Annotated in this window: 109 protein-coding genes and 2 pseudogenes (2 of these 111 cut by a window edge); 36 read left to right on the top strand and 75 right to left on the bottom strand. The window is 37.6% G+C overall.

Annotated features, from left to right (window positions below; all coding sequences use genetic code 11):
* The 3 genes from selD to AB8525_RS00895 form a co-directional block, all read right to left on the bottom strand.
* Positions 1-343, bottom strand: partial view of a selenide, water dikinase SelD gene (gene selD, locus AB8525_RS00905; protein ID WP_369178060.1) — the beginning only. The gene continues 692 nt to the left of window position 1, outside the view; the window shows 343 of its 1,035 coding nt (coding positions 1-343); it begins with the start codon at positions 341-343; its stop codon lies beyond the left edge, outside the window.
* A complete protein-coding gene (locus tag AB8525_RS00900; protein ID WP_369151860.1) occupies positions 327-521 on the bottom strand; it encodes a type II toxin-antitoxin system YoeB family toxin in 195 nt (64 codons plus the stop codon). Before AB8525_RS00900 ends, selD begins: the two co-directional genes overlap by 17 nt.
* Positions 522-807: 286 nt before the next feature.
* Positions 808-1,488: a dUTP diphosphatase gene (locus AB8525_RS00895; RefSeq protein ID WP_369178058.1), complete on the bottom strand. Its 681-nt coding sequence runs from the start codon at positions 1,486-1,488 to the stop codon at positions 808-810.
* 52 nt (positions 1,489-1,540) lie between these two features.
* Here AB8525_RS00895 and AB8525_RS00890 point away from each other — a divergent pair, with 52 nt between their 5' ends.
* Positions 1,541-1,708, top strand: a complete 168-nt coding sequence (locus AB8525_RS00890) for a hypothetical protein (protein WP_369151856.1) — start codon at positions 1,541-1,543, stop codon at positions 1,706-1,708.
* Here AB8525_RS00890 and AB8525_RS00885 read toward each other — a convergent pair.
* From AB8525_RS00885 to AB8525_RS00850, 8 genes are all read right to left on the bottom strand, one after another.
* The gene (locus AB8525_RS00885) at positions 1,692-2,006 is read right to left on the bottom strand and encodes a rhodanese-like domain-containing protein (protein WP_369178057.1); all 315 of its coding nucleotides are present in this window, start codon (positions 2,004-2,006) and stop codon (positions 1,692-1,694) included. The two genes, AB8525_RS00890 and AB8525_RS00885, sit on opposite strands and share 17 nt — an antisense overlap.
* A gap of 3 nt (positions 2,007-2,009) precedes the next feature.
* Positions 2,010-3,353 carry a DUF2201 family putative metallopeptidase gene (locus AB8525_RS00880; RefSeq protein WP_369178055.1) on the bottom strand — a complete coding sequence of 448 codons (1,344 nt, stop codon included), beginning with the start codon at positions 3,351-3,353 and terminating at the stop codon, positions 2,010-2,012.
* Positions 3,350-4,048, bottom strand: coding sequence for a hypothetical protein (locus AB8525_RS00875; protein ID WP_369178053.1), 699 nt, complete (start codon positions 4,046-4,048; stop codon positions 3,350-3,352). Before AB8525_RS00875 ends, AB8525_RS00880 begins: the two co-directional genes overlap by 4 nt.
* Complete coding sequence (locus AB8525_RS00870) at positions 4,048-5,154, bottom strand: ATP/GTP-binding protein (RefSeq protein WP_369151848.1); 1,107 nt, start codon at positions 5,152-5,154, stop codon at positions 4,048-4,050. The genes AB8525_RS00875 and AB8525_RS00870 overlap by 1 nt, the downstream gene beginning before the upstream one ends.
* Positions 5,155-5,379: 225 nt before the next feature.
* Positions 5,380-5,805, bottom strand: a complete 426-nt coding sequence (locus tag AB8525_RS00865) for a hemerythrin domain-containing protein (RefSeq protein WP_369178051.1) — start codon at positions 5,803-5,805, stop codon at positions 5,380-5,382.
* Between the two features lie 103 nt (positions 5,806-5,908).
* Positions 5,909-7,018: an NnrS family protein gene (locus tag AB8525_RS00860; protein ID WP_369178049.1), complete on the bottom strand. Its 1,110-nt coding sequence runs from the start codon at positions 7,016-7,018 to the stop codon at positions 5,909-5,911.
* Between the two features lie 68 nt (positions 7,019-7,086).
* A complete protein-coding gene (locus tag AB8525_RS00855; RefSeq protein ID WP_369151842.1) occupies positions 7,087-7,242 on the bottom strand; it encodes a hypothetical protein in 156 nt (51 codons plus the stop codon).
* Positions 7,243-7,272: 30 nt separating this feature from the next.
* The gene (locus tag AB8525_RS00850) at positions 7,273-8,313 is read right to left on the bottom strand and encodes an AAA family ATPase (RefSeq protein WP_369178047.1); all 1,041 of its coding nucleotides are present in this window, start codon (positions 8,311-8,313) and stop codon (positions 7,273-7,275) included.
* 63 nt (positions 8,314-8,376) lie between these two features.
* Between AB8525_RS00850 and AB8525_RS00845 the strand changes: the two genes are divergently transcribed.
* The 4 genes from AB8525_RS00845 to AB8525_RS00830 are packed head-to-tail and all read left to right on the top strand — an operon-like array spanning position 8,377 to position 10,380.
* Complete coding sequence (locus AB8525_RS00845; protein WP_369151840.1) at positions 8,377-8,661, top strand: YbeD family protein; 285 nt, start codon at positions 8,377-8,379, stop codon at positions 8,659-8,661.
* 3 nt (positions 8,662-8,664) lie between these two features.
* Complete coding sequence (gene lipB / locus AB8525_RS00840) at positions 8,665-9,270, top strand: lipoyl(octanoyl) transferase LipB (RefSeq protein WP_369178045.1); 606 nt, start codon at positions 8,665-8,667, stop codon at positions 9,268-9,270.
* Positions 9,254-10,201 (top strand): lipoyl synthase, encoded by a 948-nt coding sequence (lipA, locus tag AB8525_RS00835; RefSeq protein ID WP_369178043.1) that lies wholly within the window; start codon positions 9,254-9,256, stop codon positions 10,199-10,201. Before lipB ends, lipA begins: the two co-directional genes overlap by 17 nt.
* A gap of 29 nt (positions 10,202-10,230) precedes the next feature.
* The gene (locus AB8525_RS00830) at positions 10,231-10,380 is read left to right on the top strand and encodes a hypothetical protein (RefSeq protein WP_369151228.1); all 150 of its coding nucleotides are present in this window, start codon (positions 10,231-10,233) and stop codon (positions 10,378-10,380) included.
* 122 nt (positions 10,381-10,502) lie between these two features.
* On the opposite strand, the gene AB8525_RS00825 is transcribed toward AB8525_RS00830, so the two are convergent.
* Both AB8525_RS00825 and AB8525_RS00820 read right to left on the bottom strand, forming a co-directional pair.
* The gene (locus AB8525_RS00825; protein WP_369178041.1) at positions 10,503-14,012 is read right to left on the bottom strand and encodes an efflux RND transporter permease subunit; all 3,510 of its coding nucleotides are present in this window, start codon (positions 14,010-14,012) and stop codon (positions 10,503-10,505) included.
* A gap of 3 nt (positions 14,013-14,015) precedes the next feature.
* Positions 14,016-15,164, bottom strand: a complete 1,149-nt coding sequence (locus AB8525_RS00820; protein WP_369151832.1) for an efflux RND transporter periplasmic adaptor subunit — start codon at positions 15,162-15,164, stop codon at positions 14,016-14,018.
* A gap of 132 nt (positions 15,165-15,296) precedes the next feature.
* Here AB8525_RS00820 and pdxA point away from each other — a divergent pair, with 132 nt between their 5' ends.
* Genes pdxA through AB8525_RS00800 form a run of 4 tightly spaced genes read left to right on the top strand, consistent with a single transcriptional unit; the run spans position 15,297 to position 18,186 of the window.
* Positions 15,297-16,274 (top strand): 4-hydroxythreonine-4-phosphate dehydrogenase PdxA, encoded by a 978-nt coding sequence (gene pdxA, locus AB8525_RS00815; protein ID WP_369151830.1) that lies wholly within the window; start codon positions 15,297-15,299, stop codon positions 16,272-16,274.
* The gene (rsmA, locus tag AB8525_RS00810) at positions 16,264-17,031 is read left to right on the top strand and encodes a 16S rRNA (adenine(1518)-N(6)/adenine(1519)-N(6))-dimethyltransferase RsmA (protein ID WP_369178040.1); all 768 of its coding nucleotides are present in this window, start codon (positions 16,264-16,266) and stop codon (positions 17,029-17,031) included. Before pdxA ends, rsmA begins: the two co-directional genes overlap by 11 nt.
* Positions 17,021-17,392, top strand: a complete 372-nt coding sequence (gene apaG, locus AB8525_RS00805) for a Co2+/Mg2+ efflux protein ApaG (RefSeq protein ID WP_369178038.1) — start codon at positions 17,021-17,023, stop codon at positions 17,390-17,392. The genes rsmA and apaG overlap by 11 nt, the downstream gene beginning before the upstream one ends.
* Positions 17,389-18,186: a symmetrical bis(5'-nucleosyl)-tetraphosphatase gene (locus AB8525_RS00800; protein WP_369178036.1), complete on the top strand. Its 798-nt coding sequence runs from the start codon at positions 17,389-17,391 to the stop codon at positions 18,184-18,186. The genes apaG and AB8525_RS00800 overlap by 4 nt, the downstream gene beginning before the upstream one ends.
* On the opposite strand, the gene dapF is transcribed toward AB8525_RS00800, so the two are convergent.
* Entirely contained in the window at positions 18,183-19,013 is an 831-nt protein-coding gene (dapF, locus tag AB8525_RS00795; protein WP_369178034.1) for a diaminopimelate epimerase, read from the bottom strand. The genes AB8525_RS00800 and dapF overlap by 4 nt on opposite strands.
* 63 nt (positions 19,014-19,076) lie before the next feature.
* Here dapF and AB8525_RS00790 point away from each other — a divergent pair, with 63 nt between their 5' ends.
* The 11 genes from AB8525_RS00790 to groL are packed head-to-tail and all read left to right on the top strand — an operon-like array spanning position 19,077 to position 29,248.
* A complete protein-coding gene (locus tag AB8525_RS00790) occupies positions 19,077-19,430 on the top strand; it encodes a gamma-butyrobetaine hydroxylase-like domain-containing protein (RefSeq protein WP_369178032.1) in 354 nt (117 codons plus the stop codon).
* Between the two features lie 53 nt (positions 19,431-19,483).
* Entirely contained in the window at positions 19,484-21,772 is a 2,289-nt protein-coding gene (gene bamA / locus AB8525_RS00785; protein ID WP_369178030.1) for an outer membrane protein assembly factor BamA, read from the top strand.
* A gap of 10 nt (positions 21,773-21,782) precedes the next feature.
* On the top strand, positions 21,783-22,778 hold the full coding sequence (gene lpxD, locus AB8525_RS00780) for a UDP-3-O-(3-hydroxymyristoyl)glucosamine N-acyltransferase (RefSeq protein WP_369151818.1): 996 nt from the start codon (positions 21,783-21,785) through the stop codon (positions 22,776-22,778).
* A 2-nt stretch (positions 22,779-22,780) separates the two neighbouring features.
* Positions 22,781-23,224, top strand: coding sequence for a 3-hydroxyacyl-ACP dehydratase FabZ (fabZ, locus tag AB8525_RS00775; protein WP_369178028.1), 444 nt, complete (start codon positions 22,781-22,783; stop codon positions 23,222-23,224).
* A 13-nt stretch (positions 23,225-23,237) separates the two neighbouring features.
* Positions 23,238-24,029 (top strand): acyl-ACP--UDP-N-acetylglucosamine O-acyltransferase, encoded by a 792-nt coding sequence (gene lpxA / locus AB8525_RS00770; protein ID WP_369151813.1) that lies wholly within the window; start codon positions 23,238-23,240, stop codon positions 24,027-24,029.
* A gap of 47 nt (positions 24,030-24,076) precedes the next feature.
* Positions 24,077-25,564 carry a murein biosynthesis integral membrane protein MurJ gene (gene murJ, locus AB8525_RS00765; protein ID WP_369179067.1) on the top strand — a complete coding sequence of 496 codons (1,488 nt, stop codon included), beginning with the start codon at positions 24,077-24,079 and terminating at the stop codon, positions 25,562-25,564.
* Positions 25,561-25,827 (top strand): oxidative damage protection protein, encoded by a 267-nt coding sequence (locus tag AB8525_RS00760; protein WP_369178026.1) that lies wholly within the window; start codon positions 25,561-25,563, stop codon positions 25,825-25,827. Before murJ ends, AB8525_RS00760 begins: the two co-directional genes overlap by 4 nt.
* Before the next feature lie 2 nt (positions 25,828-25,829).
* Positions 25,830-26,438 carry a guanylate kinase gene (gene gmk, locus AB8525_RS00755; RefSeq protein ID WP_369151808.1) on the top strand — a complete coding sequence of 203 codons (609 nt, stop codon included), beginning with the start codon at positions 25,830-25,832 and terminating at the stop codon, positions 26,436-26,438.
* A gap of 2 nt (positions 26,439-26,440) precedes the next feature.
* On the top strand, positions 26,441-27,280 hold the full coding sequence (gene rpoH, locus AB8525_RS00750; RefSeq protein ID WP_369151806.1) for an RNA polymerase sigma factor RpoH: 840 nt from the start codon (positions 26,441-26,443) through the stop codon (positions 27,278-27,280).
* 28 nt (positions 27,281-27,308) lie between these two features.
* Positions 27,309-27,596 carry a co-chaperone GroES gene (locus AB8525_RS00745; protein ID WP_369178024.1) on the top strand — a complete coding sequence of 96 codons (288 nt, stop codon included), beginning with the start codon at positions 27,309-27,311 and terminating at the stop codon, positions 27,594-27,596.
* An 11-nt stretch (positions 27,597-27,607) separates the two neighbouring features.
* A complete protein-coding gene (groL, locus tag AB8525_RS00740) occupies positions 27,608-29,248 on the top strand; it encodes a chaperonin GroEL (RefSeq protein WP_369178022.1) in 1,641 nt (546 codons plus the stop codon).
* A 94-nt stretch (positions 29,249-29,342) separates the two neighbouring features.
* Here groL and AB8525_RS00735 read toward each other — a convergent pair whose 3' ends face one another.
* Together AB8525_RS00735 and AB8525_RS00730 are read right to left on the bottom strand one after the other, a co-directional pair.
* Positions 29,343-29,477 (bottom strand): hypothetical protein, encoded by a 135-nt coding sequence (locus AB8525_RS00735; RefSeq protein ID WP_369178021.1) that lies wholly within the window; start codon positions 29,475-29,477, stop codon positions 29,343-29,345.
* Between the two features lie 60 nt (positions 29,478-29,537).
* Positions 29,538-29,840: a transposase family protein gene (locus tag AB8525_RS00730; protein ID WP_369178019.1), complete on the bottom strand. Its 303-nt coding sequence runs from the start codon at positions 29,838-29,840 to the stop codon at positions 29,538-29,540.
* 4 nt (positions 29,841-29,844) lie between these two features.
* On the opposite strand from AB8525_RS00730, the gene AB8525_RS00725 reads away from it, so the two are divergent.
* The gene (locus tag AB8525_RS00725) at positions 29,845-29,997 is read left to right on the top strand and encodes a hypothetical protein (RefSeq protein ID WP_369149986.1); all 153 of its coding nucleotides are present in this window, start codon (positions 29,845-29,847) and stop codon (positions 29,995-29,997) included.
* On the opposite strand, the gene AB8525_RS00720 is transcribed toward AB8525_RS00725, so the two are convergent.
* Both AB8525_RS00720 and AB8525_RS00715 read right to left on the bottom strand, forming a co-directional pair.
* Complete coding sequence (locus AB8525_RS00720) at positions 29,974-30,207, bottom strand: transposase (RefSeq protein WP_369179065.1); 234 nt, start codon at positions 30,205-30,207, stop codon at positions 29,974-29,976. The genes AB8525_RS00725 and AB8525_RS00720 overlap by 24 nt on opposite strands.
* A gap of 29 nt (positions 30,208-30,236) precedes the next feature.
* Positions 30,237-30,434, bottom strand: coding sequence for a transposase (locus AB8525_RS00715; RefSeq protein ID WP_369178017.1), 198 nt, complete (start codon positions 30,432-30,434; stop codon positions 30,237-30,239).
* Between AB8525_RS00715 and AB8525_RS00710 the strand changes: the two genes are divergently transcribed.
* The 8 genes from AB8525_RS00710 (at position 30,423) to fabF (ending at position 46,869) form a co-directional block, all read left to right on the top strand.
* Positions 30,423-30,575: a hypothetical protein gene (locus AB8525_RS00710; protein ID WP_369149986.1), complete on the top strand. Its 153-nt coding sequence runs from the start codon at positions 30,423-30,425 to the stop codon at positions 30,573-30,575. The two genes, AB8525_RS00715 and AB8525_RS00710, sit on opposite strands and share 12 nt — an antisense overlap.
* A gap of 152 nt (positions 30,576-30,727) precedes the next feature.
* Complete coding sequence (locus tag AB8525_RS00705; RefSeq protein ID WP_369178015.1) at positions 30,728-41,842, top strand: Ig-like domain-containing protein; 11,115 nt, start codon at positions 30,728-30,730, stop codon at positions 41,840-41,842.
* Positions 41,843-42,048: 206 nt separating this feature from the next.
* Positions 42,049-42,315 (top strand): tetratricopeptide repeat protein, encoded by a 267-nt coding sequence (locus tag AB8525_RS00700; protein WP_369178013.1) that lies wholly within the window; start codon positions 42,049-42,051, stop codon positions 42,313-42,315.
* Positions 42,316-42,317: 2 nt separating this feature from the next.
* A complete protein-coding gene (locus AB8525_RS00695) occupies positions 42,318-42,476 on the top strand; it encodes a hypothetical protein (RefSeq protein ID WP_369151789.1) in 159 nt (52 codons plus the stop codon).
* Between the two features lie 228 nt (positions 42,477-42,704).
* Positions 42,705-44,588, top strand: coding sequence for a DNA topoisomerase IV subunit B (gene parE, locus AB8525_RS00690; protein ID WP_369178011.1), 1,884 nt, complete (start codon positions 42,705-42,707; stop codon positions 44,586-44,588).
* Positions 44,581-45,258 (top strand): 7-cyano-7-deazaguanine synthase QueC, encoded by a 678-nt coding sequence (queC, locus tag AB8525_RS00685; RefSeq protein ID WP_369178009.1) that lies wholly within the window; start codon positions 44,581-44,583, stop codon positions 45,256-45,258. The genes parE and queC overlap by 8 nt, the downstream gene beginning before the upstream one ends.
* Before the next feature lie 74 nt (positions 45,259-45,332).
* Positions 45,333-45,560 carry an acyl carrier protein gene (acpP, locus tag AB8525_RS00680; RefSeq protein WP_066044594.1) on the top strand — a complete coding sequence of 76 codons (228 nt, stop codon included), beginning with the start codon at positions 45,333-45,335 and terminating at the stop codon, positions 45,558-45,560.
* 70 nt (positions 45,561-45,630) lie between these two features.
* Complete coding sequence (fabF, locus tag AB8525_RS00675; RefSeq protein WP_369178007.1) at positions 45,631-46,869, top strand: beta-ketoacyl-ACP synthase II; 1,239 nt, start codon at positions 45,631-45,633, stop codon at positions 46,867-46,869.
* 56 nt (positions 46,870-46,925) lie between these two features.
* On the opposite strand, the gene AB8525_RS00670 is transcribed toward fabF, so the two are convergent.
* The 6 genes and pseudogenes from AB8525_RS00670 to AB8525_RS00645 all read right to left on the bottom strand — a co-directional run bounded on the left by AB8525_RS00670 (position 46,926) and on the right by AB8525_RS00645 (position 66,577).
* A complete protein-coding gene (locus AB8525_RS00670) occupies positions 46,926-47,141 on the bottom strand; it encodes a hypothetical protein (RefSeq protein WP_369178005.1) in 216 nt (71 codons plus the stop codon).
* Entirely contained in the window at positions 47,141-47,302 is a 162-nt protein-coding gene (locus tag AB8525_RS00665) for a hypothetical protein (protein WP_369151779.1), read from the bottom strand. The genes AB8525_RS00670 and AB8525_RS00665 overlap by 1 nt, the downstream gene beginning before the upstream one ends.
* 126 nt (positions 47,303-47,428) lie before the next feature.
* Positions 47,429-56,641: an FG-GAP-like repeat-containing protein gene (locus AB8525_RS00660; protein WP_369178004.1), complete on the bottom strand. Its 9,213-nt coding sequence runs from the start codon at positions 56,639-56,641 to the stop codon at positions 47,429-47,431.
* A 230-nt stretch (positions 56,642-56,871) separates the two neighbouring features.
* Positions 56,872-57,009, bottom strand: a pseudogene (locus tag AB8525_RS00655) (IS30 family transposase); the annotation flags it as partial.
* Between the two features lie 87 nt (positions 57,010-57,096).
* Positions 57,097-66,174 (bottom strand): Ig-like domain-containing protein, encoded by a 9,078-nt coding sequence (locus AB8525_RS00650; RefSeq protein WP_369178002.1) that lies wholly within the window; start codon positions 66,172-66,174, stop codon positions 57,097-57,099.
* Positions 66,175-66,412: 238 nt separating this feature from the next.
* Positions 66,413-66,577, bottom strand: a complete 165-nt coding sequence (locus AB8525_RS00645) for a hypothetical protein (RefSeq protein ID WP_369178000.1) — start codon at positions 66,575-66,577, stop codon at positions 66,413-66,415.
* A gap of 886 nt (positions 66,578-67,463) precedes the next feature.
* Between AB8525_RS00645 and AB8525_RS00640 the strand changes: the two genes are divergently transcribed.
* Both AB8525_RS00640 and AB8525_RS00635 read left to right on the top strand, forming a co-directional pair.
* The gene (locus AB8525_RS00640) at positions 67,464-68,342 is read left to right on the top strand and encodes a tyrosine-type recombinase/integrase (RefSeq protein WP_369177998.1); all 879 of its coding nucleotides are present in this window, start codon (positions 67,464-67,466) and stop codon (positions 68,340-68,342) included.
* Between the two features lie 189 nt (positions 68,343-68,531).
* Entirely contained in the window at positions 68,532-68,795 is a 264-nt protein-coding gene (locus AB8525_RS00635) for a hypothetical protein (protein WP_369177996.1), read from the top strand.
* Between the two features lie 31 nt (positions 68,796-68,826).
* Here AB8525_RS00635 and AB8525_RS00630 read toward each other — a convergent pair whose 3' ends face one another.
* From AB8525_RS00630 to AB8525_RS00380, 51 genes and pseudogenes are all read right to left on the bottom strand, one after another.
* Complete coding sequence (locus tag AB8525_RS00630) at positions 68,827-70,320, bottom strand: conjugal transfer protein TraG N-terminal domain-containing protein (protein ID WP_369177994.1); 1,494 nt, start codon at positions 70,318-70,320, stop codon at positions 68,827-68,829.
* A gap of 28 nt (positions 70,321-70,348) precedes the next feature.
* A complete protein-coding gene (locus AB8525_RS00625) occupies positions 70,349-71,605 on the bottom strand; it encodes a hypothetical protein (RefSeq protein ID WP_369177992.1) in 1,257 nt (418 codons plus the stop codon).
* A 20-nt stretch (positions 71,606-71,625) separates the two neighbouring features.
* Positions 71,626-72,303, bottom strand: coding sequence for a hypothetical protein (locus AB8525_RS00620; RefSeq protein ID WP_369177991.1), 678 nt, complete (start codon positions 72,301-72,303; stop codon positions 71,626-71,628).
* On the bottom strand, positions 72,300-73,091 hold the full coding sequence (locus tag AB8525_RS00615; RefSeq protein ID WP_369177990.1) for a hypothetical protein: 792 nt from the start codon (positions 73,089-73,091) through the stop codon (positions 72,300-72,302). The genes AB8525_RS00620 and AB8525_RS00615 overlap by 4 nt, the downstream gene beginning before the upstream one ends.
* A gap of 108 nt (positions 73,092-73,199) precedes the next feature.
* Positions 73,200-73,865 (bottom strand): DUF4400 domain-containing protein, encoded by a 666-nt coding sequence (locus AB8525_RS00610; protein WP_369177988.1) that lies wholly within the window; start codon positions 73,863-73,865, stop codon positions 73,200-73,202.
* Between the two features lie 14 nt (positions 73,866-73,879).
* Complete coding sequence (traD, locus tag AB8525_RS00605) at positions 73,880-75,967, bottom strand: type IV conjugative transfer system coupling protein TraD (RefSeq protein ID WP_369177987.1); 2,088 nt, start codon at positions 75,965-75,967, stop codon at positions 73,880-73,882.
* A gap of 8 nt (positions 75,968-75,975) precedes the next feature.
* Positions 75,976-76,584: a PFL_4695 family integrating conjugative element protein gene (locus tag AB8525_RS00600; protein ID WP_369177986.1), complete on the bottom strand. Its 609-nt coding sequence runs from the start codon at positions 76,582-76,584 to the stop codon at positions 75,976-75,978.
* Between the two features lie 252 nt (positions 76,585-76,836).
* Positions 76,837-79,569, bottom strand: coding sequence for an SNF2-related protein (locus tag AB8525_RS00595; RefSeq protein ID WP_369177984.1), 2,733 nt, complete (start codon positions 79,567-79,569; stop codon positions 76,837-76,839).
* A gap of 104 nt (positions 79,570-79,673) precedes the next feature.
* The gene (locus AB8525_RS00590) at positions 79,674-79,877 is read right to left on the bottom strand and encodes a hypothetical protein (protein ID WP_369177983.1); all 204 of its coding nucleotides are present in this window, start codon (positions 79,875-79,877) and stop codon (positions 79,674-79,676) included.
* Between the two features lie 9 nt (positions 79,878-79,886).
* On the bottom strand, positions 79,887-80,135 hold the full coding sequence (locus tag AB8525_RS00585; RefSeq protein WP_369177981.1) for a hypothetical protein: 249 nt from the start codon (positions 80,133-80,135) through the stop codon (positions 79,887-79,889).
* Between the two features lie 9 nt (positions 80,136-80,144).
* Complete coding sequence (locus tag AB8525_RS00580; protein WP_369177979.1) at positions 80,145-80,396, bottom strand: hypothetical protein; 252 nt, start codon at positions 80,394-80,396, stop codon at positions 80,145-80,147.
* Positions 80,397-80,647: 251 nt separating this feature from the next.
* Positions 80,648-80,884 carry a hypothetical protein gene (locus AB8525_RS00575; protein WP_369177977.1) on the bottom strand — a complete coding sequence of 79 codons (237 nt, stop codon included), beginning with the start codon at positions 80,882-80,884 and terminating at the stop codon, positions 80,648-80,650.
* Entirely contained in the window at positions 80,871-81,395 is a 525-nt protein-coding gene (locus tag AB8525_RS00570) for a hypothetical protein (protein WP_369177975.1), read from the bottom strand. The genes AB8525_RS00575 and AB8525_RS00570 overlap by 14 nt, the downstream gene beginning before the upstream one ends.
* A gap of 67 nt (positions 81,396-81,462) precedes the next feature.
* A complete protein-coding gene (locus AB8525_RS00565) occupies positions 81,463-81,900 on the bottom strand; it encodes a hypothetical protein (RefSeq protein ID WP_369177973.1) in 438 nt (145 codons plus the stop codon).
* A complete protein-coding gene (locus AB8525_RS00560) occupies positions 81,893-82,396 on the bottom strand; it encodes a hypothetical protein (protein WP_369177971.1) in 504 nt (167 codons plus the stop codon). Before AB8525_RS00560 ends, AB8525_RS00565 begins: the two co-directional genes overlap by 8 nt.
* A 245-nt stretch (positions 82,397-82,641) precedes the next feature.
* The gene (locus AB8525_RS00555) at positions 82,642-83,802 is read right to left on the bottom strand and encodes a DUF6094 domain-containing protein (protein WP_369177970.1); all 1,161 of its coding nucleotides are present in this window, start codon (positions 83,800-83,802) and stop codon (positions 82,642-82,644) included.
* 33 nt (positions 83,803-83,835) lie between these two features.
* Positions 83,836-84,420, bottom strand: coding sequence for a hypothetical protein (locus AB8525_RS00550; RefSeq protein ID WP_369177968.1), 585 nt, complete (start codon positions 84,418-84,420; stop codon positions 83,836-83,838).
* A 652-nt stretch (positions 84,421-85,072) separates the two neighbouring features.
* Positions 85,073-85,576 carry a hypothetical protein gene (locus tag AB8525_RS00545; RefSeq protein ID WP_369177966.1) on the bottom strand — a complete coding sequence of 168 codons (504 nt, stop codon included), beginning with the start codon at positions 85,574-85,576 and terminating at the stop codon, positions 85,073-85,075.
* 221 nt (positions 85,577-85,797) lie between these two features.
* Positions 85,798-86,043 carry a hypothetical protein gene (locus tag AB8525_RS00540; RefSeq protein WP_369177964.1) on the bottom strand — a complete coding sequence of 82 codons (246 nt, stop codon included), beginning with the start codon at positions 86,041-86,043 and terminating at the stop codon, positions 85,798-85,800.
* A gap of 28 nt (positions 86,044-86,071) precedes the next feature.
* Positions 86,072-86,596, bottom strand: coding sequence for a DUF3275 family protein (locus tag AB8525_RS00535; protein ID WP_369177962.1), 525 nt, complete (start codon positions 86,594-86,596; stop codon positions 86,072-86,074).
* A gap of 188 nt (positions 86,597-86,784) precedes the next feature.
* On the bottom strand, positions 86,785-86,970 hold the full coding sequence (locus tag AB8525_RS00530; RefSeq protein ID WP_369177961.1) for a hypothetical protein: 186 nt from the start codon (positions 86,968-86,970) through the stop codon (positions 86,785-86,787).
* A 336-nt stretch (positions 86,971-87,306) separates the two neighbouring features.
* Positions 87,307-88,089 (bottom strand): A24 family peptidase, encoded by a 783-nt coding sequence (locus tag AB8525_RS00525; RefSeq protein ID WP_369151133.1) that lies wholly within the window; start codon positions 88,087-88,089, stop codon positions 87,307-87,309.
* Positions 88,089-88,538 (bottom strand): type II secretion system protein GspM, encoded by a 450-nt coding sequence (gene gspM, locus AB8525_RS00520; RefSeq protein WP_369151134.1) that lies wholly within the window; start codon positions 88,536-88,538, stop codon positions 88,089-88,091. Before gspM ends, AB8525_RS00525 begins: the two co-directional genes overlap by 1 nt.
* Entirely contained in the window at positions 88,535-89,407 is an 873-nt protein-coding gene (gspL, locus tag AB8525_RS00515; RefSeq protein WP_369177959.1) for a type II secretion system protein GspL, read from the bottom strand. The genes gspM and gspL overlap by 4 nt, the downstream gene beginning before the upstream one ends.
* Positions 89,408-89,425: 18 nt before the next feature.
* Positions 89,426-89,575, bottom strand: a complete 150-nt coding sequence (locus tag AB8525_RS00510; RefSeq protein ID WP_369177958.1) for a hypothetical protein — start codon at positions 89,573-89,575, stop codon at positions 89,426-89,428.
* Positions 89,576-89,591: 16 nt separating this feature from the next.
* Complete coding sequence (gspK, locus tag AB8525_RS00505; protein WP_369151138.1) at positions 89,592-90,485, bottom strand: type II secretion system minor pseudopilin GspK; 894 nt, start codon at positions 90,483-90,485, stop codon at positions 89,592-89,594.
* Positions 90,478-90,930 carry a type II secretion system protein GspJ gene (locus tag AB8525_RS00500; RefSeq protein ID WP_369179063.1) on the bottom strand — a complete coding sequence of 151 codons (453 nt, stop codon included), beginning with the start codon at positions 90,928-90,930 and terminating at the stop codon, positions 90,478-90,480. Before AB8525_RS00500 ends, gspK begins: the two co-directional genes overlap by 8 nt.
* 3 nt (positions 90,931-90,933) lie before the next feature.
* Positions 90,934-90,990, bottom strand: a pseudogene (locus AB8525_RS00495) (prepilin-type N-terminal cleavage/methylation domain-containing protein); the annotation flags it as partial.
* Positions 90,977-91,351, bottom strand: coding sequence for a type II secretion system minor pseudopilin GspI (gene gspI, locus AB8525_RS00490; protein WP_369177956.1), 375 nt, complete (start codon positions 91,349-91,351; stop codon positions 90,977-90,979). The pseudogene AB8525_RS00495 and the gene gspI, both read right to left, overlap by 14 nt.
* Positions 91,348-91,800 (bottom strand): prepilin-type N-terminal cleavage/methylation domain-containing protein, encoded by a 453-nt coding sequence (locus tag AB8525_RS00485; RefSeq protein ID WP_369177955.1) that lies wholly within the window; start codon positions 91,798-91,800, stop codon positions 91,348-91,350. The genes gspI and AB8525_RS00485 overlap by 4 nt, the downstream gene beginning before the upstream one ends.
* The gene (gene gspG / locus AB8525_RS00480; protein ID WP_369151144.1) at positions 91,778-92,161 is read right to left on the bottom strand and encodes a type II secretion system major pseudopilin GspG; all 384 of its coding nucleotides are present in this window, start codon (positions 92,159-92,161) and stop codon (positions 91,778-91,780) included. Before gspG ends, AB8525_RS00485 begins: the two co-directional genes overlap by 23 nt.
* 2 nt (positions 92,162-92,163) lie before the next feature.
* Positions 92,164-93,372, bottom strand: coding sequence for a type II secretion system F family protein (locus AB8525_RS00475; protein WP_369151147.1), 1,209 nt, complete (start codon positions 93,370-93,372; stop codon positions 92,164-92,166).
* Positions 93,369-94,829 (bottom strand): type II secretion system ATPase GspE, encoded by a 1,461-nt coding sequence (gene gspE / locus AB8525_RS00470; RefSeq protein ID WP_369177953.1) that lies wholly within the window; start codon positions 94,827-94,829, stop codon positions 93,369-93,371. The genes AB8525_RS00475 and gspE overlap by 4 nt, the downstream gene beginning before the upstream one ends.
* A complete protein-coding gene (gspD, locus tag AB8525_RS00465; RefSeq protein ID WP_369177951.1) occupies positions 94,819-96,735 on the bottom strand; it encodes a type II secretion system secretin GspD in 1,917 nt (638 codons plus the stop codon). The genes gspE and gspD overlap by 11 nt, the downstream gene beginning before the upstream one ends.
* On the bottom strand, positions 96,735-97,592 hold the full coding sequence (locus AB8525_RS00460; protein WP_369177949.1) for a type II secretion system protein N: 858 nt from the start codon (positions 97,590-97,592) through the stop codon (positions 96,735-96,737). The genes gspD and AB8525_RS00460 overlap by 1 nt, the downstream gene beginning before the upstream one ends.
* Before the next feature lie 87 nt (positions 97,593-97,679).
* Entirely contained in the window at positions 97,680-97,814 is a 135-nt protein-coding gene (locus AB8525_RS00455) for a hypothetical protein (RefSeq protein WP_369149926.1), read from the bottom strand.
* Entirely contained in the window at positions 97,814-98,107 is a 294-nt protein-coding gene (locus AB8525_RS00450) for a transposase (RefSeq protein WP_369177947.1), read from the bottom strand. The genes AB8525_RS00455 and AB8525_RS00450 overlap by 1 nt, the downstream gene beginning before the upstream one ends.
* Before the next feature lie 323 nt (positions 98,108-98,430).
* Positions 98,431-100,299 carry a MobH family relaxase gene (mobH, locus tag AB8525_RS00445; protein WP_369177945.1) on the bottom strand — a complete coding sequence of 623 codons (1,869 nt, stop codon included), beginning with the start codon at positions 100,297-100,299 and terminating at the stop codon, positions 98,431-98,433.
* Positions 100,281-100,688, bottom strand: a complete 408-nt coding sequence (locus tag AB8525_RS00440; RefSeq protein ID WP_369177943.1) for a hypothetical protein — start codon at positions 100,686-100,688, stop codon at positions 100,281-100,283. The genes mobH and AB8525_RS00440 overlap by 19 nt, the downstream gene beginning before the upstream one ends.
* Positions 100,681-101,406: a PFL_4669 family integrating conjugative element protein gene (locus AB8525_RS00435; protein WP_369177941.1), complete on the bottom strand. Its 726-nt coding sequence runs from the start codon at positions 101,404-101,406 to the stop codon at positions 100,681-100,683. The genes AB8525_RS00440 and AB8525_RS00435 overlap by 8 nt, the downstream gene beginning before the upstream one ends.
* A 28-nt stretch (positions 101,407-101,434) precedes the next feature.
* The gene (locus AB8525_RS00430; protein WP_369177940.1) at positions 101,435-102,226 is read right to left on the bottom strand and encodes a TIGR03756 family integrating conjugative element protein; all 792 of its coding nucleotides are present in this window, start codon (positions 102,224-102,226) and stop codon (positions 101,435-101,437) included.
* Between the two features lie 110 nt (positions 102,227-102,336).
* Complete coding sequence (locus AB8525_RS00425) at positions 102,337-102,765, bottom strand: DUF1525 domain-containing protein (RefSeq protein ID WP_369177938.1); 429 nt, start codon at positions 102,763-102,765, stop codon at positions 102,337-102,339.
* Between the two features lie 2 nt (positions 102,766-102,767).
* Positions 102,768-105,428 carry a conjugative transfer ATPase gene (locus AB8525_RS00420; protein WP_369177936.1) on the bottom strand — a complete coding sequence of 887 codons (2,661 nt, stop codon included), beginning with the start codon at positions 105,426-105,428 and terminating at the stop codon, positions 102,768-102,770.
* Positions 105,429-105,674, bottom strand: a complete 246-nt coding sequence (locus AB8525_RS00415; RefSeq protein WP_369177934.1) for a hypothetical protein — start codon at positions 105,672-105,674, stop codon at positions 105,429-105,431. It abuts the gene before it with no gap.
* 79 nt (positions 105,675-105,753) lie between these two features.
* Positions 105,754-107,037 (bottom strand): TrbI/VirB10 family protein, encoded by a 1,284-nt coding sequence (locus AB8525_RS00410; protein WP_369177933.1) that lies wholly within the window; start codon positions 107,035-107,037, stop codon positions 105,754-105,756.
* Complete coding sequence (locus AB8525_RS00405) at positions 107,034-107,846, bottom strand: TIGR03749 family integrating conjugative element protein (protein ID WP_369177931.1); 813 nt, start codon at positions 107,844-107,846, stop codon at positions 107,034-107,036. Before AB8525_RS00405 ends, AB8525_RS00410 begins: the two co-directional genes overlap by 4 nt.
* Positions 107,833-108,474: a DUF2895 family protein gene (locus tag AB8525_RS00400; protein ID WP_369177929.1), complete on the bottom strand. Its 642-nt coding sequence runs from the start codon at positions 108,472-108,474 to the stop codon at positions 107,833-107,835. The genes AB8525_RS00405 and AB8525_RS00400 overlap by 14 nt, the downstream gene beginning before the upstream one ends.
* Before the next feature lie 7 nt (positions 108,475-108,481).
* Positions 108,482-108,793: a hypothetical protein gene (locus AB8525_RS00395; RefSeq protein ID WP_369177927.1), complete on the bottom strand. Its 312-nt coding sequence runs from the start codon at positions 108,791-108,793 to the stop codon at positions 108,482-108,484.
* Positions 108,794-108,795: 2 nt separating this feature from the next.
* Positions 108,796-109,131, bottom strand: coding sequence for a hypothetical protein (locus tag AB8525_RS00390; RefSeq protein WP_369177926.1), 336 nt, complete (start codon positions 109,129-109,131; stop codon positions 108,796-108,798).
* Between the two features lie 33 nt (positions 109,132-109,164).
* Positions 109,165-109,374 (bottom strand): hypothetical protein, encoded by a 210-nt coding sequence (locus AB8525_RS00385; RefSeq protein ID WP_369177925.1) that lies wholly within the window; start codon positions 109,372-109,374, stop codon positions 109,165-109,167.
* A gap of 1 nt (position 109,375) precedes the next feature.
* The gene (locus tag AB8525_RS00380) at positions 109,376-109,690 is read right to left on the bottom strand and encodes an RAQPRD family integrative conjugative element protein (protein WP_369177923.1); all 315 of its coding nucleotides are present in this window, start codon (positions 109,688-109,690) and stop codon (positions 109,376-109,378) included.
* A 425-nt stretch (positions 109,691-110,115) separates the two neighbouring features.
* On the opposite strand from AB8525_RS00380, the gene AB8525_RS00375 reads away from it, so the two are divergent.
* From AB8525_RS00375 to AB8525_RS00355, 5 genes are all read left to right on the top strand, one after another.
* Positions 110,116-110,499, top strand: a complete 384-nt coding sequence (locus AB8525_RS00375; RefSeq protein ID WP_369177921.1) for a hypothetical protein — start codon at positions 110,116-110,118, stop codon at positions 110,497-110,499.
* Between the two features lie 82 nt (positions 110,500-110,581).
* Positions 110,582-111,604 (top strand): SIR2 family protein, encoded by a 1,023-nt coding sequence (locus AB8525_RS00370; RefSeq protein ID WP_369177919.1) that lies wholly within the window; start codon positions 110,582-110,584, stop codon positions 111,602-111,604.
* Positions 111,594-113,462: an ATP-binding protein gene (locus AB8525_RS00365; RefSeq protein WP_369177917.1), complete on the top strand. Its 1,869-nt coding sequence runs from the start codon at positions 111,594-111,596 to the stop codon at positions 113,460-113,462. The genes AB8525_RS00370 and AB8525_RS00365 overlap by 11 nt, the downstream gene beginning before the upstream one ends.
* A gap of 206 nt (positions 113,463-113,668) precedes the next feature.
* Positions 113,669-114,592: an IS1595 family transposase gene (locus AB8525_RS00360; protein WP_369177915.1), complete on the top strand. Its 924-nt coding sequence runs from the start codon at positions 113,669-113,671 to the stop codon at positions 114,590-114,592.
* A protein-coding gene (locus AB8525_RS00355) for an SAM-dependent methyltransferase (protein WP_369177913.1) crosses the window boundary here: on the top strand, positions 114,589-115,343 show its 5' portion. The gene runs 46 nt beyond the window's last position; the window shows 755 of its 801 coding nt (coding positions 1-755); the start codon lies at positions 114,589-114,591; the stop codon falls past the right edge of the window. Before AB8525_RS00360 ends, AB8525_RS00355 begins: the two co-directional genes overlap by 4 nt.

Below are 115,343 nucleotides of genomic sequence, written 5' to 3'. Positions count from 1 at the left end.
GCCCTACTTCTGCAGGTAATTTACCCAATGGCCAACCAAAAATTGCAATAGCCATCAACGGCGTACCGCCCATTGCATAAACATCACTAATGGCATTTGTTGCCGCAATACGCCCGAAAGTAAAAGGGTCATCAACAATCGGCATAAAAAAATCAGTAGTGCTAATAATCGCCTCACCATTACCAATATCATACACCGCTGCATCATCACGAGAATGATTGCCCACCAATAAGTTAGGATCCTTCAACTCATCGATTGATGATTTTAAAATAGTATCTAATACTTTCGGAGATATTTTGCATCCACAGCCTTGGCCGTGACTGTATTCAGTGAGCTTTATCATAATAGTATCTACAGGCAATAATAGTTAATTGGTTATTGTTAAATTTATAAATTAAACGATTTTTATCATCAATTCTTCTAGACCAAAGCCTAGATAAGCCACCCCTCAAAGATATTCCGTTAAAAGAATATTGTATTGTGTCTTTTAAGTTGTTTCTTACTTCTCTAAAACTAATCATCTGTATGTAAGATGCTATTTTTTAAAAATTACTACCGATAACTGCAATAACCAATAAAACACCGATACCTACAAATAATGTTACTTCTGCACTCATTTAAATTCTCCGTTATTTATCCAAGGTAATCCAATCAAAATAGGTTTCGCCAATAATAAAGCGTTTGCTTAGTTTCGGCTAACCTGCCACCACAAAGATTGTTATAACATGCGCAATATTTTGTGTAATTATATTTAAAGTTCTACTGTGGGTAACTTTCCTCTAATTTTTGATAGAGTTCTTCAGGTTTTCAAAACAGTTGATACTCATAGGTATCGTAACTTTCCTCTAATTTTTGATAGAGTTCTTCGGGGCTAAACTCAGGATTTTCATCCATAATATTAAATGCAACTACATTGTCTTCAACGCTATTGCCCTTGCTGTCAGACCACATTTTAATATAAGAGCCGTCTTTGTAGCCATGGTCTTGTCTAAAAGTGTTAAGTTGATTTTTAACGATATAGCGGGTATAAAGTTCTGGCACATCCATACCCATTGTTGCTAATGCTTTAAAGAACAAGCCAGTAATTTCATACAATCCATTTTGTGATTTATCCACATTCGCAGTGGCAGCAACGGCAATCAATTTTTCTAAAATCTCAATCATCATTTCTGGATTAATTTCCCTGTCAGCCTGCATACCTTCATAGGCTTCAGCGAATTGAGTATCGCCAAAATGAATAGCTTCAGACATAATAAAATGCCAAATATCCACCAATTCAACCTTGGCATTGTCTAAATCAGGTTGCCCTTCAATATTTTTCCAATGTTTCCAGTTAAAGGAGTCAATCGCCTCAGCTGCTTCCATATAAATACACCGTAGCCAAGAGATTTGTCGCCCCTCTTTGGTTGCACCTTCTGTCCAGATTAGTCCATTGGTGGCATCATTGAGTTTTTGTTGTAACTCAAACATTTGTTTAATTTTATTCATAAAAATATCGTTTAATTTATTGGTCAATCATTATAGAGACCTTTGCATAAATATGAATAATCATCAAAACGCCATCTTTCATCAAATTACAAACTTTTTAAAAACACCCTTAGCCCTGCTAGGAGTGGATTTAAAAAATTTCCAATTTAATAAAATCTGTCATTTTGCTAATCATCCCTATTTATGCAAAGGTCTCATTATAGTTAATAAAGCGTCATAGAATTATCAATCTGCTTTGCCCAAGCATCAATGCCCCCGCGTAAATTAATCACTTTTTCAAAGTCAATAGAGCTAAAGTAGTGTGCAACCTGCATAGAACGAATACCGTGGTGACAAATGACAATAACTTCCTGTGTTTTGTCCAATAAATCAATATTCGCCATAATTTGCCCCATTGGCAATAATTTAGAATTTTCAAAATGGCATTTATCCCATTCCCATTGCTCTCGTACATCTAATAGCAAAGGTTGATTATCTTTTAAATAAATCTCAAGTTCAGTGGCGGTAAAGTCTTTCATAGTTTAATTGAGCTGAATACGAATACCCCACGGAGTGCGTTCTTTGCCTTTGACTAGCCACATAACTGGGTAGTTTGGTTCTGTTTCAGGGAATATGCCTTTGGCATCGGTGAAGTAGATAAGCACATCACAGGTGTTGTCTTGCGCGTTAATGTGGTCAAAAACAGGGTTAAAGTTGGTGCCTTTTCCGCCACCCAATGATGCTGGGAATTGTAGTTCATTCCATGCTTCAAAACGCCAAGGGCAATGGTCTGACAGTTTATCATCACAGGCAAGGAGAGTGATACTGACACGCAAATTGGCTTTGATAGCATCAACTTCCGAGACAAATTCATTGATTTCCTCTTGTGAGATTGAGCCAGAAGTGTCAATGGCAATAGTGATGTCAATTTGATGTGATTTAAGTGAGGGCAAGATAGCATCGCCTGAGCGGCGTGAAGGGCGAGTATAGGAAAAATCATCTCGTGCAAAAGTGGACATATACTGGGCTAATAGCGACTGCCACGATACTTGTGGCTGTAAGAAAAAGTCAATTAATTTTGCAAATTCACCATCTAATTTGCCTGCCTGTTGTGCCAATTGTGCACTAGAGGCTAGATTTTTTTGCCATTGTGTTGCCAGCTTTTCTACTTCGTCAGGTTGTAACTTTGGTGGCTGTTGTGCTAATTGTGAAGCACCCCTGCCCTGCTGATTGTCAGATTTAGATTCTGAATTATTTTGTTGTTGTTCTTTTTGCAAATCTTCTTCACGCATTCCACCATCAGATTGTTTAGAATCCTCATTCGCTTGGTCGTCATATAAATGCTGATCCATCGGCTCCTGATTAAGATTATCATCAATCATCGGATAGATTTCTTCAGCAATCATACCTTCGTATTGTTGAAAAATTGGCACCTCTAATGGCGGATGAAAGCCCTCCTTAATTAACAAGGGATTGATGGCAAAATCACAAGCCAAATCCCATTTATGCTTGGTGCGATTGCCTCGTCGAGCAAAATGAGTCAGCGCACAATGTAGCGCCTCGTGAATAAGAACGAATTTTATTTGATGATTATTGAGTGAATTAATAAATTCAGGGTTATAGTAAAAACTTTTGGCATCCGTGGCACTGGTCTTACACCAAGAATACGCAGCTACCAACGGTAAACGCAATACCAAATTACCCAAAAATGGACTGTCAAGTATCAGTTGCGTGCGTGCTTTGGTAAGTTTAGCTTTAATCAGATCCAGTTCAGTGCCAAAGTCATTTTCTTGCTTTGGTTGAATAACATCTCCACCAATCACTCTAACCTTTTCCTTAGGTTTTACCGATGTGTCTTGCCAAAAATGATAATCTGATTTACTCATAAAGCGATATTGTTTACACCTTTGTAGTCTAAATAGAATAAAGGCAAAGCGCTTAATACAATAACCTCTCCATTTGGGGTAATGTGTTGATTGAGTTGTTGGGTAAAAATATCGAATTGTTCAATTAAATTACTAGGAATTTGGTGCCTTCCATTGACTAGATAATTGGCTTTTTTAAGGTGTTTACATACCAATTCTTTAAATTCACCTATAGGCAGTTCCGCCAACTCTCCAACGCTTCTGCTCGTGCTTTTATACAAGCCTCCAGTTTGAATTTTTGTGATAGTATTTTTAAAATTAGCAGACTTATCGCCTAAGGCTTCCAGCATTGGATAACTCAAAAAAAGCTTTCCCTCTTCTGTTTCATTATCAAATACCTTTAACATTTTTTGTATTTTCTTATCGTCTGCTCCTGACACATGTCCATCATAATCAAAAAATAGATATATTCTAGCAATGTCATCTCTATCGTAATCTGTTGAATTTTTTAATGCAGTGCATTCTTCCTTTAATAACTCAAAAGTGTCTAAATTAATACTCTCTTCTAACTTCTTATGCAATGCATAAATATGCGTGCAAAATGCAATTTCTATTCGATTAACATTAATAGATAAAGCCTCAAGAAAAATATGTAAATATTGACGCTCTTGTTTCTCTCCTTCAAACACAAACAAAGTAATCGAATTGTCTGCCATTATTCAAATGCGTGGGCTTTATAAAGCTTTTGCAAATTATGGGCTGCGCGTAATTCTTGATCAGTTAGTTTATTTATGGGGGTAATTTGGTTGTTGGCTAAAATAAAATAACAATCAGGGCGTAACAAATCATTGCTCATAATGTCGGTATTATGTGTAGTAAAAATAACCTGAACATCAATTTCTTTTAGTTTTTTAACAACAAACTTAGATAAGTTATGATGGTAGAACGCATCAAACTCATCAATAAATACAAAAGAAGTTTTATTGACTTGAATGCGTTGATACCAAAAATAAAATAAAGATAGAGCCAATGTGCCAGATGAGGCTATTGAGGAAAAATCAACCTCTTCATCGCCAATCATAAAAACTAACCGCTCTCCAAAAAGATCGTTAGCAGTCTTTAATTGACAAGCAATACCCGCCTCATTTAAAAATTCTTGAAAATCCTGCACATTGTTTTTTTTGATAATATCTTGAAATATATTATATTCTCCATTTTTTAGCCCTATAAAAGAACGCTCTTCCACGGAACGAAAAAACAACATTTTATTAACAAACCCATGAAATTCTTTAAAGATTTGCGTTTCTTCGCTATCAATTAATACAGTATTTTCTTGTACATAACGAATAATGGACAACTTATCACTATCAATAATATCCTTATTTAAATTTTCTGTACCTTGTAGAGAAAAATTAACATCCTTGACTCCAATACGCCTTACCGATAAAACTTCTTTATCGTCAATGTGTAGAGATTCATCTAATAAAGTATTGTGATCCATTTTTGAATAACGATAAATTACCTTGTTTTGCCCAAATTTAAAACAATATTCAAATTCTGCATAAGGCGTTTTATTGAGTTTGTTTAAATAATGATTATAATGTATATCGCTATTATTCCAGCGAGTAAGATGTTGAACGATATCCAGTATTGCAAAGCCAAGATTAGATTTTCCAGAGGCGTTAGCACCATAGACAATCGCAGTTTTAACAATACCGTCTTTAATAGATTGCGGGTTAAATTGATAATCACTGGCGGCAAAATCAAGTGTTAATTTTTCGTTAAAATTTTTAAAGTTGGTAACGCTAAATTTTTCTAACATAGTTATTTTTTGCAAAAGATAACTATTCTACCCTAAAACAAAGTGCCGTTAAAAAAATACGGGCAATCTTAATCAAATAGAGTATCAGCAATTTTGCTCGCCCAGTCGGTAATCACGGGAAAAATTGAGAATATTGCTCCAAACTTGTTGAGTATTTTTTCTTTTAACGCTAATCGCTCTACCAATTAGTGTTGAAAAAAATCAAAAGATGTGGTTATACCTTGATTATTGGTGCAAACTGGATTTGGCAATAATTTTCTTTTCATCGCCTGATAACAAATCAACCTGAGGGAATAACATTCTATCTTCTAATCGAGTGTGTGATTTTAATAAACTACCAAAGGTTAATAGTTGCTCTGTGTGGCTATCTAAATGTTCTGCTAATTGATATAGTTGTTGATGTTCATCAGTCAATTGTTTACACAAGACTGAAAGCTTGATTGATTTATCCTTTAAAAAAGCAAAAATTGTTAATTCTTCCGTTTCAAAATGTGCAGAAAAATCATTTCTAAATGTTTTTGAAATTTTCTGACATAAATCTTTAATTGCTTTAGTATCACCTGATTTCGCTGTATTAACACACTTATTCCCCAATGATAGAGAAAAATGATGCTCTCTGGCGAGTGTTAAAAGTTCATTGGCTATTTTCATTATGGGACTGTTGAATGTTGAAAGTGCGATTTAGGGAATACAGAAAATAATGCATTTTTTTTATGTGTTTCATAGATTGTGATTTCAATATTCAACAGCCCCATTATCCAAATTTCCCATCAATTCTAGCTTTAAAAAACATAGGTGCATAAATCCACAAAAACCAAGTGAAAGCACTAATCCAAAAAACCTGTGCAACTAAAATCCATTCACTGTAATACGCCATACTCAACATTGGAAAAATAATTCTAAATATAAAGGATAGAAGTAATAATATGAAAATTATATTGAGTTGTTTAGGTGGGTTAAAAACATTATTACCTGTATGTCCCAAGCTGACTCTACTCATCATACTAATCGTAATCAAGCCAATGCCAAAGGCAAAACTGTGAACATCTAAATGAGGTGGCAGGATAATAAAATAAGATAACACTTTAAAGCCAAAGCCCAATATTAGCAACCCATAAGCCAAGTAAAGCCCCCACAATAAAGGCTTTGTCCAAATTTTTGGATGATACCAATATATTAGTCTAATACTGTGAATAACAATTAAAAGTGTCGCAATAACAGTGCTGATAGGGGTATTGAAAAACACTTCAACGGGAATATAAACCACCATCAATATCAAACTTAAAACATCTAAAAATTTAGAATTTTTTAGTTCATAATCAAGCCCCAGTCCTCGCTCAATAAAAAAAGGTATCAAGCGCCTTATCATCATAAGAATCAGACTTAAAATTAAGTAAAACCCTAAATACAGCCCCCAAGTGACGCCCTGCTCAACAAAGCCCAATAAGCCAAGATAAAACAAACTATGTGCTATTACCATAAACAACAATTTAGCAATGACCCCGATGTGTTTCCATTGTTTGGTTTTAATAATCGGGTAAGCAATAGCAATCAAGGAAAATAACAAAAAACTAATATCAATAATTGCTTGAAAAAGCAAATATTTATCGGCAACAAAAGGCAAAAATCTAGCCGAAGCCCAGAGGGCAAAAAGTGCCAATAAAGGCTTTCCAATAAGTGTTTGAATCCCTGTCCAGTTTTGCACAGCAGTTAATAAAAATCCAACAATAACTGCCATTGCATAAGCAAAAATCATTTCATGGGCATGCCAAATAACAGTATCAATCTGGCTGGTCAACAAAGTAGTATGAAAAAACACCCCCCACAACACCATTGAAATAACGGCAACTAAACCTGCTGCCATAAAAAAAACTCTAAAACCTGAGCGTAAAAATGGCGTTGTTGGGTAGGTATTATTTTGGTTGAAGTTAATCATTTTGTATAGAGACCTTTGCATAAATAGGGATGATTAGCAAAATGACAGATTTTATTAAATTGGAAATTTTTTAAATCCACTCCTAGCAGGGCTAAGGGTGTTTTTAAAAAGTTTGTAATTTGATGAAAGATGGCGTTTTGATGATTATTCATATTTATGCAAAGGTCTCGTATAGTATAGTCTCAATCAAATATAATATCAGCAATCTTTGTTGCCCAGTCTGCAAACTCAGGAATGATAAAAATTTCTTCACCAATAGCGCGTTGCATATCAGACACCAACATCACACCGAGCTCTTTTTGTGGAAAATCTTTGGCAAAATTAAGGATATTACCCCAAACTTTCTGTGCATTACCTGCCCCTTTAACACTGATTGCCCTACCTACTAAAGCAGAACAAATCGCATATTGTAAATCAATCGCATCAGGAATAGGCACAGATTCGCCCTTTACAATCGCATCAAGGTTGGGTAAATCTTCTAAGTGTTCAATAAAAGTGGTAACTTCAACCCCTGCCACTTCACCTACACAGGCAGTTGCTGCTGCTCTGAATAGATTTAAATTGTCTTCAAATTTTTGTAAGGCACGGTGAGTAAATTCCCAAGTTCTTGGTGATGGAAAAGCAATTGGATTATGTGCAGAATCAAACTCAAATAAATGCTCAGGACGATAACGCAAGAAACCAATAATACGCTCATCAATGTTGTTTTTATACGCCCAAGCCACCCAATCATCAAGATTAACCTCCAAATCATAATGCGAAAAACGGTTGGCAAGTGGTGCAGGCATTGAATAAGTTACACCCCTGTCGCCTTGGCGGTTTCCCGCAGCAAAAATCACCCAACCGTCAGGTACAGTGTAATCCCCTAAACGCCTGTCCAAAATCAATTGATAAGCTGCTGCAGATACCGTCGGCGGTGCAGAGGTAATCTCATCTAAAAATAAAATCCCTTTCTCGCCATGTCGCTCTGCATTAGGTAATAATGATGGGATTGCCCAATCTACTTGCTCGCCATTTTTAAAAGGAATACCACGCAAATCGCTCGGCTCCATCTGTGATAGGCGAATATCAATCATTCCAACTTTATGCTCAGTCGCAACCTGTGCAATGATTTGTGACTTACCAATCCCTGGCGCACCCCACAGCATTACAGGTGTATGATGACCTTTGGTAACAGATTCAAATTCTTGATTTAAGATAATACTGACTTGTTCTGGACGCATTTGGACTTGAAAATAGTAAAATTGTCCCTATTTTATAGCAATAGATACTAAAATTGCTCAATTATGATTAAGCCAAATGCAAAACCAACTCCTGAAGAAATTTTTAATTTCCCCTGCGACTACCCTATCAAAATAATGGGTAAAGACCGCAAAGACTTACATACTGAAATGTGTTGTATTATTGAACGCCATGCAGGGGAAATTCACCCGAGTCAAATTACCAGCAGAAAAAGCTCAAAAGGCAGTTACATCTCTTACACCGTAAGAATTACTGCTACTAGCGTGGTGCAACTCAATTCCATCAATAAAGAACTGCAAGACCACCCTTTAATCGCCTACATTTTGTAAAAAATGAAAACCATTCACCTTGGATTGCAAGACTATACCCAGACTTGGGAAGCAATGAAAGTCTTTACTGCCGAGCGTCAAAGTGACACCGAAGACGAATTGTGGATTGTTGAACACCCTGCTGTTTTCACCCAAGGTATCTCAGGAAAATCTAAGAACCGATTACAAAATAGCGATATTCCTATGGTACAGAGCGACCGTGGCGGACAAATTACTTATCACGCACCTGGGCAATTAGTGGTTTATTGTCTGATTGACTTGCGTCGTTTAGGTATTGGTGTTAAAAAAATGGTGTCATTGATAGAATCATCCATTATGGACTTATTCACCACTTACGGGGTTGAATCGCATTTAAAAGAAGGTGCGCACGGCGTCTATGTCAAAGACGCCAAAATTGCTGCATTAGGGCTTAAAGTAAAAAATGGCGCTACTTACCATGGATTGAGTTTGAATGTCAATATGGACCTGTCCCCCTTTTCACAGATAAACCCTTGTGGATATCAAGGTTTAGCCGTCACACAACTCGCCGATTTAACGGATAATGTACAACTTAAAACCATCGGTAGCGAACTCACGCAACTATTAACCCGCCATGTCACAAGAAATTAAAATCAAAGCCCTAAAAGGCGAATCAAAAACTGCACGATTAAGGATTAAGCCTGACGCAACGCGCGTGCCAATCAAAAAACCTGATTGGATTCGCATTAAACTCGCCAGTGGCTCAAAAGTCAGCAAACTCAAAAAAACTCTGCGTTCGCAAAAGCTATTCACCGTCTGCGAAGAAGCACAATGCCCCAACCTTGCTGAATGCTTTAACCACGGTACTGCCACCTTTATGATTATGGGGCAAATCTGCACCCGTCGTTGTCCATTCTGCGATGTCGCACATGGAAAACCTAAGCCACTTGATGCAGACGAACCAAAACATCTTGCAGAAACCATCGAAAAAATGGCGCTCAAATATGTGGTAATCACTTCGGTAGATAGAGACGATTTGCGAGATGGTGGTGCAAACCACTTCAAACAATGCATTGACGCAATCAGACAAACCACCCCCGCCGTCAAAATTGAAATCCTAACCCCTGACTTCCGTGGCAGAATAGACAAAGCCCTTGAAGTCCTACAAACTTGCCCACCCGATATCTTTAACCACAATCTTGAAACCGTGCCAAGCCTATATCCAAAAGTGCGTCCAGGCGCAAGTTACGAGTATTCTTTAAAATTGCTACAATCATTCAAGCAACAACACCCCGAAGTCATCACTAAATCAGGTTTAATGCTTGGCGTCGGCGAAAGCAAGCAACAAGTGCTCAATGTCCTATCCGACTTACGAGCCCATAATGTCGATATGCTCACCCTCGGCCAATATCTACAGCCAAGTAAACACCACCTCGCCGTCGAAGCCTACATCACCCCCAAACAATTCCAAGAATACAAAACTCTTGCCACAACAATGGGATTTTCACAAGTCGCCAGCGGTCCAATGGTGCGTTCATCCTATCATGCTGATTTGCAAGCAGCCGGGAAAACTATTGGGTGAATTTTACTTTTAGAGACCTTTGCATAAATATGAATAATCATCAAAACGCCATCTTTCATCAAATTACAAACTTTTTAAAAACACCCTTAGCCCTGCTAGGAGTGGATTTAAAAAATTTCCAATTTAATAAAATCTGTCATTTTGCTAATCATCCCTATTTATGCAAAGGTCTCTTTTAGATGAGTGGTAAAAAACCCGATACCTACTAGTTTAGGTATCGGGTTTTTCTAATACCTAACAAATAGAAAATACTAATCCCTTATCCTCCTGACTTCTGCTCTTATGTTTGTCAGACAGTCACTCAAATATCGTCCTTGTGTTCTTTTTTCAGGAAACCATTAGTGTCAATCTTTTTGGACTTGGACTCAGGTTTTGTATCTGTGTCTTTCTTAGTGGCATTATCTTTATTTATTAGATTTTGCACCCACTCTTTGGCATTGACTTTGCTTTCTTCTTTGTTGCTATTAGTGGCAGCCTTCTTCCTAATGTTGTATTTTGCGTCAGAGTCGGAATCACCTGGTAGTAAGCCCATATTAACAGCAATAGCACGGCAAGAGGCTTCGCCTGCGGATAGTGTGCCGAGTGGGATGACGATTAGAGTTAAGACGGTTGAGACTAAGACGCCAAACAGTAGTGAAATTGCCATACCCTGGAAGATTGGATCGGATAAAATAACGCTTGATCCACCAACTAAAGCGAAAGCGGTAATCATAATTGGACGGGTTCTTGCAGCACAAGAATCAATTACAGCATCAAAGAATGACTTACCTTTGGCATATTCTTGCACGGTAAAATCTACCAATAAAATGGAATTACGCACAATAATACCTGCTAAGGCAATCCAGCCAATCATTGAAGTAGCAGTGAATTCTGAACCCATCAACCAATGCCCTGGCACAATACCGAGCAAGGTTAAGGGAATAGGTGCCATAATCACGGCTGGGATAATGAAATTGCCGAATTGCCAAACGACTAACATATAAATAACCACGAGTGCTATGGCAAATGCGATACCCATATCACGGAAAGTTTCATAAGTAACTGTCCATTCACCACCCCACTCAAAACTTGGCTTAGTTTGGTCTTCTGGCGGGCCTAGATACTCACCTTGTAGCACTTTGCCATCAACTGTCTGATAATCTAACAATAAATCGTCAACACCAAACATTGCGTAAATTGGCGCACTGAGACGGCCAATTGGCTCACCCAAAACATATTCAATATCGGCTAAATCTTTGTGGAATATTAAATCGTCTTGTTTTTTGTAAACAAAAACACCCAATTCAGAAATTGGAATCATACCACCGTATTGTGATGGCACAGGTAATTGCGTTAGGTAAGACAGTTGTGAGCGTCTTGCTAATGGTACTTGCAGGCAAACACGAGAAGGCTCTAATGCATTTTTGAGACGGATAGTGGTAACATTAAAATTACTCATTGCCATTGCCAAAGTTTCTTTAATGGTGCGGACACTAACTCCGAAACGAGAGGCTTTGGCAGTATCCACTTGGAAATTAATCACTGGATACTCATCACGCATTAAGTTATCGATGTCGGTCATCGTGCCTGATTCTTTGAACATCTTAGTTAAATCATTGGCTAACTTACGACGCGTTTCTTTATCGGGTCCATACACTTCCGCAACTACAGGGCGTAATACTGGTGGACCTGGTGGCATTTCAACTACAGCATAATTTGCCCCTGCATCTAACGCTACTTGGCGGATTAACTGTCGTGCTTCAAGTGCCACTTCGTGACTAGAACGATTGCGTTCGTGCTTTTCTGCTAATTGAATTTGCAATTCACCCTCTGACGAGTTTTGACGCAAATAAGAGTGTCGTACTAAGCCATTAAAGTCAAATGGCTTGGCAGTGCCTGAATAAGATTGAATAGAAACCACTTCTGGCATCTTACGCAAGATCTGCGCCATTTTGTGCAAGGTAGAAGCCGTTTCTGACAATGCTGTGCCATCAGGCATATCTAATGACACGCCAAACTCTGATTTATTGTCTAATGGCAACATTTTCACTGGCACTGCCGTGGTGTAAAACATTGACATTGATAGAAAGAATGCGACTACTAAACCAATTAAAAAGCCCATACCGTAATTTCTGATATTGAATAACTTGGCAATGGTTGAGTGGAAAAAAGCGTGTAATATTTTGCCTTCTTTCTCTTCTTTTTCGTGCATTTTGTGCAGTACATTAATCGGTGGCACGAACTGCATAATAAAATAAGGTGTAAATACAAATGCAGCAAACAATGAGAACATCATTGCCACCGAGCCTAAGACGGGAATTGGCGCCATATAAGGCCCCATCATACCACTTACCGCTGCCATCGGAACTAAAGCGGCAACTACGGTAAAGGTCGCAAGAATAGTCGGATTACCGACTTCACGCACCGCATCAATCGCAGTAGCAATAGTAATTTTATCGTCAATCAGCCACCGGCGATAAATATTTTCAGTAACCACAATAGCATCATCTACCAGAATACCGATAGAAAAAATCAACGCAAACAAACTTACCCTATCAATAGTCATACCCAGCATCCAAGCTGAGAAAATAGTCATTAGCAACACCACTGGGATGACTAGTGTTACTACAATTGCAGGACGGATGCCAAGTGTAAACCAAACCAATAAAGTTACAGCACCAGTTGCAATAAAAAGTTTTTTGATTAATGCGTTAACCTTGTCCTTAGCTGATTTTCCGTAATTTCTGCTAACACTAACTTCAACATTATCTGGAATAAGGCGCCCTTTTAATTCTTCAACTTTGGCTAAAATATCGCTGGCAACTTTAACACCGTTAGTGCCGAATTTTTTAGCAATGGCAATCGTTACTGCCTGCTCACCTATTGCTTTTACTGCGTCTTTATTAGCGACACCACTATAATGATTAACCATATGGTGTGCCTCTTCTGGTGCATAATATACATCTGCCACATCACGGACATACACAGGCTTACCGTCTTTTACGGCAATCACCAAGTTCTCAATATCCTCTACTTTTTTAAAGAAATCCCCTGAATAAACTTCCATTTTCAAACCATTCAGTTCAATATTGCCCGTATTGGCACTGACATTGGCACTGCCAATAGTGTTGGAAATCTGCTGAACAGAAATACCATACCCTGCAAGACGGCCCGGATATATATCAACATGGAAAATCTCTTTTCGTCCGCCAACAACAAAGCCTGCATTAGTGTCTTGGACTTTTTCAAGTTGTTGTAACAACTCTAAACCGAGAGCGCGTAATTGTCCATCATCAACGGTTTTTGACCATAAAGTTAGGTTGATAATAGAAACATCGTCAATTTCCTTGGGTTTAACTAGAGGTTGCTTTAGCCCAGGTGGCATAAATTCAAGATTTGCCAACATTTTGTCACGCACCTTAAGCACAGAAGCTGTCATTTCTTGCCCAACATCAAATTCAATGGTGATGACACCCTTGCCTTTGTCACTGACAGAATAAACATGCTTAACGCCTAAGATATTAGACATCATTCGTTCTAACGGTTTAACCACGATATTAGCCACTTCTTCCGAAGAGGCACCTGGGTATTCAACAAATACATCAATTAGTGGCACAGAAATCTGTGGGTCCTCCTGTCGTGGAGTGGAAATCAATCCGATAATACCTGCACCAAACATAGCAAAGAACAAGATGATAGAGAGTGGTGAAGTGATGAAAGCCTTAGTTAGTTTGCCCGCAATACCTAATTCGTAGTCTTTTACATCATCAAGAATTACATCTACATTGATATTTTTATCTTTCGAGAGATCGATATGTTCGTGGTTTGACATAAATTAAATATCCATCCCTGAAATCATTAAGATATTTGGGTTGGTAACAATCCTTTCACCAATCTTTATACCTGATAAAACGCTTTTTTTGCCTTTGCCTGCTTGCTCACCAAGACGCACAAATCTAAGTTCAGTTTTGTTAGTTTGTGGATTGACAATAAACACACTTGGCAGACTTGAACGCCACATAATCGCTGTTTCTGGAATGATCGGTGTTAAAACACCTGAGTCTGTTTCAAAAATCTCTACCTCTGCATAAGCTCCTGCTAAAACAGGTGTGTTTTCAGGCAAATCAAACTTTACCTTGACACTATGCTTGTTGTTGTCTGCCATTGGATAGATTTGCACCAATTTTGCATTAACAACAGCATTGGCAATATCTAACTTGATACGGTATTTTTTATTAAGCTTTAAACTGGTTACTAAGCGAGAAGGTACATTTAATTCAACTTGCAGGTCTTTGATATTAGCAAACTTCATTAACACTTGCCCCGGTTGAACAACATCGCCTTGATTAACATTCTTAACCACAATAACACCATCAAAAGGGGCGGTGATATTTGCATCTTTAAGGCGTTCGTTCATTTGTTTAAGTTTAAGTTGTGCTTGTGTTAACTTGTGTTTTGCTTGTTGATAAGTAGTGTAGCGAGAAGTGCGTCGTGCATACTTGTCAAAATCAGGGTTGCCCTGTCCACTCATTCTCACCATCGGATCTGTGAATACTGAAAACATACTACCTGCACCCCCAAACATACCACTTGAATTTGGTGAAATAATAGACTGTGAATACTGCACACCTGCGTTTTTAAGGGCCTCATTAGCAGATTCTATTTCTGCATAAACTGCGTCTCTTTGTGCCTGAATAGACTCTTGCTCAAGAGTGACAAGGGTCGCACCTTGGTGGAACATATCTCCTTCTTGACCTTTAACACTAAGAACATCGCCCGAAACTTGTGCTGATAAACTCACCTTCGCTGAAGAAATTACCTTGCCGCCCAAAAGTGCTCTTTTATCAAGCGACAAACCTTGGACTTGCTGAAAAGTGTAAGCAGTTTTATAATTTTGTTGACCTTGGTTAAATAGTGCTGCGCTTGAAAACAACGATAGTAGTGGTAAAGCTAATATTGTAGCAATTTTTATTGTTAAATTCATATTAAACCTTGTAAAAAAAATTAATTAGGAACTTCATCCGTAACCTTGAAATTTTACACTAATTAACCCATTTTAAACCTTTATAATAAGCAAAAAATTTTAACACATTATTAATTATTAAAAGACAGAACAATGCTTATATTTACCCCCGGTGAACCCGCTGGAATTGGTCCTGATTTGGCAGTGATGATTGCCCAAGAAAAAACTGCGCAGGATTTGTTGGTTTTTGCCGACCCCGATGTATTGCTTACACGTGCAAAAATACTCGGTTTAACACTGAAAATTAGTGAGACAGAAAGCACTTCACAGGATAAATCATTGTGTGTTTATCCTGTGAAAATAGCGGATGAAGTGGTGGCAGGGAAATTGAATAAAGATAATGCTGCTTATGTGTTAAAAACATTGGATTTAGCCACACAATATTGCCTTGATAAAAAAGCGCAGGCGTTGGTTACTGGACCTTTGCATAAAGGAGTTATCAACCAAGCCAATATTTACCAAGATAAAAATGGCAAGGGGTTTAGTGGGCATACTGAATATTTGGCGCAACGCGCTAATATCGATAAAACTGTGATGATGTTGGCAACTGAAGGATTGCGAGTGGCGTTGGCGACAACGCACATACCGTTAAGCCAAGTGTCAAAAAACATACAAACCGATTCTTTAACGCAAACTTTGCACATTATTCATTATTCTTTACAGGGTTACGGTTTGCAAAATCCAAAAATTGTGGTCTGTGGGCTAAATCCTCACGCAGGTGAAGATGGGTATTTGGGCAGAGAAGAAATTGAAATTATCAATCCGTTGATTAAAAAACTCAACACACAAGGGTTTAATCTTGTTGGTAGCGTACCTGCGGATACAGCTTTTACGCCTGATGCCTTGCGGGGGGTGGATTGTGTGTTGGCAATGTATCACGATCAAGGCCTGCCGGTATTAAAGACTTTAGGCTTTAAAAAATCGGTGAATGTTACTTTAGGTTTGCCGTTTATTCGCACTTCGGTGGATCACGGCACGGCACTTAATCTTGCGGGTACAGGGAATATTAGCATGGGCAGTTTGCACACAGCAATTGCTTACGCCAAGGATTTGATTAATCGTGGCAAATAAACACATAGCACGCAAGCGCTTTGGGCAAAATTTCTTAATTGATGAGACGGTTATTAGTCGTATTGTGTCGGTGATTGCACCAAAATTTGACGATAACTTGCTTGAAATTGGTCCCGGACAAGGGGCGATGACATTATTGTTATTAGAGTGTGTCAAGATATTAAATGTGATTGAAATTGACAGAGATTTGATTGATTTTCTAAAGGGTTTTAACAAAGATAATTTGGTTATTCACGAAGGCGATGCACTCAAATTTGATTTAAACACCTTGCCTACGCCAATTCGTGTGGTAGGCAATTTGCCTTATAATATCTCGTCGCCAATTCTTTTTCACTTGCTTGAAAACCGTGATAAAGTGGTAGATATGACTTTTATGTTGCAAAAAGAAGTAGTGGAAAGAATGGTAGCAGGTAATGGCTCAAAAATTTATGGGCGATTGAGCGTGATGATTCAGGCATTTTTTGAAGTGGAACTTATTTTTATTGTGCCTCCTGAATCATTTGAGCCTGCACCGAAAGTAGATTCTGCTATTGCCTATCTCAAACCTTTGCCAAAAACAGCAGTGAGGAATATGTCTATTTTTCAAAAAATAGTTAAAGTGTCTTTCGCACAACGCAGAAAAACGCTGAGAAATTGTTTAAAATCACACTTGACACAAGCACAAACTGCCATCGACCTGTCACAACGCGCTGAAATGCTTGCAGTACAGGATTTTATTACCTTAGCCAACGACTACGAGAACATTAATGAAAAATAAAATTGAAATTATTGTTAAAGTCGTGCCATTGCCACAGCACACCGCTCCTGCTGAACACAAATTTGCTTTTGCTTATACAATTACTATTATTAACAAAGGTAAAATTGGCGCACGACTGCTGGATAGGCACTGGATTATCCAAGATGAGATGGGACATATAGAAGAAGTTGAGGGTTTGGGCGTGATTGGAGAACAGCCCTATTTATTGCCAGGCGAAGCCTTTCAATACACATCAGGCTCGGTTATTCAAACTGCAACAGGTACAATGAAAGGTGAATACGGGATGATTAATGATGATGGTGAACATTTTGACGCACCCATTCCCGAATTTGTCCTCAGCGAACCTTACACCTTGCAATGAGTGACTACCTAATTGGCGATATTCAGGGATGTTTTGACGCTTTACAATTATTGCTCAAAAAAGCCAAATTCTCTACCGATAAAGACCGATTATTTTTCTTAGGTGATGTGGTTAATCGTGGCGCTCAATCTTTAGCAACTTTACGCTTTATTAAAGACTTGGGTGATAATGCCAAAATGCTATTAGGCAATCACGATTTTCATCTGTTGGCCTGTGCATTTGACAGTAGAACACCGAGCAATAAAGACACTTTTAATGATATTTTGGATGCAAAAGATTCGGCAAAATTGGTTGATTTTTTACGCCAACAACCCTTAGTAATTGAACATCAAAACACCCTATTAGTGCACGCAGGCATTCCACCGATTTGGGACAAATCTACCCTGCTAACGCAAACAGCCACAGTTGAAAAACATTTACAGGGCAATCAAACGGGGATATTTATTGACGATATGTATGATAATCAACCATATACTTGGACAGACGATTTAAGCGAAATGGATGCCTGTCGATATACGATTAATGCCTGTATGCGAATGCGTTTCTGTCAAGCCGATGGCACACTAGAATTTAAAGAAAAAATGGGTATTGAAACTGCACCAAAGGGCTTTAAAGCGTGGTTTTTGCATAAAAACAGATTGCTGGAAAAAACCGACATATTTTTTGGACACTGGTCAACGCTAGCAGACATTACTCAACCCCATATTTATCCAATGGATAAAGGTTGCGCTTGGGGTGGGGCTTTGAGTATGATTCGACTTGAAGATAAGCAAGTATTTTTAGTTGATTGTTAAATCTCTATTTCTCCTTCAAATACAAATTCAGCCTCTCCCGACAAAAACACATGCTCATTTGCAGTGTATTCCACGAGTACATTGCTATTGGTATGCTCAAAATTAACATTGACTTGGGAATCTAATAATCCTAATGTAATACCGTAAATAACGGCCGCACACGCGCCTGAACCACAAGATAATGTTTCACCTACGCCGCGCTCATAAACGCGCAACTGTATTTGACCTCTATCATCTATTTGCATAAAGCCAACATTGATGCCTTGTGGAAAAAATCCACTATCTTGAATTTCCATTGCAATATCTCTAATATTAATGTTCCGAATATCATCTTTAACCATTACATAATGTGGATTGCCTACTGATAACACACAACCTGGGTATTTCTCCCTTAAAATTCTATACCTTTCTCTGAATTCATTTACTGGAATTATCTGATCTTCTTCATATCTCAAATCTGGAACACCCATATCCACTTTAACCGTGTCATCTTCATTAATTAATAAAGACATATCTGTGTTTTGAGTTTCAACTGCAATCGGATTCTTGCTTGTTAATCCTTTTTTACCAACAAAACGCGCAAAACATCGTGCACCATTGCCACATTGCTCCACTTCTGAGCCATCAGCATTAAAAATGCGATATTTAAAATCCATTTCATCTTTAATTGCTTTTTCAACTAACAATAACTGATCAAACCCTACCCCGAAATGCCTATCTGAAAGCTCACCAATAGGTATTTCAGACAATGATATGGTTTGATTAATTGCATCAATAACCATAAAGTCATTGCCTAAGCCATGCATTTTTGTAAAATTAATTTTCATGTGGTTATTTTATCTGTTTGTGCGTTAAAATATTGCTCATTATTAATTCCCACGGAAAATCTTATGAAAGCACCCAGTAATATTACCCTAAATAAAGAAAAAACCCTGTTAACCGTTACCTTTGATGATAAAGAGTATCCATTAACAACGGAATATTTACGCACTCATTCTCCTTCTGCCGAGGTAGTTGGACATGGACCAAGACAAGAAACTTTGCAAATTGGTAAAGAAAATGTCACTATTACTCGTATTGAGCCAACAGGAAATTATGCAATTATTTTATTTTTTAGCGATGGTCACGATAGTGGTATTTATTCTTGGGAACACCTTTATAACCTTGCTACAGAATACGATATTCGCTGGCAAAATTACTTAACACGCCTTAAAGACGCAGGGCATTCTCACTCGCAACACTAATTAGTGTCAAATCTTGTATAATTATCGGCTTTATTCATTATTAATTTTCATCTATGAAAAAAAACATTCTTAAAGCAGCGTTAGCCATTGGCTTATTAAATACTTCACTCACTTTCGCAGCACCAATTAAAAATATTAAAATTCTAGGGCTTGACGCTATTTCAAGAGGCACAGTGCTCAGTTATTTACCAGTTGAAGTAGGTGATGATTATAGTGCACAAACTTCAAGGGAGATTATTCAAACGCTTTATAAGACACAGTTTTTTAAAGATATTGAAGTGGTGCAAATTGATAAAACTTTAAAAATTACTTTAGTAGAGAATCCACACATTAAATATATAGATTTCCTTAATAATTCAGAAAAAGTAATTACCAAAGACTCCATTAAGCAAGTTCTATCTGGTATGAACTTAACCCAAGGAAAGACTTTTAACAAAAGGCAACTAGATAAATTGATTGAGCAACTTAAGGCGACCTATATTAGCAAGGGTTATTACAGTATTGAAATTAGCAAAAAAGTTGAAATTGACAGTAACAATAGAGTGGGTATTGAATTAAATATCTCTGAAGGCGAAGTGGCACTCATTAAATCAATACACATCAATGGCAATAAAACGCAAGAAGAAGAAGATTTGCTAGATTTATTTGAAATTGGTGAGCCAGACTGGTTGCTTTTAAATTATTTTACTAAAAAAGATCACTATTCTAAATTATCTCTTGACGCAGGTCTTGAAACACTGAAATCCTATTATATTAATTTGGGCTATCTAGATTTTAAAGTAACCAAGGTTAAAAATAAATTGTCTGATGATAAAAAGAGTATTGATATCAGTATTCAGATAAATGAAGGCGCTAAATACAAAATTGGTAAGATTGAATTTACTGGTGATTTACTCGACAAAACCACTAAAGATTTATCAAAATTACTTGAAATCAACACTGGTGATTTATTTAAACGGCAGAAAATTATTTTTGGCATGAAAGCAATTACTAATGTTTACACTAACCAAGGTTACGCCTTTGCCAAAGTTGATGCACTTACTTCTGAAAATAGAGTTGCAAATAATGTTGATTTAAAATTTAAGATTACACTAAACAGAAAAGTCTATGTTAATCGTATCACCATTACTGGCAATACTAGGACGCAAGACGAAGTAATTCGAAGAGAAATTAGCATTCAAGAAGGTGAGTTGTATTCAGATGAAAAATTAGAAGCCTCGATTACCAAAATCAAGCAACTGGGTTTTTTCTCTGATGTAAAAATGAATATATCTAAACCAAATGGTTTTAAAGATAAAATTAATTTAAATTTTCTCGTAGATGAGACTAAAACGGGAAATCTTTCTATTGGAATGTCTCATTCTAATAGCTCTGGTACTGCCTTTAATATTGGCGTACGAGAGAAAAACTTTTTAGGTACTGGTAATACACTAAACGCAAAAATATTACAATCTAGCGCAGTAAAAGAAATGAGTTTTTATTTTTCAGATCCTTACTTCACCAAAGATAAGCACAGTATTAGTTATGGTGTATTTAACAAAAAAACTGACGGTGCAAAACTTGATGTTGCCTCATATAAGATTAACGAAACGGGGGGTAGCATAGGCTATGGTATTCCAATTACTAAAGATACGCGCATCGGCGCAGATTTAAAGCTCTCCACTAGAAAAGTTACTTGTGGCGACACCTTTAAAACTGCTGCTTATGAGCAAGTTCAATGCGCCAGTAATGACAAAACTGAAGTTAAATTAAGTCTTGACTGGAGTGGTAATACACTTAATGATTATAACTTCCCAACCAAAGGCAGCAGTAAAAGCCTTACTGCTAGCATAGCACTGCCAGTAGCTGATTTCAAATACTATAAACTCAATGCCTCAACCAGAGATTACACTCCTTTTGCTAAAGGTTTAACCTTTAAAACAAATGCAAAAATAAGTTTGGCACAAGGCTACGGCAATAAAGAATTACCATTCTTTGAGCGTTATTATGGCGGTGGTAGTTCCTCTGTGCGTGGTTTTGACTTCAACTCCCTTGGCGAAACATATGACAATAACAAGGCCAAAGGTGGTGAATTATCTATATTGACAGGCATGTCCATTATTTCACCACTTACCTTTGTAAAAGACAGTAAAAATATGCGTATAAGTGCATTTATTGACGCAGGCGCTATTAGTAAAACAATCTCTGGATTTGATGGAAAAGATTTTCGTGCTTCTACTGGGGTGGCGTTCACTTGGTTGACCCCTATCGGTCCATTAGGCATGTATGCGGCTAAACCCTTTGTAAAGAAAACAGACGACAAAACCAAAACCTTTGAATTTACAATTGGCACAAGCTTCTAACCTCTAGGCAATGCACATACTGGGGGATATTGCTACTTTTATAGATGCTGAAATCATTGGTGATGCATCTTTGGAAATCAACAGCCTTGCTACCAGCTCTAACGCCCAAAAAGACCAACTAACTTATGTTGTAAGTAGCAAATACAAAGCTGATTTAATCGCTTCAAAAGCAGGCGCTGTCATTGTTCCTAAAGATTTACTCAGCGACTGCCCTACTAATGCCCTTGTGGTTGATAATGTCTATTTAGCCTTTGCTAAAGCCACACATTATTTTAAACAACAAAATATCCATCTTAATGGCATTCATCCGAGTTCTGTCATTAACAGCGAGAATGTTGCTGACAACTGCACCATTGGCGAAAATGTGGTAATTGGCAAAAATTGCATTATCGGTGTCAATACAGTAATTGAGCAAGGTGTTACTATTGGCAATAACGCTAATATTCAGCCGAATGTAACCATCCTGCAAGGCACAACCATTGGCGATAATGTTATTATTTCCGCAGGGGTAGTAATTGGTTCAGAAGGTTTTGGCAACGCATTAGATGCAGACAAGCATTGGCATAATATCGCACATTTGGGCAATGTAGTGATTGGTAGTAATGTGAATATTGGTGCCAATACCACGATTGACAGAGGCACTTTGGAAGACACGCAGATTCAAAATGGTGTTCACCTTGATAATTTAGTACATATTGCCCATAATGTCACACTTGGTGAACACACAGCGATTGCCGCAGGGGTTACCATTGGTGGTAGTGCTGTTTTAGGTAAACACTGTCAAGTAGGTGGCGGTGCAGTGATTGCCAGCCATATGCACCTTGAAAATGACACGATAATTACAGGTTCAAGCACGGTGGACAAGAGCCTAAGTACAGGGCATTACACTGGTTTTACTTCTATTTCTCTACACTCAGATTGGAAAAGAGTGCAAATGTGGTTGTCAAAACTTGATAAAATTGCGAGATATTTAAATATTAAATTAAAGAATCTAAAAGGAAAATAATCATGGAAATGAATATTCAAGATGTAAAAAACTACCTACCTCACCGCTACCCTTTCTTATTAATTGATAGAGTATTAGAGCTAGAAATTGGGAAGTCAATTGTTGCCCTTAAAAATGTAACTTATAATGAGCCACAATTCACTGGCCATTTCCCTGCACAACCTATTATGCCAGGTGTTTTGATTATTGAAGCCTTGGCACAAGCAACAGGCATCTTGGCATTTAAATCCGAAGTGGGTAAGCCGATTGATGGGCAAATTTATATGCTGGTCGGAGTTGATAAGGTGCGTTTTAAGCGTATGGTTGAGCCGGGTGATCAATTACGCTTAGAGGTGGAAGTAATGGCAGTTAAACGCGGTATCTGGAAGTTTAAGTGTGTTGCCAAGGTGGATGATAAAGTTGTTACCTCTGCTGAGTTGATGTGCACACAGAAAGCAGCAAACTAAAGGGGTCATAACTATGGCAATACATCCAAGTGCTGTTGTTGATGAGACTGCAAAAATCCATAAAGATGCTGAAATATGTGCTTATGTTATCATTGGTGCTAATGTAGAAATTGGCTCAGGTACAATTGTTGAATCTCACGCTGTTATTCAAGGTCCTACTAAAATTGGCAAAAATAATCATATTTATTCATTCGCCTCAATTGGTGGCGATCCACAGGACATTACTTATGAAGTTGAGCAAGAATCTAATTTAATTATTGGCAATGACAATTTAATTCGTGAATTCTGCACCATCAACCGTGGCACAGAAAAACAAGAATCTATTACCCGTGTTGGCTCTAAAAATATGCTGATGGCATATGTGCATATTGCCCATGACTGCCATATTGGCGACCATATTATTATGTCAAACAATGCTTCATTAGCAGGTCATGTGCGTATTCAAGATTGGGCAATTTTAGGCGGTTTTACACTGGTAAAACAATATTGTATGATTGGTATGCACACTTATGTGGGTATGGGCTGTCAGGTAAATAAAGATATCCCTTCTTATATGTTGGCCTCGGGCGTGCAAACTCGAGTTCGCAGTATCAATGCAGAAGGTATGCGTCGTCGTGGCTTTACTCCAAATGCGATTGCCGCTATTAAACGCGCTTTTAAAGTAGTTTATCGGGGCTCTGGCTTGCTTGACCAATCTTTAAAGGAGTTAAAGGAAACAGAATCTGACCATATTGAAGTAATGCAATTCGTCAAATGTATCCGCAGTTCAAAAGCGGGCATTATGCGTGGCCCTAACGAGGAATAGTGTCAGCAGATAAATCCTTCTTACGCTCAAGTAGTGTAGTTACTACAATGACTTTCTTGTCGCGTATTTTAGGCTTGGTGCGTGATTATTTTGTTGCTCGGTATTTTGGTGCTAATGGCTTAACAGACGCATTTTTAGTGGCTTTTAGAATTCCTAACTTCCTCAGACGCTTATTTGGTGAAGGGGCTTTTTCACAAGCATTTGTGCCTATTCTTGCCGAGGCTAAAGCCAATCATAACGAAGTAGAAGTGCAAAATGTAATCAATCACATTGGCACTAAATTCCTAAAAGTGCTGGTTATTCTTACGCTGATTGCTGTCATTATCGCCCCTGTCATTATTTTTATGTTTGCCTGGGGCTTTTACTTTGATGCCGACCCGACTAAATTTAACTTAGCATCAAACATGCTCAGAGTTACCTTTCCTTACTTACTGTTAATTTCTCTAACTGCTTTTTCAGGTAGTATTCTCAATACCTACGACCGGTTCGCCGTGCCCGCCTTCACCCCTGTTTTATTAAATATCTCGATGATTTTATCCGCAGTTTATTTGTCAAAACACTTGGAAACCCCAATTATGGCACTTGCTTGGGGCGTGTTGATTGGTGGCATAGTACAGCTGTTATTTCAAATCCCTTTCTTGCTTAAACTCAAAAAAATGCCTCGCTTAGTCAAAGGCGAACACGAAGCCGTAAAAACCTTAAAAAATAGAATGCTACCCGCCCTATTCGGCGTCTCAGTTTCTCAAATCAACCTATTAATTGACACAATGATTGCCACGGTATTGGTAAGTGGCAGCGTTACTTGGTTATATTATTCAGACAGATTATTAGAGTTACCTTTGGCATTGATTGGTATCGCCTTGGCAACAGTGGCATTAGCCAAACTCAGCAATCACTATGCCAATCAAGATGAACAAAAATTCACTCAAACCATTGATTACGCTCTTAAAATCGGACTGATACTCGGAGCACCTGCGTGTGCGGGATTGGTATTATTAGCAGAGCCTTTGTTGATTACTTTGTTTCAATACGATGCATTTACCCCTTATGCAGCACAGCAATCTTCTCTCAGTTTGATGGCGTATGCTGCAGGATTGATGGCATTTATCATGGTTAAAATCTTGGCCCCTGCTTTTCTGGCTCGGGGTGATACCAAAACGCCAGTTAAAGTCGGTGTAATTGCCATGGTATCCAATGTCTTTTTAAATATTTTTTTCGCTTATCACTATGCCCATATAGGGTTAGCCATTGCCACTTCACTGTCCGCATTGATTAATGCAGTATTGCTTTATTATTATTTAAGAAAAGACGATATTTTCTGCTTTTCTACCGATTTTATACAAATGGCATTTAAAGTGTTATTGTCAACGATTATAATGATTACCTATATATTGAATTTCGATCAAACGCCTAGCGATTATCTAAACAACGATGTGTGGTATAGAGTATTGTCGATTGGCACTGTTATTGGTGGCTCGGCACTGACTTACTTTGCCAGTCTTTGGATACTTGAGGTTAAAATAGGAAAATTATGAATACAGTAAATTGTGTAAAAATGAACGCAGAATTAGAAGCCCTAGACCGTGCCCCCTACCCAGGGGAATTAGGTCGGCGTATTTTAGCAAATGTGTCTAAACAAGGTTGGCAAGCGTGGTTAGACCACCAAACGATGCTGATTAACGAAAACAACCTGAATATGCTTGATGAAAAAGCACAAGCTTATTTAAAAGAGCAAATGGAAAAGTACTTTTTCTCTGAAGAAGGTGCTGATGACATCGCTGGTTATAAGGCGCAATAATTATGGCTAATTTATTCGTTATTGCCGCCCCATCGGGCTGCGGAAAAACTTCTTTAGTTAAGCAATTAGTAGCGGACACAGTTGATTTATGTGTATCTGTATCACATACCACGCGTGATGCCCGTGCTGGCGAAGTGCATGGGAAAAACTATTTCTTTGTTTCTAAACAAGAATTTGACCAAATCAAGCAAGACAATGGTTTTATTGAATCTGCACAAGTATTTGATAACCATTATGGCAGTGCCAAAAAAACAGTTAAAGACCTGTTGGCAAGCGGGCAAGATGTGATTTTAGAGATTGATTGGCAAGGTGCTAGACAAGTGGAAAAGAGTTTCCCAGATATTATCAGTATTTTTATCATTCCGCCCTCTATCGAAGCACTCAGAGCGCGTTTAACAGATAGAGGGCAGGACGATTCGTCTATCATTGACCGTAGAATGCGTGACGCTGTAAGTGAAACACGGCATTATGATGAGTTTGATTATTTGGTGGTTAATGACGATTTTGATACGGCTTTGCAGGACATTTCTACCATCATTCACTCGCAAAGATTTAGCATTGAGCAACAGTCTAGCAGGCATCAAGCACTGCTTGAAACCTTGATTAAATAACAATGAGTCAAAAGCCAACAACCCCTGTTATTCAAACATCTAAAGACCTTAGTTTTCAGAAGTACCCACCGATTTTATCAGCAGAAGAAGAGCACGAGTTGGCAGTGGATTTATTTGAAAATCATAATCTAGAAGCGGCAAGAAAGTTGGTGCTCTCACATATGCGTTTTGTAGCGTTTATTGCACACGGTTACAAGGGGTATGGATTGGAAAAAGCGGACTTAATTCAGGAAGGCACTATCGGGTTAATGAAGGCGGTTAAAAAGTTTAATCCCAATAAAAATGTGCGTCTTGCATCGTATGCAGTGTATTGGATTCGGGCTGAAATTCACGAGTTTATTTTCAAAAATTGGAAAATTGTAAAAGTAGCAACCACCAAAGAACAACGCAAATTGTTCTTTAAACTGAAAAAAGCCAAGGCTAATATTTACACTTCTTTAAATGCCGAACAAGCAAAAGAAATCGCTGATGACTTGGGTGTACGCCCAAAAGATGTGTTGGATATGGAGTCGCGTTTACAGTTTAATGATGTCGCATTTGAGATTTTAGATGAAGAAGGCAGCACGGCACCCGCACATTATTTAACCGATAAAAATACCAAAACACCTGAGCAATTAGCCCTGAATGATGACACACAAAAGCACCAACAGCAACAACTTTACACGGCATTGTCGTCTTTAGATGAAAGAAGTTTGGATATTTTGCAGTCAAGGTACTTGAAAGAAGAAAAAACGACCCTATATACATTAGCGGAGAAGTATGGTGTCTCTGCTGAACGCATTAGACAGCTTGAAAATAAAGCCATGCAAAAGCTAAAAGGCACCATAGGAACACAAATTTAAAATTATTTATTTAAAATAGGAGAAAAAAATGAATATTCGCCCCCTTCACGACCGCGTGGTCGTCCGTAGATCAGAAGAAGAGCAAACGACAGCTAGCGGCTTAATTATCCCTGGTTCAGCCAGTGAGAAGCCATCAGAAGGCATTGTAGTCGCTGTTGGTAAAGGTAAAAAAACAGATAACGGCGATATAATTGCCTTAGATGTTAAAGTTAAAGATAAGGTTTTATTTGGTCAGTTTGCTGGCACAGAAATCACCGTAGAGGGTGAAACCCTATTGGTAATGAGCGAAAGCGACATTGTTGCCGTTGTTGAATAAAGGAGAATAAGATGAGTGCAAAAGATATAGAATTTGGAATTGACGCAAGAAATTTAATGCTGAATGGCGTTAATATTTTAGCTAACGCAGTAAAAGTAACCCTTGGCCCTAAAGGCCGTAATGTAGTTTTAGACCGTTCATTTGGTGCACCCACCATCACGAAAGACGGTGTTTCTGTGGCTCAAGAAATTGAGCTTGAAAACAAGTTTGAAAATATGGGTGCACAAATGGTGAAAGAAGTCGCTTCTAAAACCAATGACATCGCTGGTGATGGTACGACGACTGCGACTGTGCTTGCACAGGCTTTGGTTAGCGAAGGTGTTAAAGCCGTTTCTGCAGGTATGAACCCGATGGATCTAAAGCGTGGTATTGATAAAGCCACAAAAACAGCAGTTAAAGCGTTACGCGACCTATCACAACCTTGCAATGACACAAAATCAATTGCACAAGTTGGTACAATTTCTGCCAACTCTGACACATCTGTTGGTAATATTATTGCAGAAGCAATGGAAAAAGTTGGTAAAGAAGGCGTGATTACCGTCGAAGAAGGCTCAGGTCTTGACGATGAATTAGATGTAGTTGAAGGCATGCAGTTTGAGCGTGGTTATTTATCGCCTTATTTTGTTAATAATCAAGACAATATGAGTGCAGATTTGGATACGCCATTAATTTTATTGAATGAGTCAAAAATCTCAAACATTCGTGATTTATTACCTGCATTAGAAATCGTGCAAAAATCGGGTCGTCCGTTATTGGTGATTGCCGAAGACATTGAAGGCGAAGCTTTGGCTACTTTGGTAGTGAACAATATGCGTGGTATCGTTAAAGTGGTTGCCGTTAAATCCCCTGGATTTGGAGACCGTCGTAAGGCAATTTTGCAAGACCTTGCGGTATTAACAGGTGGTGTGGTGATTTCAGAAGAAATTGGCTTATCGCTGGAAACTATCACTGAAGACCAATTAGGTTCTGCAAAACGCATTGAAGTTGGCAAAGACAAAACCATTGTTGTTGATGGTGCAGGCACAAAAGATGCTATCAATGGTCGTGTTAAGCAAATTAAAGCACAATTAGAAAAAACAACTTCTGAATATGACCAAGAAAAATTATCAGAGCGATTGGCTAAATTATCAGGCGGTGTTGCGGTGATTAAAGTCGGCGCTGCCACTGAAGTTGCAATGAAAGAAAAGAAAGCCCGTGTTGATGATGCATTGCATGCAACCCGTGCCGCTGTGCAAGAAGGTGTCGTTCCGGGTGGTGGTGTTGCCTTGGTTCGTGCGATTAAATCGTTGGACAAACTCAAAGGCGACAACCACGACCAAGATATCGGTATTGACATCACTAAACGCGCGATGGAAGCACCGCTTAGGCAAATCGTTTCCAATGGTGGTGGAGAGCCGTCCGTTGTGCTTAATGAAGTAGTCAATAGCAAAGGTAATCATGGTTACAATGCTGGTACTGACGAATATGGTGATATGTTAAAAATGGGCATCCTCGACCCAACCAAAGTAACCCGTGCTGCTCTACAGCATGCAGCGAGTATCTCTGGTTTGATGATTACCACTGAAGCAATGATTACCGATACACCGCAAGATGCTCCAGCGATGGCTGGTGGTGATGCAGGTGGTATGGGTGGTATGCCAGGCATGATGTAAAATAAATTTTTTACCTCAAAAAAAACCCCGTTTAAACGGGGTTTTTTTATATTTAATTTATTTGAGACCTTTGCATAATTCATAATTTATTGCTTTAATCCCAACTTTTGTAATTTTTCAAAAAAGATTTTTCAAAATTATTCTCACTTTCTTCAAAAACCCAAAAACAAGGCTGATTGTTTGCATTTCTTGGCGATTTCCCGCCTATTTTTACCTTTATTCCAACCATTAGACGCAACAATCCTGCAGTTCTCGCATCTGTTTAAAAATATTCATCCCTGTTTTAAGATTATGACTCATGGCAATCAGTTGTGCTCGGGTCTTGTTTCTCTAATCCAAGGTATCTTGCCTTGCCTAAGCCGTGATGAAGTTTGAGCAACCCAAAGGTTCGATCAACAATGTAGCGAACAGATGAGCGTTGTCTGTTGTCTTGTTTTTGTTTGTTTGTGAGTGGTGTGTTTCTGTAGGCTCGATGCAAGACTTTATTGTTTTGTTTGCCCAACTTTTTGTCATTTCTTTTGTTGGCGTAAGCGCTATCAGCAAAGACTTGCCCGCAGGTTTTGGTTTTGCTAACACCAAGAGACCTTTGCATAAATATGAATAATCATCAAAACGCCATCTTTCATCAAATTACAAACTTTTTAAAAACACCCTTAGCCCTGCTAGGAGTGGATTTAAAAAATTTCCAATTTAATAAAATCTGTCATTTTGCTAATCATCCCTATTTATGCAAAGGTCTCATCAAGTAGTTTGTCAAATTCTTGTGAGTCATGCACATTGCCAGAGATAAACGTCATTTTTTTAACAAAGCCATCCTCATCAGTATTTGCATGCATCTTAAAGCCATAGGTGGTTTTGCGTTTGCCATCAGCGGCAGTTTTGACATTGTAAGCGGCTTCAGGGTCTTGGGTGTTGTTGCCGTGTTTTCCCTTGCGTTTTCTTGATTGTTTGGCTTCTATGACAGTAGCGTCAATGATGTTGATTGAGCCTAGCGAGACAATGATTGATTTTGCTCTAAGTGATTGTTGATTTGCTCTAGTAATGGCTCTAACAGTTTCTCAGTATTGAGTAATTGCCTAAAACGCCAAATGCTGGAATGGTCTGGCACATTCTCAGATAGAGACAAATCAATAAACCTTCTAAACATTAAATCTCTAGAGACCTTTGCATAAATATGAATAATCATCAAAACGCCATCTTTCATCAAATTACAAACTTTTTAAAAACACCCTTAGCCCTGCTAGGAGTGGATTTAAAAAATTTCCAATTTAATAAAATCTGTCATTTTGCTAATCATCCCTATTTATGCAAAGGTCTCATAAAGTAAGACACCCATAAAAACAAAAACCCGCCTTATTAAAGCGGGTTTTTTTATGGAAAAATATCAACCAAAAATTTAAAAATTTAAAAACTTGAACTTAGAGGAATAAGTAAATTATGTATAATAATAATCAGTTATAACAACCAAAGGACAACCCCATGCCAGGACAAACAAAATACTTCATCAGCAACACCAACGGCTTCTTCGTCAACTGGTATTCCGATATCACCGGAGTTGAATCTCACGGACAAGCATTAAAAGCATCTGGCAATAGTGGAGACGATGCCGTCTATGTAGGACAAGGCACCAAAGTCGATGCAACAGGGCTTACTTCAACAGGTGGCAATGATTCAATTTATTTAACCGGCACTTTTAACAACTACGAACAAACACTAGATGGCAATACCTACACCTTCAAAAGAACGGTTACTATTAACGATACTGAATACCAAGAAGAAGTCTCCTTCACAGCCTCTAATGGCGACAGGGTTTATTTTGCAAATGGTTTTTTTAAGATTGATATAGCAGGCAATGATGGGCTATCAAATGCAGGCGTTTTTCAGAAAATTAAATCCACTGATATTAACTCCAGTTCAAGCACACCCACCGACCCTTTAACCAGTCAACCCGCCATTGACAAAGGTGGTGCTACTAAAGTATTTATTTCTGATAACAACGGTGAGCACATTACCCCTGGTGTCAAAGGCTCAGTATTTAAGATATCTGGCAATAGTGGCAATGACACAGTTTATGTTGCCAAAGGCACAAAAGTTGATGCAACAGGACTCACCTCAACAGGTGGTAACGATGTTGTTTATTTAACCGGCACTTTTAACAACTACGAACAAACACTAGATGGCATTACCTACACCTTCAAAAGAACTGTTAATATTAACAGTACTGATTACCAAGAAGAAGTCTCCTTCACAGCCTCTAATGGCGATAGGGTTTATTTTGCAGATGGTTTTGTTAAGATTGATATAACAGGCGATGATGGGCTATCAGAAGCAGGTGTTTTTAAGAGAATTATATCCACTGATATTGACGGTAGTGAGTCAACTCCAGGTTTGGGGATTGGTTTAAGAATCACAGACGATAAAAGTAACATCGTAAAAAATGGTGAAGACATCACCTACACCTTTACTTTTGATGAAGCAGTTACAGATTTTGATATAAATGATATTACAGTTACAGGCGGTACAAAAGGTACTTTTACCTCTGTTAATGGTAGTGAAAGTGTCTATACTTTAGCACTAACCCCTCCTGCAAACAGCAAAGGCATAATAAGCCTTACAGTAGCCGTTGATGCTGCTACTTCTAAAGTTAACACAGCACTAAAATCAGTTGCTGCCAGCAATAATCAAAGTTTTGATACTCAAGCCCCAACTTTGATTATCAGCGATGACAAGGCTGATGCTTTAACCCTTAAAACTGGCGATACAATCACCTATACCTTTACCTTTAGTGAAGCAGTAACAGGTTTTGATAAAAGTGTTATCAACATCAGCAATGGTGCTATTAAGACAGGTACTGATTTAATTGCCAGCACAACACCTGCTGATGCAGGTAAAGTCTATACCTTGACCGTTGTACCTAGCAGTGACCTAGATGTAGGTTCTAACTTAACCGTGTCAGTGTCTGCTAATACTGCAATTACAGACAGTGCGGGCAATGCTTACAGCACAACAGCAGCAAATAACGAGCAAGCAATTGACACTAAAGCCCCAGTAGCAGAACTCAGTGGCAATATGGCACCTAATGAAAACTTAACGATGACCTTTTTAGAGGCAGTTACAATAAACACAGCAGGCAGTATTGTCATTTATGATAAAGCCAACTCTGACACTCTTATTACGATTGATATAGCTAACCAAGTTAGCCTTGATAGCACCAAAAAAATTATCACTATTAATCCAGGTAGTGATTTAATAGTCAATAAGAATTACTATGTCAAAATTGATGCAGGCACTTTTAAAGATACTGCAGGTAATAATTATGAGGGTATTGACAGCAATAGTGGTTGGGGCTTTCTGGTTTCTTCATTCACCACCACAGCACAATGGGTAGATGCAAGTGGCAACTCTGTTAGCGACAATGGCATCAATGCCAGTGAATCTAGCACACTTGCCATTCAAGGCACATTAACAAATTCTGGCGGTGCAGCAGGCGTTGTTATCAGTGCTATTACATTTAAAGCAGCCAGTGGAACAGCCAATGACAAAGTTGTAGATACCAGTAACCTACCCACTTTTGCATCTGCCAATGGTACCGAATGGACATTAGCCAATAGTAAAATACCGACTTTAGTCAGTGGTGAGACCTATACGATTGAGATAAATTTATCTTCAACAGGTGGTGGCACAAGCACAGGTGGCAACACCACCCCTGTTTTAATTGACACTGCTGCCCCAATCATAACAGGCTGGGCAGTCAACTCACCAACAGATGGGCAATCAGGCTTTAAAGTGGATGATGTTATTGAGTTAACCATGACAACCAATGAAGCACTCTCGTTAAGCAATGCTACCAGTAGCAAAGTGACCATTGGTAATAAGGAATTTACACTAGATACCGGCAAAGGTGCCGCCAAAGCAGGGGCATCAGTAGATGAGTTAAAACAATTATTCTTTACTTACACTGTCAAAGTCGATGATAGTATCAATAAAGCAGATTTTGAGATTACCAATGAAAGTGCAATTACCTTGACAGGGGTAACCGATGTAGCAGGTAATATAGTTGCCACCACAGGTACTTATCCTGTTGAATTAGACCGTAATGTTGATGGTGTTGTGCCAACTATTGGAGACATTACACTAAACTGGGGAGATATTTTAAACGCTGTTGAAGACAACAGCAATGGCACTGTAACAGTTGCTACAACTGGTGTAGAAAACAATCAAGAAGTCTCACTAGTTATTAACCAAAAAACTTATACAGGTACTGTTACCAGCAATAGTGCAACCATTACTGTTGCAGCCACAGATTTACAAGCATTAACCCATGGACAAACTTACAGCTATAAAGTCAATATAAAAGATACTGCTGGTAACCCAGCGATAGAGAAAATAGGTGATTTTAAAGTTGATACGGTTGCACCAACCATTGCAATCAGAAGTAATATGAGTGCTTTAAAAGCAGGCGAGACTGCAATGATTACCTTTACCCTAAGTGAAGTGTCTACTGATTTTGTTGCGGCGGATGTTACGGTAACAGGTGGTGTGTTGTCTGGTTTTGCGCTTAAGTCTAGTGAGACTAAGGTTTATACAGCGACATTTACACCAACAACAAGTAGCACAACAGCGGGTGCAATCTCGGTTGCTAGTGGTAAGTTTACGGATGCAGCGGGTAATAATAATGCTGATGATTCAGTGTCGTTAACGATTGATACGGTTACGCCAACCATTGCAATCAGAAGTAATATGAGTGCTTTAAAAGCAGGCGAGACTGCAATGATTACCTTTACCCTAAGTGAAGTGTCTACTGATTTTGTTGCGGCGGATGTTACGGTAACAGGTGGTGTGTTGTCTGGTTTTGCGCTTAAGTCTAGTGAGACTAAGGTTTATACAGCGACATTTACACCAACAACAAGTAGCACAACAGCGGGTGCAATCTCGGTTGCTAGTGGTAAGTTTACGGATGCAGCGGGTAATAATAATGCTGATGATTCAGTGTCGTTAACGATTGATACGGTTACGCCAACCATTGCAATCAGAAGTAATATGAGTGCTTTAAAAGCAGGCGAGACTGCAATGATTACCTTTACCCTAAGTGAAGTGTCTACTGATTTTGTTGCGGCGGATGTTACGGTAACAGGTGGTGTGTTGTCTGGTTTTGCGCTTAAGTCTAGTGAGACTAAGGTTTATACAGCGACATTTACACCAACAACAAGTAGCACAACAGCGGGTGCAATCTCGGTTGCTAGTGGTAAGTTTACGGATGCAGCGGGTAATAATAATGCTGATGATTCAGTGTCGTTAACGATTGATACGGTTACGCCAACCATTGCAATCAGAAGTAATATGAGTGCTTTAAAAGCAGGCGAGACTGCAATGATTACCTTTACCCTAAGTGAAGTGTCTACTGATTTTGTTGCGGCGGATGTTACGGTAACAGGTGGTGTGTTGTCTGGTTTTGCGCTTAAGTCTAGTGAGACTAAGGTTTATACAGCGACATTTACACCAACAACAAGTAGCACAACAGCGGGTGCAATCTCGGTTGCTAGTGGTAAGTTTACGGATGCAGCGGGTAATAATAATGCTGATGATTCAGTGTCGTTAACGATTGATACGGTTACGCCAACCATTGCAATCAGAAGTAATATGAGTGCTTTAAAAGCAGGCGAGACTGCAATGATTACCTTTACCCTAAGTGAAGTGTCTACTGATTTTGTTGCGGCGGATGTTACGGTAACAGGTGGTGTGTTGTCTGGTTTTGCGCTTAAGTCTAGTGAGACTAAGGTTTATACAGCGACATTTACACCAACAACAAGTAGCACAACAGCGGGTGCAATCTCGGTTGCTAGTGGTAAGTTTACGGATGCAGCGGGTAATAATAATGCTGATGATTCAGTGTCGTTAACGATTGATACGGTTACGCCAACCATTGCAATCAGAAGTAATATGAGTGCTTTAAAAGCAGGCGAGACTGCAATGATTACCTTTACCCTAAGTGAAGTGTCTACTGATTTTGTTGCGGCGGATGTTACGGTAACAGGTGGTGTGTTGTCTGGTTTTGCGCTTAAGTCTAGTGAGACTAAGGTTTATACAGCGACATTTACACCAACAACAAGTAGCACAACAGCGGGTGCAATCTCAGTTGCTAGTGGTAAGTTTACGGATGCAGCGGGTAATAATAATGCTGATGATTCAGTGTCGTTAACGATTGATACGGTTACGCCAACCATTGCAATCAGAAGTAATATGAGTGCTTTAAAAGCAGGCGAGACTGCAATGATTACCTTTACCCTAAGTGAAGTGTCTACTGATTTTGTTGCGGCGGATGTTACGGTAACAGGTGGTGTGTTGTCTGGTTTTGCGCTTAAGTCTAGTGAGACTAAGGTTTATACAGCGACATTTACACCAACAACAAGTAGCACAACAGCGGGTGCAATCTCGGTTGCTAGTGGTAAGTTTACGGATGCAGCGGGTAATAATAATGCTGATGATTCAGTGTCGTTAACGATTGATACGGTTAAGCCAACCATTGCAATCAGAAGTAATATGAGTGCTTTAAAAGCAGGCGAGACTGCAATGATTACCTTTACCCTAAGTGAAGTGTCTACTGATTTTGTTGCGGCGGATGTTACGGTAACAGGTGGTGTGTTGTCTGGTTTTGCGCTTAAGTCTAGTGAGACTAAGGTTTATACAGCGACATTTACACCAACAACAAGTAGCACAACAGCGGGTGCAATCTCGGTTGCTAGTGGTAAGTTTACGGATGCAGCGGGTAATAATAATGCTGATGATTCAGTGTCGTTAACGATTGATACGGTTAAGCCAACCATTGCAATCAGAAGTAATATGAGTGCTTTAAAAGCAGGCGAGACTGCAATGATTACCTTTACCCTAAGTGAAGTGTCTACTGATTTTGTTGCGGCGGATGTTACGGTAACAGGTGGTGTGTTGTCTGGTTTTGCGCTTAAGTCTAGTGAGACTAAGGTTTATACAGCGACATTTACACCAACAACAAGTAGCACAACAGCGGGTGCAATCTCGGTTGCTAGTGGTAAGTTTACGGATGCAGCGGGTAATAATAATGCTGATGATTCAGTGTCGTTAACGATTGATACGGTTAAGCCAACCATTGCAATCAGAAGTAATATGAGTGCTTTAAAAGCAGGCGAGACTGCAATGATTACCTTTACCCTAAGTGAAGTGTCTACTGATTTTGTTGCGGCGGATGTTACGGTAACAGGTGGTGTGTTGTCTGGTTTTGCGCTTAAGTCTAGTGAGACTAAGGTTTATACAGCGACATTTACACCAACAACAAGTAGCACAACAGCGGGTGCAATCTCGGTTGCTAGTGGTAAGTTTACGGATGCAGCGGGTAATAATAATGCTGATGATTCAGTGTCGTTAACGATTGATACGGTTAAGCCAACCATTGCAATCAGAAGTAATATGAGTGCTTTAAAAGCAGGCGAGACTGCAATGATTACCTTTACCCTAAGTGAAGTGTCTACTGATTTTGTTGCGGCGGATGTTACGGTAACAGGTGGTGTGTTGTCTGGTTTTGCGCTTAAGTCTAGTGAGACTAAGGTTTATACAGCGACATTTACACCAACAACAAGTAGCACAACAGCGGGTGCAATCTCGGTTGCTAGTGGTAAGTTTACGGATGCAGCGGGTAATAATAATGCTGATGATTCAGTGTCGTTAACGATTGATACGGTTAAGCCAACCATTGCAATCAGAAGTAATATGAGTGCTTTAAAAGCAGGCGAGACTGCAATGATTACCTTTACCCTAAGTGAAGTGTCTACTGATTTTGTTGCGGCGGATGTTACGGTAACAGGTGGTGTGTTGTCTGGTTTTGCGCTTAAGTCTAGTGAGACTAAGGTTTATACAGCGACATTTACACCAACAACAAGTAGCACAACAGCGGGTGCAATCTCAGTTGCTAGTGGTAAGTTTACGGATGCAGCGGGTAATAATAATGCTGATGATTCAGTGTCGTTAACGATTGATACGGTTACGCCAACCATTGCAATCAGAAGTAATATGAGTGCTTTAAAAGCAGGCGAGACTGCAATGATTACCTTTACCCTAAGTGAAGTGTCTACTGATTTTGTTGCGGCGGATGTTACGGTAACAGGTGGTGTGTTGTCTGGTTTTGCGCTTAAGTCTAGTGAGACTAAGGTTTATACAGCGACATTTACACCAACAACAAGTAGCACAACAGCGGGTGCAATCTCGGTTGCTAGTGGTAAGTTTACGGATGCAGCGGGTAATAATAATGCTGATGATTCAGTGTCGTTAACGATTGATACGGTTAAGCCAACCATTGCAATCAGAAGTAATATGAGTGCTTTAAAAGCAGGCGAGACTGCAATGATTACCTTTACCCTAAGTGAAGTGTCTACTGATTTTGTTGCGGCGGATGTTACGGTAACAGGTGGTGTGTTGTCTGGTTTTGCGCTTAAGTCTAGTGAGACTAAGGTTTATACAGCGACATTTACACCAACAACAAGTAGCACAACAGCGGGTGCAATCTCAGTTGCTAGTGGTAAGTTTACGGATGCAGCGGGTAATAATAATGCTGATGATTCAGTGTCGTTAACGATTGATACGGTTACGCCAACCATTGCAATCAGAAGTAATATGAGTGCTTTAAAAGCAGGCGAGACTGCAATGATTACCTTTACCCTAAGTGAAGTGTCTACTGATTTTGTTGCGGCGGATGTTACGGTAACAGGTGGTGTGTTGTCTGGTTTTGCGCTTAAGTCTAGTGAGACTAAGGTTTATACAGCGACATTTACACCAACAACAAGTAGCACAACAGCGGGTGCAATCTCGGTTGCTAGTGGTAAGTTTACGGATGCAGCGGGTAATAATAATGCTGATGGTTCTGATGCTGATAATTCAGTGTCGTTAACGATTGATACAAATAATGCAGGTGCTATTGCTGCAATCTCGGGTACAACTACTCAGGGTCAAACTTTAGCGGCAGGTGCAATTACTGATGCAGATGGCACAACGGGTGGCTCATCTGTTGCTGCTACTTACCAATGGATGGTATCTGATGCTGAGAATGGCACTTATACTGCTATTAGTGGTGCAATAGCTTCTACATTTACATTAACACAAGCAGAAGTTGGTAAATTTATTAAGGTGGTTGCGAGTTATAAGGATGCACAGGGTACATCAGAAACTGTAACTTCTGCAGCGAGTTCTACAATTGCTAATACAAATGATGTGGGTGCTATTGCTGCAATCTCGGGTACAACTACTCAGGGTCAAACTTTAGCGGCAGGCACAATTACTGATGCAGATGGCACAACGGGTGGCTCATCTGTTGCTGCTACTTACCAATGGACGGTATCTGATACTGAGAATGGTACTTATACTGCTATTAGTGGTGCAATAGCTTCTACATTTACATTAACACAAGCAGAAGTTGGTAAATTTATTAAGGTGGTTGCGAGTTATACGGATGCACAGGGTACATCAGAAACTGTAACTTCTGCAGCGAGTTCTGCAGTTACTATTGATACGGTTGCGCCAACCATTGCAATCACAAGTTATGTGAGTGCTTTAAAAGCAGGCGAGACTGCAATGATTACCTTTACCCTAAGTGAAGTGTCTACTGATTTTGTTGCGGCGGATGTTACGGTAACAGGTGGTGTGTTGTCTGGTTTTGCGCTTAAGTCTGGTGAGACTAAGGTTTATACAGCGACCTTTACGCCAACAGTTGGCGGAAGTTCAGGTGCAATCTCGGTTGCTAATAGTAAGTTTACGGATGCAGCGGGTAATAATAATGCTGATGGTTCTGATGCTGATAATTCAGTGTCGTTAACGATTGATACGGTTACGCCAACCATTGCAATCAGAAGTGATATGAGTGCTTTAAAAGCAGGCGAGACTGCAATGATTACCTTTACCCTAAGTGAAGTGTCTACTGATTTTGTTGCGGCGGATGTTACGGTAACAGGTGGTGTGTTGTCTGGTTTTGCGCTTAAGTCTGGTGAGACTAAGGTTTATACAGCGACATTTACACCAACAGCAGATAGCACAACGGATGGTTCGGTGTCGGTTGCTAGTAGTAAGTTTACGGATGCGGTAGGTAATAATAATGCTGATGGTTCTGATACAAATAACACGATTACCATGTCAATTGATAGTGTGCGTCCAATCTTAAATAGCATTGTGATGAGCGATACTGCGTTATTAGCAGGTGAAACCTCTACAGTAACCTTTACTTTTAGTGAAGCACTTGGAGCCAAACAAGCAATTGACGCCGTGATTAGATCCACTAGTTGGAATACTTGGAGTACCAGTGGTAAAGCAGCTGATGTGGTTATTGCCAGTCTAGATAATTTTGTAAGTAGTTCCAAAGGAACAGCTTATAGCAATGATCATATTGTCAAATCTAATGCATTAGAAAACACTTGGATTATTGGCGGTTCAGGGACTGGTCTAGCGCGTTATCTTGTCGTAACTTTGCAAGATAAATCCGATGGTAGCGGCGTTGAATATCAGTCGTATTTTATCTATGATCGAAACACTGCTTCTGGACACGCAAATCGTGTTGCTACACTTGCAACTACCTCAAACTTTATCAGTGCAGGCTGGAAAGATGGCAATGCATTCTATGCTGCTAGTGGACTGAATGTTAGTACTTTTGATATTGCTGATATTACCGCTTCTAACGGCACAATCTCTAACTTGAGCATTGACAATTCTGACGATAAAATCTACACAGCTACTTTTACGCCAACAACAGATATGAGAGCCGACAATAATGTGATCACTGTTAACACCAATTGGACGGATGTAGCGAACAATGCACCAGAATCGTCTAAAAACTCAGCCAACTATGTTGTTAATACGGTTGCGCCAACCATTGCAATCACAAGTGATGTGAGTGTTTTAAAAGCAGGCGAGACTGCAATGATTACCTTTACCCTAAGTAAAGTTTCCACTGATTTTGTTGCGAGTGATGTGACTGTAACAGGTGGTGTGTTGTCTGGTTTTGCGCTTAAGTCTGGTGAGACTAAGGTTTATACAGCGACATTTACACCAACAGCAGATAGCACAACGGATGGTTCGGTGTCGGTTGCTAGTAGTAAGTTTACGGATGCGGCAGGTAATAATAATGCTGATGGTTCTGATACAAATAACACGATTACCATGTCAATTGATAGTGTGCATCCAATCTTAAATAGTATTGTGATGAGCGATACTGCGTTATTAGCAGGTGAAACCTCTACAGTAACCTTTACTTTTAGTGAAGCACTTGGATCCAAACAAGCAATTGACGCTGTGATTAGATCCACTAGTTGGAATACTTGGAGTACCAGTGGTAAAGCAGCTGATGTGATTATTACCAGTCTAGATAACTTTGTAAATAGTGACAATGGAATAGTTTATAGCAATGATCATATTGTCAAATCTAATGTATTAGAAAACACTTGGATTATTGGCGGTTCAGGGACTGGTCTAGCGCGTTATCTTGTCGTAACTTTGCAAGATAAATCCGATGGTAGCGGCGTTGAATATCAGTCGTATTTTATCTATAGTCTGGAGCGTACTTCTGGACACGCAAATCGTGTTGCTACACTTGCAACTACCTCAAACTTTATCAGTGCAGGCTGGGGAGATGGCAATGCATTCTATGCTGCTAGTGGACTGAATGTTAATACTTTTGATGTTACTGATATTACCGCTTCTAACGGCACAATCTCTAACTTGAGCATTGACAATTCTGACGATAAAATCTACACAGCTACTTTTACGCCAACAACAGATATGAGCGCCGACAATAATGTGATCACTGTTAACACCAATTGGACGGATGTAGCGAACAATGCACCAGAATCGTCTAAAAACTCAGCCAACTATGTTATTGATACTATTACGCCAACCATTGAGAGTGCAGCGGTCAGTGGCAATACCGTGACAATCACCTTTGATGAATATCTTAACACTCTAGCTGTGCCAGATGCTTCAGCCTTTAGTGTTGATGTGGGTGGTAGTAGGAATGTGACTGGTGTTGCAATCAGTGATAAGAATGTTGTGTTGACTATTGATGGTGCTGCTATTGTTGATGGCAATACTGTGAATGTTAACTATACTAAGCCAGCATCGGGTATTGTGTTGGAAGGTACTCAAGGTAATGATGCAGTATCACTAAGTAATCTGATTGTTGGTACTTCAGGTGTTAATACGATAACGGGTACCAGTGGTAATGACATTATTATTGCTAATGCTGGCGCTGATACTTTGACAGGTAATGGTGGTGTTGATACTTTTGATTACAATTCAACGACTGATGGCAATGATACGATTAGTGATTTTGTGATTGGTAGTGGTGGTGATAAGCTTGATTTGAGTGATTTACTTACGGGTGAAACGAGTGGCACTTTGGCTAATTTTATTGAAGTCACAGATAGTAATGGTGCTGCTGATGGTGGCGATATCACACTTAAGATTGATGCTGATGGTGGTTCTAGTTTCACTTCTCCAGATATTGCGATTACTTTGACAGGCGCAGGGATTACGGGTGCTGAGTCAACACTGGCTAGTTTGACAACAGATAATATTGTGATTGGTTAAAGTTATTAAGAAGTAGAGACCTTTGCATAAATAGGGATGATTAGAAAAACACCCTTAGCACTGCCAGGAGTGGATTTAAAAAAAAATTTCAAAATTAATAAAATTTGTCATTAATTTTAGACAAAAGTCTCAAAATTATTCTTCAAGTGCGTATTAATAAAATAGTTTATAATTAGCAGAAAATTCAATATCAATACTAAAACATTATGAAAAAACTATTTATACTTTTATTTTCCTTATCTTTATCTTTCACTATTCAAGCTGATTTTTCTTCAGGTATGCACGACTATAAGAAAGGAGATTTTGACTCAGCCTTTCAAGAATGGTTCACCTTAGCTGAACAAAAAAATCACGCTGTCTCACAATACAATATTGCAAAAATGTATAAAAACGGTAAAGGTGTTAAACAAAGCAAAAAACAAGCATTAAAATGGTTTAAAAAAGCGTATTCTCAAGGTGAGACCTTTGCATAAATATGAATAATCATCAAAACGCCATCTTTCATCAAATTACAAACTTTTTAAAAACACCCTTAGCCCTGCTAGGAGTGGATTTAAAAAATTTCCAATTTAATAAAATCTGTCATTTTGCTAATCATCCCTATTTATGCAAAGGTCTCAAGGTATTAATTTAGCGAAAAATGAAATTATCTTACTTGAAGATGGTGTAAGTAACAAAACTAAATCAACGCAGCAAGTATCGTAAAATTATAAAAGAAAAATATCGCTCAATCAGACTTATTAATTAATTCCATAGCATGAAAATAGGCGGTAAAACTTAATCAGGTAAGAGCGATTCAAAATAAAACTCAGCATAAGACCCTTGCGTAAAACAAAAAAAATTAAAATATTCCAAAATAATTATGAGTAACTACGATTCATCCTCCATTGAGGTATTATCAGGTTTAGACCCAGTGCGTAAACGCCCAGGGATGTATACAGAAACCGAACGACCTAATCATTTAGCACAAGAAGTGATTGACAATAGTGTTGATGAGGCAGTAGCTGGGTATGCGACGAAAATCAATGTGGTGCTTTATAAAGATGGTTCTGTTTCAGTGGAAGATAATGGTCGCGGTATGCCAGTTGACATTCATCCAGAAGAAGGTATTTCAGGTGTTGAGGTGATTCTCACCAAACTACACGCAGGTGGTAAATTTTCAAATGACTCTTATCAATTTTCTGGCGGTTTACACGGTGTAGGAATTTCAGTGGTAAATGCCTTGTCAACACTGGTGGAAATCTGGATTAAACGAGACGCTAAAGAGCATTATATTACTTTTTCTGATGGCAATATAAAAACCCAACTTGAAGTAATTGGCACGGTTGGTAAAAATAATACAGGCACCAAGGTTAAATTTATCCCAGATGCACAATTTTTTGACACAGTTAAATTTTCTACTAGTAAATTAAGACATAACTTACGCTCAAAGGCGGTGTTATGTCCAGGTTTAGATGTTAGTTTTCGTAATGAAATAGATGACACTGAAGATCATTGGAATTATAAAGAAGGCTTAAAGGACTACTTATCAGTTTCACTTGATGGATTGGATTGCTTACCAGAAGTGCCATTCGTGGTAACTTACGAATCTGATAAACAACAAATGCATTGTTCGTTGTCTTGGACGGAATACAATACTAATATTATTGGCGAAAGTTATGTCAATCTTATCCCCACCTCTCAAGGAGGAACGCATGTCAACGGATTACGCTCTGGACTGACAGACGCATTAAAAGAATTTTGTGAATTTAGAAGTTTACTGCCAAAAAATGTCAAACTTACCCCTGACGATGTATGGCAAAAAATTGCTTATGTGTTGTCTATCAAAATATTAGACCCGCAATTTTCAGGACAAACTAAGGAAAGACTATCTTCCAGAGAATGTGCAGGCTTTGTTGCTAATGTGGTGAAAGATGCTTTTAGCCTTTGGTTAAACCAACATACCTCTGTTGCCGAAAAAATTGCCGAATTGACAATTATGAACGCCCAATCGCGTATGAAAACAGGCAAAAAAATCATTCGTAAAAAGATTGTAAGTGGTCCTGCCCTACCAGGTAAATTATCAGATTGCACCAGCCATGACCTCAGTCAAACCGAAGTATTTTTGGTAGAAGGTGATTCTGCGGGTGGCTCTGCCAAACAAGCCCGTGACAAAGAATATCAAGCCATTTTGCCGTTGCGAGGCAAAATTCTGAACACTTGGGAAGTAGATTCAGACCAAGTATTGGCAAGTAATGAAATACACGACATCAGCGTTGCCATTGGCTTAGAACCAAATTGTGAAGACTTATCAGGGCTACGATATGGCAAAATCTGTATCTTGGCAGATGCAGACTCAGACGGTGCCCATATTGCCACGCTAATTTGCACGCTGTTCGTTAAGCATTTTCCAAAATTAGTGAAAGAAGGACATATTTTCGTCGCAATGCCGCCGCTGTATCGTATTGATGCGGGCAAGCAAGTTTATTATGCGTTGGACGATTCTGAACGAGATGCCACTATCCATAAAATAGAAAAAGAAAATAAACGCACCAAGGTGCAAGTGCAACGCTTCAAAGGTTTGGGTGAAATGAACCCCTCACAACTCAGAGAAACCACAATGTTGCCCGATACCCGTCGATTAATCCAATTAACACTTGAGCAACCATTGCAAGTTACAGAAATGATGGATATGTTATTAAGCAAAAAACGCGCCCCAGACCGTAAAAAATGGCTGGAAGAAAAAGGCAACCTTGCCAATGTCTAAAAAAGCCGTTATTTTACTATCGGGTGGTTTAGATTCCACCACCACCCTCGCCATTGCACAATCACAGGGCTTTGAATGCTATGCGATGAGTTTTGACTATGGGCAAAAGCAAAAATCAGAACTTGATGCTGCTACAAAAATTGCCAAACTGTTTGCTGTGGCAAAACACAGAATAATGAACATCTGTTTAAACGATATTGGTGGTTCGGCACTGACAGACAGTGCCATTGAAGTGCCAAAATTTAAAGAAAGTAATGAAATTCCAATCACTTATGTACCTGCACGCAATACCATCTTTTTATCATATGCAATGGCGTGGGCAGAAGTATTAAAGTGTCAAAGTATTTTTATCGGTGTCAATGCGTTGGACTATTCGGGCTACCCAGATTGTCGTTCAGAATACATCAAAGCCTTTGAAATAATGGCAAATTTAGCCACTAAACAAGGGGTAGAAGGACAAAAACTCACCATTCACACACCATTGATAGACCTGCACAAGGCTCAAATAATCCAAAAAGGGGTAGCACTTGGCGTAGATTATGCTATGACGACCACCTGCTACCAAGCAGACGATAAAGGTGATGCTTGTGGGGTTTGTGATGCTTGCGAGTATCGAAAACTCGGTTTTAAAGCGGCGGGAATTGCAGACCCAACCAGGTATCAAAAATAGTTGCAAAACACCATTGCACAAATGGTTTTTTACGATAAAATGTAACTTTTTAATGACAACACAGGAAATAACAAATGAGTATTGAAGACAGAGTAAAGGCAGTTGTAGCTGAGCAGTTAGACGCAAGTGGTGATATTGACAATAACGCTTCTTTTATTGATGATTTAGGTGCAGATTCTTTAGACACGGTTGAATTGGTTATGTCCCTTGAAGAAGAATTTGATTGTGAAATTCCTGATGATGAAGCTGAAAACATTACAACGGTGCAGCAAGCCATCGACTATGTAAATAAAACTCTGTAATTTCCGTTTATTGATTTAAACTAAAAAAGCGCTTATTTGGCGCTTTTTTTACAACCTTAAAGATAAAATTATGAGCAAAAGAAGAGTAGTAATCACAGGTATGGGTATCGTCTCCCCTGTTGGGTCAACGATAACGGATGCATGGGACAATATCCTCAATGGTAAGTCAGGCATTAACACATTAACCAACATAGAAACCGAAGGTCAATCTGTTGCTTTTGGTGGCTCAGTTAAAGGCTTTGATATCAACGGTTATTTACCCCTTAAAGAATCCAAAAAAATGGACACTTTTATCCACTACGGTATGGCAGCAGGTATTCAAGCGATTGAAGATAGTGGTATCGAAATAACCGAAGAAAATGCAGAACGCATTGGTGTTGCAATCGGTGCGGGTATCGGTGGTTTGGGTACAATTGAAAAAACAGCAGACTTATTCAGAGAGAAAGGTGCAAGACGCATCTCTCCTTTCTTTGTCCCCTCCTCTATTATCAATATGATTTCGGGTAATCTTTCCATTAAATACGGACTTAAAGGTCCAAATTTTGCCATTGTTACCGCCTGCACCACAGGTACACATAATATTGGTGATGCCTCACGATTGATTGAATATGGTGATGCTGATGTAATGGTTGCAGGTGGTGCAGAAATGTCAACCACGAATTGTGGCTTAGGCGGTTTTGCCGCCGCGCGTGCCCTTTCCACTCGCAATGATGACCCTGCAACCGCCTCTCGCCCTTGGGACAAAGACCGCGATGGTTTTGTACTCGGTGATGGTGCAGGCGTAGTGGTATTAGAAGAATATGAACACGCTAAAGCCCGTGGTGCAAAAATCTATGCTGAAGTATTGGGTTATGGTATGAGCGGTGATGCTTATCATATGACTTTACCATCAAAGGGCGGCGAAGGCGCGGCCAGATGTATGAAAAATTCTATGCGTAATGCAGGTGTTTCTGCTAATCAAATTGATTATATCAATGCACACGGCACCTCAACACCTGCGGGCGACCAAGCAGAAACTGATGCTACCAAAGTAGCACTTGGCGACCATGCTTACAAGGTAGTTATGAGCTCAACCAAATCAATGACAGGACACTTACTCGGTGCTGCTGGCGGCATTGAAGCAATTTTTACGGCTTTGGCACTAAAAGATCAAGTTGTACCACCGACTATCAATATTATCAATCAAGACCCTAGTTGTGATTTAGATTATTGTGCGAATGAAGCGAGAGAAATGAAAATAAATATTGCGGTTTCTAATTCGTTTGGCTTTGGTGGCACTAATGGATCGATTTTACTTTCTAAAATTTAGAGCAAAAAAAATACCGACTAAAAAGTCGGTATTTTAAATAACTTTGATTTACAAGATTATGACAAAATTAAATTAGACGCTGAAAAGTCAGATAAAGCAGTAATATCAGATGTGTCGTTAAGCACAATGGCAACATCAGCATTCGTGCCATCACTTAGTGCTGCAGCGCTACTAACATCAGCAACATCAATTTTGATAAAGAGTGTTTTATCAATATTATCCCAAAAAGCAACTTTGTTAAAATTGGCAATGGATAAACCTAGTAGCAACATTAGCAAGTAAATCTATTGAGACCTTTGCATAAATAGGGATGATTAGCAAAATGACAGATTTTATTAAATTGGAAATTTTTTAAATCCACTCCTAGCAGGGCCAAGGGTGTTTTTAAAAAGTTTGTAATTTGATGAAAGATGGCGTTTTGATGATTATTCATATTTATGCAAAGGTCTCTCTAAGTTCAAGTTTTTAAATTTTTGGTTGATATTTTTCCATAAAAAAACCCGCTTTAATAAGGCGGGTTTTTATTTTTATGGGTGTCTTACTTTATGCAAAGGTCTCTTTATACAAGAATAAGATTATCAGTTATAAAGTGCCCTAATGCAACTGTGTCAGGAGTAGAGGAGCCACCAATACCAGAAACCCCTTGTAGATTGATAACCAAATCAGCAACATCATCTGTAACCGTGCCATCAGCATCAATCGTTAGTTTGGCACTACCTGCAGTGCCAGTATCTGACACTGTAATATATTTATCAATATTAGCAAAAAGTGTCGCTTGGTTACCACTAGCGGTAATAAAATCTTTTAAATCTAATTTATCACCACCAGCACCAAATATGAAGCCAGTTATGGTGTCTTCGCCATTATCTGTACTTGCATAAACAAAAATATCACTGCCTGCACCGCCATTTATAGTGTCGTTGCCTGCACCACCATTTATAGTATCGTCACCTGCACTACCCGTTATAGTATCGGCGTTATCGGTGCCGATATAAAAATTATATGCAAATGCCCAAGTTTTACCTGAGGTATTATCAATACCTGCAAAGTCATTACCCGAGGTGTCAGTTATAACGCCTGATGCCATTTTGATGTAATAAACACCTGAAGTTAAACTACTTGGGTTAAGAGTGAGTGTTGTGTCGCTAATATTAGCATTAGTAATGCTAATAGTTGCAACTTTTTCTGCGCTATTCCAGATTTCAACAATGCCACCATTTGTTTTGATGTTTTCAGAAAACTCAATTACTAGATTTGAAGGCTCGCCTAAGACATTGGTATCGCTGGTTTTTTCTGTAAAGGTTGGAACTTGTCCATCTACAGAAGAAGGCTGTTGATTGTAGTAGTATTTAAGGGTGCCATTATTCTCACCCACCACCAAATCTAGGTCGCCATCGCCGTCAATATCGGCTAGGGTTGGTTTGGAAAAATCCCCCACATCAATGCTATTAAAAGGATTGCTACCTCCAGTTTTTACTTCATAAGCAGGGTTAGAAGTAGTGCCTGTATTTTGATAGTATTTAAGGGTGCCATAAAACTCACCCACCACCAAATCTAGGTCGCCATCGCCGTCAATATCAGCCAAGTTTGGCGTGGAATAATCTCCCACATCAATGCTATTAAAAGGATTATTGCCTCCAGTTTTTGCTTCATAAGCAGGGCTAGAAGTAGTGCCTGTATTTTGATAGTATTTAAGGGTGCCATTCTTCTCACCCACCACCAAATCTAGGTCACCATCGCCGTCAATATCGGCTAGGGTTGGTTTGGAAAAATCCCCCACATCAATGCTATTAAAAGGATTGTCATCTCCAGTTTTTACTTCATAAGCAGGGTTAGAAGTAGTGCCTGTATTTTGATAGTATTTAAGGGTGCCATCACTCTCACCCACCACCAAATCTAGGTCGCCATCGCCGTCAATATCGGCTAGGGTTGGTCCGGAATAAATCCCCACATCAATGCTATTAAAAGGATTGTCATCTCCAGTTTTTGCTTCATAAGCAGGGTTAGAAGTAGTGCCTGTATTTTGATAGTATTTAAGGGTGCCAGCAACCTCACCCACCACCAAATCTAGATCACCATCACCATCAATATCAACCAGGGTTGGCGCAGAAACATTCCCCACATCAATACCCTCAAAAGGATTATTGCCCGAACCTGTTTTTTCAATATACTCAAGCTTAGTCTTGGTCAACACCACTCTATCAGCGGTAAATACTGGTGCATTACCTGCGACATCTGTTATATTATTTAGCGTAATATCGCTTGTTGGATTGTCAATATAAAAGTCTGTAGCGGCAATGCTATCTCCAGCTTGAACGCTATATTTAAACACCAGTTTCTTATCACCTGCAGTTGTAGAGGCGGTTTTATCCAAAACAAAGTCTTTGCCTGCAATGACCACTTTAGAGCCTGTGGTGTTATTAAGTTTCAAGGTCTCACTCATTGTCAAAGTTAGACTGATAACATCCCCTACCTTAAAAGCAGATTGTCCTGCTGGAATATTGCTTAGAGTCCATGAGTTAGTAGCCGTTGGAGTTGGGGCTTGTCCATCTACAAAAAAAGATTGTTGATTGTAATAATATTTAAGGGTGCCATTCTCCTCACCCACCACCAAATCTAGGTTGCCATCGCCGTCAATATCGACTAGGGTTGGTGCGGAAAAACTCCCCACATTAATGCCATTAAAAGGATTGCTACCTCCAGTTTTTGCTTCATAAGTAGGGTTAGAAGTAGTGCCTGTATTTTGATAGTATTTAAGGGTGCCATTCCTCTCACCCACCACCAAATCTAGGTCGCCATCGCCGTCAATATCGGCTAGGGTTGGTTTGGAGTAAAGCCCCACATCAATGCTATTAAAAGGATTGCTACCTCCAGTTTTTGCTTCATAAGCAGGGTTAGAAGCAGAGCCTGTATTTTGATAGTATTTAAGGGTGCCATCATTCTCACCCATCACCAAATCTAGGTCACCATCGCCGTCAATATCGGCTAGGGTTGGTAAGGATTCACTTTCACTTTCCACATCAATGCCATTAAAAGGATTGCTACCTCCAGTTTTTACTTCATAAGCAGGGTTAGAAGTAGTGCCTGTATTTTGATAGTATTTAAGGGTGCCATAAGCACCCATCACCAAATCCAGGTCGCCATCACCGTCAATATCGGCTAGGGTTGGTGAGGAAGAATATCCCACATCAATGCCATTAAAAGGATTACTATCTCCAGTTTTTGCTTCATAAGCAGGGTTAGAAGTAGAACTTGTATTTTGATAGTATTTAAGAGTGCCATTAATCTCACCCACCACCAAATCCAGGTCGCCATCACCGTCAATATCAGCCAAGGTTGGTGTGGAATAATACCCCACATCAATACCCTCAAAAGGATTATTGCCCGAACCTATTTTTTCAATATACCCAACCTTAGCCAACACTACTCTATCAGCGGTAAATACTGGTGCATTACCTGCAACATCTGTTATATTATTTAGCGTAATATCGCTTGTTGGATTGTCAATATCAAAGTCTGTAGCGGCAATGCTATCTCCAGCTTGAACACTATATTTAAACACCAGTTTCTTATCACCTGTAGTTGTAGAGGCGGTTTTATCCAAAACAAAGTCTTTGCCTGCAATGACCACTTTAGAGCCTGTGGTGTTATTAAGTTTCAAGGTCTCACTCATTGTCAGTGTTAGGCTGATAACATCGCCTGTCTTAAAAGCAGATTGTCCTGCTGGAATATCGCTTAAAGTCCATGGATTGCTCGTGATTGGGGTTGGGTTAATGATGTCATAAGTTACTGCTGTGCTAGTGCTAATTGTTGAATTGGTGCCATCACTAAGCGTTACTACAGCCGTGTAGGTTTTTCCATCGGTTAATTCAGATGGCATAGCAGAATGTGCGAGTGCCCAAGTGCCGCCAGCTGCAACAGCTGGTAATCCTGAAGTTATTGCTGTGCCTACTGTATTACTACCTTCAAAAAACTCAATTTTGGTAATCGTTAAAGTACCTATTCCAGTTACTTTGCCTGCAGTTACTTTGCCTGAGAGTGCGGTTGCGTCTTTTTCACTATCATTAATGTAGTTATCATCGGCACCTATCCAAGCGATTGTGGTAAAAAATGCTTTGGTTGCAAATACCCATTGGTTAGTATCTTTAGTAATGGCGGCAGCATCGTTACCCGCTATGTCAGTTACTGTGCCTGCATCCATGGTGATATAGTAACTGCCTTGGGTTAATTTATTATCAGTTAAACCTAATGCTGACACATCAATGGTGAGTTTATCGCCAGCAATGCTAAATTTATTTGTATCACTAGCGATATTAATAGTTGCTACTGTTACATCGCTACTATTCTTGATGAGAATACTGCCCGTATCTGCTTTAATATTTTCACTAAAGTCAAGCACTAAATCTGAGGTTTCCTCTAAGATAACGCTGGCTTGTGTTGTTAGAGTTGGCGCTTGTCCATCTACAGAAGCAGGTTGTTGATTGTAATAATATTTAAGGGTGCCGCCAAACTCACCCACCACCAAATCCAGGTCGCCATCGCCGTCAATATCGGCTAGGGTTGGTGCGGAATAATCTCCCACATCAATGCCATTAAAAGGATTGCTATCTCCAGTTTTTGCTTCATAAGCAGGGTTAGAAGTAGTGCCTGTATTTTGATAGTATTTAAGGGTGCCATAAAACTCACCCACCACCAAATCCAGGTCGCCATCGCCGTCAATATCGGCTAGGGTTGGTGAGGAAGAATATCCCACATCAATGCTATTAAAAGGATTGTCATCTCCAGTTTTTGCTTCATAAGTAGAGTTAGAAGCAGAGCCTGTATTTTGATAGTATTTAAGGGTGCCATCATCCTTACCCACCACCAAATCTAGGTCGCCATCGCCATCAATATCAGCCAAGGTTGGCGTGGAAGAATCTCCCACATCAATGCCATTAAAAGGATTGCTATCTCCAGTTTTTGCTTCATAAGCAGGGTTAGAAGTAGTGCCTGTGTTTTGATAATATTTAAGGGTGCCATAAACCTCACCCACTACCAAATCTAGGTCGCCATCGCCATCAATATCAGCCAAGGTTGGCGTGGAATAATCTCCCACATCAATGCCATTAAAAGGATTGTTGCCTCCAGTTTTTGCTGTATAAGCAGGGTTAGAAGTAGTACCTATATTTTGATAGTATTTAAGAGTGCCATTAATCTCACCCACCACCAAATCTAGGTCACCATCACCGTCAATATCGACTAGGACTGGTGCGGAATAATACTCCACATCAATGCCATTAAAAGGATTATTGCCCGAACCTGTTTTTTCAATATACTCAATCTTAGACAACACTACTCTATCAGCGGTAAATACTGGTGCATTACCTGCGACATCTGTTATATTATTTAGCGTAATATCGCTTGTTGGGTTGTCAATATCAAAGTCTGTAGCGGCAATGCTATCTCCGGCTTGAACGCTATATTTAAACACCAGTTTCTTATCACCTGCAGTTGTAGAGGCAGTTTTATCCAAAACAAAGTCTTTGCCTGCAATGACCACTTTAGAGCCTGTGGTGTTATTAAGTTTCAAGGTCTCGCTCATTGTCAAAGTTAGGCTGATAACATCCCCTGCCTTAAAAGCAGATTGTCCTGCTGGAATATCGCTTAAAGTCCATGGATTGGTCGTGATTGGAGTTGGGTTAATGATGTCATAAGTTACTGCTGTGCTAGTGCTAATTGCTGAATTGGTGCCATCACTAAGCGTTACTACAGCCGTGTAGGTTTTTCCATCGGCTAATTCAGATGGCATAGCAGAATGTGCGAGTGCCCAAGTGCCGTCAGCTGCAACAGCTGGTAATCCTGAAGTTATTGCTGTGCCTACTGTATTACCACCTTCAAAAAACTCAATTTTGGTAATCGTTAAAGTACCTATTCCAGTTACTTTGCCTGAGAGTGCGGTTGCGTCTTTTTCACTATCATTAATGTAGTTATCATCGGCACCTATCCAAGCGATTGTGGTAAAAAGTGCTTTGGTTGCAAATACCCATTGGTTAGTATCTTTAGTAATGGCAGCAGCATCGTTACCCGCTATGTCAGTTACTGTGCCTGCATCCATGGTGATATAGTAACTGCCTTGGGTTAATTTATTATCAGTTAAACCTAATGCTGACACATCAATGGTGAGTTTATCGCCAGCAATGCTGAATTTAGTTGTCTCAGTAATATTAATGGTTGCTATTACTCCATCATCACTACCTTTAATAACAATACTACCTGTACTACCTGCTTGAATGTCTTCATTAAAATCAAGCATCAGGTCTGAGGTTTCACCCAATTCGGCCGAAGCTTGTGTTGTTAGAGTTGGGGCTTGTCCATCTACAAAAAAAGATTGTTGATGTTGATTGTAATAATATTTAAGGGTGCCATCATCCTTACCCACCACCAAATCTAGGTTGCCATCGCCGTCAATATCGGCTAGGGTTGGTTTGGAAAAATCCCCCACATCAATGCCATTAAAAGGATTACTATCTCCAGTTTTTACTTCATAAGCAGGGTTAGAAGTAGTGCCTGTATTTTGATAGTATTTAAGGGTGCCATCATCCTTACCCACCACCAAATCTAGGTCGCCATCGCCATCAATATCGGCTAGGGTTGGTGCGGAAAGATTCCCCACATCAATGCCATTAAAAGGATTACTATCTCCAGTTTTTGCTTCATAAGTAGGGTTAGAAGTAGTGCCTGTATTTTGATAGTATTTAAGGGTGCCATCACTCTCACCCACCACCAAATCTAGGTCGCCATCGCCGTCAATATCGACTAGGATTGGTGAGGAATAATTTACCACATTAATGCCATTAAAAGGATTGCTATCTCCAGTTTTTACTTCATAAGCAGGGCTAGAAGTAGAGCTTGTATTTTGATAGTATTTAAGGGTGCCACCATCCTTACCCACCACCAAATCTAGATCACCATCGCCATCAATATCAGCCAAGTTTGGCGTGGAATAACCTCCCACATCAATGCCATTAAAAGGATTATTGCCTCCAGTTTTTGCTTCATAAGCGGGGCTAGAAGTAGTGCCTGTATTTTGATAGTATTTAAGGGTGCCATTACTCTCACCCACCACCAAATCTAGGTCGCCATCGCCGTCAATATCAGCCAAGATTGGCACAGAAACATACCCCACATCAATACCCTCAAAAGGATTATTACCCAAACCTGTTTTTTCAATATACTCAAGCTTAGTCTTAGCCAACACTACTCTATCAGCGGTAAATACTGGTGCATTACCTGCGACATCTGTTATATTATTTAGCGTAATATCGCTTGTTGGATTGTCAATATCAAAGTCTGTAGTGGCAATGCTATCTCCAGCTTGAACGCTATATTTAAACACCAGTTTCTTATCACCTGCAGTTGTAGAGGCGGTTTTATCCAAAACAAAGTCTTTGCCTGCAATGACCACTTTAGAGCCTGTGGTGTTATTAAGTTTCAAGGTCTCACTCATTGTCAGTGTTAGGCTGATAACATCCCCTACCTTAAAAGCAGATTGTCCTGCTGGAATATCGCTTAAAGTCCATGGATTGGTCGTGATTGGGGTTGGGTTAATGGTGTCATAAGTTACTGCTGTGCTAGTGATAGTTGTTGAATTGGTGCCATCACTAAGCGTTACTGCAGCCGTGTAGGTTTTTCCATCGGCTAATTCAGATGGCATAGCAGAATGTGCGAGTGTCCAGGTGCCGTCAGCTGCAACAGCTGGTAATCCTGAAGTTATTGCTGTGCCTACTGTATTACTACCTTCAAAAAACTCAATTTTGGTAATCGTTAAAGTACCTATTCCAGTTACTTTGCCTGAGAGTGCGGTTGCGTCTTTTTCACTATCATTAATGTAGTTATCATCGGCACCTATCCAAGCGATTGTGGTAGAAAGTGCTTTGGTTGCAAATGCCCAAGTGGTGTCAGCACCTAAATTAGTGATACCTGCAAAGACATTGCCTGCCATATCGGTGATTACGCCAGATGCCATTTTGATGTAATAAGTGCCTTCAGTTAAATCAGCAGTAGGATTAATAGTAAGTTTATCGTTAGCAATGCTAATTTTACTATTGTCAATAGCAATGGTTTCTACAATGGTATTGTCGCTGGCTTTATGAATGACAATATTGCCTGTGCCGGCTTTGATGTTTTCACTAAAGTCAATTACTAGGTTAGAGTCTTCACCCAAGATAACGCTCATTGCTTGTGCGGTGAGAGTAGCAGTAGTAGTATCCACAGTAATCGCCAAAGCATCAGAAACCAAACTTTCATTACCCGCAGCATCTGTTGCTCTTGCGGTAATGCTGTGTGGAGTTGTGCTTTGGGTTAAACTGATATCAATAGAGAATGTGCCATTAGCCTTTACTATTTCAGAGCCTATGGCTGTTGTGTTGGTACCATTGTATAACCTTATAGTAGCACCGACTTCTGCACTGCCTGTGATGGTGAGGTTTGAGGTTTTATTAGTTAGGTTGTCACTATTACTTGTGCCTGAATCGTCCTCTGTGGCTAAATCTAAACTTATGGGTTTGCTGGGTACAACGGTATCAACTTTATGACTATTACTAGCGTATTCTGTGCCAATACTTCCTCCAATTGCCGCATCTTTTGCCACACGAACAAATAAGTCAGTTGTTGAGTTATCTGTCACTCTGACTACTAACGAATAAACACTACCACTGCCACTGAAAGCACCTTTTGTTCCACCTGTCACTTCAATATCAGTTTTATCAAAACCAGTAACATCATCTTTAAAAGTAAAAGTATAGGTAATATCTGTGCCTACCTTTGCCTTGTTAATGATGCTTGTTTCTGCTAAATCATCAGTAATACTTAAACCAATCCCCAAACCTGGAGTTGACTCACTGCCGTCAATATCAGTGGATATAATTCTCTTAAAAGCACCTGCTTCTGATAGCCCATCATCGCCTGTTATATCAATCTTAACAAAACCATCTGCAAAATAAACCCTATCGCCATTAGAGGCTGTGAAGGAGACTTCTTCTTGGTAATCAGTACTGTTAATATTAACAGTTCTTTTGAAGGTGTAGGTAATGCCATCTAGTGTTTGTTCGTAGTTGTTAAAAGTGCCGGTTAAATAAACAACATCGTTACCACCTGTTGAGGTGAGTCCTGTTGCATCAACTTTGGTGCCTTGGGCAACATAGACTGTGTCATTGCCACTATTGCCAGATATCTTAAATACTGAGCCTTTGACACCAGGGGTAATGTGCTCACCGTTGTTATCAGAAATAAATACTTTAGTAGCACCACCTTTGTCAATGGCGGGTTGACTGGTTAAAGGGTCGGTGGGTGTGCTTGAACTGGAGTCAATATCAGTGGATTTAATTTTCTGAAAAACGCCTGCATTTGATAGCCCATCATTGCCTGCTATATCAATCTTAAAAAAACCATTTGCAAAATAAACCTTGTCGCCATTAGAGGCTGTGAAGGAGACTTCTTCTTGGTATTCAGTATCGTTAATAGTAACCGTTCTTTTGAAGGTGTAGGTATTGCCATCTAGTGTTTGTTCGTAGTTGTTAAAAGTGCCGGTTAAATAAATTGAATCATTGCCACCTGTTGAAGTAAGCCCTGTTGCATCGACTTTGGTGCCTTGTCCTACATAGACGGCATCGTCTCCACTATTGCCAGATACTTTTAATGCTTGTCCGTGAGATTCAAGTCCGGTGATATCGGAATACCAGTTGACGAAGAAGCCGTTGGTGTTGCTGATGAAGTATTTTGTTTGTCCTGGCATGGGGTTGTCCTGTTTTATAAAAATTAAATTGTATTATACATAACTTATTCCTTCAAGTTCAAGTTTTTGGACTTAGTAAACCCTGAAAATATTACCAATTTGGTATCTAATCAAGGGGCTTTATTCTAACCCTAATTGTTTCTATTTTGGTTGATATTTTTCCATAAAAAACCCGCTTTAATAAGGCGGGTTTTTTATTATCTTGCTTTATGTAAGAATAAGATTATCAGTGCTGATTTACTGTTCATTTTGCTTAATACTAAATAGCCACTTGTTCTCTCAACCAAGGTACCTACGCAAGACTTATTTTGAGAACCTGTAATTAAATCACCTTCCCAGTAACCGGCAATCATTCTATTGTCAATGTCTTTAAGTCTATAGCAAATAAGTTGATTAATTTCTGGTTTTATTGTTAAGTTCAACTGACAAGGTCCGGCCTTGTCAAGAAAATAATGTTAGATAAGGATGGTGCCGGTGTCAACTAGATGACTGAGGTTAGTGGTGTTGATATCTACCGCTGTTAAGGTAATATCAAAATCAAAACTGCCGACGCTTAGGATGCTGTCTTGTCCGCTTTTGCTGAGGGTGATGGCGCCGAGTTTGGCGTTTTCATCTAGGTTTTTGAGGGCGTAGGAAATATTAAGGGTGTCGTTGGAAAGGTCAAAATTGGTGATGGTGGCGTCTTTGAGGGAGCTGTATTTGTTGTCGGGGGTGAGGCCGTTCCAGTTGAAGTGTTCGGCGAGTTTGTCGCTGGCGGTGTAGGTGATGATGGCGTCCATGTCTTGGTGGTGGATGGTTTTGACTTTGATGATGGGGGTGGTGCCTTGGGCGTAGTAGAGTAGGTTTGTTCCTTCGTTGACATTTCTGCCTGTTGCACTGAAAAAATCGAGTATTCCATCGTTGTTAATGTCGCCGAATTCGGGAGTTCCTATTTGAATGCGGTTGTGTTCGATGTTGTCAAAAAAATCGTTTGCACCGGCTTGTTTGCTGAAAAGAGGGGTGGTGGCGGTGCCAGTGTTTTTATAGTAGTTGATGGCTTGCTCATTGTTTGCATCGTAGTCGCTGCCTGATATTAGGTCTAAATCGCCGTCGCCGTCTAAATCTTTGAAGGTTAGTTTGACGATGCTGCCTAGATCTAGTCCGGTGAGTGGATGAGTGAGTTTTATTGTGTAAGTGTTGTTGTTGTTTTCATAATAGGAGAGGACGCCGCCGTCAGAATTGGAGGTTATTAGGTCGATATCGCCATCATTGTCTAAATCTACTAAGGTGTGCATTGTGTTGCTGCCAAAATTAACAGTTGCGAAAGGGCTGTTATTAACTTCTATTTTTACGAATGTGCCATTATTATTTTTGTAATAGCCGCTATTTGTTAAGAGATCTAAATCGCCATCTTTGTCCATATCGGCAAAAGTCATTACTTTTTGGCGTTCAAGGTTTTTAAAGGGGCTATTGCTGCTGGGGATTTCTGTGAAAGCGCTTTGGCCGTCTGTTCTTTTGTAATAAAAAACTTGGCTATAGTCATTTTCACCTACACTCTTCCATGCACTGTAGGCTATTTCTTGGATGCCATCATCGTCTAAATCTATGAAGTGGACTGAGGTGTAGTTGCTGGCGAGGTAGCCGTTTATGAATTTTAGAGGGTTTTCTGCGCCGGATTTGCGTTCGAAGGCGTCGCTGTTCTTTAATAGAGCTAATTCTGTGGTTAGGTTGTTGACTGCTACGCCTGAGGCGTTAGTTATCTCTGTTAAATGGGTATTATTGACAATGAAATCACCAATAATTAGGTGGTCGCCTTTAACGACGGTGTAGTCGAAACTGAGTTTGGTTTTATCGGTACTAGTGTCAAAAGCGGATTTGTTGATGTTGAAGCGTTTGTTGGCAACAGTGATGTAGGCACTGGTATCAGCTACTTGGACGGCTTCGCTGACGGTTAGGGTGAGGGTCATTGTGTCGCCGATGGAGAAGTATTTTTGTCCTGCGGGTGGGGTGTTGAAGACCCAGTCGGTGGTGGTGGTGCTGATTTTGGGTGGCTCTTGGTTGATGACTTTGTAGTTGGCTGAGGTGCTGGGTTGGCTGGGCTTATTGCCGGCGACATCGTGCCAATCGGTGCCAATAGTAAGGGTGTTTATGCTGTCTGTAATGCCTGTATCGGGGGTGAGGATTGCTGTCCAGACGAAGGGACCTAAACCTGTGTTTTGCCTAAATTCACTGAGACTGGCATTTTCAGCGGTGATGTCATCTGTTGTAAAGTCTAGGACTTTTTCTTTAAAATGGAATTCGACTAGGGTGGTGTCGCCTGTGGCGAGGGAGGTGTCGTGGATTTTAATGCTGGGGGCTTCGGGGGGTGTGGTATCGATGATGGGGCGTTGGATGTTGTGATAATAATAGGTTTTATGCTTTGTGGTAACGACTAAATCCATCTTGCCGTCAAAATCAACATCTACAAAATTGGGGGTGCCTTCTTTAAAGTTATTGAATGGGTTGTTTTCGTTTGTTTGCAATCTCCATATGTTGTTGATGTTTTTATAATAATGCCAGCCAGAATTGCTGCCTATTAGCAGGTCTAAATCACCGTCTGCATCGACATCAGCGAAGGCGGGTTTACTGTTTTCGCCGACATCCATGGTGAAGGGGTTGTTTGTGCCTGTTTGTTGGGTGAATACACCTTGGTGATTGGTGAAGTAGCGCAGGCCGCCGCGGGAGTCACCGACGACGACATCTGCATCGCCGTCTGCATCGATGTCGGCGAAGGTGGGGGTGGTGATGCCGAAATGACTGATGTGGGATAATGAATGTCCATCGTTCAAACTGTAAACACCGTTTGCATTTTCAAAATATCTTAGATTGCCAGATGTCTGTCCGACCAGCATATCTAAATCGCCATCGCTATCAACATCAGCAAAAGCAGCTGAATTTAGTTCACCGCCTTTCACCTGATCAGAGTCAAGAGAATCCGATTGATAAAAAAGTGTGCCCGCCCCTTCTTTAAACTGCAAGCCGTCGGCAGAACCTTGGAAGAAATAAAAATAGAGTTTACCTAGAATGGCTGCATAGTTATGCGTTGAAATAACATCCATATAACCATCAGCATTAATATCTGCATAAAATTGTTGTATTGCTTTGCCATCAGTTGTAGGTGTATCATTATTAAGTGTAAGTGACGCAGATAATTTAAACAAGCCCTGCCCTCCTAATCCTAACTGCACCTGATCTGGCATTGTCGCTATATCAATAGCATTATCCGAAGCATCCGTAACACCTGTTAAAAAGACCTGCTCTTTATCAACAACAAAGTCAGACAAACCTAAAGTGTCTCCCGCTTTCACGGTATAAGTAAAGGTCAAAACAGTTTTATCCGTTGCACCGTCAAAAGCTGCTTTATCAACCTCAAAACGCTTACCGCTAATAATCAAATAAGCTTGCTCGTTGTCAACCTTGATATTACCCGTTAGCTTTAAGGTAATGGTAATAGTATCGCCTTGGGCAAACGCTTCTTGTCCGCTAGGAAGTTGATTACTCTTCCAGCCTTGTGGTTTGATGCGGTTGGTGTCGGTGAAGACTTGATAATTGCCTAAGGTTAGACTGGCGGCGGGTGTGTTGCCGTTTAGGTCGTGCCAGTTGGTATTTACAGTAATGCGGTTTTTGTCTTTGTTGATGTCGTCAGTTGGGGTCAAGGTGGCAATATAAGAAAATGGCTGGGTGCTGTGGCGATTAGGATTGAGTTTTAACTGTCCTAATGTAGCGTTGTCAGCACTGAATGTAGCGTTGTCAGCACTGAGATTACTCAGGCTAAAACCTTTCACAGCTTCACTAAAATTAAATATCACTTGGGTGCTTTCACCCTTGAGTAGTGTGGTGTTTTTAATCAGAAGGGTTACCCTAGGCGCTAGGGTATCAATTACTTCTGAGTGCTGGCGTTGGTAGTATTGTAAGCCGTTTTGATCGCCTATGATTAAATCTAAGGTGCCGTTGCTGTCTATGTCGGCAAAGGTTGGTTTGGCGTTATTACTAACGGCAATATTGGCAATTGGGTTATTGCTACCAGTTTGCACAGTGAACACACCGATGGTGTTTTGGTAATAGTGCAGTTTGCCATTTGAATCGCCTATTACAAGGTCTAAGTCGCCGTCTTGGTCGATGTCAACAAAAGTTGGGCTGGCGTTAGCGTGAGTAATGTTTTGGAAAGGGTTGTTGATGGCACTGACTTTGGTAAAGGTATTTTTGGTGTTTTGGTAATAGGTTAGTTTGCCTGTAGTGTTGCCGATGATGAGGTCTAGGTAGCCGTCTTGGTTGATGTCGGCGAAGGTTGGGGTGGCGTTTGCGCCGATGCTGATGTGGCTGAATGGGTTGAAGTTTGAGGCAACGAGGTTGAAACTTTGTTGGGTGTTTTTGTAGAAATAGAGTTTGCCATCGCCGGCACCAACAATAAGGTCTAGGTCGCCGTCTTGGTCAATATCAGCAAAGGTTGGGGTGGCGTTGGTATGTTGAATGTTTTGGAAGGGGTTATTTAGGGTTATTTTGGTAAAACTGTTGGTGCCGCTGTTGTTTTTATTTTGGTAATACGACAATGTGCCTGTGGCATTGCCGATAATGAGGTCTAGGTCGCCGTCTTGGTCAATATCAGCGAAGGTTGGGGTGGCGTTGTTAGTGGTGTTGATGCTGTCAAAAGGATGGGTGCTAGGTTGATAAAAAATGGCAGATGAGTAGAGGCTTGTTTCTGCTAAAGTGGATAGATCAAGTGTGTTTCCTGCTAGGTCGGTAACTCCGTTGAGGGTGATTTTATCGGCACTAATAACGGCTTGTTGCCGTGCCATGGTTTCATTGGCTTGGACTTGATGGGTAAAGACAAGTTGTTTGTTGCTAGTGGCACTGGATTTGAATGTGTCAAGGGTAAATACTTTGTCGTCCATTATGAGTTGAGAACCAGTGGTATTGCCAAATTTTAAAGATTCGTCTGTGGTAAGACTGAGTTCAATGAGATCACCTAATATAAAGGCATTTTGTCCCGTTGGCGGGGTGTTAATATGCCACCAACTATTGGCAATGGGTAATGGCGGTGTTTCATCTATGGTGATTAATAGCACATTACTGTCTTTACTGACATTGCCTGATTGGTCTTGCATAAATGCGATGATGCCGACTTCTGTGCCATCACCGCCTAAGATTGCTTTATTAACCTCAATCAGGCACTTGCCATTGTCAATATCAGCTTGTGTAATAATATAAGGATTGCCCAGTGTTTTTGAGCTGGTTTTAAGCTGAATTTTGTCATCTTTTTTGGCATCTGGTTGTAAGGCAATTTCTATGTTAATGGTGGATTCTGTTGCATTAAGGTATTGGTCTTCACCTTGTTTGACAGCTAAGATAGGCGAAGATTGATGCTCAGAGGTTACAGATACTTGGATAGGTGCTGCGGGCGTATTGCCGGCGATATCTGTCCAGCCTGTGGTAATGAAAAAACTGATATGGATAGAATCTATGTTTTTTGTTGCTGTGTAGGTGGCGGTATAACGACTAAGATTGGTGCTATCAATGCTTAAATTAGTGAGGTTGCCATTGGCTGTGGTGATGTCATTAAGGTTAAAACTGCTTGTTGCCAGTGCTTCACTAAAATCAAAGGTAACGGTTGCGGTGTCGCCATTTCTCAAAAAATTGGTGTTGTCCATGCTAATGGCAATGGTGGGTCTTTCTAAATCTGTTGTTTGTACGGATTGTGCGCTAATGCTGAGATTCCCTGCACTGTCTTTTGCTGCACCAGTAGCAACGCTAACGGTTATGTCATTTGCTGAGCCTGTTTGAGTAACGATTAGGGTGTAGCGTGTGTCATTCACTTTGGTGAACAAGCCTTTCTTGCCGTTGCTTACGCTAATATCAGTTTCGTCAAAGTTTATAACTGCTTCACCAAAGCTAAAGGTATAGGTGATATTGGCATTAATGCCAGCGTCTCCTGTTATATTATTGCTAATAATGAGTGTTGGTAGCGTAGTGTCAACCATATGCTCAGCATTATCGGCTACAGCAGCGTGTGTTATTACTGCTGTGTTGCCTGCAGTATCTGTAAGCGTACCACCATTTAAATTGAGCGCATTTGCAACAATTGCTAATCCATTAGCATCAGTATCACCAGTTGCAACGGTATATGTAAATATCAATTTATCTGAACCTGAACCCGATGCATAAGTTGCATATTTGCCAGATAATAGTGCAATTCTTGGGCTGTCAGTTACGGTTGTATTCTCACTCATGGTAACCGTTATTTCAACAGTATCACCTGCTTTGTAAGTCTTATCAGCACCTGGGTTACTAGTAAATACTACGCTACTAACTGTTGGGGCAGTGAAGTCGTAAGTTACTGCTTTGCTGGTTTTAGTAACTTCTGTGCTGCCGTCTTTTAAGTCAATTTTAGCGATATAAGTTTTGCCATCTGCTAAATCTGGCATATTGGCATCTGTAATAGACCAAGATTTAGCAACACCGCTTACTGTTGCAGGCTGGGTAATATTTGATTTAGCAATGGTAAAGGCAGCAGTTGATGAAGTTACACCATTTGTTACCTCGTAAAATCTAATTTCTTCAATCGTTGGGGTTGTGGTTGTGCTGATAACAACACCTGAGAGTAAGTCTGTTCCTTTCTCTGTGTTATTAATGTAGTTATCATCGGCACCTATCCAAGCGATTGTGGTAAAAAGTGCTTTGGTTTCAAATGCCCATTGGTTAGTATCTTTAGTAATGGCAGCAGCATCGTTACCCGCTATGTCAGTTACTGTGCCTGCATCCATGGTGATATAGTAACTGCCTTGGGTTAATTTATTATCAGTTAAACCTAATGCTGACACATCAATGGTGAGTTTATCGCCAGCAATGCTGAATTTAGTTGTCTCAGCAATATTAATGGTTGCTATTACTCCATCATCACTACCTTTAATAACAATACTACCTGTACTACCTGCTTGAATGTCTTCATTAAAATCAAGTATCAGGTCTGAGGTTTCACCCAATTCGGCCGAAGCTTGTGTTGTTAGGATTGGGGCAGTGTTGTCCATTACCACATCATTAGATTCAGCTGAAATATTTCCTGCTTGGTCAGCTAAATACCAATTATAAGTACCCTCTATTAAATCATGCGGGTTAAAACTACGAGCATCACCCCCTAATCCCGTTACTTTATTGACTTTATTGCCAGCTACTAAAGCCTCAAGTTTAGCAACTGTATTAATCGCATCGCCAGACAATGAGTTGTGAACCAAATAACCCACACTAGAATCTGTGCTTGTTACTGTGATATCAGAATCTGTATTTGAAATAAGTGTTGCCGTTACATTTAATGCCGTTGGTGCTAAGGTGTCAATAATTATCGAACCACTGGTTGGGAAAATTGATGTAACGGATGTGCCACCATCTGCTAAGGTAATCTTAAGCGTGTAAGAGCCATCGTCTAAATTAAGCGCCACTAACTCGTTATTCTCAATTTTCCAAATTTTATTATTATCAACAGAAACATTGTTTATTGTTTTTATGGCATCGCTTGAACCGTCTTTAAAAAATTCAACTTTATTAATGGTAGGATTATCACCTCCACTAGTGATTACACCTGATATTTCAACAGTAGATTTTTCAGAGTAGTTAATATAACCATCATTCAAACCTTCTACCATAACTGTGGTAAAAAGTGCTTTGGTTTTAAATGCCCAAGTGGTGTCAGCACCTAAATTAGTGATACCTGCAAAGACATTGCCTGCCATATCGGTGATTACGCCAGATGCCATTTTGATGTAATAAGTGCCTTCAGTTAAATCAGCAGTAGGATTAATAGTAAGTTTATCGTTAGCAATGCTAATTTTACTATTGTCAATAGCAATGGTTTCTACAATGGTATTGTCGCTGGCTTTATGAATGACAATATTGCCTGTGCCGGCTTTGATGTTTTCACTAAAGTCAATTACTAGGTTAGAGTCTTCACCCAAGATAACGCTCATTGCTTGTGCGGTGAGAGTAGCAGTAGTAGTATCCACAGTAATCGCCAAAGCATCAGAAACCAAACTTTCATTACCCGCAGCATCTGTTGCTCTTGCGGTAATGCTGTGTGGAGTTGTGCTTTGGGTTAAACTGATATCAATAGAGAATGTGCCATTAGCCTTTACTATTTCAGAGCCTATGGCTGTTGTGTTGGTACCATTGTATAATCTTATAGTAGCACCGACTTCTGCACTGCCTGTGATGGTGAGGTTTGAGGTTTTATTAGTTAGGTTGTCACTATTACTTGTGCCTGAATCGTCCTCTGTGGCTAAATCTAAACTTATGGGTTTGCTGGGTACAACGGTATCAACTTTATGACTATTACTAGCGTATTCTGTGCCAATACTTCCTCCAATTGCCGCATCTTTTGCCACACCAACAAATAAGTCAGTTGTTGAGTTATCTGTCACTCTGACTACTAACGAATAAACACTGCCACTGCCACTGAAAGCACCTTTTGTTCCACCTGTCACTTCAATATCAGTTTTATCAAAACCAGTAACATCATCTTTAAAAGTAAAAGTATAGGTAATATCTGTGCCTACCTTTGCCTTGTTAATGATGCTTGTTTCTGCTAAATCATCAGTAATACTTAAACCAATCCCCAAACCTGGAGTTGACTCACTACCGTCAATATCAGTGGATATAATTCTCTTAAAAGCACCTGCTTCTGATAGCCCATCATCGCCTGTTATATCAATCTTAACAAAACCATCTGCAAAATAAACCCTATCGCCATTAGAGGCTGTGAAGGAGACTTCTTCTTGGTAATCGGTATCGCCAATAGTAACCGTTCTTTTGAAGGTGTAGGTAATGCCATCTAGTGTTTGTTCGTAGTTGTTAAAAGTGCCGGTTAAATAAACAACATCGTTACCACCTGTTGAGGTGAGTCCTGTTGCATCAACTTTTGTGCCTTTGGCAACATAAACTGTGTCATTGCCACTATTGCCAGATATCTTAAATACTGAGCCTTTGACACCAGGGGTAATGTGCTCACCGTTGTTATCAGAAATAAATACTTTAGTAGCACCACCTTTGTCAATGGCGGGTTGACTGGTTAAAGGGTCGGTGGGTGTGCTTGAACTGGAGTCAATATCAGTGGATTTAATTTTCTGAAAAACGCCTGCATTTGATAGCCCATCATTGCCTGCTATATCAATCTTAAAAAAACCATTTGCAAAATAAACCTTGTCGCCATTAGAGGCTGTGAAGGAGACTTCTTCTTGGTATTCAGTATCGTTAATAGTAACCGTTCTTTTGAAGGTGTAGGTATTGCCATCTAGTGTTTGTTCGTAGTTGTTAAAAGTGCCGGTTAAATAAATTGAATCATTGCCACCTGTTGAAGTAAGCCCTGTTGCATCGACTTTGGTGCCTTGTCCTACATAGACGGCATCGTCTCCACTATTGCCAGATGCTTTTAATGCTTGTCCGTGAGATTCAACTCCGGTGATATCGGAATACCAGTTGACAAAGAAGCCGTTGGTGTTGCTGATGAAGTATTTTGTTTGCCCTGACATGGGGTTGTCCTGTTGGTTGTGATGTGATGTAATGTTTAATGATACCTAAAAAAATGGGGAGGTAACCAAAAAAAAGATGTAATAATTGCTAAAAATTAACTGACAAGGTTCGACCTTGTCAAGGTAATTTTTCCACTCAATGGCTTTGCAGTGATTTTTTATAAAATTAGTGGATTTTAGAATGGGAAAAAAAATACCGACTAAAAAGTCGGTATTTTTTATGACTTACTAGATTACATTACCCGTGCAACACCGCTCCATGTTCTTGAGTCAAAAGCCCCGAATCCTGATACACTCCTAAAGTAACTTCTTCATAAGCAACCCCTGTTCCGTTATTGTTTGATACAATCTCAGAAGTGCCGTCTACTTTTTTACCATAAAAAGCCAGTAAGATAAATAACAACCGTATCACCCTATCAGGCACAAAAAGTGGCAAAGTGCGTCAATTACCAATCGGCCAATCACTAGCCGATGAGGTTAAAACCACCACCCACTCACCGACGGTCATATGACTTTTAAGCGTGTAATATCAAACTTAGATTGACCTACCAAAAGGACAACTCACCCACATTTTAAAGCATTCATTCGCCAGTCATTTTATGATGAACAGCGGTGATATTCTCACTTCAAAAAAACACTGGGTCATAGCGATTTAAAAATGACAATGCGTTCCAAGCATTTAGAAAAAATAGAGACCTTTGCATAAATAGGGATGATTAGCAAAATGACAGATTTTATTAAATTGGAAATTTTTTAAATCCACTCCTAGCAGGCCAAGGGTGTTTTTAAAAAGTTTGTAATTTGATGAAAGATGGCGTTTTGATGATTATTCATATTTATGCAAAGGTCTCAAATAGTTAATTTAAACCCTATTGCCTAAATTGTCGGCTTTTGCTTCGTGCGTAAAAAAGGGCTTCATCTCTGAAACCCTTATGGTGTATGGTGGGGCGTGAGCGATTTGAACGCTCGACCAGCGGATTAAAAGTCCGTTCCCGCTATTTTTCAATTAGAGATATATGACAATAAATATTATTCACTTCTCTTTGTGTCAATTATATATTAACTTTTTAAAAATACAAGTATTATTATTAAAAATTCAAAGATATAGCAAGCGGCAAGCGTTATTCTGCCCACAACTTTAAATCAATTAATTGAAAAGCTTTAGTGACATCTTGCTTTTTATAATAAAATACTCATCAGTCTTGCTTTAATTCTCTAAAAAATGACTCAATAACTCACTTTATTTTTATTGGCTACTTGTATCACTTTTAATAATACAAGGAAAACATATGAAATTGCAAGAATTAGTTAAGTTACACACAAGAGAAAACATATTATCTGAAGCAACAATAGATAAATACCATTCTGTCGTATCAATATTTATTAAAGACACGGGTGTTAAACACATCTCAGCTATAGAGCATGAAACCATTCTAAAATGGAGGGATGACATCTTAAGTCGTTCAAGTAAAGGTAATTGGAACAATTATCGTAGGCACCTTCGAGCTTTGCTACAAACAGCTATAAAATTTGAGTTGATTCAAGAAAATCCACTTACAAAAATAAAATCTATTGTCCATTATCCCAGTAGGCGATATTTGTTAAGTGAACAAGAAATTCAAGACTTGTTTACATTTTGTAATAGTATTGAATATGGCTGGTTCTGGTCTTGTGTCATCACCACTCTACATTACACAGGTATTCGCCGCAAACAATTAGTTGGCTTGACTTGGTCTGATTTTGATTTGGACAACAGGCACCTTGTATTAAGGGCAGACAGTTCAAAAACCAAACGAGAATATACAGTGCCAATCAATCAGCAAGTTATTGATAGTATTTTGTTAGTGAAACAAAAAACCGTGTGTATTGTTCCCGCTCAAGATGAAAATAGTCAAATATTTAACATCACTTTAATAAAGCCCCGTTACAAGACAAATAAAATGAACGAGGAGCATGTGGCTCGGTTTTTTGTAAAAACATCTAAAATGCTAAATTTAAGAGTTTCTGCGCATCGTTTTCGTCATACATTTGCTACAAAACTAGCCAACAACGCCCAAACCAACATTAAAACAGTGCAAAACCTTCTAGGGCATAGCAATGTACACACAACACTTGGCTATGTGCATCCAAGTATGGATGATATGAGGCAGGCTGTGGATTTGCTGTAACTCAGAAAGATTGTTGCAAAAAAAAGACCTGCTTACACAGGTCTTTTAAAATACTAAATTGCTGACTATTCTATTTTGATTGGTGATCAAAAATCAGTGTAGCACTGCGGCTTGCGGTTAGAGTCTTGATTATTTTTTGCTCTGGCGTATAATGGATGCCATACAAAGATTATTATTTAGAGAATTATTATGAAAAACCTATTACTATTTATCGAAAAAGCACCTTTAATTACTTGGAAGGCACTATTGGTGTTGTGGGCACTTTTCTTAGGATTTATAGGGCTTGTGATAAAGTTACTTGAATTTATGGGTCAATTTTCAGACGGACATTCTATGTCGCATGAGTCTAGTGATGATGGTTTTGAAGAGGATGGAGTTATTGATAAGTCTAAAACTTATCAAAATGGACTTGATGGAGCTCAGAGATTTCCTGGCAGAACTTTCTATCATTAATTTTACTCAAAATCGTGATGAAAAAAAAATACTATTTTTTAATTTTATTTCCAACAGTGTCACCTGCTTCTTTTCCAGTACTCCCCACCTCATTCATTGCACTAGAGGCTTCTTTCGCTCCTTGAGCGCCTGCCATTGCCATTAATGCCAGCCATTTTTTGGTTGCCTGATAATAAAGATAAGTGGTCGCTATTGAAATCAAAGAACCCGTGAGCGTTGTGTGTGCAACTATTTGAGATGCGGTTTCCATAACGCCAGACCCCGAACCTTCTCCAGTTTTTCCAGCTAGAATATTCATAATATTATTGTCAATAAAAGCAACAATTGCCCAAATAACAGTTAAAAAACTAATAGTAAAGTAATACATCAAAAATCTGATAAAAATATCAATTCTGAGTGCTGATACAAGCATAGTAATAGGCAAGATAATTACAAAAAATGCCAATGCAATTGCTTTCCCTAGAGGTAGGAATGCAATAATAGCAGTCGATACAATCTCTAAAACGAATTCTGTCATCCAAGCGCCAATTATAGCGAGTGCTTGCTTGACTATAGTGGTAATACTATTCAGACTAAACCACGACCCCTCTTCAAGGTTTTTTACAGCCTGGTCTTTTTGTATTCCTACGCCTGAATTGTTGTTTAAACGATGTCTAAGTTGATTGTTAATCCAAAAATCTGAGTTACTAGAGTCAAGTTTAAACTCTTTGATTAGGTTTTTTCTTAAACCTCCATTGGTGCTCCAAAGCCATTCACAACTAACATCAATGCCAGTAAACTTTGCTGTAATACCAGCTGGTATCATTGGGTCTTTCTCACATTTTCCGCCAACTGGACAGGGTTTGTAAAACCCCTCAGTCTCGAGATAATACTTACCACCTACCCAGTTATAATCACTTAATTCAGCATCATTCCCCCACCAATCATTGACAGTTATATCACCCCTATCTTTCATAAAATTAAATTTACCTTGAGCAGGCAAGAAGCATTGATTATAAAAATGACTATACTGATTCCTAACAAAAGGTGTTTTAATTGAACTGTTTTTAATCACTGTCGCCATCGCCCCCCGAATGTCACCTGCCGTCTTCGGCAATGAATCCAAAAAGGTTTTTGTGATACTATGCGTAAAAATTGCCATGCCTGCCCATAGCAGAGGTAATTTAATTTCAATATCATGAGCTAAAAATTTATCACCTGCTTTTTTTAAGTTCCTATTAAAATCAGAATCATAGGCGGGTATCGGGTCTGCTGATCTAAAATTATTAACATCTGATAGAGGCACTATTGGAGAGAATGCTAGGTAAAAAAGAAAAAAGAATATGCTGACGCTGACCAACATTCTTTTGACTGACATTGCAACTATTGTTTGGTTGGCATCTGTACCTAAAATATCTTCAGACAGCCAGTTCTGATATAAAAATATTAATAACGGCAAATACACAATACCATAATCAACTAGCACCCGATAGAACCTGTTATAAAATTCCCACGAAAGCGAATCCATTGTTGTTGAGAAATCCATTTTTATCCTATCTCTGGTAGATTACGCACTACAAAAAAGGATTATTATCTGGCACTTTAAAGTTATCTGTATTGCCTTCAGGCGCTCTAATTTTCAAAACTTCTAGTATGGTATTGTTTGCGAGTTCTTGCCTAACTCTTCGCTCGAACATAAGTGATTCAATATCTCGCTCAAGTAGTGCGATTTTTTTATCCCTTTCATCAGATGTCTCTGCTTGATTGCCAGATAAAAGCAATCTTCTGACAATTAAACCTTTCTTGATGGTTCTCGCAATGGCAATATCATCTATTAGATTAGAATAAACACTGCTTTGGTCTTTAATGCTTAAATTTTTGATTTTATCAAGGACTTCTGACCCAAATCCAAGTTTATCAAATTCGCCATTGTTTAATTGACTTGTTGCTAATTCTTTTTCTTGCTTAACTTTAGGGTGTAAACCTGAGCCAATTTTTGTAATTGGTAATTTGTTGTTAATCTCAAATTCGCCTAGCACATCTGTTGCCCAAATGACAGCGCTACTACTATCAGGAAAGGTTTGTCCAAGTTCAGTATCAGCAGGTGCATTAGATGCTTGAGTGGGGTTGTTAGTATTGCCTTGCGTATAGTTATAACCAGAAGTTATTGCATTTTCAACAACCTTCATTGGTGGTTGACCTATGCCCCCTACCTTCTCACCAAATTCAGTAATACCATTATCTCCAGCAGTTTTTTCTATTTTTTCTTTCGTTTTTGTTAGTAGCGCTCCTTTGTCTGCTTCTTCTCTCCATGCCTCAGATTTAGAATTTTGAAAAAAGTCGGCATACGGATTTTCACCCTTTGCAATCTCTACTTCCATCTCTTCACAAGATTTGTTAGCAATGTTAATCTCAGTTTCTGCATCAAGTTTATATTCTTGAAACATATCATACAATCCAGGCATTGCTCTTTGTAGTGTTAAAGCCGGTAAAGAACTGATAGCAGCATTGGCTGAGTTAGTCACTGCATTTACGGCATCATCTACACCATTTTTAAAGTTGTCCATAGTGTTTTTAAATGCTGCACTAATATCAAACTTTCCACATGAATATCCAAGATTAGCAGTACCACCTAGCCCGATTTTTACATTTGCATTAGGTGTCAATGGCGGTCGTATTCGGTTAGCACCGCCAATCGCATAAAACAATTTAGAGTTGGTATCAAAAAAAGGGGTTTGATATTTATCTATAGCATAAACAGAAATGTTGCTCATCATTATTACTGAGAATGTAATGATAATTGTTCTTGGTGTGTTTGGCATATTGCTCATATTTATTTCCTATCTTTAATTTAATATGCGTGATTAAGAGTGATAAAACCTTGGTCAACCTCATCACTTTTAATCGCTAGTTCTGATGCCCATCTCTGGATTTCTAAATTGGTTGTATTTTTAAAATATAGGTCAACTGGAAAAATAAAAGCAACTTCGATTAACTTTTTTACATCAGCTTTACAAAGGTCGTCGCAATCGTTGATGTCTATAATTTTTGATATTCTTTTTGACTGTAATTTTTCTTTTTGGACTCGTGTATAGTCAAACATAGATTGATCGCCTGTCAGTCTTTTATTCTCTTGCATGACTAATTTTTGAAAACTCAAAACTTTATCTGTGTATTGATGGAACAACTTAGCAAATTTACGTGCATATTTGCGTTTTTCTGCCTCTGTTTCAGCATAGACTCCTAAAATTTCTAGAGTCGAAAGCGTGTTGTTCTTGTCCATCTCAAGTGCTAAAGATTGATAGGTTTTAGCACGGGTATATTCTTCCTTTGTTATGCCAAAAAACTTCACTTCTGTTTCCATTAACTGTTGTTTTGTAACGCTAGTGTAGATTATCTTTGTGTTGTCTATTTTTGTTTTGTTGACAGCATTAACATTTATTGAGACTACAAGTAAAAGAAAGAATGTAGTAACACCGATTAGTATTCTTCTGATTACAGCTATTGTTTGAACGCCATAGTTAATCATATTATTTTCTCCAATACGGCCTTTTGTCCATTTTTTATGACCGTTATTTGCTCTTTATCAAAATTTATATCTATAACTTTCCAATTGAGCCTTATGCTACCTATGCTCACAATAGATATGTGTCCTTGGTATCTTATTTCTGCCTTTGGCACTGAGTCCCACAAACTAATGCCGACTAATTCAAATCCTACTTTTGGTTTTAATGTTGCAAAGTTTTCTGCTTCTGATTTTTTATTTTTGGCTTCAAATAACGAACGCAACTTTTCAAATATTGTCTGTTGGTTTTGGTTTGTTTTTTCAATAAGACGATGTTGATCTAATTTATTGCTTCTTTGGTTTTCAGCAATACTATCTTTAATTTCATTTAAGGATTGTTGGTTGGCTTTGGTTAGCTTATTTATTATGTTTTGCTGTTTTTTACGCATTAACTCTAATGCTTCTTTAAAAGATTCCGCTATTCCACCGTTGTCTTTTAAAGAGGTATTGGATTCAGGTTTATCACTTTGTTTATTGGTTGCTGGGTTAATTTTAATGCCTGTATTTTTAACACCGCCATTATTGTTATTATTGTTACTGGGTTTTTTAAGGATTGAGCTTAAAGAGTCCCGATACGCAATCGCCTCATTGCCATTCTGTTTCTGCTGAATGAGAAAAAAATATGCAGCAGCCGTTATAACTACAAGAGAAAACGCCAATATACTTACGATAAAGACTTTTCTACTACCCTTTGGTTTTAACTCTTCGCCAAATTGGTCTGTTTTACTATTACTTTCGTGCTTGTCATCCATCTTACTTAACCTTCTATTGTTTTAAATTAATTTAGCGTATTATTCATGATTTTGTGAGAATTGCATTAATTCTACACACCGCACCTTGGTGTGATAGTTTTGTTCTGACTATAAATGCTTCTTAAAATAAGCCACACTCATCCATATAAAAAACCCAGGCACAATACTTACGAACAATATAAATATTGATGGGTGCACAGGCCATGGTGAGGCAAGTAAAAGCACAATTGGAAAACCAATTAAGGGCTTGATCCATCTCTTAGAGTGATGATATATGTAGGCACTCTCAGTTGCGCCCGATAGTTTTCTTAGTTGTCTGATAAAGAGCCCATCTGCGATAAAGAAAACATTAAGAATAATAAAAGCGGGAATGGCACAAATAATAACAATTAATCTAATAACAACAACTTGAATAATATAAATTGCAGCTAGAATATACTGTACTAAATAATCAGAATTATTACTCAACCACTCCAAACCTGTTCTTTGCACTGTCCAATAATAAGACTTTTCGAAAATGTGCAAAAATGTATTTTTGTAAAAAGTATTGTTTGATAAAAAGTCACCCAATGCCCAATTAAGTTCAGCGTCAAACATACTCTTGGCATGATAGTGCTTGGGTAATTCCCACCAATCAAATATGATGCCCAGCCATTCAATCAAAATACTTAAAAAGATACTAATTAACAATACACTAAACACACTAAAAATAAAATTTAGCAATTTAGCAAACTTACCTGGTCTTTTTTCGGATTTGTTGTTATTTGCATTCATTGCTCACCAATCCATTAAGCGGTTTCTTTAGATGCAATTGGCGTATTAATATCAACCAAATTCATTTGACTGCTGTAACTTTGTTTCATTTGTGCTGACATTTCAGATAACTTGTTGGGAATGCCTGATTTCTTGGTAAATGTTTCCTTGTTTGGCAAAGGCAGCCTTAATTTATATAGTTGCCCCCCTTCAATCATTGCAAACGCCTGACCCTTTGGCAAATTAAGCATATCATTGGTATTAATGGCAGGCACTCTTTGTGTTGTTATTTGCTCACGCACTGCCGATGTAAAAGCAACATCGCTATCAGGATTTGCTGAATCAGTTGCTTGCGCCATGATTGTTAATTGATTGACCTCATATTCTGCTACTTTAGTAACGAGAATATTGGCTGTTTCTTCTGATTTAACCCTGAGCATTATTAGCGTGTTAAAGTTATCTAAAATAACACCTGCTTTAGGCTTGTTGCCGATACCAGATTCAATGTCAGATCCACTTTGAGTATAGGCTGTAACTTGATAGCCTGCACCACCTGCTTTATTGATCATTGGGATAAATTGATCGCCTATTAATTCATTAAATTCATCTGCATGTATCGATAATGTGTTTTTTGGTGCATTATCTGTATTAGGCAGTCCATGCGCTGTACCGAATTTGTAAAATTTTCCTGCAATTGAAGTTAAATCTGCAAACATTGCGGTACCAACTGCGTGTGCAACTGTTGAATCGCTAAGCGCATCTAAACCAACATAAACGACTGCTTTTTGACGCATAATTTGCGTCCAGTCGATAATTGGTCGATTGTCTTTGTTGTCTTCATCATCTTCCTTGGGTGACAACAATTCAGATATGTCACCTGAGGTGAGTTTATCTAACAGCGGTCGTAACGAAGCGACAAGTTTAGAATAATACGCATTATCATAACGAAACACTGCCAAAATACCCTCTAAATCAGGGTCATCAATATTGTATTCTTTTTGCCATAAGCTGACAAGAAAGCATTCTTTATTTTTTCCGCCAGGCGGATTTTTTGGATTGCCTTCTTTATCGGTTAAGAATTTATTTGCCAGCATAGACAAAGTGTCGTCAATATTTGGGTGTTCAACAAGCAGCACCTTCTCTTTGTATTGCTTGATGAGTGGATCAATATCATTAATGTATCTGCGTATTTTTACAAAATCAGGCTTGTCTCCTGACTTTACTAGAGCTTTTGCAACAATATTAACGAAACCCCAAGCGAAATCTTTAAAAGTTGAAGCGTTGCCTTCAGAAGGCAACTGGTCACTAATTCTGCCAGCAACTTCGGTAATTTTTGTAAATGATCCAATGGCGTTATAGCGGCAGGAGATTTCAGGAAATCCCAAATGAAAAATATAAACAGGTCGCCCCATGCGTTTTGCCTCAACATAAGTCTTTAGCATTAAATCAGCATCGCCTTTGGGGTCAAATACAATTGTAGTGTCACCACGGCGAATATCTTGAGTGATAAATATCTCAGCAAGTCTCGTTTTCCCAACACGAGTCGTGCCTAATACCAGCTTATGTCCTACTCGTTCGCCCAAAGACTCATAAATATCTTTTTCACCTTCTAACATACCAACAGCATGTAACACTGGATTGCCGCCAACAGGTGGTAGGGGTTTGTAAGGGTTAGCAAAATTATCGTTATGAAATATTTTATAAATAAATAGCGATGTTTTTTCTGTTTTACGGATAAATCTAAACATTGCCGATGGTGTTAAATATTCTTTGTTTTTAGAGTGCTTAGTATCTTCAACTCGTTGTGTGTGTGACTGGTTCCATTCGAACCCCCTGCCTAAAAATAGATAGTTTTTGTTAACAGGTATTTGTTTTGGCGAAAGACTGTAAAACGGCAATTTAATCAAGCCTTTCTGATAACGATAAATTTTCCAGCCTTGTGAAAATCGATAAAAAGCTGCTAAAAATAAAACCAGCATAATAATAATTGCAGTTTTCAAACTTAACAAAAATATATTGTGCCAAATCACAACTGAAAAACCAATTAAAAAACCAATTCCCGCAACAGGAATTTCTAAGACTGGCCTTAGGAGTGATTCAATTGGATAATTTTTTTTAGACATTGTTATTATTACTGTCGGATATTTTCTTTATTTAAAAGAAAAGGGTAATGTTTAATTCTCAATTGTTTAGCGAAAATATCGCCATTTAGTGCCTGAAATTCAACATTTGGTGCTAGTGCCTTGATGGATTGAAGGTGAGTCTTAGACTTAACATTGACGACAATGCAAAGAGCATTAATAGATTTCAGTTTTGATCGATTTTTTTTAATCCATCTTTTTGAGCGTTTATCATCTCCAACAACACAAACTGCCCGTGGCATTCTGTTTTCAATTTTCCTATTCTTAACTTTACCAACCTTTATTAATGAGGTTGTTACTGGGAAACGCTGTATTGATTTTTTTGTATAGCGTGGAATATTTTTTAAATCATTTGCGTTTGGTTTTTTGAATGGATAAAATTGTTGTGCATCAATAGTTGTTCCGTTGTCATAAATTACAACTGGGCTTGCTGAAGCCTGCCCTATTGAAAACGATAAAACTGCAATGCCTATAGACAGCCTAATAACAAACTTTTTAAGGTGCTTATAAGGCATTTTTAAAGGGTTAAATGTTAGTTCTTTTATTGACTCTTTAAAGGCTTTTCGCTTGCCTATATATTCTTCGTATGTTATCTTCATAGGCAAGGCATTGTTTGATTTTAAAAACTGTATTATCTTTAATTAAAGAAAACTTTCATTGATTTAGCACACCAAGTATTGGTGTGCTGTTGTTTTCAACATTAACGCCAATTAAATAGGCAATAAAAAACCCAGACAAATGCCTGGGTTTTTTATTGGGTTTTAAAAATTAAACTTTCTGAATATCTATATCAAAATCTTGAATAACATAAATGCCATTCTCTTCTTTGTATAAATTCTCTTTAAGTTGCTTTATCGCTTCATCAACGCTCTAGCTAATTCCATCTCAATACTTTGTTCTTCAGTATTAAGTGAATCCAAGCCGTTATCAGGAATATCGCCCGATGTTGATTGACTAACAGCAATCTTTTTACCCATGAGGCGCATACAAGTTGCCTGTGCCGTCTCTTCATAGCCAAAGAATACGACTTTAACATCTAGCGTTTGACCAATTCTCCACGACCTGCGAGATGCTTGTTGAACTGTGTACACATTGTAGCCAGTCTGCATAAAGATAATTGTTGGAAAATCTAACAAGTCCAAACCCGTCTTAACTAGCTCGGGGTTACAAACCATAACATCTATGTCACGATCTACCTGATCGATTATCCAGTCTTCCCGCTTATCAGTGCCAACAGTTGAACGCAAAACGGCTGTTTTTAAATTTTCATTCTCAAACAATCGTTTCAAGCGTGCCGCTGTGTCCCTTTTGCCTGTGTAAGTTGTGTAAACCAACACACGACGACCTTCTGCTTTTTCCTTCTTGACATATTCAATGACTTTTTGCTCTTTTGGGGCTAAAGTTAAATCGTCAAATATTGGCTGCTCAAAACAAAGTGTATCTCTTGTTCTTGGATGAACAACCATCTCAGCATTAAAGCCCGTATCTGGCCATCTTAATAACACATTCATGACAACGCCTAACAAACTATTGTCACCTTTTGATAAGCATTTACGCATTTCATTGCCCAAATTTTCAGACATTTCTTTATAAACCTGACCTTGTTTTTGCGTCATTGGAACATTAATAATTTCCTCTGTGTAAGCAGGTAATACATTTTGCCCAATATCTTTAAGCTTTAAAAAAGCCGTGATTGGCAATACATGATCAACAATACCTTTTGGTCCGAAGCCAGGTGCTTTAGAAGTATGAACTGTTATTTTCTTACCTCGTGCTGTTTTATGAGAATTGCCTTCGCTCTCCTTGAAAACATCTTTTAAAACACCATGTTCACGCATAAATGCCATGGAAGCAGCACCCATTGACGATTCAGCACTAAAGCCACACTCAATCATTTTGCTAGGGTTAATACGCCACAACAAATAGAACAAATCGCTGGCATATCCACCCATTAATGTGCCTGTTAGTAACAAAGTTTTATTAACCTTTGATGCTAACACGCCCATGGCTTGACCTTGTGCAGAATCACCATTTTTATACTCATGACCCTCATCGACAATCAACATATCAAAAAACTTACTAGGTAGATATCGCTTAATAAACTCGGTAGGCTGGTAGCCGCCTTGTCCAAAACCAAACTCAGTCTTAGCTAAAGCCCGTTCCATCCGAACCGATTGACGATCTGAAAACACCAAATCACCATTTTCATCCATCAAATTAACAAACTGATAAATGTTATCTGCAAGCATTCCTTTGATAAGTGTCTCGCCAAATTGATTGAGTAACTTATCAGCGGTTTTTTTACCGATAGTGGGTATTTGACATAAAGCTTTGTTTAATATTTCTCTTTGTGTCATTGCCTTTTTATTGGCTCTTTGCAATGTCCACAATGGACTGCCACAGTGTTTACAATCGGCTCTTTTATCATTGCTAGTCGCAATAATAATTTCACCTTCTTTATCATACTGTGGCTTGTCACATACCGAACAAGTTGCAGCGCGCACAAAGCCCTTCAGTTTTGGCAACGCCTCTTCGTCTTTCTCAGTAAACCTTGGCACTAGAGTTTTTCTTGTCGCAACAGACCAATTAAATCCCATACGCATTCTTACTCTACCGATAATGTAAAAACAAGGTGTAGTAGATGATTTTTTATAATCACCAGCTTCAATCTCTAATCGCAACTTAATCAACTTAGCCAAACTATCAGGGCCATTGAGAGTTACAACCTTAGCATCAGGAATAGTATTCAATATTTCTCTACGCCACTTATAAACCAAGTGAGGCGGGGAAACAATTAAATTTTTATTCATGTTTTCACTAGCAGTTACTGCCGCTAATGAGATTGCCATCATAGTTTTACCAGTACCCATTTCTGCATTAATAACGCCAGCAGGTTGCCCATGTGTAAAAAATAGCGATGCAATGCTTGCAACTATCTCTCTCTGTGCATCAAATGGCTGGCGTTTAAGGCTATTCATTGTCTTGTCCCACTTATCTGGGTAAGAGCCATCAAATAATGGCGGTGCTTGCTCTGCCACTCGACTTAACAAACTATCACCAAAATCATTGACAAACTGTGTTAACGACAATTCATTTGGGTTTAAATCTTCAATGGTATCAACTTCAGGAACTTCACTATTTTCAACTAAATTTATTTTAATTTTTCCTAGTGTTGTAGTGTCAAAATAAAAATCAAGCTCAACATTAAGTTTTGTTAATTCCTTAATACTGATATAGCCCAATTCTGCATTTTGCGTATCACCATTTAACACAGCATAGCCAAAAGCCTGCAATTGTTCACTTATTGTTTCGCCATTATCTTTATCTATATATGAATCTTTTTCAACAATATACCAATCAGAATTACCATGAAAATAATGTAAATAACAAATAGCGTCATCACCTTTTTCATCTTGTTCGTATGTTTTTGCCATTGTTGTAATAGTCTTAAACAGCCTATCCACCACATCCTTAAACTCATATTCTAATCCATCAACATCATTGCTAATGGCAGACCATTGTTGTTTACTTAAAAAAGGTTTAATTTTTTCAAGTTTTTGTTGTATTGTTTCTTCTAATAGCATAATTGCTCCTTTTTTATTATAAAAAGGGCGCAACTTCCCCATAGGGTTGCTGCACCCTATGGGTTAATGCTTAGTTTTTTTTGATTAACTAAACATTGTTATGCTTATGAAAAAACTACCGCCTTTTCATAAACTGTTTTATCGAACTTGCCACATCTAAATATAAAAAAATTACATCCATCAACCTCAATATTATTAACAACACACTTGCCATTAACAGTATCAATAGTATCACCGACTTTTATTGCACATAATTTTAAATATCTTTGGTAACTTGCTTTACACTCTTCCATAGTATTGAAACTCATACCACACTCCTAACTGAAAAATAGTATTTCGGTAATACTACTTGCCTTATTTTCTTTAGATAGTTCTAACTTATCTTTCTTAGATAAGTAGCCAGCTTTTAGTAACCTTTTAACTAACAAGTCACTATGTTCAACCCACACTTCTGGATTCATCTCACTTTCTAATTTTTCAACAAAATCAAAATTTAACTCATTTAAAACACCTTTTAATTTATCTAGTTGTTTTTCTTGAATATAGGCTATTCTTGCTATAAACATAATAATCTCCTATATTCTTGGCAAAATTGATAAGTCTTTATGGTTGGTAAATAATGAACCAGCATCATTCCCCTCATCGTCCATTGAGGCAATAATGAATATTCCATTTGTAAATTCAATGACTGGTGCGCTACCCATCCAACCATATTCGATTACTTCTTTTGGTGTCATCCATCTCACTTTTTCAATAATCAAACCTTTTAAAACTTTATTGGCTTTACTTGACCATCTTTTTTTATAGTATGCATCTGTTTTTCTCATATATTTCTCCTTTCTATTATTTAAAAAAGAGACACTCACCCCTAAAGGGAATAAATGCCCCTTTAGGTTAAAACAAACATCGGCTCATCGCCGCCACTTTCTGCATAATTGCAGTGTTTGTACAAGTGGTTAAGGTGCAGCGTTAGTGCTGCGGTCTTAATCTTTTAATAATTAGTGTTTCTAAGCGCACTTTACAAATGCACTTAGAAACACCCCCTCAAGAGAGGGTGTTACAACTTATTATTGTTCTTTTATGATAAAAACAAGGTTTGCACTTGACCAATTAATTCATCATAGAAGTATTTATTAATAATTTTTAAGTCTAATAATACAATTAAAGCATCTTCTGAAGTAACATCAACTTCAATCATTGAAGTTTGGTCTGTTGTCCAGTTTTGACAATTAATATCCAATACATCTAATTGTTTCTTTAGCTCTTTAAGTTTATCCCAATCCATATCGCCATAGGTTGTCTTATAAATCTCCATGATTACCTCCTTTAAAAAAAGGTATAGCGATACTTTTAAGAATTTCTTCTTTCTCTTTATATCCTTTTAAATCAATTGATTTTCCAGATAACAACTTTCCACTTTGTGTCATTGCTTTCATATCATCAAAACAAAAAAAACGAAATGTCATATCTAACGCACAAGAAGTGTGAAGATACTTCATTTTAAATTTTTTATTTATTTGAATAAATATACCGGCTAATAAATGATAAAACTTATGCATTGACATACCGTCAATATCTTCAGATTCAAAACCACTTACTTTGTAATTAACTCTACCAATATCATCTTTTAACATGGCGATAATATTTTTCTTATGTTGTTCTGACTTGTCGGATTGCTCCACTTCATTAATGTCTTTAATACAAGTAAAATATACACCTCTACCAAGTTTCATTAGCTCTTGATTTTCTTTTATTGTTTGAACAAAGTCATCAGCAGCTAAAGCTTGACTTGGATCAACTAATTTGCATCTTAAATATGCTCCCATAATAGTCTCCTAAAAAACAAGGGCGCAATCCACAAGGGAGTGCATCCCTTGTGGGTTATAAAATAAATTAATACTTATTTGTGGCTATTTTTTGAAATTCATTCAAAGTATTGATTGCCAAACAATCAAACTTATCGTAAACATCAATGGCGTTTAATAACTCCAAATCAATAATTAATTTTCCTTTTTTGGAATATCTTACTGTCTCAAAAATATCCCAACTTAATTTATGACTGCTTGAAAAATAATTAAGACTTTGAATTAAAAGTTCAGCCCCAACAATACTACTGTTGGTATTCTTTACTCCTTCTACATCACACCAATGTGTTTCTTTTTGGTATTGCTTTATTCTATTTTCATATTCTGCCATAGTAATATTTCCTTGATGGAATTGAAGCTTTAGATTTATAATCTCACACAAATTATCTACTCCATCTCCGTCCAAAGCCTCTTCTCCTGCGTATTCTTGCAGAATTGGTAGTAAACACTCTATCCAGCTATTCATAACAAATATCTGGATTGCCAGTTAAATTTAAGCATTCAGAGCCTGAGTCATAGGTTATTACTCCTGAAAAAGCCAGTCCTTCATCATAATAAGTATAGCTCATTTCAATAAAGTTATACTTTTTCACAATAGCCTCCATACAGACTTTGCCAATTTGCGACCACGCTGTATTGAAGTCCATAGCAATATAAGTATCTTCTATTTCGTAAACCTCAACATCATATGTCCCCCACTTTGTGCCCCAAAGAGCAGCACTCCAAGGTAGGTCTGTTAACTCTACAACAGACCCGTCTGGCATAGTCATATTTGCCCAGTGCTTACCTGGTGTAATGCCTAATGGTGGACTGCCATCTTTATCCAAAGGCTGGATGTTTTCATAAGGCATAACTGTTGCACACAGGTTGTTTTCTACCGCTTTAAAATCAGCTAAAAACGCATCTTTAGCCTCTTTATCTTTAAATGTCAATTTCATTGTTGATATTATATGATTTGGCATAATTTTCTCCTTTATTAAAAGGAGATATATTAATTCCCCAAAGGGGAAGGATATATCCCCTTTGGGTTAAAACAAACATCGGCTCATCGCCGCCACTTTCTGCATAATTGCAGTGTTTGTACAAGTGGTTAAGGTTACAGCGTCAGTGCTGTGGTCTTAATTTGTTTAACACAATGTTTCAAAATGCACTTAATAAATGCACTTTGAAACACCCTCTCAAGAGAGGATGATTCAACTGTCTTTTTCTATTTAATAGTGATTATTTTGCCAAAAGTATCACTATCTTTTGTAAAGTCAATCGCTTTAATACTAGGAACAAAAACATCAGTTAATGTTCTTTTTTCACTAATATTTCCACTCGCTTCATTTACTTGCGTCTCTGTTGTTTCTTTCTTGTCCTTAAATGTGCGACCCTTAACCAATAGAGATCGTCCATCTTTAGAAGTAACAACGCCAGACACTTGCCCAGCAGCTAAAGCTAAGGACAGATGCCAGTCAGACATTTGGTGTAGCGGTCTGTAAGTATTTTTATTTGCACTATTAAAGTGTGTTTTAAAATTACCCCACAAACTATCTTTCTTGTCAAGATTAACAACTTCATCAGCCAACTGCTTAGTGTCAATTTCAATTTGATTGAGTTTTAATACTCCAAACGAAAGTGGTAACGGATAAAAACAACCTTCTATATCTTCATCAGGTTGAGCTGTTAAAGTTTTAAGTATCGTTATATCTTCTGCTGCTTTAAGTAATTTATCAACCACCACTTTATCAGCAACTTTAGCTTTACAACGAACACCAAAAATAACAACTTGTTTAAATCTTTGTTCAGGTGCCGCATATACAGATACCTGGTCAAAATGTGAAGCAATCATTTTTGCTAAATTTTTATCCAAACAATTATTAGGCACAATAAAAACTAAAACACCGCCAAACTGTAACAGTTTATTAGTATTTTCATAAAACATAGTCTCATATCGCACTCTACCACTATCTTCAGATAAACTCGCTTTATCAGCAAGCATATCACCATAAGGTGGATTTAAAAATAACAATCCAAATTGTCTGGAAACAATATAGCAATCATTCAAGTTCCCATGAACAACAGTATCTAAACTAGACATAGATTTTGCGTGATAAGCTCTCTCTTCATCAATTTCAATACCTACTGTTTCTATTTTTGTATTGTTATGACTTGTGTAATAAGTATTCATATACTCACGACACTCTGCCAACGCAACACCTTCTCCACAACAAGGGTCTAACATTCTAACCACGCCTTGTTTATTTTTATTTCCCTCTATGTCAAAACTTAACCTAGATAAAATACCTTCAGTAGTTTTTTCATCAGTTGGAAAATATCCATTTTTAGCGAAGTTTCTCGCTAATCTTTGAAACATTAAAGCCATAATATAGCCTCCTTTATTTATATAAAAACATACTTACGCAACTAACAAAGTTTGATCTTTAATCATCCTTGATATGGACTCTTCAAAATCAATTTCGAACAACTCTACTATTAATGCGCTAACACCACCAAATCCATCAATATTATTAATATAGCCATCTTGATGACATACACGAATAATCTGACTCATCCAAATATCAAGTAAAGGAATAGGAGAGAGTTCTTTGAGTAATTTCCAAATAGAAGAATTATCTATTTGAGTATCATCAAAATATAAAATAGTCGCTTTATAACTACTGTAATCAATCTTTACGGTAGATTTGTCGTAAATAAAAATATGTGACAAATCTTTGCCGTAGATAGTGCCAGAAACACGCCCTGAAAGTTTTTGCATATTTTTAGTATTCTGTAAAAAGAATGTTGATGACTCATCTTTTGAAATTTCAAAAGTTAATTCATTGATACCACCTTCGTGAGTTGGTATTTCCATTCTTGCTAAAAATTGCTGTAATGAGGTTGTTCTGCCCCAAAAACTAGCAAATAAAATGCCAGCATCATTGGCAACAAAACTATCGCAAAACACACTAGGTTGTTGTTTAATGTAAATCATTTTCTTCATGATTATCTCCTTTAATTCAAAGGGGACATATCAATCTCCAAAAGGGAAGGATATGTCCCCTTTGGGTAAACAAACATCGACTCATCGCCGCCACTTTCTACAGAATTGTAGTGTTTGTACAAGTGGTTAAGGTGTAGCGTTAGTGCTACGGTCTTAATTTGTGTTCTTAAACACATTCACACTGAATGCGTTTAAGAACACTCTCTCTTAAGAGAGCATTCTAAAGGTTTGTATTTAGCAAATCATTGCAGTAGCACATAAGCCGCTGAAATTACTAATAACTTGCATACAAAACAGAACGATTCATAGGCATTAAATCCTTTTCTCGTAACGCCCATCTCGTCTAATTGTTGATTAGTCATGGTGTCTCCTTGTTTGAATAAAAAAAGGACACCATCCCCTCGTCAGGGGCTGGTGCCCCTGCTGGGTATATCAATCAATTATCTAAAACTCATCGCTTTAAACAATCGCCAAATATTTCAATTAATACCATTGGCTTTTACCTAACGAGCCTTGCAAAGCAAGTTAGGGTTTTTAAGGTGCACGGATTTGGAGTTCGTGCGGCTCTTAAACTTGATGTTTCAAAATACACTTAATAAATGCACTTTGAAACACCCTCAAAAAGAGGGTGAAAAGTATAACTTATAACTATTTAAACCTTGATCAGGTTCCAAATCTCTTCAAAAGAGATTGTTTTTTTATCTTGTTCGGGAATTGAATCCAATATGCGGTGATTACCCCACTCTTTCCAATCATCCCACTCACTCTTAATGTCGCCAGAAGGGCGATACATCGTTGCGTGAGTGTTACAAGGTATGCGGTTACCATCTTTATCTTTCATGCCAGTTGCATCAATCCAACAATGCCAATACTGTTTTTCGTATTTTTCTTTCAGATATTTTTTATGCTCCTCGTCTCTTGCGTTGATAGACATTAAGTCAAAATGTTTTATTCCACATCCGGGATGTCCAAAGTTCTTTTGAATGTGAATAAACTTACCGTCATCTTCAGTAAATAAATCATTTGGCTTACCTATATTGCAACCTTTATTACCTTTAGCAACGCATAAATAAAATTCAAGTTCTGCTTCTGATAAATTTGCAACCATTGTATTAGCGATCCTTTGGTACTCGCTTATTTCCTTTTTGATTTCCATAATATTTCCTTATATTAAAAGGATATTCTACCCAGAGGGTAAAATGCCCTTTGGGTTAAAACAAACATCAGCCTCATCGGTTGCCACTTTCTACATGATTGTAGTGTTTGTACAAGTGGTTAAGGTACAGCGTTAGTGCTGCGGTCTTAATTTGTGTTCTTAAGCACACTCATTTGAATGTGCTTAAGAACACCCTCAAAAAGAGGATATTCTCAAACAAACTATTTTAATGGTTTGCCGTAATTGTCATAACCATTGCTGAGATAGCCGGAAAATCCAGCCCATACTCTAACCATTCTGTAGAACAGTTGGACGCGCCTTTCATATTCGTCTAGCTCATTTCGTTCTGCTTCTGTTAGTGCAATGAAAAAAGCATCGAGTTCCTCTACTTTTTTCATTGACAGCCTTGTTGGCATCATAGATGCAAAAAAGAACTGCTCTTCATTGTTCAAAACTCTAGCCTTCATAATAACTCTCCTGTAAAAACAACAACAATTATGGCAAATGCCATGCTTGTTCTTGCATATTAAATTTCCAACTGTTTGATTTAAGGTAATTCTGCTGTTGTCGCAAAATACCTCTATCGTTAGTTGGATCTAAAGTAACTTTCTCACCTTGCCCAATAGTTGCAATTTCTCGCTCATTGAATAAGTTGTGTAAGTCTTCATTTGTGTTTGATTTTGTGCTGGCTTCCACCTGATCAAAATCAATATTACTATCTTCAGTAATTGGATCTGCCTCAGTGACTATCTCCACTGGTGCTTCATCAATTTCATCAATATGAATTGCATCTAGTGTTGCCCTGGACTCAAGTATTAACTTGTTAGTGCCAAAACCGCCCGATACTGTTTGAATTCTTGATATAACAAATCTTCCCTCGTAAGTACCTTCTTCATACTCATCAAGTTCGGCTTGTTTGACAGAAAAATCACCAATTGGCGTTTGTATTGAGCCAATAGCGAATTCGCCATATTTACCAAAGATTTTACGCACAACAAGTGTGCCTTTGAATTTATACATCTCTTTCTCCTAAAATAGAAAGAGACACCAACCCAAGAGGAAGGTATCTCCCTCTTGGGTTGGTTAATAACTTAAACGAAGTTTAAGCGTGCTTGTGGTTGTTACCTTTGTGTTGCTTTATTGATATTCCTCTGAGAATTAACAAGAATCCTAGTATAAATAACATAGAGAGCGCAAAATAAATTTCATTAATTTCCAGTTCCATGACCATCCTCCTTGATTCCAAATAATATAAAAAAAACTCCAATAACAACAGCAAAAATGCTGCCAAATAGTGAAAACTTGAAAAAGAATCCGATTGTTCCACTTGAAGCAAATATTACTCCAATATCACGGAAAACACTCTCTAGTTTCTCATTATCTATACTTATCATTTTACTCTCCTATATGACAATTATATTAAAAAATCATAAGGACATTATAATCCCTATAGGGGGGGGTTAATGTCCCTATGGGTTAAACAAACATCAACCTCATCGGTTGCCACTTTCTACATGATTGTAGTGTTTGTGCAAGTGGTTAAGGTTACAGCGTCAGTGCTGTTGTCTTAATTATTTTATATAATACCATATTCCAATATATTTTGGAAAAATAACTTATTCCCCTGATACAAAGAAAATTAAAGTAAAACAAACGCCATTTTTTTTATCAGCCAAGTATCTGTTGTTTTTTATTGTCATAACGGTACTTTAACATGGTTTTAAACATGCTTAAGTTGTCATGACCCATTGTAGGGGACTAAACATGTTAACTGATAATAATTGTAGCATAACAAAGGCGCTGATTAGAAATGGACCAAAGGCAAAAGCTTGATTGGTTTTGTACTGTGTTGCTAATAAAAAATAGCCGATTGCAAATAGGGAGGCAAGAAGTAACAAATAAGGCAATTGCTGCCACCCAAGCCAAGCACCTAAAGCAGCAGTAAGTTTGAAATCACCATAACCCATACCCTCTTTGTTGCGTAATAGTTTGAATGCCCAATATAGCGACCATAATAACAAATAACCAGACATTGCACCAATGACGCCTGCTGACAAATCACCAAATTGCATTTGATAGAGAAAACCAACCCACATTAGCGGGAGAGTGAGTAAGTCAGGTAATAGTTGGTTCTTTATATCAATGATGAATAAAGCAATTAGCAAATATACCAGCAACAAATATAGCCCTGCTTGTATTGTTAGTCCAAAATATAGGATGATGAGTACACTGACCAAGGTGCTTATTGTTTCAATGAGTGGGTAATACCAACTGATTGCCATTTGACAGTATTTACATTTGCCTTTTTGCCATAAAAAACTAAAAATTGGTATAAGTTCTAGCACGCTTAATGTCTGCTTACAATGAGGACAAAATGAGCGGGCTGGGCTGATTAAATTGATATTTTTATTACCATTAATATTGATAGGGAGTCGATAGATAATGACATTTAAAAAACTGCCAATAGACAGCCCCAAAATAAGTGCAATGATAATATCTGCAAGAATTAGCACTAAAAATTAAGCGTTAATTGGGCATCTACGATACCGGACTTGATGCGTTTTATATTGGCTTTAACAGTAAGGATGCCGTATTTATTTTTAAGTGTTTTCAGGCTATTGAGTAATTTTTTAAAGGTTATCTTATTGATACTGACAATACTTTTTTTAGGTTGCATAATCACACCGTTCAGTTGGACCCTTTGTGCTTTAAAAGTTTGATTAATATATTGCTCTGCTTGTTGTTGAGATAATGTAGGATAGTTTGGCAATGAAACTAGTTTTTGCTGGGTTTGTTGTAGATAAGTGGCAAGATTTTTTTCTGCCTCCAATTCAAGTTGCAACTGCTCGTTATGTTGCCAAATAGGGGAGAAAACCAAAGCATATAAAAGCGCAATGATGAATATAATGGCGACTATGATAGCGCTATTTTTTTCGCGTGAATTGAGAGTGTGCCAGTTCATTTTAGAAGGTGCATGGTGAGTTTTTTCTGTTTAAAAATTACTTTAGACGCTTGAGTATTGCCACGCACTTGTTTGGACAATTGAGTTAAAAAATCTTGGGTGTAAGCCGATTTTTGTTTAGTGGCACTTGCCAGCCTTTGTTTCGCTTGTACCCGCATATTAATGATACGCTTAATATCTGGAAAGAGTGAACGAAATTGTTGTTCGTTATTAGATTTTTGCGCTTTGAGTTGTTTGGTAAGGCGCTCATTGCTCATCACTACTTGTGTGGTTGACAATGCCAGTGTAATTAGTGTCACTACAGCAGAAATTCGCCAAGGGCGTGCATATTTCATTAAATTATGTGTATTGTTGCTCAGAAGGTTTATGTTGTTAGCAGGATAATAACGCCTGCCTGTTGGTGTTAATTCGGTGGCGTTGTCAAATAGTGAATGAAACAAATTCTGAGTTAAGCAACCGCCTTGAAAATTACCGCATCGATAAGTAGTCAAATTTTCTTGCACAATGTAGGTGGTATTTTCTGCAACAGGAAGCAATATAAAATCAGGCACAATGGCAATCACTTGACATTGCGCTTGTTGTAATTTTTCTGTTAAAGTATTAAGCACCTCTTGCGCAACAACTAAAACATCCCATTGATTAGGCTGGAGGGATTTTTTGGGAAAAAATACCAATGTATCAATATCATCAAGTAATTCAGATTCTAAAGCAAAAGGAATGGCTTTGCGAGCTTTAGTGGCGCTCATCTTTGGCAAAGTCACTTGATGAGTGGATACCAATTGACTGTCAATTGCAATAACGGTCTGCACACAAGCCTTGGAAATCGGCTTAGAAAATACCTGCGCTTTAGAGTAGTAAATAATGTTCATAATTATGCAAAGATCTCATTAATAGAGACCTTTGCATAAATAGGGATGATTAGCAAAATGACAGATTTTATTAAATTGGAAACTTTTTAAATCCACTCCTAGCAGGGCTAAGGGTGTTTTTAAAAAGTTTGTAATTTGATGAAAGATGGCGTTTTGATGATTATTCATATTTATGCAAAGGTCTCTAATAATAACTGCGATTAACAATATCTATTTTAGCACCATTTCGATGGAAAATTGTTTTAGCATTTAGAGTATCTTCGTTTATTTTAACGCTGGATTCCAATAAAAAATATTTACTATTGGTTGCTCTTAAAGATTTAGGGAAAGTATTTTCGTTAACCATGTTATTAGGTAATATATTGGGCAACCATTTCAAGACTTCTTCAGGGCTGGAAAAAGGTCTTTCGGCAATCAATGCTTCAACAGAGTATTCAGACAAACCGGGGTGTAGACAAGATAAAATTTCTTTTCCGGCAGTATTGATATTAATAGGCGTATCTTTTGGTAAAGCGTTTAGATAAGGACTGATATTATAATATTCTTGCCTTTGCATACCCACTATGTTTTTAAGTTCGCTGATATGCTTAAATTTAAATGCAAGTGTCGGAGTGTCGGACAATAATTCAGTAATGTAGGCAAAAATCAAATCCGACATTTGGACTTGTTCTAATTGTTCATTGAGACGATTCAAACACAGAGAAAAAGCGTTGTTGAAAACAATATTATTAGGTTTTTTGGTGTTCACAATATTATTAATACTCAGTTTTGCTTGCAAATCATTGATTTTTCCGTGAATCTGTCCACCAGGTATGGGGATAGGGGGAATTTCTGATGCCCAATCCTCATCTAATGCATCAATATTGGTTTTTTTATCATTCAATAAAATTACTTTTGCCCAACTTTCCATAGAATATAAATAATTCAAGGCTTGAGTTTGGGTTTGAGTATATTTGACAGTTTGAAAATTTTTGTGCTGTTGTTGCCAAATGAGTGCTGTAATTGCACTGATCAATGCCACAACGATAAGCACACCAATAAGCACAACGCCTTGTTGTTGACATGCTGTATTATTCATCAATAAATACCAGTTTTTTAACTTCTCCCCAGCCAGGGTGCTCAAATTTAATCTCAACTACTCTTGGAGAGGCGACACCTTTGTGCCAATTCACATGCCATTTATTATTGCTATCTAGCACTCGAATGCTACCCTTGCTGATGTCACTAATAAGCGTTAAGGTAACAGGATTTTGTGCGTCAGTTTGATCTTGGCGAATTAATTTTTTTTCACGGACTGAATAATTAAGCTTGAGTAATTTTTGGTTTTGAATACTTGTTATTCCAAATCCAGATTTGCTCAAGACAATCTCCTGATGGTATATTTGCGTAATATCACGTTGCAGATAGTGCAATGTTTTTTGCAATTCAAACAATTGCTGATGATGAATTTCTTGTGCCTTTTGTTGCTTAATAGAGGTATGTAATGCATTGTAAGATAAAGTTGAAATTATGGCAAAAATCATTATAGTAACAAGCAATTCTATTAGGGTAAACCCAGTTTGACGAATGTTATTTTTGCACATAAATTTCTAATGCTGACAAAGGGTTTTTAGCGTCAAGTTGCACTTTGTCTTTAAAAACAGAGATCGACACTTGAATAATTTTGGTGTTTGGTGTTGGTTTTGTGTGTGTTTTCCAATGCCAAGTCTGTTTACCTAATACATAAGTGCCATTGGCAAAACCTAACGCAGGCTTGACCAAGCGTTTTTCCACTGCCAAATTAGATACCACTAAATTACTCAGAGTTTTTTGTTTGAAATAAGTTAAGTTTTTAACACTTTGTGATTGCAATTTAATCAATGCAATTAATGCAATGCTGACAATACTAAGTGCCACCAGTACTTCAATCAAAGTAAACCCCATTTTTCGAATATTTTGCTTCATAATTTGCTACTATTAAATTGATAGGCTTCATCCTCAGATTCAAACTTAACAAGGGCAGGAGTGATAAAACCATTGGGCATAAAAAAGACCGCTTCTACACTCATAGACACTGCATTATTTTTCCATTTTAATCTCTTTGGAAACAGGGTTTTGTTTTCCTCCCATTTGCCGTTATCAGGATTAAGTTGTTGGATTTTAGTGTGATAGTAAATATTGCCATCTTTTCCGATAGTGTCGATATTAATGCGTAAATCCACATTTTTTAATTGCGAAAAATCAGCCATCAAATGGAATTGGATTTTCATCTGATTAAATAACTTTTGCGTGTCTGAAGGCGTGGCTTTTTTAATACTAATGGCCGCTACAGAAACCATAATACCAACAATCAATAGAACAATCAGCAACTCTATCAGAGTAAAGCCCTTGTTATTGCCAGTTGTTGATGTCATCGCCTCCGCCTAATTTTTTATCCACTCCGGAACTATACAAATCAAAATCTGAATGCTCTCCAGGGCTTAAATAGTAATAATCGTTACCCCAAGGGTCTTTAGGTAGTTTTTTTAGATATTGCCCCACCAAAACACTAATACCTTCATCCGTTGTTGGATAATTAAATTTGTCTAATTTGTATAAATCTAACACCGAACTGATGGTTTGAATATCGCTTCTGGCTTTTTGTACACGCGCTTCATTCGGCTTGTCGATAATTTTTGGCAAGATAATTGAGGATAAAATGCCAATGATAACCACCACAATCATAATTTCAATTAGAGTAAAGCCCGCTTGTTTTTTTGTTTTTTTAGTATTCATTTTTATAAGTCAATTTGATTAAGTTCAAAAATTGGCAACAGTATAGCTAAAACAATTAACAATACAATACCTCCCATCAATAAAATCATCAAAGGTTCAAATAAACTGATGATTTTAGTCGTATAGTTGTCTAAGTCTGCCTCTTGATTTTCGGCCGATTTGTTTAACATTTCGCTTAATTGCCCGCTGGCTTCACCACTAGCAAGCATATAAAGCGTGATAGATGGCAAAGCATTTTGTGTTTGCAAGGCTTTGAAGATCGTGCTGCCTTCTCGCACTTTTTCTGTTGCAATAAGCACCGCTTGTTTCATGGGTGAATAACTGAGTGAGTTGGCAGCATTGGTTAAAGCAAGTAACACAGGCGTGCCACTTTCGTGTAATAAAGCAAAGGTGCGAGAAAAGCGTGCGGCATTAGCATTAATAAGCAGGTAACCCACGACGGGTATTTTGCCTAAAAATTGCTGCCATGCATTTTTGATATTCTCATGTCTCAATGCTAATTTAGCAGCAATATATGATGCAATTAACAAACTAACGATTAACTCAATATTATCAACAAGAAAATCGCTTGCCGAAATCACCGCAATTGTAAGTGGTGGCAAAGCCTGATCAGAGTCATCAAACACACTCACAATCTGTGGCACTACAAAAATCAACAAAAGCACCACTACCGTAATAGCCACCATGCTAATCATCATGGGGTAAATCAAGGCGGCGGATATTTTCTTTTTAAATTTTTCCTGATTTTGAATTTCATTAGCAAGTTTGTCTAATACTTGCCCTAATTCACCTGTGCGTTCACCTGCCTCAATACTGGAGATAAAATACGAAGGTAGCTCTTTGGCGTTGAATGTCAAAGATTCTGCCAAGCTCTTACCTTCAACAACTGAAGAGCGTATTTGCCCAACCGTTTTTCTAATGTGTTTTTTGCCACTATTGTATCCAATGGTTTTTAAAGCCTCGTCAATGGGTATTGCTGCTTGCAATAATGAGGCAAGTTGGCGTGTAATAATAGCCGTATCAGCAACGCTCAATTTAGCCTCAAACCAAGTGTTTGCCCGCCCCAATTTACGCTGACTTTTGCTGACCTCTAATAAAGTAAGTTGTTGACTCTGTAGTTGTTGGCGGGCGGATTTTTCAGTATCACTTTCAATAAAACCTGTGTTTTTTTTACCGTTGGCATCAATGGCTTTATATTCGAAAATACTCATAACGAAACAACTCTAATTGCCTCATCAAGACTGGTATCGCTCTTTAATACCAATTGTTTGGCTTGCTCAAATAAGGTGGAATGATTGCAAGCAGCGCTCAAAATTTGATCTTCGCTGGCTTGATTGTGAATCAGGGTCTTTATTTCTGCGTTAATGGTTAACAATTCATACAATCCACTGCGCCCCTGATAGCCAGTATAATTACAGTGTTCGCAGCCTACTGCTTGATGAATAGTTACAGGATTATGAATACTGAGCTTTTCTTGCTCTCTTACATCGGCGTCATATGGTTGTTTACAATGATGACACAAAACTCTGATCAGGCGTTGTGCCAGCACACCACTAAGGCTAGAAGAAAGTAAAAATGGCTCTATGCCCATATCTCGTAAACGTGTAATGGCACCAACTGCGGTATTAGTATGCAAGGTTGAAAACACCAAATGACCCGTTAAACTGGCCTGCACCGCAATTTGTGCAGTTTCATTATCACGAATTTCACCCACCATGACAATATCAGGATCTTGTCTGAGGATGGCTCGCAAACCTTTGGCAAAGGTCATATTAACCTTGTTGTTAATTTGCGTCTGATTAATGCCATCAATAAAATATTCCACAGGATCTTCAATGGTGGTGATGTTTAGACTGGCGTTATTCAATTCTGCCAGTGCCGCATACAATGTAGTAGTTTTACCTGATCCTGTTGGTCCAGTTACCAATAACACCCCATGTGGTTGATGGATTAAACTCAACACAGCATCATAAGTTGAGTTTAACATTCCCAATTGCTTGAGTTGCAAACGCCCCGCTTGTTTATCCAACAAACGCAACACCACTTTTTCTCCGCGACCCGAGGGAATAGTAGAAACACGCATATCTACTGCTCTACCGCCTAATTGAATAGCAATTCGCCCATCTTGCGGTAGGCGTTTTTCAGCAATATCCAGTTTTGCCATAATTTTGATTCTTGATACCAGCAAAGGCGCAATTTTTGCATTCGGCTCTAATACTTGCTTGAGCGTGCCGTTAATGCGAATGCGAATACGAATACGATCTTCATAAGACTCTATATGGATATCAGAAGCCTTCTCTAAAATAGCCTGTGCAAATAAAGCATTCAATAAGCGAATAATAGGCGCTTCATCATCACTATTAAGTAATTCCATTGGCTCATGCAATTCCATTGCTATCGCATCTAAAGTGTCATCATTTTCTGCATTGTCCTGAAAATGATCTAGGTTTTTCACAGAGCTAAATTCATAACTTTGCTGTATTTTTTGTCTAAATTGCTCTAAGGTGATGTTTTTTAATTGGTAATCGCCAAATTTACGCTGTATTTCAGCCAAGATGCTCGTTTTAGGCAATTGATGATAGTTTAATGTTTGCTGATCATTTATATTTTCAAGCAAAATTGAAAATTTTTTTGCGAATGTAAAGGGCAATAAAGTGCTATTCACCATATTCTATGTCCTCATATTCATCATATTCATCTTTGTATTCGTTAATAAATGTTAAGGGTTTTATTGATTTTCTCACTACGGGTAGTTTTATTGATTTTGGGAAATCCGTTGATTTTTCTAGGCGCTTGGGTAATGTGGCGCCGCCATTCAAGAGTTGTTTCTGATAAATATAGTTGTATTTTTCCATACTTACTTGATCAGCAACCAACTGGTCTGTCAGAATGGTAGGATGGATAAAAATCAATAAATTCTTTTTCACTTTTTTCTCGCTTGAATATTTAAACAACTCACCCAAGATGGGGATATCGCCCAACAACGGCACGCTTGATTGCGTTGTAACAACAGTATCATCAATCAGCCCGCCAAGCACCAATATTTTATTATCAGCTACCATAACAGAGGTCTTAATCGTTCTTTTTGAAGTGACCAAATCAGAGGCGGCTCCTTGTTTGGTTACCTTGGATATTTCTTGCTCTATCTCTAATTTAATGGTATCGCCATTATTGATTTGCGGTTTTACTTTGAGCTTAATGCCAATGTCTTTGCGTTCAAAATTTTGAAAAGGATTTGAATTGCCACTGACAATTTGTTTATTGGTAATAAAAGGCACTTCTTCGCCTACCAGGATAGAGGCTTCTTCATTGTCAATAGTCACAATTGAAGGTGTGGATAGAATATTGACATCACCTTGCTGATTAAGTGCCGTCAAAATGGCAGCAAAGCCCTTTTTAGTGCTGGAATTATATTTTCCAATGGCAATATTGGCACCTTTGTTAAGTGTAGGCTTGCTACTGGACAATGCTGACAATAAAGAGCCGGTGAAGTCGATTAACCCAACCGCCCTTCCGTCATTACCAGAAGAGGCCCACTGAACGCCAAACTCTTCAATATTATCTATGCTCACCTCAGCAATAATAGCCTCTATCAAAACTTGTGCACGACGGATATCTAATTTAGAGATCACATTTTTAATATTGTTAAAAATCATACTAGGTGCGGTAACAATAATAGAATTAGTCGCATCATCCGCATGAATATTAATGGTTTGTTTAATGCTTTTTTTACCTCCTTCTATCAATTGTTTACCAATACTCTGCAAAACGGGCAAAATGTCCTTGGCTTTGGCGTATTTCAAGTATACCACCACAGTATCCCCACCTCTATCAGACTCTTTATCTAATTCTTTGACCAAGAATCGCACTTTAAGTCGCTTTGCGGGTGCGCCACCAACAATCAATTGATTGTTGCTTTTATCAATTGCAATGGTTAACGGGTTAGCCGCTTGCTTTACATTTTTAGGCAATAAGGATTTAATAATTTTTGCCACTTCATCTGCAGAAGCATTCACCAAAGGCATTAATTCATAGTCATCATCAATTTCTGTATCTAGTTGGTTAATAATTTCTTTCAAACGAACCAAGTTAGCACGCGTATCAATGACAACAATGGTATTGGAAGGGGTGTAAGCAGCAAGGTGCCCATATTTGGACACAATAGGTCGCAAAATAGCAACCATTTGACCAGCGGCCACATTTTTAATTGGGATAACAGTGGTAACAATACTGTCATTAGCCAAACTTGATAGTTGGGCGGAATTATTTTTGGTATTAGACTGTGGCAAAATTTTAGAAAACCCTTCACCTTCAATCACAATATAACCATGCACTTGTAAGATTGATAAAAACAAATGATAGAACTCATCATCATCAATTTCCTGCGTACTAACGACATTAATTTTGCCTTTAACTCTCGGATCGACAATAAAGTTTTTTCCTGTTACCTCAGAAACGGTGTTAATTAAAGTTTTCAAACGCACATTTTTTAGGTTAAGTGTTAGTGCATTAACAGACAAGGTAAAAAAAGCAGTAGTAAAAAGAGTGATAAGTGTAATTGATTTTTTTTTCATTATTTTAGGTTGATGGATAAAAAATGCATTCGATTTTTGCGTTTAATTACTAGATCAAAGTTTTGTTTCGACATTTCCAGTCTTGCGGGAACCAGTTTAAACCAGTTGTCTAACGAAATCCCGTTAACCTCTAAAATAACATCGCCAGATTGCAATCCAATTTTTTTAAACAAAACTTTTTCCTTCCCAGGATTAAGCTTAAACCCATATAGATCGCCATCTCTATAATTAGGCTGCACAGAGATAACAGACAACATCTTTTCTGGGCTACCAAGTATTTTTTTTAATTTTAACTTATCTCTAGTTTCAATAACGATAACTCCATTTTGATCAATTGAGTTGTCATTGATTTTTTGAGCGTTGGCCATTTTTTTCTTTCTTGGTTTGCGTTCTTTTTTTGCCCGTTCCATAGGAACTGCTTTATGCTTTATGCTCAATTTCTCATCATTACCATTATGATTGATAACAATATATTTTGAATAAATGGCTTTAACATATGCCACCGCATTAATTTCATCATTAATTTTGTAAATTTTTTCTTTATTGTCCTGCTTAATAATTGCCAAAGCATTTTTTTGTTGACTTAAAACTCCAATCAAAGTTAAATTCAGGCGTGTTTTCCTAATCAGCTTATGGGGCTTAATAGCTGAACCCACACTTCCAAACAACTTATCAGGCAAGTCTAATCTCGGCGTGCTGTTTTCCTGATGCATCGCTTGCTGAGTGAGAGGACGAATTGCACCTCCTCCATATAAGAATTTCTGCCCCAACTGAAAGGACTGAAACCCTGCCAAGACTAACAGCAATATAGTAACCAATAAAGCGACTTTGCGATTAATTATGTGATAGTTATGCATTAATCAATATTATACACTTTGGGTCTTTGGGTCTTTGGGGTGCCATTATATTTTTTGAGACCTTTGCGTAATTCATAATTTATTGCTTTAATCCCAACTTTTGTAATTTTTCAAAAAAGATTTTTCAAAATTATTCTCACTTTCTTCAAAAACCCAAAAACAAGGCCGATTGTTTGCATTTCTTGGCGATTTCCCGCCTATTTTTACCTTTATTTCAACCATTAGACGCAACAATCCTGCAGTTCTCGCATCTGTTTAAAAATATTCATCCCTGTTTTAAGATTATGACTCATGGCAATCAGTTGTGCTCGGGTCTTGTTTCTCTCTAATCCAAGGTATCTTGCCTTGCCTAAGCCGTGATGAAGTTTGAGCAGCCCAAAGGTTCGCTCAACAATGTAGCGAACAGATGAGCGTTGTCTGTTGTCTTGTTTTTGTTTGTTTGTGAGTGGTGTGTTTCTGTAGGCTCGATGCAAGACTTTATTGTTTTGTTTGCCCAACTTTTCCCGTATTTCCATGTCTTTTCTGTTTTTTCTAATATTCATAATTTATACCTTGGTTCTTAAATTAAAAGGGACTAACATACTAGTCTATTCCTCAATGAATAATAGGTCTAGACAGTGCTTTGAAGTATTTACTAGGTTAACTGGTAAATACTATTTTTTAGTTTGTCGAATCAACAATTTTTTCTAATGTTTTTAAAAAATTTATTTCCGCTTTAGTGAATAACGCCTCTCGTTTTGTATAACGCAATCGATTGATTTTTTTTAACAAAGCCAATCGATACTAGGACAATTACAAAAAGAGAAACACCAAAAAAAGGCTAAATATTGCAAAAACACTATTCATCGGGATTATTGTCCTTTGGTTGTTGGGTAATTAAGTCAAGATATTTATTTGCTTCTGGCAAGTTATCAATATTATACCCATCAAGGTTTACAATTAAATACCCTCTAATTGTTGATGGCTTCTTATTTTTTCGTTGAGTTTTTGTTTTAACCTGCCAAATGTTTTCACTTGTGTGCGTTTTTAAATTGCTTTTTAAACGCCCAAATTGCTTTTGGGTTTGTGCCCATTGGTCAATATTATATTCTTTAAAGATTTTAGGGCTGACTAAAAATAAAGCTTTATTGCCTTTATATTCAATAATATGCACTTTGGATTGAGTGGTATTTATCGCAATGGCTCTATTGTTGACGGATTGTATAAGCCATGCAAGGAACCCCTTGCCAAGTTCTGTTTCTAGTGTTGGTTGTTGACTCCGATTAGTGTTTATTTTCTCTTTTTCTAATGGTTTTTTAGGTTTTTGTATTTGCGAGGTTGTTTTATCTTTTTTTGGTGTTTCTTTATCTTGATTACCGTCATCGTTATTGTTGTCATCAACAATTGTTTCAAACCCTGGCGGCATCGGAAGGTTTATTATTGCATTATTCTCATTACCACCCTCACTACCGTCATTAGATTGGTCAGATTGAGTTGGATTGCTGTTATTGTCATTATCTGTCTTTATTATATTTTTTGCATCATCATCCTTAACCACACCATCTTCTTCAATGTCTCCAGAGAAGTGTGAGAAATCCTTACCGCTCTCAAAATAATATATTTTTTCAAGAGGCATTTTTAACATTGTAAGATTAACTGGTTTTTTAAATCCACCGCCGCTTAACACGCATTTCCAAATTGCCTTACCTTCTGAATTTGGTGTGACAATATGGAACTGCAATAACTCGTCCATCATTCGCGAATTATCGAAAGGCACTCCTTTTTGCTTGTCTTTATCTAGGCTGCTTCTAACTTTATCCATCATAACTTTTGACACAAAATATATGTCAGTAGTAGTGGTAAACATTACAGCACCTGGTGCATTTATTTTTAAGTCAGTTTCTAACACTAGATGACGCATAGTATCAAGCAACTTGTCTGCTAGTGATTTCGGTTGCGGTTCTAATGGATTGCGTGCACTACCAGTGCCAATGCTGCTTGCTAATGATTTGGCACTAGACTCAGAATCTGCATATTTAATAATGTCTGCAATCATTGCACCTTCTGCATTTCTGCCTTGCAGCGTAAATAAAAGCAGCGTAAATAAATCACTCTCTTTTTGCAACCAATCAATTGCGGTTGGATTGATAAATTGACTTAAAAACGACAAGGGTAATAAACTATGATGCTGATACTTTCTATTGCTGTTATATTGATATTGATAGTATTTTGCCTTATCGACATTTGACATGCTACCGAACCAAGGAGACCATCTGCCAAGTTCCTTTTTTTGATTATCGTATAGCATGATATTGACATCACTAACAGTCTTCCCAATATCGTGTAACAGTGCAGCCACAAAAATAGCAAATGTCCATAAATCTTTTTTTTCATTCTGTTTTTCAACACTTGAACCGATAGGCAGCATTTTATTATTGCGTTGTTTAAGTGCTATTTCAATAACCTCAAGTGTGTGCAATAAAAAACCACCATTGTTAGAATGGTGGTGATTTTGACTTGCGGGTAAATCTTGCACCCAAACTGCAAGGCGTTTTATGGAATAAAGATAAAGGCTCTCAAAATGTTTTTCTGGCACATGAGAATGGTGGTAAATGTTACTAACTAATCTTTTGTGTTTAAGCAATAACACATCAGCGGATTGTATCTGTTCGCAGTTATCAACTTTGTTACTCTTTGTAAAAAAATTGATTATTCCTCTAAAATCCATTGTCTTATATCGCTTTTTTCCATCTGACTTAGTGGCTCTCTTAGTTCAAATAACACAGAACTTTGGTTGTTGTTACCACCCTCTGTTCTAATCAAATAATCATTAAAACCCTCTGTCCAAAAATCCCAATGTGTTCGATCAGAAAGAAACACTATTAAAGGCTCATAGCATGGGTCCCACTTTTCAGATGTATCAGTGAAAGTTACACGGACTCTTGATATTTTTGAATCTAGGAACAAATCTATAAAATCATCCGCCGTCTTTGAACATTTTCCTAACTTTTTAAGGGCTGGTTTTGTTTTGTTTGTAAAATACTCACCACAAACAAAGTCATAAGCACCCATATATTGCTTGAGTATTTTGTCTATAACTGCACTTTTGCTAATCATCTTTTTTTCCTATTGTTTTTTTTGGTTTTTTAAAAATGTCATTTGGATCAATAACAATATTTGGTGCGTGTTCAGCTCTTAAACTCTTATTTAAAATTTCATGAGGAAGCTCTTCTTTAAATTTCATTGCAATATGCGCCTGATGGTATCTCGCTGTTTTTTGCTCAACATCCCTTCTATTAATATTTAAATATTTATAACCATCAGCGGACAAAAAAGCTTTGCGCATCATTCTATTCACTTCAGTTATGTGTTTATTACACTTAGCTCTATTTATCATACCTATGTGCTTCAAAGCATAGATTGTTAGCATCAAATTATCAGCGCGTTTTAAAAGACTTAAGGCTATATTAGCATACACGCTTGAAAAACTTGTTTCCAAAGTAACCGGCTTAGTTGAGCCACCCTGATTGATTTTTATTAACGACTTATCACTTAACTCTGTAAAGTCATTTTGCCAATCAATTAGGCGCTTCTCTGTCTCTTTTAACGCAGTGTCAATTTTTAATAGGAAAAAGTCAGCGTATGGGTCATTATTGTGAGCTGCATTATTGATGTCTTTAATTTTGCTTGAAAATACATTTAACCCAACGATTGCATTTAATTCTTCAGTCTTTTTTCTGCCATAAAAAAGCGCTACAGCTTCCTTAGTATTTAACTCCAATGAGTTGGAATTTCTTAAAGGTCCGGGTCTATTAGTATTATTATGTCCTTTCATGTATATATCTCCATTTTTTAATCTTTTTTTAATTTAAACAACCACTAATCGATGAGCCTATGAATGCGCCTGACCTTGGTATGCAACAGCCATAGTTTCGCCACGCTGTCCAGCCATATTGACCGTCCTCATCAACTTTATCTTTTAATGTTTCGACACTTTCAACACCAAAGGCACGGCAGGAATTTTCTTCAATTGGTGAAACCATTTGCCATTTGCCATTTTCTTTCATGCAATCAGAATTGGTGCACCCTGCTGATTGATGGATTCTCAAGCCACCTTCGGTTATAACTTCAAGTCCCCTAGAGGCAATAACTGATGCCGCCTTAACTTCATTTGTTTGATTTAAAAAACCAATTCTTGGGTATAAAGACCCCCAAGACTTTAAAAACTTATCCGTTTGACCTTTGCTCGAACTAACCTCATTCATACCAGGTGCCCATGTGCTAGGATAGAACATGTCACTTAAACCGCTACGCCACATTTTTTCATCTAAAGTGGATAGGTAATATGGCATATAAGGCTTAACTTTAGAGTTACAAAAATATCTTGCTCTTCCCATCGCATAAGCAACAGGATTGCCTATGACGCTCGCTTCTTTAAATTTAATGGCACTATTGGATCTCTTGCCTTTAGTGCTTAAATTACCACCTTGAATCCCTGGCATCAAATCCAAAGATTGCACTTCTGAAAATGGATTATACCCTGGCTCGTTATAACTACTAACTACGAAGTCTGGCAAATTATGATTGATATGTGGCGTTGTCTTTATCTTACAACCAAAAAACCCACAAACCAACCAAAAACAAACGCCATCCACACAATAATCTAAACAGTCTTTAGAGATTGCGCTACTAGATAAATTGGCGACACTAAATGTTTTTGCATTAACGACACCTACATTAGCAAAAAGGAAAAGTGTTAGTATGATTATTTTAATTTTATCGCCCCTTTATAAATTCTTAGTGCTGCTGACAAGTCTGTTATACCATAAATTACTGTTTTCCCTTTATCAAAAGTAATTGCTGGCACTTTTTCGATATTAAGTGATTGTGCATTAATTGCACCTTGCCACGCTCTCTTTGCACTAGAAACCCACTGTGATTTATATTTTGCAAATCGTTGCTTAACCTGTTGCATTGCTTTATTTTCATTAGCACTTAATCCTTGACTAATTTTTGCTTCAAAGCCTATACCACCGTCAATTAAATAATATTTAATGTCCCAAGAATTTTCTATTTTATGGGCTTGGGTAAACACTTGTTTTTTGGTGCCAAAAATCCAAGCTTCATTTGCATTGGCCTGTGTTGCTTGTGTTGTTCCAAATAATAAAAACAATGTGATTATAACCTTTTTCATAATTAACCTGAAATCCTTGTCCTTGTTTTTAATATCTCATCAGCAATCATATATGCAGCTTCCATTTCATTGCAATTGTGCTCTCTCATTATCTTTTGTCTTGTGGCTTTTTCAGATTGCTCTGTCATTGCAAGTGATAATGCTAAGGGCATACTCACACTTCTGAAAAGAGTGCTCAATTGATCACTAATTACAACGCCTTCTTTATACTGTCCTTTTGCACCACTTATTGATGCAATCAATTTCTTTTGTTCGTCGCTCATATCAATTAACTTTGCTAATTCTGCTGCTTCTGATTTTTTAATTTTTAGACAAATAATCCATTCAATAGTATCAAACATTGAACTAGCTGCATCGGTGTAATCTTTCAAAGATGGTGTTGCGAACCAAACCCAAACACCCCACTTACGCCACATTTTTACCATTTTCAAAATCCAGCTAATAATAAGAGGATGTTTTGTAAAAAGATGCGCTTCATCAATTAGTAAAAATATTGGTCTGCCACTAAACTGATTTTGTTCAGCAATTCTGTTGATGTCATTAACTAAAGAAGCAAAAGCCACGACTAATTTTGATTCATACCCATCCGAACCAAACACACCAACATCAAGCTGAGTAATGTCTGATTCAGGAAACAATTCTCCCGATGTGTTAAAAATTCGTTTGTCAAATTCAGAATTAATATACACACGCATACTTTTCGCCATTTTCCGTATGCGTTCTTTCTCAGACTCCATTAAATCATTAGAGCCTGCTAATTCATTCAAAGCATTAATCACATCTTCTGTTAGTGTTGTGTCTCTACCATCACTAAGTGTGTTTTCTGCCGCTAACTGAATAGCATTACCCACGGTATCCCAATCGCTGCGCTCAAACTTTTCAGACTCTTTTGCTTCGCCACCTGTTATCATTAGCTGTGCAATAATTAACAACTCGCCAAGCAAATCTCTTTCTTGATCTAAATTCTTATCAAGAATCAACCTAGTCGCATTAGCAAAAGGTGGCAAATGAATATTTTTAGAACTTGCTTTAATAATTACTTTGTTGGTGCTCAATCCTTGTTGTTTACAATGATCAACAAACAGTCCAAAACTGTCGCCTTTTTCAATAATAAACACATGTTTTGGATTATGGATTGCCATCATTGAAAATAAGAACTCAATCAGCCAAGCCGACTTACCAGTGCCAGATGGACCGAACAGAAGCCCGAAAGCGTTTTGGCTTTTGTCAATCACGGGATCAAACATCAAGGGCTCGCCACCACGATTAAATTTAACCACTCCTGCTGAACCTGTACCTGTGCTCCTGCCATAAAATGGAGACAGTGCCGCTACTGTGGAAATGTGTTGCAATGAGGCGCGTTTTTTGTAAAACTTTAAATCCAAATCATAATCAAAACAAAAAGGTAGTGACCTGATGAAATCGTCTTGAGATAAAGGATTTTCTTTTAGCCCTAGTAAGTTTAGACCCAATGCGCCAAAAATAGAATTGACCTTTCTTGTCTCTTCTTTTAATTTATTTTCTTTATTGTTAAATAAAAAAAGACCAGCGGCATATCTGACAATGTAGTCGCCTTGTGCAGCGATAACTTGAGCGCTCTCTGCATCATCTGAATTTTGACTCGACTTTGTGTCTTTACCGATTGAACTGTTTTTAATTTTTTCCAAATACTCATCGGCTTTGTCATGAGAGATGTAAATAGTTGTTTGTGACCAAATGCTGCCGACAGGCAATCTATCAAATAATGACAGTTTTGTGTTTTTATTTTCAGCACTTAAATGACCTATATTGATTTTGTTTGCATCATCAATTTTTTCAAGTGGCATATAAGTAGCGTACTTAACTTTCTCATCATGTTCAAAGCAAAAAATACCATTTTCTTGGACTGTAATATTTGGATGATTTAGAGCAATCTGCGATAAGTCTTCATCCAAGATATTTAATGCATTCTGTTTATACGGAATTTTCTTATCATGAAAAAAACTACTAATAAAGTCAATGTAATTTTGTTCGTTCATGCGCTTTGGTTTTATTTTCGCTTGAACTAATGCGTGCTCAATCCTCACAATTGCATCATTAATTACGCCAAATTCTTTGTTTAAGTCTTGAATGCTAATGCTTTTTTCCTGCCAAAAACAGAAATAAATTTCTAACTGTGACAATGACCAAGGCTCTCCCGTTTCTTTGTCAATAAATGCCCCATTTTTATTAGATAAAGACTGAATATGGCTGTCCATTGATTCGAGATAATTTTGAGCGAATTTTGTATTAGTCTTTTCGTCTTTATTATTGTTGCAATGCGTATGAATCTGATTTAAAACTTCTTTTGCTGATTGCTTTTTAACGATAAACATTTGAGACAACCAAAAATCAATATGTTCATAAGAAATGGCATTTTTCAAAACAAAAGTTAGTGCCTCTAAAACCTCTTGTTGATACTCTTCAGTTGTTGCTTCTAGGCTGATTGTTTCAATCTTAAAAATACTACCAAGACCTCCATTTCTAAAATGAAATATGCCATCGCTGAGATGGCACTTTACTGGCAACAAATCAACAAACGAAGGGGCGAATAAATTATCCCTATTAGAGTCTGATATTAATGGACTACCTAATTCTGCTTTAGTGAGGGGTTTTTTTGATTTTAAAGCATCCATCAATCTCATTTATAAATCCTCATTTGGCAAGGCATAATGATCTACTTCATAGAGTCTGAAGTTTGTAGTGTAGCCCGGCACAGGGTTGTCATATTTAGTTATGTGCGGGTATATAAACATATTCAAAACAGGATTGGGCAATTTGGGGAAATTATTTTCAAGCTCGGTTTCTTGTGTTCTAATAAACCCTGCGTTTAGACCTTGTTTTTTCAGATGATGCAGTTTTATATTGTTGTTTTGAAAAAATGTTTCCATTTTGTTACCTTGGTTTTCAGGTTTTAAACTACTATCACAACCAGATAATAAAAATATTATTGGTAGTGTCAATAGTAACTTAGTCAAGTGTTTCATTACCTCCCCCTCCTATTGCAAATTGATGATTCAATTTTCTGCCATTGGGGTCGTAATCAATGTTGACCTGTTCTTTTGTTAATATTTTTATCCGTTCTCCTGAAGGAACAACAATAACATCAAAAGACGATTTTGCTCGTTTGTCATACCAATCCTTTACATCATCAACACCACCGATCAAAGTGCTATATGCTGCTAGTTTTGATGGCGACCCTGTCACCGATGATGATGAACTTCCGTTAGAGTTATTTGTTGTTGTTTTTTGCGCTTCAGCAATCGCTTTAGCGGCAGATGATAGCCCAGATAAAATTGATGACGCACCTAAATATTGCGCCGCATTACTAACAAGCTTACCTTTGATACAAGGAACCCCGTGTTCATTGGTAAGTTCAGCCACATCACTAATTTCATGGTTGCTTATTGTGCCGTCTTCAAATATAAAAGTAATTGAGTCAATAGTAGCCCTAACGCAAGATAATAATAAGTCTCCACTGGCGGAACCAGAGGCGATAACATCTTGTAAAACATTGTTTGTGTGCCTGTTTGCGTAAAAAGATTTATCAATAATCTTAATGCTAAATCTGAAGGGGTCGGTTACTTGTCCGTCAACTGGTATTCTTCCAAGTAGTCCTGTTACAAGTTCCCCAGATAAAACGCTGTTAGGCGGTATTGTATAAACTGGTCTTAGTATTACCTTGGCATTTTCTTCATTATTTTCGTCTTTATTATTTCTAAAAACTGGTTCAATTGTTTCTGTTTTTAAATATGGAGATGGTACAAAGTTTCCGTCTTCGTCAAATACACCAGAACGCAGGGACTTTGTCCATTTATACTTAATCTGATTAACTGAAGCAGGATTGTTTGGATTATTAATTTTATAGCCCTTGGAATCTTTTGCTGTTTTCCCAAGATTTTTGTTTACAAGTGATACAACCTTTGCAACAATATCTTCAGTGTTGTCTTGAACTTCATTTGTTTTGGAATTTGGTTTATTTTGCGCATTTACAAAACTATTGACTTGATTTTTTAATTGACTAAATTTTTCCATTAAAGCATTATTGCTTTCCACAACATTATCCTTATCACCCTGGAGCGTTTTATACTCTTCATTCGTTGGCTCCTGAGATTCTTTTTTATTATTTACTTTATCACCTTGAGTTTCTTTATTTGTTGTTGCAACACTCGTATCGCCATCGTTCAGATACAAGTAAATGCTCGCTAAGAACACTATCAATATAAAAGCCAATATACCTTTAATAATTTTCACAAACTTTGCTCAAATGATGACAATGAAATTAAATAAACAACGGATGTATCTGTTGGGCTTCCAGCTCGACCAAGTCGGTTAAAATGAAAAGTTGCAGACTTCCAGTTTCCAAGTAAATCTCTAGGGTCTAATACAATCTGTCTATTGGTTGTGTTCTTTAAAAGAATAGCACTAACATAAGAATTGTTATAAGACGACCTCCAAGACGCAAGAAGAACAGCCGATACATTGCCATTACATGCTAAGTTTTTTGAACAAGTGAACAATGTTATTGGATTTTTGGTATTAACGGGCACTCTAACAACATCAATCTTATTAATCAGTCTTTTTGGCGCATAAAAAGTTTGTGCTGCAAACCTAGTCAAATCAACATAACTCAAATTCTTTACATTCTTAGCATTGAATTTTGCATGCGGCTCGTTATTATCTTGATTTGCCTGTGTTCTCTCGATAATTACATTGTATTTAATGGGATGCGGCTGTATTTTTTTGGTATGTGGTATAGAGGATAATAAAAATACACTAATTTTGCCTTTTGAGTTTTTTACGAGCACTCGTATTGGCTTAAAAGGTTTTGTTGCCTTTATCCACAACCTTGAGTCAATTAACTGCGTTTGCAGTTTATCTTTAATTGCATCAGGGGTGCCAATACTGTCCAAAGGTTTTTCAAAATTTAATTGCACTTCTTGGTTGACAAAAAGTGTCAATTTAATAGGCTCACCAAGAAAATCTAACAAGCGCAACTCAGCATTTGCATTTGTTAAATTTAACAATACTATCAATGCAAATAGTAATTTAACCCTTATCATCTAAACCCCTTAATCTTATTGGCTTTTCCCAGGGGACATCAAGTTGTAGCCCCCAAGGGTTTGACTCTGTGTCAATGTTCCTATAAACAACTTTAATAAAATGTTGAATTCTTAAATCTTTAAATCGCTTATTGTTAATATGTTCTTGATGGTGGAAAGTAATATTAACCCTCCACGAATTATCAGATTGTTTTGTTACATTGTTTGCTTGATACATATTTTCTTCTTCTAATGAGCGTTCACGGTCATTTAACTGACCAAGGTTTAAAAGATTTTTGTATTCATCTAAAAGATATGCACGATATTCTGGTGTTATATACGCCGCAAACTTATCAATATTTACTCTAAAGTCTGTTTTGCCATTTTTCCATAGATTTAATTGCTGAGTAATTGCCCCTGCAAAAGAATAAATTTCAAAACTATCTATTTCATCAGTGTTTACAACCGCTCCGAACTGAAGATCTGGCGGCAAAGAAATTCGGTATGTCCTATTTATTGATAATGTTAACACAACGAAAACTAAGATAATAATTGCGACAACCAGTCCCATAATTATTGAGAATAAATGCCTCTCTTTAACTTTTGTTGCTTTATCTGCATCAATAATTTTGTCCTTAGTATTCGTCATATTTTATTTACTGATGACTAAATGATGAATACACAGTGTTATTCTGCACATTGACACCAAAAAAACCGTTAACAATAAGCGCAATTTTTTTCATGTGAAATCTTTCGGGTAAATTTCGTTTTTTGTTTTGATACCATGGCGCTAATAAAAGGCTCACCATAAAAATTGATAAAATGCTGGAGGCTGCCAAACCAATACCAATTGGAATAGATAGCAATAACACTGCAATAAAAAGCACAAAAAATGCAAATGAAAACAAAGCCGTTAATTCTATAAAAGAACATGACTTATAAATCCCTATGTTTTCAATTAGTTTCATTTCTAAATATCCATATAACTGATAATTAGAATAGCAATCACCATCACTACTACGATTACCACCAGTTGATTGGCAATAGTTGACCAAAGAATGCCCGAATCACCTTTTTTCTTGGCATCAAAAGATGCGCCAATAATCGTGTACGCACCGCCAATAAGAGCAACTCCGATAGCTATCCATGCCCCATAATAGAAAAATAATTGCGCAACTTCCCATATTGTTGCCATGACATCATCTGAGTTGACATTTATTGTCCCAACTTTTGTTGGTATGGCTGAAAATGCCTCCATACTGATGCCGCTTGCCATTGCCATTAAGTATTTATATTGTTTTATCATTGTTATTTCCTTTATTTAAAATTTATTCAAAATCTATGAACTGGTATTACTAAAATCTATAGCCAGCATCACCATTACTAAAAGCACAACAAACAATGCTCTCATCCATAACATGCCAGCCTCTCTAACGCTCATTCTGTTGCTTGACATTGCCTTTTGTGTCATTAAAACAACGCTTAAAAACCAAAATAAAAAAAATGTGCCAATAAATGCTTTAAAAGCAATTACTCCAACGCCAACCACGCTAATATTCTCGAACTAACGGCGCTATAACTCTTGGCGCTTGATTTTTTTGATTATTGTTTATAAATCTATTTATGCTTTTGCTAATAGCAGTTAAATCTTGGCTCAATGCAGAATAATCAAATTTATATCTCGACCCCTCTGTTTGCATTGGTTCTGCGTCATTGATTAAATGAGAAGCGTTACTAATATATTGTTCTAGTTTTTTTAATGCTAACAACTCATTGGCATTAGATGCAGAACCAATGGCAGTTAAAGGCAACAAACTGGCTAAAAATAAAAATATAATAGTTGTGATCGGTTTTTTGTGATTCATTTTTAAAAATCTAATTTTTTAAGTTATGAACAATATAATGTGTTTAAAAAAATTTGTTGCTATTTTGCACACCAAAGAGTGGTGTGCAAAAATTTAACTGGTTTTACTGATTGTTTATCAGTGGCTGGATGTTATATTTTTTTTGTGGTGGTCAAGCCATTTGCACGGAACGACTACTTCCCAGGAGAGAAGTGCAAGCCCTTTTTGAGACCTTTCTAGGTAAGGATTTTTCCTTAAGAAAAATCTATCCCTTACCCTTCCAAAAAGCCATTTTAGCCCTTTAGCCTTTTTTTGATGATTGGTATTCTGAGTCAAGGCAAACGCTTATGTTTGTTATTTTGATAAATGATGAAAGCGTCTTTAATGGTGCAACTATAAATATCACAATTAATTATGTGTTGTGTTGCAGGTTTAAATGCATTTAAATGTGGATTGTTCAAACCAGAATAAAAGCTTTATTTAGTTTGTCCCAATGCCAAAGTTGTAAATGTTTGCGATGTTTGTCTTCTAAATTCTTTGTTTGTCATGATTGGGAAAGTTCTAATATCACAAAATGTTTTTCTGCTTCTTTTGACTATGTCATTATTCTTTCATCTGAAAGACAACATCTAAACAAAATAAAAAATGATATTTCAAATGAATTTAAGGATAAAATCAAAAAAGAAAAACTACTCTTTTTTACCGTTGATGAATTAATGGAATTTCTTGATACCATCAAAGCAAATTCTGCTTCAACAGAAAGCACTGTTTCAGGCTACAAGGTAAAAGTGAGTTATGTAACTTCAAGTGAAATTGAAACCAAGATTTAGAGAAGAGTCCTTGGCTAGGGTTGTGTTAGGTGGTTGATGCGGTATGTAGGAAATTTTAAGCAAAATGATATAATTTATAAATATGAATAACGATAAGAATATAAAGAAAAGTATAGCAAGTGCCAATATAAATTTCCTTATTGGGTCTGGTGTCTCTATGCCGTTTTTTAAAACACTAACTGATATTGAAAAGAAATTGTCAAAGGCTGAAGAGTTAGAAAATACAGATGAAGAAATAAAGATCAAGAAAGAATATTTTGATAAGTCAATATCGAATAATAGAGAATTATTAGAACGCTCACAAGAGTGTCAAGATGTATTGAGTCAATATAAAGAGTTTTATAAAACTATTAATGCATTAATTTTACAGAGGGAATCTTCCCTACTCTCAAAGCAGGTAAATATATTTACTACCAATGTTGATATTTTTTCAGAGATTGCCTTAGAGGAAACAGGTGTTGAGTTCAATGATGGATTTCATGGAAGATTTAACTCTAAATACAGCGTAGGTAATTTTAAGAAATCTTATTACAAAACTAGTCTTCACTATGAAAATACTTCGGAAATACCAGTATTCAATATCATTAAATTGCACGGCTCTGTTTCTTGGTGTGCAGAAGATAAAAATATAGAATTAGATAAAGATTTAAAGTTGGTAAGTGAAATAGAAAAATCCCTTGATGATAAATTTAAAGAAAATTATGACAAACTGATGATTGTCAATCCATCAAAAAAGAAATTTGAAGCCACGGTTTTAAATGAAACTCATTATGATTTGCTAAGAATATACAACAATGAGTTAGAGAAAGAAAACAGCATTTTGTTTGTTATGGGATTTTCATTTGCAGACGAACATATTAGAGAATTGACATTAAGAGTTGCAAATACAAACCCAACAAGCATTGTATATATATTTGTGCATGACAATAATAGTGAGATTTATAAAAAGTTAAAAGATGAGGCTAAAAATAATAATATTTATCTACTTGCTGAAAAAAAATATGATTTTAAAGAGATAAATAATTTCTTTTCTGAGCAACTTAACAAAGAGAATCAAAAATCACAAGACAATACTAAAATTAATCAACAGGAAGATGACGAATAGAATTACTACAGAGAACTATCTTGCAGATAATTCAATTTTTAGAGTTGGTAGTGTTATCGAAGTTATTGGTCAGGCAGTAAAGGTTAGAATTGATACAGGAAAAAATACTTCATCTATTCTATATAAAGGCGATATTATTCAAAATATATCCGTTGGTGGGTATGTAAAAATTAAAAAAGACTTTGAAGAAATTATCGGAAAAATTGAAGGTGAATTGATTAAGGAAAATAAAGATAATAGCCAAAAGAATTACACAAATAATAAAGACAAAATTAACAGGATTCTAAATATTAAAATTTTAGGATATTTAGAGAACGGAAAATTTGAAAGAGGTATTAAAGAATTACCTCTAATAGAAAATACTTGTTTTTTAATTACCAAAGAAGAGTTTAACAATATTCATCAATTTGTAGATAGTGAAGATAAGCCAATAAAAATTGGGCAATTAGAGTTTGATGACGGGGTCGATATATCACTAGGAATTAATAAATTATTTGCCAGTCATATTGGAATTTTCGGCAATACTGGTAGTGGCAAGTCTTACACTTTGGCAAAGATATATCGCCAATTGTTTAAAGAATACAAAAATAATACACACTTTATAAATAACGCTAAATTTATAATTATTGATTTTAACGGTGAATATATTGAAGATGCGATTGTTAGTAAAGAAAGTAAAAATTCTTATGATTTGACAACCAAAGAAGTCAGAGAAGATGATAAAAGAGATAAATTTCCAATAACAAAATCTACAATAGAAAATGCTACTTTTTGGTCTATATTCTTAGAAGCAACAGAAAAAACCCAACAGCCATTTCTCAAGAGAGCGATTAAAGATAAAATTATAGAAAACAAGTTAAATGATACTGATTTTATTACTCATATCCAAAACTTAATAATACAATCTACATCTGTTAGTGGCTCAAATATTGATAAAGCAATACCAGTAGAATTTTTATACGAATTAGCTAATTTTTTAAATAATGAAAGTATAAGAAATGTGGCTCAATATTTTCAAAACAATCTAACTGGAGGAACGGAAAATTATAGTTTTTGTCTTGAAGGGGTTTTTTCTGGTAGCGACAGCTTTAAGCAAAAAATACAGGATGCTTTTAGCAATGTCACAGTAGATATTGACAACTTATCTCAAATAAAAAAAATAGGACTAAAAATAATCATAAAATATTTTAATGAAATGATTAGAGGTTTTTCAAATAGAGAGCATCTATCCCCTCTTATAAAAAGGCTTGAAAAACGAATATTAGATTTAGAAAAGGTTTTAACAATAAAGGACGATGAGTCAAATGAAAATGAAAAGAATTTAACGGTTGTTTCTTTACGAAATGTTAATATGGATATTCGTAAAATGCTGCCAATGCTTTTAGTAAAAGAGTTGTATGATAAAAAGAAAAAAGACAACAATAAAAGCCACTCATTACACATAATCATAGACGAGGCGCACAATATTCTTTCCAGTAACTCCAATAGAGAAAGCAAAGAGTGGAAGGACTATCGCCTTGAAACTTTTGAAGAAATAATAAAAGAAGGTCGTAAATTTAATGTTTTTATGACTATTGCCAGTCAAAGACCATCAGATATTTCAACGACAATTATATCTCAATTACATAATTATTTTTTACATAGACTGATAAACAATAATGATTTGTTGGCGGTTGAGAAAACCATTTCTTATTTAGATAAAGTTTCCGCTGATTCTATTCCGAATTTAGCAACTGGAACATGTATTTTGGCAGGATTAATGGCAAAAATACCAGTAGTGATTAAGGTTAATAAAATCAAAAATGAAGAAAATCAACCGCAAAGCCATAATATAAATTTAATTGAGGAGTGGTGTTAAATTAAGTCATGTCTATTTTATATTTGCACATCACTTAAAAACAAGAATACAAATTTATTATTTCTATAAAATAAATCTATATTATTATTGGGAATTATCCCTTTAACTTGACAAAATAATCAAATATTTTTACTACAAAACTTGACAAATAATGTTTTATACATTATAATTATCACATATTTAAACAACAAGTTTGTAATACAAATATGAATAATAAAAGAAAAGCAAAAACACTAAGTTTATTTAACCTAATGGAGTTATACCCAACAAAAGAAAGCGCTATAAAATACTTTGAAAAAACTATTTGGCAAGGTAAAAAAGTATGCAGTAAATGTGGTTGTGATAGTAAAATTAAACCTCAAAAAGACGGGGTAAATTATTGGTGCGGTGATTGCAGAAGTTACTTTAATGTGTTTACTAATACTCCACTTGAAAGAAACAAAATAGACCCTCGTAAATGGCTATTTGCAGGATATTTATTACTTACCTCAAGAAAAGGAGTGTCAAGTATGCAATTAAGCAAAGAGTTAAGCATTAAACAATCTACAGCGTGGTATATGATGCACAGACTAAGGCTTGCTTGTTCTAGTGATAATAGTTTGTTAAGTGGTATTGTTGAAGCGGACGAAACTTATGTTGGTGGTAAAGAGGCAAACAAACATAAGAATAAAAAAATAAAAGGCTCTCAAGGTGGTGCAAATAAAAGTATCATTATGGGTATGAAGCAGAGAAACGGTAATGTTAAAGCAGAAGTGATAAACAACACTAAAACCGATACATTGCAAGCCGTTTTATCCAATAATGTCAGTAAAGATGCTTTGCTTATGACTGATGAATTAAGAGGTTATAAAGGCGTTAAATACGATAGAATGCAAGTTAATCACTCTGCTAAAGAATATGTAAAAGGTATGGCACACACTAATAGCATAGAGAGTGTTTGGGCTGTGTTAAAAAGAGGCTATAATGGTATATATCACAACTTCTCTACTAAGCATTTACAAAGTTATACCAATGAATTTACCTTTAGGCTTAATGAGGGAAACTGTCAGATTGATACACAAGACAGGTTAGATAGTTTATTTGGCAATATGTTTGGCAAAGTTGTCACTTATAGGGGGTTGGCTAGATGATAAAGAAACAACTAGGGCAATACTATACAAGCGATAAAATAGCGAAAGAATTGGCGTTTAAGATGTCTAATCGCTATAACGATAAAGATGTCCTGTTTATTGAGCCTTCTGCTGGTACAGGCTCATTTGTAACGCCATTGTTACAACTAAACAAAGAAGTAAGAGCAATAGATGTTGAACCTAAACACGATAAAGTTATTAGAGGTGATTTTCTCAAGGATAGCCACAGAATATTTGATGGCAATTATTCTAAGAAAATTGTAATAGGAAACCCCCCGTTTGGTAAAAATTCGTCCTTGGCTGTTAAGTTTTTTAATGTTTCTGCTGAGTATGCTGATGAAATAGCATTTATCGTCCCTAGAACCTTTCGTAAAATCAGCGTTCAAAATAGGTTAAATAGGAATTTTCATATTACTGAGGATGTTACACTACCAGATAATGCTTTTATCTTTGACGGTAAGTCTTACGATGTTCCTTGTGCTTGGCAAATATGGACAAGGGATAATAAAATTAGACCGTTGATAAAGGCACCAAAAATAGAGCATATTATGGATTTTTTACCGTCAGCCGAAAATGCTGATTTTGCTATAAGGCGTGTAGGCTATTATGCTGGTCGTGTCATTTTTAAAGACATACAAAAATTAAGCAAAACAACCCATTATTTTATTAAAGAAAAAACAAAGGGAATCAGAAAAATTTTAGCAGAAATTGACTGGGTGGACATCACCTCACAAACAGCGGGGGTAAGGTC

Origin of the sequence: Candidatus Thiodubiliella endoseptemdiera (assembly GCF_964212635.1) — a bacterium.
In the GTDB taxonomy this organism is placed as follows: Bacteria; Pseudomonadota; Gammaproteobacteria; order PS1; family Pseudothioglobaceae; genus Thiodubiliella; species Thiodubiliella endoseptemdiera.
Note: the sequence above shows the minus strand (reverse complement) of the source record. Positions and strands in the feature narration are given on the sequence as shown.

Coding starts and splice junctions, on each gene's coding strand:
- AB8525_RS00375 (WP_369177921.1), top strand. CDS start 110,116: ATGTGGATTGTTCAAACCAGAATAAAAGCTTTATTTAGTTTGTCCCAA.
- AB8525_RS00760 (WP_369178026.1), top strand. CDS start 25,561: ATGAATACAGTAAATTGTGTAAAAATGAACGCAGAATTAGAAGCCCTA.
- AB8525_RS00900 (WP_369151860.1), bottom strand. CDS start 521: ATGATTAGTTTTAGAGAAGTAAGAAACAACTTAAAAGACACAATACAA.
- AB8525_RS00530 (WP_369177961.1), bottom strand. CDS start 86,970: ATGATAAGTATAGATAATGAGAAACTAGAGAGTGTTTTCCGTGATATT.
- AB8525_RS00730 (WP_369178019.1), bottom strand. CDS start 29,840: ATGCAAAGGTCTCTTGGTGTTAGCAAAACCAAAACCTGCGGGCAAGTC.
- AB8525_RS00545 (WP_369177966.1), bottom strand. CDS start 85,576: ATGGAAATCAAAAAGGAAATAAGCGAGTACCAAAGGATCGCTAATACA.
- AB8525_RS00625 (WP_369177992.1), bottom strand. CDS start 71,605: ATGAGCAATATGCCAAACACACCAAGAACAATTATCATTACATTCTCA.
- AB8525_RS00790 (WP_369178032.1), top strand. CDS start 19,077: ATGAAAGCACCCAGTAATATTACCCTAAATAAAGAAAAAACCCTGTTA.
- queC (WP_369178009.1), top strand. CDS start 44,581: ATGTCTAAAAAAGCCGTTATTTTACTATCGGGTGGTTTAGATTCCACC.
- AB8525_RS00745 (WP_369178024.1), top strand. CDS start 27,309: ATGAATATTCGCCCCCTTCACGACCGCGTGGTCGTCCGTAGATCAGAA.
- AB8525_RS00825 (WP_369178041.1), bottom strand. CDS start 14,012: ATGTCAAACCACGAACATATCGATCTCTCGAAAGATAAAAATATCAAT.
- AB8525_RS00635 (WP_369177996.1), top strand. CDS start 68,532: ATGAAAAACCTATTACTATTTATCGAAAAAGCACCTTTAATTACTTGG.
- AB8525_RS00555 (WP_369177970.1), bottom strand. CDS start 83,802: ATGGCTTTAATGTTTCAAAGATTAGCGAGAAACTTCGCTAAAAATGGA.
- AB8525_RS00830 (WP_369151228.1), top strand. CDS start 10,231: ATGAATAATCATCAAAACGCCATCTTTCATCAAATTACAAACTTTTTA.
- AB8525_RS00420 (WP_369177936.1), bottom strand. CDS start 105,428: ATGAGATTGATGGATGCTTTAAAATCAAAAAAACCCCTCACTAAAGCA.
- AB8525_RS00640 (WP_369177998.1), top strand. CDS start 67,464: ATGAAATTGCAAGAATTAGTTAAGTTACACACAAGAGAAAACATATTA.
- gspL (WP_369177959.1), bottom strand. CDS start 89,407: ATGAACATTATTTACTACTCTAAAGCGCAGGTATTTTCTAAGCCGATT.
- gspI (WP_369177956.1), bottom strand. CDS start 91,351: ATGAAGCAAAATATTCGAAAAATGGGGTTTACTTTGATTGAAGTACTG.
- AB8525_RS00880 (WP_369178055.1), bottom strand. CDS start 3,353: ATGAGTAAATCAGATTATCATTTTTGGCAAGACACATCGGTAAAACCT.
- AB8525_RS00360 (WP_369177915.1), top strand. CDS start 113,669: ATGAATAATAAAAGAAAAGCAAAAACACTAAGTTTATTTAACCTAATG.
- gspD (WP_369177951.1), bottom strand. CDS start 96,735: ATGAAAAAAAAATCAATTACACTTATCACTCTTTTTACTACTGCTTTT.
- AB8525_RS00370 (WP_369177919.1), top strand. CDS start 110,582: ATGAATAACGATAAGAATATAAAGAAAAGTATAGCAAGTGCCAATATA.
- AB8525_RS00570 (WP_369177975.1), bottom strand. CDS start 81,395: ATGGGAGCATATTTAAGATGCAAATTAGTTGATCCAAGTCAAGCTTTA.
- AB8525_RS00875 (WP_369178053.1), bottom strand. CDS start 4,048: ATGGCAGACAATTCGATTACTTTGTTTGTGTTTGAAGGAGAGAAACAA.
- AB8525_RS00860 (WP_369178049.1), bottom strand. CDS start 7,018: ATGGCAGCAGGTTTAGTTGCCGTTATTTCAATGGTGTTGTGGGGGGTG.
- AB8525_RS00400 (WP_369177929.1), bottom strand. CDS start 108,474: ATGACGAATACTAAGGACAAAATTATTGATGCAGATAAAGCAACAAAA.
- AB8525_RS00610 (WP_369177988.1), bottom strand. CDS start 73,865: ATGAATGCAAATAACAACAAATCCGAAAAAAGACCAGGTAAGTTTGCT.
- AB8525_RS00460 (WP_369177949.1), bottom strand. CDS start 97,592: ATGCATAACTATCACATAATTAATCGCAAAGTCGCTTTATTGGTTACT.
- gmk (WP_369151808.1), top strand. CDS start 25,830: ATGGCTAATTTATTCGTTATTGCCGCCCCATCGGGCTGCGGAAAAACT.
- AB8525_RS00580 (WP_369177979.1), bottom strand. CDS start 80,396: ATGAGAAAAACAGATGCATACTATAAAAAAAGATGGTCAAGTAAAGCC.
- AB8525_RS00405 (WP_369177931.1), bottom strand. CDS start 107,846: ATGATAAGGGTTAAATTACTATTTGCATTGATAGTATTGTTAAATTTA.
- lipA (WP_369178043.1), top strand. CDS start 9,254: ATGTCACAAGAAATTAAAATCAAAGCCCTAAAAGGCGAATCAAAAACT.
- bamA (WP_369178030.1), top strand. CDS start 19,484: ATGAAAAAAAACATTCTTAAAGCAGCGTTAGCCATTGGCTTATTAAAT.
- lpxD (WP_369151818.1), top strand. CDS start 21,783: ATGCACATACTGGGGGATATTGCTACTTTTATAGATGCTGAAATCATT.
- AB8525_RS00485 (WP_369177955.1), bottom strand. CDS start 91,800: ATGACATCAACAACTGGCAATAACAAGGGCTTTACTCTGATAGAGTTG.
- AB8525_RS00620 (WP_369177991.1), bottom strand. CDS start 72,303: ATGATTAACTATGGCGTTCAAACAATAGCTGTAATCAGAAGAATACTA.
- gspE (WP_369177953.1), bottom strand. CDS start 94,829: ATGGTGAATAGCACTTTATTGCCCTTTACATTCGCAAAAAAATTTTCA.
- AB8525_RS00800 (WP_369178036.1), top strand. CDS start 17,389: ATGAGTGACTACCTAATTGGCGATATTCAGGGATGTTTTGACGCTTTA.
- AB8525_RS00630 (WP_369177994.1), bottom strand. CDS start 70,320: ATGGATTTCTCAACAACAATGGATTCGCTTTCGTGGGAATTTTATAAC.
- AB8525_RS00710 (WP_369149986.1), top strand. CDS start 30,423: ATGAATAATCATCAAAACGCCATCTTTCATCAAATTACAAACTTTTTA.
- traD (WP_369177987.1), bottom strand. CDS start 75,967: ATGTCTAAAAAAAATTATCCAATTGAATCACTCCTAAGGCCAGTCTTA.
- fabF (WP_369178007.1), top strand. CDS start 45,631: ATGAGCAAAAGAAGAGTAGTAATCACAGGTATGGGTATCGTCTCCCCT.
- AB8525_RS00695 (WP_369151789.1), top strand. CDS start 42,318: ATGAATAATCATCAAAACGCCATCTTTCATCAAATTACAAACTTTTTA.
- gspK (WP_369151138.1), bottom strand. CDS start 90,485: ATGAATAATACAGCATGTCAACAACAAGGCGTTGTGCTTATTGGTGTG.
- AB8525_RS00380 (WP_369177923.1), bottom strand. CDS start 109,690: ATGAATCACAAAAAACCGATCACAACTATTATATTTTTATTTTTAGCC.
- AB8525_RS00885 (WP_369178057.1), bottom strand. CDS start 2,006: ATGAAAGACTTTACCGCCACTGAACTTGAGATTTATTTAAAAGATAAT.
- AB8525_RS00425 (WP_369177938.1), bottom strand. CDS start 102,765: ATGAAAAAGGTTATAATCACATTGTTTTTATTATTTGGAACAACACAA.
- AB8525_RS00820 (WP_369151832.1), bottom strand. CDS start 15,164: ATGAATTTAACAATAAAAATTGCTACAATATTAGCTTTACCACTACTA.
- parE (WP_369178011.1), top strand. CDS start 42,705: ATGAGTAACTACGATTCATCCTCCATTGAGGTATTATCAGGTTTAGAC.
- AB8525_RS00870 (WP_369151848.1), bottom strand. CDS start 5,154: ATGTTAGAAAAATTTAGCGTTACCAACTTTAAAAATTTTAACGAAAAA.
- AB8525_RS00670 (WP_369178005.1), bottom strand. CDS start 47,141: ATGTTGCTACTAGGTTTATCCATTGCCAATTTTAACAAAGTTGCTTTT.
- rpoH (WP_369151806.1), top strand. CDS start 26,441: ATGAGTCAAAAGCCAACAACCCCTGTTATTCAAACATCTAAAGACCTT.
- AB8525_RS00560 (WP_369177971.1), bottom strand. CDS start 82,396: ATGCCAAATCATATAATATCAACAATGAAATTGACATTTAAAGATAAA.
- fabZ (WP_369178028.1), top strand. CDS start 22,781: ATGGAAATGAATATTCAAGATGTAAAAAACTACCTACCTCACCGCTAC.
- AB8525_RS00595 (WP_369177984.1), bottom strand. CDS start 79,569: ATGCTATTAGAAGAAACAATACAACAAAAACTTGAAAAAATTAAACCT.
- AB8525_RS00660 (WP_369178004.1), bottom strand. CDS start 56,641: ATGCCAGGACAAACAAAATACTTCATCAGCAACACCAACGGCTTCTTC.
- apaG (WP_369178038.1), top strand. CDS start 17,021: ATGAAAAATAAAATTGAAATTATTGTTAAAGTCGTGCCATTGCCACAG.
- AB8525_RS00845 (WP_369151840.1), top strand. CDS start 8,377: ATGATTAAGCCAAATGCAAAACCAACTCCTGAAGAAATTTTTAATTTC.
- gspG (WP_369151144.1), bottom strand. CDS start 92,161: ATGAATACTAAAAAAACAAAAAAACAAGCGGGCTTTACTCTAATTGAA.
- AB8525_RS00540 (WP_369177964.1), bottom strand. CDS start 86,043: ATGAAGGCTAGAGTTTTGAACAATGAAGAGCAGTTCTTTTTTGCATCT.
- AB8525_RS00585 (WP_369177981.1), bottom strand. CDS start 80,135: ATGTTTATAGCAAGAATAGCCTATATTCAAGAAAAACAACTAGATAAA.
- AB8525_RS00435 (WP_369177941.1), bottom strand. CDS start 101,406: ATGAAAGGACATAATAATACTAATAGACCCGGACCTTTAAGAAATTCC.
- AB8525_RS00475 (WP_369151147.1), bottom strand. CDS start 93,372: ATGAGTATTTTCGAATATAAAGCCATTGATGCCAACGGTAAAAAAAAC.
- AB8525_RS00440 (WP_369177943.1), bottom strand. CDS start 100,688: ATGATTAGCAAAAGTGCAGTTATAGACAAAATACTCAAGCAATATATG.
- AB8525_RS00575 (WP_369177977.1), bottom strand. CDS start 80,884: ATGGAGATTTATAAGACAACCTATGGCGATATGGATTGGGATAAACTT.
- AB8525_RS00725 (WP_369149986.1), top strand. CDS start 29,845: ATGAATAATCATCAAAACGCCATCTTTCATCAAATTACAAACTTTTTA.
- AB8525_RS00500 (WP_369179063.1), bottom strand. CDS start 90,930: ATGATTTTTGCCATAATTTCAACTTTATCTTACAATGCATTACATACC.
- AB8525_RS00600 (WP_369177986.1), bottom strand. CDS start 76,584: ATGAAGATAACATACGAAGAATATATAGGCAAGCGAAAAGCCTTTAAA.
- dapF (WP_369178034.1), bottom strand. CDS start 19,013: ATGAAAATTAATTTTACAAAAATGCATGGCTTAGGCAATGACTTTATG.
- murJ (WP_369179067.1), top strand. CDS start 24,077: ATGACTTTCTTGTCGCGTATTTTAGGCTTGGTGCGTGATTATTTTGTT.
- AB8525_RS00455 (WP_369149926.1), bottom strand. CDS start 97,814: ATGGTTGAAATAAAGGTAAAAATAGGCGGGAAATCGCCAAGAAATGCA.
- AB8525_RS00700 (WP_369178013.1), top strand. CDS start 42,049: ATGAAAAAACTATTTATACTTTTATTTTCCTTATCTTTATCTTTCACT.
- AB8525_RS00565 (WP_369177973.1), bottom strand. CDS start 81,900: ATGAATAGCTGGATAGAGTGTTTACTACCAATTCTGCAAGAATACGCA.
- AB8525_RS00390 (WP_369177926.1), bottom strand. CDS start 109,131: ATGATAAAACAATATAAATACTTAATGGCAATGGCAAGCGGCATCAGT.
- mobH (WP_369177945.1), bottom strand. CDS start 100,299: ATGGATTTTAGAGGAATAATCAATTTTTTTACAAAGAGTAACAAAGTT.
- AB8525_RS00735 (WP_369178021.1), bottom strand. CDS start 29,477: ATGGTTGGAATAAAGGTAAAAATAGGCGGGAAATCGCCAAGAAATGCA.
- AB8525_RS00890 (WP_369151856.1), top strand. CDS start 1,541: ATGAATAATCATCAAAACGCCATCTTTCATCAAATTACAAACTTTTTA.
- AB8525_RS00415 (WP_369177934.1), bottom strand. CDS start 105,674: ATGGAAACATTTTTTCAAAACAACAATATAAAACTGCATCATCTGAAA.
- groL (WP_369178022.1), top strand. CDS start 27,608: ATGAGTGCAAAAGATATAGAATTTGGAATTGACGCAAGAAATTTAATG.
- AB8525_RS00550 (WP_369177968.1), bottom strand. CDS start 84,420: ATGAAGAAAATGATTTACATTAAACAACAACCTAGTGTGTTTTGCGAT.
- AB8525_RS00855 (WP_369151842.1), bottom strand. CDS start 7,242: ATGAATAATCATCAAAACGCCATCTTTCATCAAATTACAAACTTTTTA.
- AB8525_RS00395 (WP_369177927.1), bottom strand. CDS start 108,793: ATGAAACTAATTGAAAACATAGGGATTTATAAGTCATGTTCTTTTATA.
- AB8525_RS00850 (WP_369178047.1), bottom strand. CDS start 8,313: ATGCGTCCAGAACAAGTCAGTATTATCTTAAATCAAGAATTTGAATCT.
- AB8525_RS00535 (WP_369177962.1), bottom strand. CDS start 86,596: ATGTATAAATTCAAAGGCACACTTGTTGTGCGTAAAATCTTTGGTAAA.
- lipB (WP_369178045.1), top strand. CDS start 8,665: ATGAAAACCATTCACCTTGGATTGCAAGACTATACCCAGACTTGGGAA.
- AB8525_RS00615 (WP_369177990.1), bottom strand. CDS start 73,091: ATGGATGACAAGCACGAAAGTAATAGTAAAACAGACCAATTTGGCGAA.
- AB8525_RS00365 (WP_369177917.1), top strand. CDS start 111,594: ATGACGAATAGAATTACTACAGAGAACTATCTTGCAGATAATTCAATT.
- AB8525_RS00510 (WP_369177958.1), bottom strand. CDS start 89,575: ATGAATAATCATCAAAACGCCATCTTTCATCAAATTACAAACTTTTTA.
- lpxA (WP_369151813.1), top strand. CDS start 23,238: ATGGCAATACATCCAAGTGCTGTTGTTGATGAGACTGCAAAAATCCAT.
- pdxA (WP_369151830.1), top strand. CDS start 15,297: ATGCTTATATTTACCCCCGGTGAACCCGCTGGAATTGGTCCTGATTTG.
- gspM (WP_369151134.1), bottom strand. CDS start 88,538: ATGAACTGGCACACTCTCAATTCACGCGAAAAAAATAGCGCTATCATA.
- AB8525_RS00650 (WP_369178002.1), bottom strand. CDS start 66,174: ATGTCAGGGCAAACAAAATACTTCATCAGCAACACCAACGGCTTCTTT.
- AB8525_RS00665 (WP_369151779.1), bottom strand. CDS start 47,302: ATGAATAATCATCAAAACGCCATCTTTCATCAAATTACAAACTTTTTA.
- AB8525_RS00590 (WP_369177983.1), bottom strand. CDS start 79,877: ATGAGTTTCAATACTATGGAAGAGTGTAAAGCAAGTTACCAAAGATAT.
- AB8525_RS00705 (WP_369178015.1), top strand. CDS start 30,728: ATGCCAGGACAAACAAAATACTTCATCAGCAACACCAACGGCTTCTTC.
- AB8525_RS00865 (WP_369178051.1), bottom strand. CDS start 5,805: ATGAAAATAGCCAATGAACTTTTAACACTCGCCAGAGAGCATCATTTT.
- AB8525_RS00450 (WP_369177947.1), bottom strand. CDS start 98,107: ATGGAAATACGGGAAAAGTTGGGCAAACAAAACAATAAAGTCTTGCAT.
- AB8525_RS00715 (WP_369178017.1), bottom strand. CDS start 30,434: ATGATTATTCATATTTATGCAAAGGTCTCTAGAGATTTAATGTTTAGA.
- acpP (WP_066044594.1), top strand. CDS start 45,333: ATGAGTATTGAAGACAGAGTAAAGGCAGTTGTAGCTGAGCAGTTAGAC.
- AB8525_RS00895 (WP_369178058.1), bottom strand. CDS start 1,488: ATGAATAAAATTAAACAAATGTTTGAGTTACAACAAAAACTCAATGAT.